Source organism: Paenibacillus sp. MZ04-78.2, from assembly GCF_024213375.1.
GTDB lineage: Bacteria > Bacillota > Bacilli > Paenibacillales > NBRC-103111 > Paenibacillus_G.
Genome location: NZ_JANAVJ010000008.1, coordinates 1 through 115,343 on the forward strand (window position 1 = coordinate 1; position 115,343 = coordinate 115,343).

A 115,343-nucleotide genomic window follows, 5' to 3' on the forward strand; every position below is an offset into this window, starting at 1 on the left:
GACAGCTTGCAGCGGCTCGCATCCCATGGAAGCAGCTCATTCAAAGTCTGCTCAAACTCGATTTCACGACAAAGTCGGTCCACCAACACGGCGGGGCCCGAAGTATACGAATACGTTTTAAGCGGAGTATTCACGTGATCGCCTCCAGAGAAAAAACTATACCCTTACATTCTCTGGAAGTTGGTGATTTCCCTTCAATAAATTTGATTTTCGCGCAGTTTCACCTGCGAAATGTGGGTTACGAGGGTTAAGTTCTTTTGTATACGATAAAAGAATTCATTCGGCACTGGGTGGGGTCTTTTGAGAAGCCGCCGCGGCGGCGAAAAAAAGAAAAACCACAACGCGAGGGTTAGTCGCATTGTGGAGCATCGGACCTAGACTGTCGAAATCAATAGTGCTTCATTATAGCTATTAATGTTATCCGCAATCCAACTAGGTTCATACAACCTTTCTGTAATAAATCGAATAATACAATCCTCTCCATCAAATGAAATTATCGTAGAAAACTTTTTGTGCGGAAAATTACTCTTGAAATATTTTTCCCATTGCCCTAAAGTCATAATCGCAATTTGCAATAATTCTATTGGATTATTCTCAGCTATTTCTTCATAATAATCGTTCAAATGTATATGATTATAACTAGCCTCAAACCCCGTTCTATCTTGGAAAAATTGGTTAGGAATAAATTGATCCGGCAAGATACTACTGGTGTTTTGCTTTACTAAAATACATCCATCCCATTCCATAAACTCTAAGGATGATAATTCATCCGTGAAATTTACACATTTACGATCACTAGAATTTAAAATTTCAAGATATTCCTTCATTTTCTTGTTTGTACGTACGATGGTATTCACCTCATTTCTTTGGGTCATATGGACTCTCTCCTAGATATTTTTCTAATCCAACATTTAATTTCTTTACAAAATCAGTATTCTTGAGCATATCATTAACACCCCTAGGTGCAATATTACCACTTGAATCAACAAACTTACCCTTCTCAGGGCTAAATAAATATTTAGTATTGTTTTCATCCTGGTAATGAATCTGCCCTGGTCGTTGACCTGGATTTGGGTTTTCTACATCAATTCGTGCCTTAGTACCCTTATCTTTCCACAGTGTTTTACTTGTAACTTGAGTGCCATTAGCACCAAAGTAACCCATGCCACCCAATAATGGTCCCACTTCACCCATAAATTTAGCTTCTTCTGACGAATTTTCTATATTTTCATTAATTGCACGATTTGCACCAAGTACCCAGTCTGCTTTTGATTCAATTTTTATCCTTTTTCTTGCCCAAGCACCATCTCCGTCATCAATCATTGCCAAATTCAAGAGATATCTTGCTTCATTATCGTCTAAAAATGAATTATCCTTGATGTATCCTAATGCCCAATCATAGTTCCCTTCACTTATAGCGGCAGTATTGGCAAGATATGTCGCTTGATTGTAACTTATCCACTTGTGCCCAGATGGATCAACATGTTTCAAAGGATTATTAGCCACATACGTATAAAGGTTCAAACTCAGCGGATTGCTTATATCCCCTTCATACGTATCCTGATTCATAAACCGGCCTGCACTCGGATCATACCATCTTGCCCGCAAATATTGAAGGTGCGTGCTGTTGTCCCAAAACTCTCCGCTATAGCGGAATGGCTGCGGCACTTGCTCCTTAGCGGTCAACGGATTTCCCCATATATCATACGTATACTGGTTCAAGATATTTCCGCTGCCATCGGTTAGCCCTACAACATCTCCATGACCATTTTGAAGATAATACGTCTTATTCCCACCTGCATCTGCATCTGCACGTGCTGCCAGTCCGTTTCCACGAATGTACCGAGCTTTTAACGCGGCTGAACCGTTCGTTACTGTCCCCTCGGCAATCACATTCGCTCCGTCATAATAATAACGAACCGTCTGCCCGTTCTCTGTCCGCTCGTACAATAGCCCGTCCCCGTTATAACGGTACGATACGTTCTTCCCGTCATCGGTTGTCACATGAACGAGCCGGTTCCGCTCGTCGTACCGGTAACTTGCTCCACTCAGGTTCGGACTATTACTGCTCTGCATCGTTTGACGGTTGCCGCGGGAATCGTACGTGTACTGTTCGCCAAACTGGCTTGATGTTCCGATCCGGTTTAGCGGGTCATAGCTAAATTCATGCCGCGTTCCGTTCTCTGTCTTGCTCGTCTGATTGCGGTTGTTGTCATAGACGTAGGCAAAGGTATTGAGAGCCGCTCCCTGCTTATCTTGGGACAGTCTGGTCAGATTCAATCCTTCATACGTATAAGTCCCGTTCACTCCATTGCGCTGCACGATGGCTTCCAATAAATTGTTGTGTTTATACTTGTACGTGGCATCCCAGTCGTTGAGTTTTGGACCTACGCCTGTCAGCCGATTACGGTTATCATACCCGTACACCGTAACATTGCCAAACGGATCGGTCATCGTCTCTCGATTTCCTTGCCTATCATCATACGAGTATTGGATCGTCCTCCCGTCTGGATACGTGAGAATGTCCAATTGTCCAAGCTTGTTATAGTGATAGTTCGTGGTACCTGTGTTGTCTTGCATGACCTTACGTTTTCCAGCCGCATCGTAACCATAACTTATCGTTTCGTTTCCTAAAGCACTGCTGATGAGCTTATTGCGTTTATCGTAATCGTTCGTTGTCACTTGACCTTTACGGTCTACATACGTCCGTAAGTTATTATTCTCATCATAATAAAACTTTTCTACCGCCTGATCGGGTGCGATCGTCTGAATCGTACGACCCAGCTCGTCATATTTCTTGGACCTTTCCGTGTTGTCCGGGAACACAATTTTGAACAAATTCAAACGGTCTTTTGAAGTATATTCATACTTCGTAAACTCGTTCTTCGCATTGGTGACTCCCGTCAAGCGCCCCAGGGCATCATAATCAAACTTCGTCTTATTATTGTTGCCGTCCGTGCTTTCGCGGACTTTACCGGCCGCGTCGTAGATAAACGTACCCAATGTTTGGACCACGGGCTGCCCGTTGACTTTTTTCGTTTCCTCATTCTTAATCGTCCGGTCTAACTTATCTAATGTCTCCGTCACTTTGTAGCCTTCAGCATCGGTCGATACCTTCGTACGCTGAATATCGTTATATTCCACCGTAGCTGACGAACCGTCCGGGTACGTGACTCTATTTTGGCGGCTCCATTGGTCGTAGCCGAACGAAGTCCGGTTTCCCTTGGCATCTTCACTCCATTCCAAGCGACCGTATGAATCGTAGTCGAATCTGCTTCTAATATCCTGCTCGCTCACACCCGTTGCGATCTTCCAGCCGATCGGGTTCCATTGCGTATACGTTTTTACGCCTTCCTCGTCCGTGATCAAAATTGAATTTTTCGCATCGTTATATTGCAGGTTGACGACGCTAGCATCCGGATTGGTTGCTTTCGTTACCCGGCCCAGCTTGTCATAGTCATAATCTGTCGCATTGCCTTTGCCGTCAGTAATTTTCGTTACTTTTCCAAGCGTCGAATTATACTCATATTTCTGCGTAATCTTTGTTATCGCTCCATCGACATTGGTCACATCCGTTGTCGTTTTGGTCGGAAACCGGCTGTGGTATTTGGAGTCGTATTCCACGAGCGTTTCGGTTTCTTTGGCGTCCCCGGATTTTGTTATGATTTTGCGCGGGTTGCCGTACGGATCGAAGTCTTCATAGCGCGTCTCCGACAGCTGCTTTCTAGCAAGTCCATCTTCAAATATCTTTTCCTTGGTGAGTTTCCTCTGCTCATTGCGCTCAAGCAGCGTATACCGCTTCTGATTGTTATAGATCGGCTGCGTTATACTGCTAAGCAAGTGCGTGTTCGGGTCGTAATCGTAGTTCGTTGTAACTCCCATAGGATCGGTCGACCACAATACGTTGCCATAGACGTCAAATTCCCGGGACGTGCTTGTTGTATATGATTGCCCCTGAGCCGTATAGGTGGTGGTCACTTTGTAGGGATATGGAAGATGCCGTGCCTCGTCATATTGTTGATCCGTTGAGATGATGTATGTCACGCCGTCTCTGACTGATGTTTTGGTGATGTTCGTTTGATAATAGAAGAAAGGAAGACTCCAATTTTCGTTATCAATTTCCTTCTTAATTGTATACTTCGTTGTTATTAAACCATCATCGTGGTAAACATAATAATTAAAACTTCTATGGCAGGAATCCCCTAAATACCCTTCATAATTAAATTTTTCCTGTTTTAATTTTTTCAAAGAACCGTCCGCCTGTCTGGCCTCTATTGATTTCTCCTTAATACGGTATACATCAGTAATATGAGAGCGAGAGCAACTGTACGCGCGCTGATCTTCGTAAGTATATATGCTGCTTGCCCCTGTAGGATGCGTAACCCTAGATAGTAATACATAGTAGTTATTTTCGTAGTCTTCTCTGTAACTAGGCTTGTTAGTATACTCATAGGACGTAACCCTTCCCGAAGCATCAATAACTTTAGATAATTGTTTTTTCCCCTCTATGGAGGTTTGAATATACTTTACCTTTTGGTCTCCTTTCGTTAAGGTTATACCAGAGGAATCATACTCAATATCGATCCTTTCTCCCTCTGTCGAAATACTTTCCAATCTATCACCGATATTTTCTGTATACTTGTATGTAAAATTGATTTCATTATTATATGCATCAGTAATCTGGACCAAATTACCATCAACATAATTTGAAAAATAATAAGTCATTCCTTCAAGATTACGTACGGAGTGTCTTTTTTCGTGTCCAATTAGGCCCGATCCGGATTTTACGATTAAATCCTGCCAAGGATACCCATGGAGTTGAGTTAGTCTGCTGTAAGCGTCTGTTGCCCCTATCCCGTATGATCCTTTCCCCAATCGATCACTCAAAACAAGAGTATTATCGAATTTAGGCAAGTCCCAACTCCATCCCTTACCTAAGAAATCATCTTGTTTTCTTCCTTCATACATCCTCGAGTCCATTGCACTATATTGTCTTGTTAAGGAAAATGATAATCCATTTCTTCCCCTAATTGTCATATCTGTCGTGCGCACAGAAAGGTCACCGGATATGGTAGAAACCGAGTCGTATTCCGAATTAATCTGATACGGAGCGTCGTTCGGCGTAAGATTCACCGGCTCAACAATCGGTTTCGAGGCCAATGATCTCTTCATTCTATTTTTATAAACGGAATTGTACACCGAACCATATACGGAGTCTGTAATACTTGCTATAGAATTGATAGCGCCGATGGCTGAACCAATAATCTTATCACTTAAAACTCCGTTTAATGATGAAGTATTCGTCAGTGAACTGCCTTTGGACCTATCGCTCTTAAAGCCTGTAAGGAGTAAGCCCAAGACATCTTGCTCTGCGGCAACCGTAGGTGTGATTAGAGACAAGAATAGGACCACGCTTAGTAAGGATGAGATAAGTTTTTTCATATGAACCTCCAACTGAATGATAGATATTACTTTACATACTTTAACCCAACCGAATCTACATACATGGTACCTGAAGCATTATCCGCCACACTCCTGAGCAAGGCATAGACTCGAGCATGCGTGGCATTCCGAGGAACCACACCACTGGTCACCAAAGGAACATACCCACCGTTTGTAAGAGAACTGCTCTCCGTCACCGTTGCTCCCACAAACTCGGTTCCGTTGAAGTAATCGACATATAACTGAACCTTGGCGTTAATCAATTGTTCCACATTGAAGCTTCCGCTTACATTTACAGCTTTTCCCGGTTCAACTTTCACGACTTGGCTTACGCCAACTATCCCATGATTGGCTATGCCAGTTCCCGCAACCTTCTGTACACGTGATCCGGATGTGATCCGTATTAGCTCAAAATTAGGGTTAGCTGCACCCCAGATTGATTTGCCCCAGCCATCCGCCACTCCATCATTTTGGGTATAAACTTCAAACTTTCCATTGGTTACGAGATCGCCTTCTGCAGCGTAGTTAAGATTCATCATATCGACGTATATCGTCCCGGAAGCTTCAGCCGAAGTACCACGTACAAGAGCTTGTACAACCGCATAGACGGTGTTGGACGGAATGATTCCATGGGATGAAAAAGTAACAAATTCCCCGTTTGTCAAAGCGTTGCTTTCAGTAATACTTGCCCCGATGAAACCACCGGTTGCATTGAAGAAATCAACGTATAACTGGACTTTCGCATTGGCAAGCTGTTCAATATTAAATCTTCCACTGACTTGAAACGGCTTATCCGGGTCTACCTTTACGGCTTGGCTTACCCCAACTGCTGCGTTGTTCTCTATTCCAGATCCCGTTATTTTTTGAACCCGTGCCCCGGATGCCGAACGAATTAACCCAAAATTAGAAGTCCGGGCGCTCCATACGGATTGGCCCCACCCATCCGCTGTTCCATTATATTGGGTCGATGTATCGAAGCTTCCATTAGCAAAGAGATTAGGCTCCGCTTCGTACTTGAAATTCATCATGTCAACATACATCGTCCCGGATGCGCCGTCGGATGTTCCACGAATAAGGGCATAGACCAGTGCGTATTGGGTATTGGGCGGAACGGTGCCATTCGATGATAGTGTGATATAGCCACCGCGAGTATTGACATTGCTTTCAGTCACACTAGCTCCAATAAATCCGTTAGGGCCACTAAAATCCACATAGAGTTGGATTTTGGCATTAGAGAGCTGTTCAATATTCATACTTCCACTGACTTGAAACGGTTTTCCCGGCTCCACCGCCACAAGCTGACTCACTCCGGTAGTGCCATTATTGGCTATTCCTGTGCCGGTTACCTTCTGAACTCGTGCCCCGGAGGGGAGTCGGATTAATTCAAAATCGGAGGTATTTGTGCTCCATATGGATTTTCCCCATCCGTCCGCAACTCCACTGTTTTGGGTTGACTTGTCGAAACTTCCGTTGGAAAGCAAATTCCCATCCGAATCATAACTGAAATTCGTCATATCAACATGCATCGTCCCGGATGCGCCATCCGATATGCCACGAATAATTAGATAAACTTTAGCGTATAGCGTATTCGACGGAATTACGCCATTAGCCGAGAGGGTTACATATCCTCCATTTGTTACATTTCGAGTTTCGACAACGCTAGCCGTTCCAGTCAAACCAGAATCATTATAAAAATCGACATATAACTGAACTTTGGCATTAGACAGCTGTTCAATATTAAATCTTCCACTCACATGAAAAGATTTGTTAGGTGATACACTTACTACTTGACTCACTGCAACGATTCCGTTATTTTTTATGCGGGAACCGCTGATCTTCTGCAGATTTGAAGCAGTTGTAAGAGGAACTACATGAAAATCGGACTCTTCCGCCGACCATATTTCTTTCCCCCACTTATCAGCAACTCTATTATTTCCGGTGTTCATATCGAAGCTTGGATTCATTAAGAGGTTATTTGTTTTATTTTTTCTGACAAGATTACCTTGTTGATCATATTGATACTCGATGCCACCTTCCGAATCAACTTTTTCTACCAGTTGCCCTTTCGTATCGTATTGATATTTTGTTTCTCCGTGTGCCGATATTAATGGTAAAGAGCATGCTATCATCAACATGAAGCATAGTAAAAACGACACGACCCTTTTTGGCATGACTACCTCCCTATACGTTCTTCTCAGATGTTGGACTTGAAATATTTTCTATGTTAAATTATACCTTTTACAAATGGTGTATGTATATAGCGATTTTTGTAAAAAAAGAAGTGCCAATCTTCTAAAGGATTACGCTAATTTTTCTTCTTTTGGTTACAAAAGGCTTATGCTATAGAAGGCGGGTTGAGATACGTATTATTGCGAAATTCCTCTTATCACCAATTTGAGGTGAGCATTTTAGCCACTTCGATCATCGGAGTGAGTCGACAGCGAAATCCCCACCGAATCCAGCCTTGCAGTACCATGGGTGCAAAAGCAGTCGGGTACCGGTAAATCTCTTGATTTTTGTAACAGGAATTCTGCGATTATTTTTTTGCATCTCTAATAATCTTCCATTCGTGTCGTATTTGTAATTCTAATAATTCTATATATAGATATTTATATAATTCTTTCTATTCCACTCTACGACGAATTATATTCCCATTGAGATCGTAGTCATATCTGATTTCTCTTTGATTCGGTGAAATAAATTTAATTAAACGTCCATTTTGGTCATACTGATACTTATTTTTTTCAATTACAATATCATCCAAAGATAAAGCACCACCGTTATGAATGCCCCAGATCAGGAAATAATTCTCCTTATCTCCAGTCGTGAATACGATCGTTTTCGTTCCTATCTTGCCTGCTTGGTCATTCCATTCCGTCCATCCCTTATCACTCGTATAATCCGATCCTACTCCTCTAGCTACAAAGTAAAAGTAGCCGTTATTTGCTTTTACTGGATTTACGATTGATTTGTAAGAAAATGTCACGGAATACGTTGTATTTTTCTCAAAACGGATCTTGTTAGTATCTGAATATGCAATGTCTTTCCATTCCTGTGTAGGTTGGGAGGCTAGGTAGGCGGAGTATTGCCCCGTTATTACCTTCTGCGGATCATTGGTTATGGTCCCTGCTCCTGCTGTATAGTTTGTTCCTGCATAGCTTCCTCGTTCAAAGGATTCACTTCGTTTTTCGATATAAATATCATCCAAAGATAAAGCACCACCGTTATGAATGCCCCAGATCAGGAAATAATTCTCCTTATCTCCAGTCGTGAATACGATCGTTTTCGTTCCTATCTTGCCTGCTTGATCATTCCATTCCGTCCATCCTTTATCACTCGTATGATCCGATCCTACTCCTCTAGCTACAAAGTAAAAGTAGCCGTTATTTGCTTTCACTGGATCTACGATTGATTTGTAAGAAAATGTCACGGAATACGTTGTATTTTTCTCAAAACGGATCTTGTTAGTATCTGAATATGCAATATCTCTCCATTCCTGTGTAGGTTGGGAGGCTAGGTAGGCGGAGTATTGCCCCGTTATTACCTTCTGCGGATCATTGGTTATGGTCCCTGCTCCTGCTGTATAGTTTGTTCCTGCATAGCTTCCTCGTTCAAAGGATTCACTTCGTTTTTCGATATAAATATCATCCAAAGATAAAGCACCACCGTTATGAATGCCCCAGATCAGGAAATAATTCTCCTTATCTCCAGTCGTGAATACGATCGTTTTCGTTCCTATCTTGCCTGCTTGATCATTCCATTCCGTCCATCCTTTATCACTCGTATAATCCGATCCTACTCCTCTAGCTACAAAGTAAAAGTAGCCGTTATTTGCTTTCACTGGATCTACGATTGATTTGTAAGAAAATGTCACGGAATACGTTGTATTTTTCTCAAAACGGATCTTGTTAGTATCTGAATATGCAATATCTCTCCATTCCTGTGTAGGTTGGGAGGCTAGGTAGGCGGAGTATTGCCCCGTTATTACCTTCTGCGGATCATTGGTTATGGTCCCTGCTTCTGCTGTATAGTTTGTTCCTGCATAGCTTCCTCGTTCAAAGGATTCAACATCATATATATTCTCATTCAGTCCGTTGGAAATGGATGCTGCTGTAACAAGCCCCTGACTACCGTGACTTACAAGTACGGAAGAATTTGCATAACCAATAGTTGATAATGCCGAAAACATACAAATACTTATAAAAGGTATAAAAAATACTCTTTGTAAATTTCCGACGTATAATAATACAATTAATATGAAGTTATTGTTTATGTGTGATGCCACTTTTCAGAACTCCCCTCAACATTATCAACAAAATCTATGTCTCAGACCCCTTTTCCCTGCTACAGCTTCACATAACCGCATATTATTTCCAAATTTGCCCATGCGTCTATTTCAATTTTACGGTTGGATTTAAGCAATTGCATCAACTCATTCTCAGTTGTCATTATTACGGTAAAATAACCTCTTTACCAACCATATTCCCATTACTATCGTATTCCCTTTAATCTTTGCAGTAATCTGTCCACACTTGAAGTTGGTTTACCCGTGTATTCGAAATGCTGCCATACCCTTTTTTTTGTATTATCATAATATAACAAGGCGCCACCGAACCCTCCTTCCGAGAGCAATAAATGTACTCCCCGTTTCCGCAAGGTTCACATGAGGGGAAATATAAGCATCAAAGCTCCAGGTATAAGTCACATTCGGATCCACTCCGAGATCAAATCCGTTCCATGTCCATGAAGAGATTTCCTCCATATGTCTGATATAAATTCTACAGGACTTTCTTACTAATATTTCCCGTGTTAAATTATACCTTTGTCAGATAGTGTCTGTATATAGCGGAGTATGTAAAAAATAATAATATTCCCTTCACCTGTCGGCGCGGTGACAAAACGGTCGGGCTGTTCATAGAATGCATCATCCAAGCCGCGGGAGATGAAGACTGTGAGCAAAGCGAAAACTGCCAAAAAGAAAGTCCCGGCGTCGTCCATCGACAAAACCAAGTTCAACATGAAGGTGGTGACCTCGGACGTGTGCGCCCGCTGCCGCAAATGCGAGCGCGGACTGCGGTATCTCGAGAAAATGTCCCAGCCGGGTGCCGTCGGCAACGGGATTCCGTGCATCCTGACCAAAGGCAAGGCTTACGCTTAGCACGATGCCTGTACGACGAATCGGCTCCAGTGAAACGAAAAGGGCAAGGTACGCTTCCCGCGATTCCGGAATTCGTCCCTTGCCCTTTACTATGTATGATGTCTTGCGGTTGACCATCTTCCCTTCGCTTCAGCAGCAACACGTCCTATATCCTTTCATCATGTACGTACGTCCGCCCGCCTTCCGCCCCGAACGTCAGCACGCCGTCGTGGGCCTCCACCTTCACCACTGCCTCGTCTGTGACCACGGCCGACACCGCCGTCTGCGCCCTCAACCCCGCCTTTCGTTCGGCATGCGGGTCCGTGACGTCAAAGCGATACGTGCTGCTCACCCAGCCATGCTGTAATATGCTTTTTGAACTTTTGCGCAGCCGGGGAAAGGTGCTTGAAGGATACGGCCGCGAGCACGATCGTGCGATAAGGGTCGCCTTCGAGACCGATCATGTGAATGCCGTCCAGCGCCTCATAGAGCACCATCGCCGGCAAAATGCTGATCCCGAGCCCGTTTTTCACCATCGCCATGATCGCTTGATCTTCCAGCACTTCGTATTTGATGTTCAGCGACAGACGGTTGATTTTGATAATGCGCAGCAGGTCGCTTTCCTTGCCCCACTTCGGCATAATGAACGGCTCCGCTTGCAGCTGAGCAAGCGACATGACGGTCATCTCGCGGTAAGGGGACTCGTCCGGCACGATGCAGAGCAGGTTGTCGTTGGTCAGCGGGATGATGTCCAAAGGACGGGCCGCCGTTAACGAGAGAAAGCCGAAATCGACCGCACCACTCGTAATCCAATCGTTAATTTCGTCGTAATCGCCTTCCAGCAGCTTGATCTCGATGGTCGGGTGCTCCGCCTGGAACCGCTTCATGATGCCGGGCAGCCATTGGGTGGAAATGCTTGTGAAGGTGCCGATCCGCACCGTTCCAGTCTCCAGCCCTTGAATCGAAGCGACCTCCTGCTTGAGCAGCTCGCTTCGCTGGAGAATGTCCCGGACATGCTTTAGCACGCGCGCGCCGTTCGGCGTCAGACCGGTCCCGGCGCGTCCCCGGGTCAGCAGGGCAAAGCCCCACTCGGACTCCAGACTGGCGATGGCATGGCTGACCGCCGATTGGGTCAGTCCGAGCTTCTCGGCCGTCCGGGTCAGGCTACCCAGCTCGACAACCGTGCTGAATACTTCGTATTTGGCCAATGACATGGATCGTCTTCCTTTTCATGAAAAAATTTCACTTAACATATGATAAACATTCATTTTTCTTATTCATAGTGTACCGTTATACTAATCGTTGTGTAAATACATATCGCGTTGGGAGCCAGACAGATGAGAACGGAAATTAAAGCGGATTTGATGATGCTGGGAGCGACGATGCTGTGGGCGTCCTCGTATTTGTTCACCAAAGTCGGGTTGCAATCGTTGGACACATTTAATCTAATTGCTTTGCGCCTGCTGATTGCATTTCTATTGTCGGCGCTTGTCTTTCATAAGCGCGTCCGGAGCGCCGATTGGTCGACGTTGAGCTCCTCTTTTGTGCTAGGCTCGATCTTGTTTCTCAGCTTCGTGTTCATCACCTTCGGGGTCCGGTCGACCTCCGCTTCGAACGCGGGCTTTCTCGTCGGTCTTTCGGTGATCTTCGTTCCGATATTGTCGATTCTTTTCCTGAGGAAAAAACCGGAGGCGCGCTTGCTTCTGTGCATCGGACTCGCCATCGTCGGGATCGGCCTGCTGACGCTGACCTCGTCGCTGACGATCAATCAAGGGGATATGTACTGCATGCTCGGCTCGCTGCTGTTCGCCGTGCATATGCTCGTGACGGGCTCGTTCGTAAAACAGGGGGACGCGATCGCCCTCGGCGTGCTACAGCTCGGGTTTGCCGGGCTGTGGGCGCTGTCCTTCTCCTTCCTGATGGAGACGCCGAAGCTGCCGGATACGTTCGACGCGTGGTGGTCCATTCTCGGACTGAGCGTCTTATGCAGCGCCGTCGCCTTCGTTCTACAGGGTTCCGCGCAAAAGTACGCCTCGCCTACGCGCACGGCGCTGATTTTCGGAACGGAGCCGTTGTTCGCCGCGATCTTCGCTTTTGTTTTTGCAGGGGAAATGTTGACGTCCAGAGGATACGTCGGCGCGGCGCTGCTGCTGCTCAGCGTGTTTCTCGCACAGACCGATGTGAAGAAGCTGCTCGACGGGAAGCGGCTCGCCGTCAAGAAGCACCGTCCGTTAAGCAAATAGCTTTGAAAGATATAGAGGAACACCGATGCTTTAACGATAAGCCAATGCCTGCGTTTTGAAAAATAAGACATCCGCGGTGTTACGAAGCTGCATAGCAGACGTTCAGCCTCATGAAAGCAGCCTCGCGTACTCCCGTCCAGCAAACAACAAGATCCCGCCTGCTCCTTTTCAGAGCATGTGCGGGATCTTGTTCACTTCGCCTCAAATCTTAAACCGGTACCCCGCGCCCCAGATCGTATCAATATACTGCGGATTGGACGGGTCCTGCTCGATTTTATCCCGCAGCTTGTGGATGTGGACGGTGACGGTCGCGATATCGCCGACCGAATCGTAGCCCCAGATGTGCTCAAACAGTTGGTCCTTGCTGAACACGCGGTTCGGGTTGGAAGCGAGAAACGTCAGCAGATCGAACTCTCGGGTCGTAAACGTCACTTCCTGGTTGTTCACGAACACGCGGCGGGACGACTTGTCGATGAGGAGGCCGCGGATGCGGATTTCCTCCGCCTGCGGAGCCCGGCTGCCGAGCAGCCGCTCGTATCGCGACAAATGCGCCTTCACACGGGCGACCAGCTCGCCCGGACTGAACGGCTTGATGATGTAATCGTCGGCGCCGAGGCCCAGGCCGCGGATTTTGTCGATCTCTTCCTTTTTCGCGGATACCATCAGAATCGGGATATCGTGCTTGTCGCGGATTTTCCGGCATATCTCGAAGCCGTCCACTTTGGGCAGCATCAGATCGAGAATGATCAGATCGTAATTCCCCGTGAGCGCCTTCTTCAGCCCTTCGTCGCCGCTGTGCTCCATATCGACCCGATACCCGTTGATCTCCAAGTAATCCCTTTCCAGCTCGGCAATGCTCGTTTCGTCCTCGATAATTAAAATGTTTTTCATCGCTCAATCCCCGCCGCCCGTAGTTTGATGGAGCGTAAAATAAATGCTCGTGCCTTCGCCTAGCGTACTTTTGGCCTGAATGTCGCCGCCGTGCTCCTCGATAATATGCTTCGCAATAGCAAGGCCCAGCCCGCTGCCTCCAGTGCCGCTGTTCCGCGACGGGTCCGCCCGGTAAAACCGGTCGAAAATATGCGGCAGCGCCTCCGGCGGAATGCCTTGTCCGTTGTCCCTTACTTCCACGATGACCCGTTCGCCGTCGAACCGCATCCGAAGCGTAATGAGTCCCTCATCCTTGTCCATATATTTGATGGCGTTGCCGATCAAATTGACCAGCACCCGCTTCAGCTTCTCCCGGTCGGCCGTGACCCACACCGGAGCTTGCGCCATGGGGGCGTCGAACCGAAGCGTGACGCCTTTCTTTTCAATATCGGCGTGCAGCTGCATGTCAAGGGTGCAATCCTGCAAAAAATCGTTCAAGTTCACCGGTTCAAAATGAAACGGCAGCTTTCCCAGATCCAGCTTGGAAAACAAAAACAGCTCGTCGATCAGATGATCCATCTGAACGGCTTTGGCATAAATCGTCTTCAAGTATTTGTCCAGCTTGTCCGGCGAATTCGATACGCCGTCCATAATGCCTTCGACATAGCCTTTAATGGCGGTCACCGGCGTTTTCAGATCGTGCGAAATGTTGGAAATGAGCTCCTTGCGGTTCTCTTCGTACCTGAGCTGCACGTCGACGGATTGCTTCAGCCTCCGGCGCATCTGCTCGAAGGATGCCGCCAGCTCGCCGATCTCGTCCTTCGCCTGCGGCTTGACTTCAAAGTCAAGATTGCCTTCGCGAATTTCGCCTGCCGCCCGCTGCAATTGACGAAGCGGACGAATCACACTGCGCGATACCCAATACGTCAGCAAGCCGTTGGTCAACACCAGAATCACGAGCAGCGAAATAAAAAACGCCGAGGTGTAAGTACGGAAAATTTTGCCGAAAAAATTCACGTCCGTCGCGATAAAGACGCTCCCCGGACTGCCGTCCTTAAAACGGAAATCGTGCTGCCGCGATAAAAACCATGGGCCCCGGTCCTTCATCGGCCGGGCATTGAGATCCGACTCCCCCGCTCCGTATGGCGGTAATTTGCCAAGCAGCTCCGGCTTGTTCAGCTTCTCGGACACGTAGACGATGCTATCCATTTTCCGTACGACCAGCCCCATATTGATCGGCCGAAGCCGCTCTTCGAATTGCGCCGTTACGGCCGGGTTCAGCAGCGAATCCGGATCGTCCGTCGTCTTGAGCTTTAATTCGGCACTGACGGCGGCTTCCTTCTCCATCACTTCTTTGACGGGATTATGTTTCGTATCGACGTCGTACAGCGACTGAACGTTGCCGAAAAAAGCGGCAACAATGATCAAAAACGCGACGCCGGCAAGCACGACCGGCACGATAAGCATCAAGAAATAGGACAGCACCAACCGGACTTTGATGGACATCGCTACGGTCTCCTAGTATTGTTTTCGCTCGAAGATGGTATAGCCTCCTGTAAAAAACAATATACAACAAGCGGCCAGAAACATAAAGACGTTCAAAATTTTGCCCGACGCCACCGAGGCTCCGAGCCACAGCATATGCCAATCGGTGTAAGCCGCAGGGGTGTATACCGCCAGCGCAGGCACGAAGTAAGCGCCAAGCTTCGCCGAAGCGTACAGCAGAATGCAGACCGTCAGCGCGCCACTGCCGTTTTTGAACCATTGGGCGATAAAAGCCGCACCCAGTCCGAGCGTGAACAGAGGCAGCAGCGCCGTGATATAAGCGGCGGCCGTCCGGCCCAGTCCCTGCGCAACCGCGCCCCCGCCGCCCACAAGCAGAAGGCTTGCCACCGATACGACAAGGGCGATCGCCAGATGAAGCGCCGCATACCCGAGCATGGCGGCCAGCTTGGACGCGAACGCTTGAAATCTGGTGATCGGCCGCGTTAAAAGCAGCTTCATCGTCTTGTCGCCCGCTTCCCCGGCGAACATGTCGGATGCCGTCATGAAGAGCAGCAGCGGCAAGTAGACGGCGGTGTAAAAGCCAAGCAGGACGACCGGGAAATCCGCAGAGGCCAACGCCGCTACGCCGAAGCCGAATTGAAGCCGCGAGGCGGCAACTGCCGCAGCCATCGAAATCAGGGCGGTCAGGACGAGAAAAACAATCGTTTTGCGCCGAGCCATCAGCTTTGCCAGCTCGTTTACCGTATTCGCATAAAAACTAGGCATGGACTTCCGCTCTCCTTTCTTCGCGCACTTGCTCCATAAAATAATTCTCCAGTGTCGTCGGATTCGCGCCGCGGACAATATCCGCTACGAAATCTTCCCGAATCAGCCTTCCGTTATACAAAATGCCGATCCGGCTGCACAACTGCTCCATCTCCGTAATCAGATGACTGGATAAGAAAAACGTAATGTGCTGCTCGCGGGCCAGCCGGGCGATCAATTCGCGCATCTCCACCATGCCCTCGATATCGAGCCCGTTCGTCGGCTCATCCAGGATAAGCAGCTCTGGCTCAGACAGGATCGCCGCGGCAATGCCCAAACGCTGCTTCATGCCCAGCGAGTATTGGCTCACTTTCTCGTGCTTGAAGGCGGCGAGTCCGACCAGTTCCAGCACCTCGTCGATCCGCTTGCGGGGCAGCTGCGGGTAAAACCGGGCGGCGAGCTCCAAATTTTTGTAGCCGCTCATGTAATCGTAAGCGTCCGCCGTTTCGATAAGCACGCCCACCCTGCTCATCGCTTTCACGAAGTCGGCGGCCGCATCTTGCCCGAACAAGCGCACCTGTCCCCGGTCCGCCCGGCACAGTCCGGCAATGATTTTCATCACGGTCGTTTTGCCGGCTCCGTTCGGCCCGAAAAATCCGTAAATATCTCCGCGCTGCACTTGCAGCGTAATATTTTCCACACCGCGCCGATTGGCGTAAATTTTGGTCAACCCGCTTAGCTCCAGGACAGCTTCCATCGGCTCATCTCCTTATTCATCAAAGCTCAAGCTTTTGCACGAACGGCGAAGGACGGCTGTCAGGCCGCCCCTCGTCCCGCTGCGGCAATCGCGCTTATTGTTCGTGTTTTTTCACATCAAGCGTCTTCACTTGCTTGCCGTTCAGATCGATGTGGTCCGGCGTTGTGCCGTTGAAGTCGGACAGGCCAAAATCGGCGGCAACGACGACTTCGTGGGAAACGCCTTGCGCATCCTTACCGCTGATCGTCAGCGTCATCTGCTGCTTCTCGATCCGGTTGTCCGCGTTGACTTTGGCCGCCAGATCGAACTTGTCGATCTTCACGTCCTGCGTCAGCTTCGGCATGCTGTCGTGGAGTCCTTGGAGCTTATCGCCGAAAGGCTCTTGAGCGCCTTTATGATGCCCCTCTGCGTTTGCGGCCTGCTTCACCACAAGCGATCCGATCGCATTCGCCACTGCCGGAATTTGACTTCCGCTCAGCTGCATCGCGATGTTCTTCGTCCCATCCGCCTGCGGCGACAAGGTGACATAATCCTTCAGATTGCCGACCAACGCGTCGACGACATTCTCGACTTCGGCGCTAATGCCATCAGGAGCTTGCCCCCGGTGTTCGCCTGCTTTCCCTTTCCATTGTTTTCCTTCCATGACGTTGTAAACGTCGTTGTCGCTCGCTTTGACGATTTGCTTGCCATCCTGCCGGTACAGATTAACTCCTTGACTTGCTCCGCCGCCGCTCAGGTTGATTTCCGCGCTCATTTCGTTCTTCGCCTTATCGTCTTTGACGGTCGACTGCACGTCGAGCAGCTTCGTTCCGTTATCCTTCACCGACACATTCATTTGCTTCGTCACATTTTGTACCGCGAACGTTTGCTTGACGGCCGACTTGTAAGCGTCGTACCCCGGGGCGTCTCCTAGCCCCGCATAGGCGGAACCGATCAGAAGCAGGCTTCCGACGGCTGCGCTGACTCCGGTTATTGCGATTCGTTTGTTCATGGTTTCTTCCTCCTTGGGATTGGGGTCTGAAAGCATCTCCGGCTTCCATAGTTCCATCCTAACCGGAAGAGCTAAACATTCTAGAAAACGGAGATTAGCCGTTTCTAAACAAATCATTAAAACTTTATTAACCGGACGCCAAGCGCCCCGATTCGCTGCCGGGAATACGAAAAACTCCGGATCGCTCTGATCCGGAGCCTAAGACTCGACTACGATTTAACAAGGCACCGGCAATTTTGCCAGGTCTATCACACGGATACGGCCTTTTATGCGTGCCTGACGCTAACCGCCGGTTCAAGCACAGTTAGCGTATTGTTGAACGTATTCAGGTTGACCATCGACCCGATAGGAATAGCGGCCTTATAGTGACCGTGTCCGGTTGCGAGATTCGTCAGCAGGGGCTTGCCGAGAGGAACGACGAATTCGCTGATCACATTTTCATAGGACTTGCCGTAGGCGGCCGGACAATCCGTGCATTCGCCCATGACGATGCCAAGACAGTCCTGGAATTTCCCGGCCAGCTTCAAATGATTCAGGTACCTGTATACCGTGTTGGCCGGCTCGTGGGTTTCTTCCAGAAACAGCACCTTTCCCCTAGTATCGATCTCGTAAGGCGTACCCAACGTATCGACCACGGAGGTCAGATTGCCGCCGACGATCGGTCCGGTGACATTCCCCGGCACGCGGCTGACGAGTGGAACATTCGGCGGATTCAGAATGGGCCGGTAAGAATCTAATGACGACACGGCGGAAAAAAACTGTTCGAAATTATACGCGGGGGTTTCCGGTTTGAAATCAATCAGCATGAGGCTGTGAAAGGTGATAAGCCCGCTATAGCAATACAGTGCGTTCAGAAGAAACGTCACGTCGCTGTAGCCGGTAATAATTTTCGGATTGCTTCGGATGATGCCGAAATCGAGGTAAGGAAGCATACCAGCTACCCCTACGCCGCCGCGGGTGGGAAGAATCATGTTGACCTGCGGATTGGCGAACATCATCATCAAGTCATACGCGCGCTCTTCGTCGGTACCGGCAAGAAAGCCGTTACGGGCATACGCATACCGACCCAACACGACCTGAAACCCCATCCCTCTCAGCGCTTGAACGCGCGCATCAATCACATCGGCCTCCAGCGGACTGCCCATGGCAACGACTCCGATGGTATCGCCTCTTTGCAGCGCAGGCGGTCTAATGGCCATATACCCACTTCCTTCCCCAAAGCGTCGTACGACTCCCGTCTTTTCAAGTATATGGGGGCACATATCCCGGCATCCCTATTTTTCGCTGCGGATAAAAATGATTTATCAGCGGTTCTCTATCCGTCCAACGACAAACAACCCGCAGGTCCCCCCTGACCTTCCTCTATCCATCTGGCAAGACCCCGGGGTCATACGTTACAATAAAGAGCAAAAAGCGTGTCTCAAGGAGTGGTTAACTTATGATCGATCATGCCCGCCTTACCGAATACGGACTGAAGAAGCCCGGAACGAGCCTCAAGCATCCTTTCGACCCGGACCTGCCCGTTCTGTTCGTCGGCGACAAAATGTTCGCTCTGCTCGGCACCCATCAAGGCATCCCGAGCGTCAATCTGAAATGCGATCCCGACAACGCCTGGCTCGTACGGGAAACGTATCCGACCGCCGTGCTTCCCGGCTACCATATGAACAAGCGGCACTGGAACACGGTCGTGCTGAACGGCCAAGTTCCGGATACCGAAGTACTGGACATGCTGGAGGAGTCGTACCAGCTCGTGTACCGCAAGCTGACCAGAGCCGCGAAAGAAGCGATCAACGCCGGTTGACGAAACGAAACAAACCGCTTAAAATCGGGCATCCCCGCTGCCGCAAAATGGGTCCGCAGGACTTCTCCGCTCTGGACCCATTACACCCGACAGCCACCTCTCCTCATTCGATGATTATTCGAGATACCACTCCTGCAAAAGCTTGCGTTCTTCGTCGGAAATGCCTAATCCTTCGGCGATATAATTGTCGGTCGAACCGTAAACCCACCGCATTTCTTCCAGGGAAGCCAAAAGATACTCCGGCTTTACGCCCAGCAGCGCACGAACCCAAACCAACTGCTCTTCGCTTTGAACCGCCTCGCGAACCTTCGCCAGCAGTTTCTCGTTGGCCTCCTGCCGGCAAGCGGCTGACTTCATGTAGTCTTCAACAATCGTTTCGATCGGAACCTCCAATAATAGGAGCACGATGGCCGCGGCAAATCCGGTGCGGTCCTTGCCTGCCGTACAATGCCATAACACGGGACGGCCCTCGGAATCCAGCAAGGAGCGGACGAATGTGCGGTAAGCTTGCCGGGATTGAGGGTCCGTGACAAATTTTTTGTAGGCGTCAAGCAGCGGGTCGCCGCCCTGACCGTTAGCCATCATCGTGTTGAAAACATCGGATAAATTCTGCATATTTACGACACCGCCCATGGCGGGATTGCTCCTATTTTTCACCCCCGCCACGACCGGGTTCGGCTTCGCCTGCTGCTCCCCCTCCGATCGCAAATCGCAAATGAACGAAAGGCCCAGCGAATGCACATATTCGACCTCCTCCGGCTTCAGCTCAGACAGCTCGCCGGAACGGAACAGCTTGTTCGCTTTAACTCTTCCGCCTGCCGCCGACGGATAACCTCCAAGCTCCCTAAAATTTACGCGTTTCATCAAATCGTCCATATCTGTTATGCCTCCCCGCAAATTAACACATATAAATGAAAAACAGCACCCGGTCGGATGCCGCTGCTGCGCAATTCCGCTCCTCAAGCCTTGAGCGCAGCCGTCGATTCCCTTACGACCAGTTCGGGCTTCCATTCGACCGTCACACTGTCCGTCGAGCCGGCTCCGATCCATTTTAACAACAGTTCCACGGAGCTCTGGCCGATGCTTTCCGCCGGCTGGCGAACGGTCGTCAAGTAGGGACGAAGACGGGACGCAATATATTGATCGTCATATCCGACGACCGACATCGCTTCCGGAACCCGCATCCCTTCCTCCGCCAAAGCGTTTACGATCCCGACCGCGATATAATCGTCGCCGGCGAATACGGCCGTAGGCAGCTTCCCGCTCCTGATCCACGACTTTGCCGTATCGTAGCCGAATCTGATTTCATATTCCCCTTGCACCACGGCGAACGGAGAAAGCCCCTCCTCCCGGAGCGCATCCACAAAGCCTCTCTTTCGCTCCCGCGTACTCAAAAAATAGTCCGGCCCGCATACGTGGGCGACCGAGGTATGACCTAGAGAGAGCAAGTGCTTCGCCGCTTCGTAGCCTCCGTAGTAATTATCCGTCAGCACCGAGGGGACCATGTGATCCCGTCTTTGATTATCGATGAGCACGAACGGAATACTCCGTTTTTTCAATTGGGCGATATATTGCTCCTCTTCCGGCAAAGACATCAGAATCAAGCCGTCGACCCGGTCTTCATGCATCAAATCGTGGCTTTCGCCTGAACGAACATCGTTCGAGACGGAAAGCGTCAGAAAATAATCGTACCGGGCAAGCGTGCGGTTGATTTCGTTGACGACCGACTCAAAAAAGCGATCATGCAGCGCCGTCATGATCAAGCCGATGATGCGGGTATGACCCCGGGCCAGACTTTGCGCGGCGGCATGAGGCCGGTAATCCAAAGCCTCGATGGCGTCCAGCACCTTTTGCCGGTTTTTCTCCCGTACGTTGGCCGTATTGTTTAACACCCGGGATACGGTCACCACCGACAATCCGCAATGTCTGGCCACGTCGTATATACTTGCTTTCATGGGGCAGGCTCCTTCCGATACGCGCTGTGAAAATTAAACCGCTTTAACATTTGGAATAGGCAAAACGTATCGCTGGATGTCGGCATGAAATGACATATATTATAGTAAAAAATAACAATACTTTACTTTTGTAAACCTATATTACCATTCTATCCCTTTGATAGCAATGTGTTTTTTAGAAGACGGGCCTCCCTATCATCTTCTTCCGCCACGAAAGCAAAAGACGCTTTTCTCTTTCGCCGGATTGTTTCGCAGCATGGCCGTTTGGCTTTATAATACGTTATTGAGCCTCCAACACGGCTAAAGCCGTGGGATTCTTAGCTAGTAAACGCACGCAGGCCATTTCTGTTTTGTGCCGACTGCTAAGTTAAGAGCTAGCTCATTAGCTCATCCTAGATCAGAGCGTATAGCTATCTAGGCTGATAGACTGTTACCATCTATCACAGGTTGGCGCAGGATGTTGATCGCTCCAACCCTGTCGCGGTGTGCGCGATACCCGCATGAACACTCATACGTTCGGTCCTTTGCCTTGTTCCGTTTCTCGCAGTTTGGACACGTTTGGGAGGTGTACGCTGGATTGACTTCGATGATGTTAATCCCGGCCAATGCCGCTTTGTATGCGATAAACGTTTGCAATTGATGGAACGTCCAGTTGTGCAGGTTTTTTGCGTTTTTACGACTTGTTCTTGTCGTTTGGCGAAGGTTCGTCAGCTTTTCCAGCTTGATGACCGATACCTGTTCTTCGATCGCCATGTTCACGATCTTACGGCTGATTTTGTGGTTTTGGTCTTTCATGTAGCGATGTTCTTTATTTTCTTGCTTACGGATCGCAGACAGCTTCTTTAACTTGCCCATCTTTCTTCTGCGCTCTTTGTATTTGCGGCGTATGTACTTGTTCTGTCTGCCGTTGCCAACAAATTTCGTCTTCCCTGTTGAGGTGACAACAACGGCAGGGACTTTTAAGCCCAAGTCAATGCCCATTATGACATCGCCGGTTGCTTGTTCTGTCTTTCTTTCAACAGAAATTTGTACGTACCACTTGCCCGACTTCTCAACCACTTTTAAGAGACCAAGCTTCCCACTGGATAGCAAACGTTGTTCGCGTTCCGTTACACGAGCCGAAATCTTGAGCCGCTGTACGTTTCCGTCCAGCATCACAGGAAATGCAACGCTATGGTCCCCAAGTGAATAGTTCTGGTTATTTACGTAGTAGGCTCTGCGCTTGAGAATCGGACGTTTTCCTTGCTTTTTCATCTTGTTATGAATGCTTCGCGCATCTCGAATGGCTTGGTTCTTTACTGCGGATGGAAGTTTGGCATCGACATCCTTGGAGGTGAGCTTTGGAAATGCGCCCGATGCTTCCGCTTGTTCGGTTAAGAGATTGACCGTTTTGATATATTCGTCCCCCATCTCCTTAAGCAGGGAAACATTGTTTGGGCATATTCGAATTTGAACGGTTACGGTTTGCATCGATTCACCCCCTTGTCTTCTGTTCTTCAACATAACGCCGGATGGTTTCGCTCGAAACATTCCCTGCCGAGCTGACAAAATAGGAACGTGTCCAAAGGCTTGGCAGATGCTTCAAGTACTTAAATTCTTGACGCAAACATCACGAGGTCGTGCCTTTTAATTTTACCACACAAAATCAGGCCTGTTGATTAACCACTAATATGGTAGAAAAAAGATCGCCTTTGCTGTAGAATCGTTTGTACCACCAACCGATTCGAGAAAGAGGCGATCTCATGAAAAATTGTATCACGATCCCATCCGTTCTTCAATCCATTCTAAGTGCTGAAGAAGTCAAATCAATTGTGCTAATGGTAGGCTATGAAGACAAAGCCCGCAAGTTTACGGTATATGACTTGCGTTTGGATGGCTATAAAGAAAACGGACAGTCATTTGTCGTTCGGTTAAGAGATAACGTTCACCTTGAAAAACCGTGTGCTTTGCGTCGTCAAATCGAGGAAGATTCGCCAATTATCCGTGATATCACGTGTCAACTTGGAACAGCCCAATGTCGATCTAAACATCGCCATCGTGTTGTGATCTTTCGGGACTTTGAAGGTCGAGAAATCCGAGTCGCCACAGACCTAATGCAGGTCACTGCCGAGCAAATCGCGCAGATGTACAAAGCTCGTTGGCAGATCGGCGTGTCCAGCAAAGGACACAACATCTTGTCGGTGAAAGTCCGACCGGGAGAAAAGACGAAACTCCCGTAGCCTGAGAGGCGCCGCGGAACGAAAGTGAACCGGCGAAGCCCCCTGACAAAACGTTCTTCAGGAACGTCGGCAAAACTCCAGGTTGTAACGTACAGTGAACGCAGACGTAGCCTCGTTACACGCAAATCCGGTGGCTGAGACGGTCGATAACGCGCGAAAGCAGCAAGAACTGACCGAAAACGTCTGAAACGGTAGTTCTCACCGGCGGGGTATCAGCGGCGACATGGAGGGAAAGAGGTTGTGGAATCTGGAGAAGCCCTCGGTACCCGGTGAAGAAATCTCATCGAGGAGGCCGTCCCTATAACCGCGATCGGGAAATGGGACAGGCAGGTGCCAGGGTGGCGGATCGGGCCGTAATACCGACGATTCGCGTGCAGCAAAACGCGCGAGGAGGGAAGGGCCCGGACCTGTAAGCAAATCCGTACGACCAAAGGAGGCAAGGGTGCTATGATAAAAACACCCGTCAGTTTGCAGGAGCTAAGGCGGCGGATATATCACAAGGCGAAGGCTGAGCCTACGCACCGTTTTTGGGGATTATTTACCCATATCACCAAGATGACCACTCTTCAAGAAGCGTACGAGCAAGCGAAGAAAAACGGAGGTGCCCCAGGCATTGACGGAACAAGCTTCGCAGATGTGGAACGCGAAGGGGTCATCCCGTTTCTGGAGAACATCCAAGCTGAGCTTAAAGCGGGAACGTATCTCCCACAGACCAACCGCAAAGTAGATATCCCGAAGGCGAACGGTAAAATGCGAACCTTACAAACTCCAAGCATTCGAGACCGTGTGGTGCAGGGAGCACTGAAACTGATCTTGGAGGCCATATTTGAGGCGGACTTCAGCCCGAACTCGTATGGGTTTCGACCGAAACGCTCACCACATCAGGCGCTGGCAGAAGTCCGACGCAGTGTATTGCGCCGAATGACGAAGATCATTGACATCGATCTGTCGCGGTATTTCGATACCATACGACACTCGATATTGCTGGAAAAGATCGCAAAGCGTGTTCAGGATCCACAAGTGATGCAACTGATCAAACAGGTGATCAAGGCAGCAGGGAAGATCGGCGTACCGCAGGGTGGCCCGTTCTCGCCGCTGGCTTCGAACATCTACCTGTGGACTGGACGTTTGATGCCATCCGGCGGAAGACGACGGAAGGAGACTATGAAGCTGTCAATTACCATCGGTTCGCTGACGATATGCTAATCACGGTGAGCGGACATTCCAGCAAACGCGGCTGGGCCGAACTGGTTTTACAGCGACTACGCGAACAATTGGAACCGTTGGGCGTGGAACTCAACTTGGAGAAGACCCGAATGGTTAATGTCCTGAAAGGCGAAGCCTTTGCTTTTCTGGGATTTGACTTTCGAAGGGTTCCGAATCGAAGCAAAACCGGCCATTTCATCCTCATGACACCAAGAAAGAAGGCCCGTATAGCCGTGAAAGCGCGAATCCGCGAAGTGATAAAAAGCGGAGGTGCGAAACCCGCCAAGGAGATCGTGAAGCAAGTGAATGCGACCTTGAGCGGATGGGTGAATTACTTTCGGGTAGGGAATTCCAGCAGCGCGTTTGGAGAGGTACGCGATTACACGGAGATGAAAATACGAACCTTGCTGACGAGAAGGAAACGGAGACGAAAAAGTAGCATCTGGAGTAACGAATACCTGTACGGCGTATTGGGACTATATTGGGACTGGAAAGTCCACCCCTTGAAAAGCGCAGACGGGTACCGATGAAAGTGTCCGACGTTTGATAGGTCACATAACCCTAGCGATGAAGCTTACGGGGTGAGCTGCTTGAGGGAAAACCTCACGAGCAGTTCTTATGGGGAGGGGCTGGAAACGAGCCTCGCAGCACCGCACCAGTCCTTTACCCGACAGGTATTCTTTCGTTGGATTAAGCAGCATTTGAACATTCCTACGTTGTTTGGGACAACAGAGAACGCCGTTTATGGTCAGTTATTTGCAGCATTGATGGTGTACGTTCTGCTGAATGGCTGTTTGACTCTGCTTCTGCATCCATATCTCGGCATGTGGAACTCTCTTTTGTTCGATTTACACGTTTATTCGCTCTTCATCTGCTGCCTGCTGAATGGCTTATAAAGATTCAATATATTGTGCAAACACATAACCCCCAGAGGGTTGTTTAGATTACATAATTTGGTAAATCAACAGGCCTGACACAAAATGATAGTTGATGAGTGGTACGGTTGTTGTCCCACATACCGATTGTATCAGTTTATATATTGCAACAACATGAAGGAATGTAGGACAATTAAGCTGTCTAAAGACAGCCCTTGTCCTAAGCCGATTCATCCCATGCCTAAAGGTAAGGGCAGCAAATGCAGAAAACAATGGAGGTACCATTCCCATGGAAATTCAACTCATTCGAAACGCAACGCATTATATCGAATACGGCGGAAAGAAGCTGCTCATCGATCCGATGCTAAGTCCGTCCGGAGCTATGCCTCCCTTCCCGAATACGCCGAATTCTTTTCCAAACCCAACGGTTAATCTAAAAGTTTCCAAGGCTCATCTGCTGCAAGCCGACGCCGTCCTGCTTACCCATAGCCACCCGGATCATTTCGACGCCGTCGCGGCAGCGCTGTTGCCGAAGGATATCGTCTTTTTCTGTCAGCCGGAGGATGCCGGGATGATTCGGGATCAGGGCTTTCGGGACGTGAGGCCCGTTGAAAACGGCGTAGAGTGGGATTCCGTCAGCATCGTACGCACCTCCGGTCAGCATGGCACGGGCGAAATCGGAAAGCTTATGGGGCCGGTGTCCGGCTTCGTGCTGAATGCGCCGGGCGAGCCCGTTCTTTACATCGCCGGCGATACGATCTGGTGCCTGGAGGTGGAGCAAGCCTTGGCACAGCATAAGCCTGACGTCGTCTTGCTGTTCGGAGGTAGCGCGCAGTTCCTGCAGGGCGGACCGATTACGATGAACGAAGCGGATGTGGCGAAGGTCGCGAGCACCGTACCAGACGCCCAAGTCATCGTGGCCCATATGGAGGCTCTGAACCATTGCCTTCTGCAGAGAGAGGATTTAAGAGCGTATGTTGCCGGGCTCGGTCTCTCCGAAAGAGTCCGTGTCCCGGAGGACGGGGAGTCCATCCGCTTCCATCAGTAGCCGCTTTTTAGGACGGTGGCGGTGGCTAAGCAGAATAAGAATTGATCATGAATCGACCGCCAACTATGCTGAGGGCGGTCGATTTCTTTTTGTCTTGGATAACTCGCATCATTCGATTGTGATTCCATAGAAAAAAGGGGCGATTTCTCGCCCCTTATCTCAATGCGCTACCGCGTTGTAAGTCATAATCCAGATCGAGCCTGCGACGATCGTCAGCAGAATGACCATGCCGAGCAGCAGCGCCATCATGTTCCAGCGGGCATTCTCGCCTTCGCGCAGGTGCATGAAGAAGATAAGCTGCACGGCGAACTGAAGGATCGCCATCGCAAGAATCACGATCAACGTCGCCGTCTTGCTCAGCATGCTGTTCATCACGATGGTAATCGGAATGATCGTCAAGATGATCGAAAGCACGAACCCGATCGTATAAGACTTCAGCGAGCCATGGGAGCCGTGCTGATCATGCGAAGAAGCTCCATGCGAATTCCCCATCTTACATCACCCCCATCAAGTAGACGACCGTGAGGACGAAAATCCAGACGACGTCAAGAAAGTGCCAGTACAAGCTGAGATTTTCCACTTTGCGCTTGGTGACGGGATTAATGCCGCGTTTGCGGAGCTGAAGCATGAGCCCGATCATCCACACCAAGCCGAGCGATACGTGCAAGCCGTGCGTTCCTACCAAAGTGTAGAACGCGGATAGAAAAGCGCTCGTGGTAATCGTCGCGCCCTCATTCACCATGTGCACGAACTCCATCACTTCCAGCGTGATGAACGCCGCGCCGAGCAGCGCCGTAACCCCAAGCCAGCCGAGCAACTGCTGCTTGTTGCCGCGATGCATCGCAAGCACCGCAAGCCCGCTCGTAAAGCTGCTTGTCAACAGGATGAACGTTTCGGCAATAATGCCCGGCATTTGAAACAGTTCCTCGGGCGTCGGTCCCGCATTCGTATTGCCGCGAAGAACGATATAAGTGGCAAACAACGTGCCGAATAAAATAACGTCCGTAATCAGAAAGAGCCAAAAGCCGAACGTCTTCATCGACTCCTGATCGTGATGACCGTGGTCGTGAGCGTCGTGTCCGTGATTTGCCGCCGTGCGTGCCATTAAGCTTTTGCCCCCCTTGCCAGTTGCTCGGTCCGCTTCACTTCATCGACCGGAATGTAATAGTCGGTATCGTAGGAGAACGAACGCACCAGCATGCAGATCGCGATGCCGACAAGCGATGGAATCGCCAGCCACATCCAGTTCCATACGAATCCGAAGCCGACGAAGAACCAGAGCGCAGACTTGATGAACGGAATCGCCGAGTTTTTCGGCATATGAATCGGCTCCAGCTTCGCCTCCGGAATCGGAGCGAGCGGCTTCTCGCCTCTCTGCTTCCGCTCCCACCAGTCGTCCGTCTCCTGCACGGTCGGTGTGATAGCGAAGTTGTACATCGGCGCCGGCGACGGAATCGTCCATTCCAGCGTGCGGCCGTCCCAGATGTCGCCTGTCGTGTCTTTCTTATGATGCTTGATGCTGTAAGCGATCTGCCATACTTGGAAAATGAACGCAATCCCCATCAGGAAGCCGCCGATCGTGGAAACCAAGTTGAGCGGTCCCCAGCCCATGTCAAAATCATACGTATACGTACGGCGCGTCATGCCGTCCAGTCCGAGGAAATATTGCGGCATGAAGCACACATAGAAGCCGATGTTCCAGAACCAGAACGCCCATTTGCCGAGGCGCTCGTTCAGCTTGAAGCCGAACATTTTCGGCCACCAGTAGTATAGACCTGCAAAGTATCCGAACACAACGCCGCCGATAAGCACTTGGTGGAAGTGCGCAATCAAGAAGTAGCTGTTGTGAAATTGAAAGTCAGCTGGAGCAACGGACAGCAGCACGCCGGTCATCCCGCCGATGACGAAGCACGGAATGAACGCGATCGCCCACATCATCGGTGTCGTGAACCGGATTCGGCCACGGAACATCGTAAACAGCCAGTTGAACACCTTGACCCCTGTCGGTATGGCGATCAGCATGGTCGTGACCGCGAAGAACGCATTGACATTCGCGCCGGAGCCCATCGTGAAGAAGTGGTGGACCCATGTAAAGAACGACAGAACGCTGATCCCGATCATGGCGAATACCATCGAAGAGTAGCCGAACAGCTTTTTCCTGGAGAAGGTCGCAACCACCTCGGAGAAAATACCGAACGCCGGCACAATGACAATATACACTTCGGGGTGACCCCACATCCAGATCAAGTTGATATACATCATTGGGTTGCCGCCGCCGTCGAGCGTGAAGAAATGCGCGCCCGCGAAGCGGTCAAGGAACAGCAGGAACAACGTAACGGTCAAAATCGGGAACGCGAAAATGATCATGATACAGCTGGACAGCACCGACCAGGAAAACATCGGCATTTTCATCAGCTTCATGCCGGGCGCGCGCATTTTGAGAATCGTCACGATAAAGTTGATTCCCGTCGCCAAGCTCCCGATCCCCGAGATTTGGATACCCCAGATGTAGAAGTTTTGACCGACGCCCGGGCTGTGGGACATCTCGGACAGCGGCGGATAAGCCAGCCAGCCCGTATCCGGCGAACCGCCGATGACGAACGAAATATTGAACAGCATCGCCCCGAAGAAAAACATCCAGAAGCTGAGCGAGTTCAAAAACGGAAACGCAACGTCGCGCGCGCCGATTTGCAGCGGGACGATGACATTGAACAAACCGAACATAAGCGGCATCGCCATGAACAAAATCATGATGACACCGTGCGTTGTGAAGATGGCGTTATAGTGATCCGCCTGCAAAAATTCGACGCCGGGCATCGCCAGCTGCAGCCGCATGAGCAGCGCGTCGACACCGCCGCGGAACAGCATCAGAATAGAGCAAATAATATACATGATGCCGATGCGCTTATGGTCAACGGTCGTCAGCCATTCGCGCCACAGCCAACCCCATTTTTTGAAAAACGTAAGCACGAAGACGATGGCTACCATCGCAAGCCCGATGCTTACCTGTGCCCCGAGAATTAGCGGATCCCCGGTGACGAAAAACTCCGATGCGAATTGTTTAATGGTATCCAGCATGAGTGGGCCTCTTTTCTTATGAAATCAATCTAACGTTGCTTTATTTCCCGGAGGCGCTGTGAGCTCCGTGTCCGCTGTCGCCGGCCGTTCCATGAGCCCCGTGGCCTTGGCCCGCGGTGACGTCCTCCATCTTGTTGCTGCCGCTTGCTTCAGCGCCCTGCTTTCCGCCGGATTCGTTTTTGCTGCCGCCGGGTACCGCTCCGTGACCGCCATGAGCGCCATGCGAGCCGCCGATCGCATATTTCGTAACGATATTGTAGAACAGGTTATCCGGGAACGCCGAGAAGAACTGCTCGCCGGATCGACCCGGCTTGGCCAATGCGTCATAGCCGGCTTGCGTCAACGGACTTGCCGACTTTTTGATCCCTGCGGCCCACTTGTCAAAGTCTTCTCGCGACGTAGCGTGAACGTCGAATTTCATATCCGTAAAATGCTGCCCGCTGAAGTTCGCCGCGGTGCCGAAATATTTGCCTACCTCGTCCGCTTGCAGGTGCAAGACCATCGCCATGCCGGACATCGTATACATTTGTCCGCCAAGCTGCGGAATCCAGAACGAGTTCATCGGAGCGTCGGACGTCAATTCGAATTTGATCGGCACGCCCTTCGGAATTTGCAAATGGTTCACCGTCGCAATTCCCTGCTCCGGATAAGTAAACAGCCATTTCCAATCCAGCGACGTCGCTTGAACGACCATCGGCTTCTGGTCCGATTCGATCGGCTTGGTAGGCTCCAGCGCGTACGTATATTTTACCGTCACGCCAGCCAAAATAATGATGATCAAAATCGGGATTCCCCACCAGATCATCTCCAGCTTGGTGCTGTGCGACCAATTCGGCGTATAGGCCGCCTTGTTCCCTTTCGAATCGCGGTACCGCCACACGATGACCGCCGTCATGGCCAGTACGGGCACCAGCACGATCGTGCAAAGTACGATCGAGATCATGATCAGGTCTCGCTGGTCTTGGGCAATCGGCCCTTTCGGGTCGAACACCATCATTTCTTGTCCGCAGCCGGTTAGCAGCGCCATCATCAGGATGAACAGCAGCGCTAGCGAAATTCGGCCGATCTTTACCGGTTTTCTCATGTCGATCCTCTCCCAAGCTCTCCGAATGCTATGATTGTTCTGACTGTGAGCCAGATCACTCTATAGCAACACCATAACAGATTACAACAAAATGTTCGCGGTACTTAACAAATACGTCAAAGTTTCGTCATTTTTCTGCAAAATAATTTTCACGAAGCTGACAAATTTTTTGCACTTGTAATATTATTCCACCCCGAACAAGCGCCAAAAACCCCTTCGGGATATCCCAAAGGGGCTAAAATTATGCGTTATTGCTATTTATTTACTCTTCCTCCGCTTTTGCTCTGGAATGCACGAGGTGAATTGCCGTACGGATCACATAAATATGAACGCTGCCGACCATGAACCCGACCCCGACCATAAGGGACGTGTTCCGATCGCTGAAGTCATGCAGGTTAAATAAACTAAGCAGCAATCCGATCCCAAGCAGCACCCATGCTGTTGCCGTCATCAAAGCTACCAATCTGCCCACATTGCGCTCGTTTCCAGTTCCTTCGGCCAAAACTGCCGTTTTCGTCGTCATAGCAATCACTCCTAAATCAATGAAAGTGCTTTCTCTTCCAATAGTATACCACACTTTTGCGATTTTGTTCATATAAAATTCAATTTTTGATCAAATTTCAGACAAATTCTTTTTGTCTCTACTATATTAAATGTGAAGCGCCTGCCAAATTAGGTTACGGCACCGAAATTTCCTAACAATTTGATATGATTTTCCAATCTTTGCTTTTCAAATCTATTTTTTTGTAATAAAATAGGCACTGTTGCAAAAATAGAGTCAGATTTTGGAGAGGGGATCACTCAGATGTACAGAAAGAAAATTATGCTTGCTCTCTGCGCGCTGCTGGTTGTGATGGCAGTTCTCGCCGGTTGCGGAGCAAAGCCGGCACCGAAGGAAGCGCTGGAGAAGGCGTTCCAAAAGGCTGCGGAAATGAAATCGGCGGATTACAAAATGACCTTCGCGATGAACATGGACTTCCCTGCCGACGCTATAGCCGAAAATCCGCAGCTTGCCGTATCAGCACAAATGCTCAAAAACATGGAATTGGCCGTATCCGGCGCTTACCAACAAGAACCGTTCCAGATGGAAATGAACATCGAAGCCAAGCTGAAAGGCGATATGGCGATGAACATCAATCTGCCGATCGTCATGACCGATCAAAAAATTTGGGTGAAGGTGCCGAACATTCCGATGCTGCCGCTGCCGAAGGATGTAGTAGGCAAATTTGTAGAGCTTGATCCGAAGGAACTGGCGGAGAAATCGGGCGAGAAAGTAACTTTCGACGCCGCTACCATGAAGAAACAGCAAGAGCTGGGCCAAGAAATCGGCAAAGTCTTCTTCAAGCACATGGACGAAAAAACGTTCCTTTCCTCCGTGGCCAAGAAGGACTCCAAGCTGCCGGAAGCGATTGAAGCAAGCCAGATCGTTAAATTCGCGGTTACGAACGAAAGTCTGGAGCCGTTCATCATCACCTTCGCCGAGAAGGCGCTGCCGGAAGTGCTCGATCTGCTGATGAGCGACAAATATGCAGGCGTAGTCACCTTCAAGAAAGAGGACCTGGAGAAAACGAAGAAAGATTTGACAGCCAATTCCGGAGACAAGCTCAAAACCGCAGTGGCTAAAATGAAGGAAGACCTGAAAATTAAGGACCTGCAAATCACGACAGCCGTCAACAAAAAAGGGTTCCCGGCATACCATGATGTCAACGTAGACCTGGAGCTCAAAGACAAAGGCAAACCGGTTCAATTCGGCGGGAACATCAAGGCGGAGTATTCCAAGATCAACGAGAAGCCGGAATTCAAAATCGGCATCCCGAAAGACGTTATTACCCTTGAGCAGTTGATGGCCAAAATAAACGGCCAGTAATTCATCGAAAAAGCCGCGCCCTCTGATTAATCGGAGACGCGGCTTTTGTGTACCTCTTATCGGCTCTATCCGGAAAATGCGGCACCAACAGACTTTAAGCCGTCGGCTTCAACGCATGCTTCGCCGTTTCTTTGACCGTAGCGGCGTAAGCTAATCCTTTTTGCTTATCGTATTGGCCCTCCCACTTGGACATGACCACCGCGGCAAGCGAGTTGCCAAGGACGTTAACGACCGTGCGGGCCATGTCGAGAAGGCGGTCGACCCCGGCAATGAAAGCGAGTCCTTCAACCGGAATCCCCACTGAACCGAGCGTCGCAAGCAGAACAACGAACGAAACTCCCGGCACGCCGGCGATGCCTTTGGACGTCACCATCAGCACGAGCATCAACGTAATCTGCGAGCTGATCGGCATGTGGATACCGTACATCTGGGCGATGAACAGCGCGGCAAGCGCCTGATATAAGGTCGACCCGTCGAGATTGAACGAATAGCCGGTCGGGACGACAAACGACGTAATCGCTTTAGGACAACCGAACTTTTCCATCTTCTCCATCACTTTCGGCATCACCGATTCGGAGCTGGCCGTGGAGTAGGCGAGAATGATTTCATCCTTAAGCAGCTTGATGATCGTCCAAATGCTGGTGCCGGATAGTTTGGCGATGGTCCCGAGCACGATGAAAATAAAGAACAGCATGCTGGCATATACGACAAGGATGAGCTTGCCAAGCGGAATTAGCGAGTCTACGCCGAATTTGGCCACCGTAACGCCGATCAAGGCGAATACCCCGAACGGTGCGAACCTCATCACTTGATTCGTGACCCAGAACATCGTGTCGGCAACGCCATGGAAGAAACTAAGCACCGGTTTGCCGCGTTCTCCGATGGCCGCCACGCCAAGTCCGAACATGACGGAGAAGAAAATGATCGCGAGCATATCGCCGTTCATCAAAGATTCGAAGATGTTTTTCGGTACGATGTTCACAAAGGTGCTGGCGATGCTATGGCTTGCTTTCTCTGCCGTATCGACATACGTCTTGATATCGGTTTTCGCAAGAGACGACATATCGATACCGGCGCCCGGCTTGAAGATGTTGGCAAACAGCAGACCGACGATAATAGCAATGGTGGTAACGATTTCAAAATACAAAATCGTTTTACCGCCGAGCCTGCCCAGCTTCTTGATATCTCCTACCCCGGCGATGCCGACAATAAGCGAAGAGATGACGATCGGCACGACGATCATTTTGATCAAACGGATGAAGATGTCCCCCACCGGCTTCAGGTAGGTCTCGACGGCGGGATTCCCGTAAAAGATGGCTCCGACGGCGATCCCAAGCGTCAAACCGATCACGATTTGCAGAGCCAATCCGAATTTTTTCATGTCAGTTTCCTCCTCTTTTGCTACTAAAAGCGCTTCCAAATTAGGGGCGTCTGTGAAATAATAGGTTTGAATATTATCATATGGACCGTCTACACTAAACTACAAAAACCTACAATTGCGAGTTGATGCGAATTTTGAAACAGGCTGTCTCTTGGCAAAACCGCCTGCTCCCGCTTGCCCTTGTCGCCATTTTCGTGCCGCTGGCCGCTGAGCTGAAATTTTATCCGTTCTCGGACACGTTCCGCGTCGGCATGGGGCCTCCCGTGCTTTTTTTCAGTTTGCTGTGGCTTCGCGGGTTAACGCCGCTGGCGGCAGGATTCGTAACCGGCCTCAGCGTACCGGCCTTTCGGATCGGACTGGATGCGCTGGGTGGGGCGGCGCTTGAAGCTTCGTTCTATCAGCATGTTCCTGCGTTCTTCTTCTATTTCTCTTTCGGGGCCTTGTTCGCCGCCGCGCAGGTCAACAAGCACCGCCAAAGTCCGCTGCTGATCGGGCTGATCGGCATGGGATTGGAGATCGGCTCCAATGCGGCGGAGCTGTTTTTTCGCTATTCGCTTCCTGGCCGCACGATCATTGTGCGCGAGCTGGAGCAAATTATCGTGATCGCCGTGTTCCGAAGCTCATTCGTCCTTGCAATCTTCAACATCATCCAGCTTCGACAGGTGCATGCGCTGCGGGAGCGGGAGCGGCTGGAGAACGAGCATCGGCTGATGCTGATCTCGATGCTGTATGAGGAATCGGTGCATTTGCAAAAAACACTGCAGCAGGCCGAGCAGATCACCCGCTCGTCCTACGAACTGTACCGGGAGCTGAAGGACGCAGCCGAGCCCGATTTTGCCCGGCAAGCGTTAGGCATCGCCGGACAGGTGCATGAGATCAAGAAGGACAACCAGCGTATCTACGCCGGGCTGTCGCAGCTCATTACAAGCGAGCAGCGGGCCGATTTCGGCCTGGCGGAAGAGCTTGGCGGCGTGGTGGTCCGCTCGAACGAAAAATACGCCCGCCTGCACGGCAAATCGATCCGCATTGCGTTAATTGTCGAAGGGGGACATCCCCCTTATCACGCCTACACGCTGCTGTCGCTGCTGAACAATCTCGTCTCGAACGCCGTAGAAGCGATTGCGAAGGACGGGGTTATCGAGGTCGTCATCGACCGCACGGACGAGCGGACGACGGAGCTGCGCGTCCGGGACGACGGCCCGGGCATTCCGGAGCATTCGCGGGATATCGTTTTTCATCCCGGCTATACGACCAAATACGATGCTTCCGGTGTTCCGTCAACGGGCATCGGCCTCTCCTACGTGCAGCAAACGGTGGAGCGGCTCGGCGGAACGATCACAATTCAGGAAGGAATCGATGGAAAAGGAACGGAATTTATCATACAATTGCCGTTAGCAAGTTTAACGACGAATAAGGACGGGTGAACAAGGAGTGCGATTTTTTATAACCGATGACGACCCGGCGGTACGTCGCATGCTGGCGCAGCTGATCGAAGACGAAGACCTTGGCGAGGTGGCCGGCGAGGCCGCGGACGGGGCGGATGTGGATGCCGGACTGCTGGCGGTCACGCGCACCGATATTTGGCTCATCGACCTGCTGATGCCGATGCGGGACGGCATCGAGACGGTGCGGGAGATCGCCCCGGCGTTTCCCGGCAAAATCATCATGCTGTCGCAGGTCGAATCGAAGGACATGATCGGCGAGGCCTACGCCTTAGGCGTCGAATATTACATAACGAAGCCAATTAACCGGCTGGAGGTACTGTCGGTCATCCGCAAGGTCGAGGAGCGGATGCGACTTGCACGGTCCATTCAGAACATTCGCCAGTCGCTGCTCGGACTGGACGAAGGCGGCTTAGGGAAGCCTGCGGCCCCGCGCGAGCAGGAACGCAGTTCTGCCGGAATCGGCGCGGCGGGCCGCTATTTATTCTCGGAGCTCGGCATCACCGGGGAAATCGGCTGCAAAGATTTGCTGACGATGCTGCACATTTTAGCCGAGCATGACGATGCCGCTTCAGGCCACCGCGATTTCCCCCAGCTGCGGGAGCTGTTCCGCGCAGCGGCCGTGCGCAAGCTGGGCGATAAGGCGGACGAAGTAGTGATCAAGAAAGAAATCAAAGCATCCGAGCAACGGTTGCGCCGGGCGATTCATCAAGCGTTGAGCCATTTGGCTTCGCTCGGATTGACGGATTATGCGAATATCAAGTTCGAAAATTACGCATCGAAGTTTTTTGATTTTATGGAGGTTCGCAAGCGGATGCTGGAGCTGGAGGACGAAAGCGTGGGTGCCGTCTCGCAAGTGCGAATCAACGTCAAGAAATTCATTCAGGTACTTTATTTGGAAGCCAAACAACACATGCGGGAACATTGAATGAAGAAATAAAGGGCTCTCCCCAGATCGGTATCGGACCAAGTGGGAGAGCCCCTTTTTTTCGGGTAATCATTTTACCAATATCTTCTGGAAATGCAATGCTCCTTCGCCAGCTTGTAGCCGTCCAGTTCCACTAGCTCGATGCACCCTTCGGAATCGGGAGAATGGAGCATCCGGTTCTCTCCCGCATACATTCCGACATGATGCACGCGCCCCTTGCCTTCTTCGTAGGCAAAGAAGAGCAGATCCCCCGGTTCCAGACGGTCCCGCTCCACCATTCGCCCCTGAACGGCTTGATCGGAAGCGTCCCGTGGAATGAGCATGCCTTGCGATTTGTGCATACTGTAAGCAAAGCCGGAGCAGTCGTAGCCGAAGGAAGACATGCCTCCCCAGAGATAAGGCAGACCGATAAACCGCATCCCCTGCCGGACCAGCCGCTGGCCCGTATGCTCTTCTTCCGTGCCGGACGATGCCAGCGGACTACCGGCGATCCGCACCTGCTCCTTCGGCAAGAAGCCCGTTCCGTGCGGAGTATCCACCACAACGCCGTCGTTCGTCTCTTCGATGACGGGCAGCCGGGTCAGGAAGCTCAGCTCGATCTCGGCTTTTGGCGAACGGAGGGTCAACCGCGCCCGGGGAGCGCTCACTTCCGCCCATCGGTCAGCGGCGGCTTCCGCGCTTGTTTCCGTTAGTTGCCGCCTTGGCACCCATCCGGGATAGCCTGCTCCCTCCTTCCGGGTGCTTTGCTCGGGAATGAACACCTTGACCCACTCGCCGCTTTCTTCGGCAACGACCGCCTCGGTTCCGTACAGCATTTGCGTCTGAATCCGATTGGCGCCGTACAAATCCAGCTTATCCTTAACGGTCATAGCTCCTAGCCATTCCGTTATGGCCGCCGGATGGCGCAGCGCCGGTTCGTCCAGCGGACGCGGGGAATCGGGAGACGTCCATACGGTGGCGACAGACACCGCCGCTCTCACTCGCTTCGGTCTGCTCATGATACGGCCCCCTTCCCGTCCTGACAGCGTACGTTCCGGATGCCGAGTCCGGCCTCGTCCGGAAACGTCATCACCCGCCCGTCGTATCGGACGCCGCCATCGACAAGATCGTGAAGCATCATCAGCGGCGCATCGAAATCGAAGCGGGTAATGTTCTTTTTACTCGCCGCAAAATGAGCCGCCGCCGACACCGCAAGACGGGATTCGATCATGCTGCCCACCATGCATTCCACGCCGTACTCCTCCGCAATTTGGTTGATGATTTGCGCCTTGTAGATTCCGCCTGACTTCATCAGCTTGATATTGATCAGATCGGCCGCGCGCCGGTGCAGCACTTCAAACGCCTGAACCGGGGAGAACACGCTTTCGTCCGCCATAATGAGCGTTTCGACTGCATCCGTTACGGCCTTCAAGCCAGCGATATCTCCGGCCTTCACCGGCTGCTCCACAAGCTCGATATTGAGGCCCATGTCTTCCATCTGCCGGATCGATTTGACCGCGTCCTTCACCTGCCAGCCTTGGTTCGCATCCAGCCTGATTTTGACCCGGTCGCCTACGCGGCTGCGGATTTCTTTGATCCGTTCGATATCTTCGCTTATCTCGTCCTTCCCTACCTTGATCTTCAGGACGTCGAACCCGGATTCCACATAGCGGGCCGCATCCTCGCCCATTTCTTTCGGCGAATTGACGCTGACGGTAAAGTCCGTCTCGATCCGGTCCTTATAGCCTCCGAGAAATTGATACAGCGGCACCCCGCAGGCCTGTGCCACCAGGTCGTAGACCGCCATATCGACCGCGGCTTTGCCGCTGCTGCACCCGACCATCGCCTGATGGACGGATTGAATGATTTGTTCATAGGCCAGCAGACTTTTGCCGATTAGCAGCGGTGTGAACGTATGGACAATGGCGGATTCGATGCTCTCCAAGCTGTCCCCCGTAATCACAATCGTAGCCGGCGCTTCGCCCCAGCCGACCCGGCCATCGTCCGCCGTGATCCGAACCAGGACGGATTCCGCTTGAAATACGGTCCGCAGCGCGGTTTTGAACGGTTTGACGAGCGGGGTGGACTGGCGCATGACGTCTATTCTTTGAATTTGCATCCAGGGTGCCTCCTTACGCTTCTACTCTACAGCCGGTTCGATAAGCTCCAGCTTCTTTTGGGCGGTATTCATCCTCGCCTCTATGCCTAACGGCACGGCGATGTTCGGCGAGCAATGACCGATTTTAAACCCTGCGAGCGCGGGTCTCCCTGCCTGAACGAGATGATGCCGGATGACCTGCTCCAACGTTAGGGAATTTTTGTACTTGTTCGGCTCGCAGTTGTGAAAATCGCAGACGAGAATTCCCGACGCATCGGCCAGCTTTCCGGCCTGCCGCAGCTGGTTCAACATCCGGTCGACGCGGTACGGCTCCTCGTCAATCTCTTCTATAAACAAAATACGTCCGCGGGTATCCAATTCATACGGCGTCCCGAGCGTGCTGACAAGCAGGGTCAAATTGCCTCCGACCAGCGGACCGTACGCTTCCCCCTCCACCAGAGCATAAAGCGGCGAGACGTCGTCCGTGTAGACAACCGGCTTCGGGTGAAACAGCTGCTCAAAGCCCTGCAAGGTTAGCGGATGGACAGACTCCTCGGCAAGACAGGTCAGCATAGGACCGTGAAACGTGACGAGCCCCGACCGGTTTCCGATAGCGGTGTGGAGGAACGTAATGTCGCTGTAGCCCCAGAAAACTTTTGGGTTATTGCGGATGCCGTCGTAATCCAGCCTGTCGGCTATTCGTCCCGACCCGTATCCGCCGCGCGCGCATACGATAGCCCGAATGTCCGGGTCCGCGAACATCGCGTTCAGCTCCGCCGCCCGCTCCTCGTCCGTCCCCGCCAAATAACCGTACTGGCTGGACAGCGTGCTGCCGAAGCGGACGTTCAGGCCCATCCGCTTCAAAGTACCGGCCCCCCGCTCGATTCTGCTCCGGTCGCCCTGGCTGGCCGGGGCCGTAATGCCTACCGTATCGCCTGCGGCGAGACGCGGAGGTTTGATGCGCTTGCGCATGGTACCTTCCCCCCTTCGGAATTCGCAAAGTGAATAGAGCCGTCTATTTCAAATCGGCCCATTTGAAGTCGATGTAGCCGTAGGCGTGCCGGACGACTCCTTCCAGCTTGTCGCTTTGCATATAAGCAGAGTTGAAAAAATAGAGCGGCATGATCGGCGCTTCATCGAGCAATATTTTCTCCGCTTCGTGCAGCAATTTGAACCGCTTGGCATTGTCCGGCTCGCTGTAGGCGTCCTGAATCAGCTTGTCGTACTGCGCGTTGCTCCAGCCGGTCCGGTTGTTCGGATTGCCGGTCTGAAAAATATCGAGGAAATTGATCGGATCGGCAAAATCCGGCAGCCATGACGAACGGGAAAATTGCAATTGCAGCTTCTTCTGCTCGGCCGTCAGCACCTTGCCTTCCTTGCTCTCGATTTTCACGTCGATGCCCAGGCTTTCTTTGAACATCGCTTGAGCCGCCTCGGCAATTTTCTGGTGCAGGTCGTTCGTGTTGTAGGTCAGCGTCACCTGCGGGAGCGTTTTGTAGCCAGCCTCGGCCATTCCTTTCTCCAGCAGCTTTTTCGCTTCTGCGGCGTCGAACTTCACCAGCTTTCCGCCGACCTTGCGGAAGTCGTCCCCTGCCGGATCTTTAAGACCGTACGAGACGAACCCGTCGGCCACCTTTTGCTTCTGCTTGACGACGAGATCGACGATTTTCTGGCTGTCCACAGCCATCTGGAACGCTTTGCGGATGTTGACGTTATCGAACGGCGGCATCTTGGTGTTGAACCGGTAAAAATACGTCCCCGCCGAATCCTCCACCTTGACCTTGCCTTCCGCGAACAGCTTCTGGCTCAAATCGGCCGGAATGATGCCGTCAATATGCAGCCCTCCGCTCTGATACAGCTGATACTCCGTATTCGTGTCGTTGACCATTTTGAACGTAACGCCGTCCAGCCTGACGCTCGCCGCATCCCAGTACTGGTCGTTTTTAACCATCTTCAGCTCGGAATCGTGCTTCCATTCGGTGATCTTGAACGGCCCGTTGCTTACGATCGTGGCGGCTTCGCTTGCCCATTTGTCGTTCTTCTCCACGGTGGCCTTATGCACCGGGAAAAATGCCGGGTTGGACACCATTCCGAGCAGCCACGGGGCCGGCTTGGTCAACACGACCTCCAGCGTCTTGTCGTCCGTCGCTTTAATTTTGACGCCGTCGGCCGGGCCTTTATCCGAATTGTACGCTTCGGCGCCTTCGATGACGTAAGCCAGCGGCGCGGCCGGGGAAGGCTTCTTCGGATCGAGCATCCGCTTCCAGGCGAATTCGAAATCGGACGCCTTCACCGCGTCCCCGTTCGACCACTTGATGCCGTCCCTCAGTGTAAACGTATACTGCTTGCCGTCGGGACTCATCTTCCATTCCTTGGCCATCGCAGGCTCGGGGGATTGGCTTTTGCCAAGGCGCGTCAAGCCTTCCATGGCGTTGTTCAGGATGTCGTACGACACCTGGTCGAACCCGACCGGCGGGTCCAGCGACGTAGGCTCCCGCAGATTGTTGTACAGCAAGATTTTGGCTTGCTTTTCGCTCCGGGCCGAGCCTGCCCCTTCTTTGCCGCTGCACCCTGCCAGCGCCGTGCCGGATAACAGGATGCAGCCGAGGAGTAAAGCCGTTCTTTTCTTCATGCAGCGTCTCTCCTTCACATTGTATGATACGATTCGCTAACCTATCGCCGATCGGATAAAAGTATTGGTGTCCGGCGGGTCAATCCGCTTGGCGCGCGTGTCCTGCAGCCAACAGGCAACGCCGTGCCCGCCGGGCAAGCAGGTCGTTTCCGGCTGGAAGTCGGCGCACACTTCCATGGCGTGAAGACACCGGGCTGCGAACGCGCAGCCTTTGGGCGGCGCGAACAGATCCGGCGGCGTCCCCGGAATCGAATGAAGCGGTGTGTTCCGGTCGCTATCCAGTCGCGGCATGGATGCGAGCAGCCCTTTCGTATAAGGATGCTGCGGATGCTGAAACACCTCGTCCACCGTGCCCGACTCGACTACCTTGCCGGCGTACATCACGTTCACGCGGTCCGCTATATTCGCCACCACGCCGAGGTCGTGGGTGATCATGATGATGGATACGCCGGTTTTACGCTGCAGCAGCTTGAACAGATCGAGAATCTGCGCCTGAATCGTCACGTCAAGCGCCGTAGTCGGTTCGTCGGCAATAAGCACCGACGGCTTGCCGACCGCCGCGATCGCGATCATGATGCGCTGTCTCATGCCGCCGCTAAACTGGTGCAGATGCTGCTTGAGCCGACTTTCCGGGTTGGAGATGCCGACCAGCTCCAGCATCTCTACCGCCTGCTTGCGGGCTTCGGACCGTGACAGCTTCTGATGGCGGATGATGCCCTCCATAATCTGCTCGCCGACGGTGATCGTCGGATTGAGCGCAGTCATCGCATCCTGGAAAATCATCGTGATGGCCGAGCCCCTGATCTCCCGCATCTGCTTTTCTGTCAGCCCAGTCAGCTCCCGTCCTTGAAACCGGATGCTGCCCTGCTTGATCTTCGAAGTTTGCGGGGGCAGCAGCCGCATCAAGCTGCGGGCGGTGACGCTTTTGCCGCAGCCGGATTCGCCTACGATGGCGAGCGTCTCGCCGCGGCGAAGCGTCAAGCTCACGCCGCGGACCGCCTGCACTTCGCCGCCGTACGTGGCGAAGGAGACATGCAGGTCTTTCACTTCGAGCAGGACGTCCGAGGAAGACAATGAATCGGGTCCATTCATGGAGCTTACCTCCTCTGCTTCGGATTAAATGTGTTTTGCAGCCCGTCGCCGAGCAGGTTGAACGCCAGCATCGTCAGCGAGATGAAAAACGCCGGAAAGAACAGCCGCCACCAATAGCCGGATAAAATCGTCGGCAGCGCATCGTTCGCCATCGTGCCCCAGCTCGCCAGCGGAGGCTGGATGCCAAGACCGAGGAAGCTGAGGAACGCTTCCGCGAAGATCGCCGACGGGACGGAGAACGTCACCTGCACGATAATGACGCCAAAAGCATTCGGCAGCAGATGCTTGCGGATGATGCTCCAAGGACTCGCTCCGAGCGTCCGCGAAGCCAGCACATACTCGGACGACGCCAGCTGAAGCACCTGCCCGCGCACGATCCGGGCCATGCCGATCCAGCCGGTCGCCGTTAGCGCGATGATGATGGTGAACAAGCCCGGGCCCATGACGACCATCAGCAGGATTACGATCAGCAGGTACGGAATGCCGTACAGAATGTCGACAATCCGCATCATGATGTTGTCAACCCGCCCGCCAAAGTAGCCGGCGATGCCCCCGTATACGACGCCGATGAGAAAATCGATGAGCGCCGCGACGACGCCGACGGTCAGCGATATGCGGGAGCCGAACAAGATGCGCGCGAACACGTCGCGGCCAAGCTCGTCGGTGCCGAACCAATGCTCGGCCGACGGGGCCTGATTGCCATTCAGCAGGTTTTGCTTGGAGTAGCTCTGGTCCGTCAGCCAAGGCCCGACGATCGAAAGCGCCGCCAGCGCAACGATGAAAATAAGTCCGAGCAGGGCCAGCTTGTTCTTGAACAGCCGGATGCGCGCCTGCTGCCAGAGCGTCAGCTGCGGCCGGACGATCGCTTCCATGGGGCCGACGCGTTTTTGCATCGGTACAAATAGGTGATCGGGAACCGACATCCTCATCCCTCCTTTCTATGCATCCCTTCTATGCATCCTTTCTATGCAGCTTGATGCGGGGATCGATCAGACTGTACACGACATCGACCAGGAACATCATGAAGATGAGCAGGGTGCTGTAGAACACCGTCGTTCCCATGATGACCGCATAATCCCGGTTGTTGATCCCGTCCACAAAATATTTCCCCATGCCCGGAATCGCAAAAATTTTCTCGATCACAAAGCTGCCCGTCAGCACGTTCGCAAGCAATGCGCCGACTAACGTAACGACCGGAAGCACCGCGTTGCGCAGGGCGTGCTTGAACACAATCGTCGCCGGCGAAAGCCCTTTGGCCCTGGCCGTCTCGATGTAGTCCTGCGTCAACACTTCGACCATATTGGCCCGCGTCAGCCTCGCAATGATCGCGATCGGTCCGGTGGACAGCGCGACCGCAGGCAGCACGACATGCTTCCATGTCCCCCACGTCGCCACCGGCAGCAGCTCCCATTCCACCGCGATGTATTTGATCAGCAGCGGAGCCACGACGAAATTGGGCACCGCGATGCCGATGACGGCAAGCACCATGGCGATGTAGTCGATCAGGCCGTTTTGCCGGAGCGCGGCCGCCGTTCCGAGCGCAATGCCCGATGCAATGGCAAGGAGAAGCGACACGATGCCGAGCTGGAACGAGACTGGGAAGCCGCGTTCGATCATCGCGTTCACGCTTTCCGGATAATGCGAGATCGACGGCCCGAGATCCAGCGTAAGCAGCGACTTCAAGTAAAGCGCGTACTGGACGTACACCGGCTTATCCAAATGGTAGAACGCCATCATGTTCTGGACGACGGCCGGATTGGCCTCCTTGCCGTCCCGGTCGAACGGCGAGCCCGGAATCGTATGCATCAAGAAAAACGTAATCGTGACGATGAGCCACAGCGTCACCAGCATGGACACGAATCTTTTCAAAAGGTACGGCGCCACTCGATCACCCGCTTTTAACAAAATGAAGTTCGCATGGCCAGTTCCGTCATCACGAGCATTGCTTGATACGCCTCCAGAATGTTTTTGGCTTGAAAGGAAACGACCGGCGAGCCCTGCTCAATCGTCGTTCCCGGCATCAGATGCGCCCATTCCGCCTGCCCGTAATTGGCGAATTCGACCGACAGCACCGGACTATCCGGGGGCGTTAAGGGCTTCACGCGGCTGCGAGCCTCAAGCGCTTCCCTCGTTTTCTCACGCAGCAGCTGTCCGCTCTTCTCCGGCGTCAAGCAGAGCGCCGCCGTCCGCGAGATGCGCCGCTTGACGATGGCCGTCGTCACCCCCGGAATCAACGCCTCCGCTTCCTCCGCCGTCTCGTCGTCTCCCGCCACGAGCAGGACCGGCACGCCGTAATGACCCGCGACGAACGCATTGAAGCCGAGCTCTCCGATTGCCGTATCGTTGATGTACATGTTCCGCACGCCGAAAATCATCGTGTGGCTGAGCACGCCCTTCCTTGCAGCCCGTGTATGGTAGCCCAGAAAAGCGGCCCCGGCGAAGCTGGCGTCAAGCCCCTGCACCATCGAAAACGGCTTGACGTCCCCCGAAATCAGCTGCGTCTCCGGATGAAGCTTTTCGATCAGCAGGTTGTTCATCTTGGAGTGGCTGTCGTTGACCACAACTTCCCCACATCCCTCTTGGAATGCCGTTTCAATGACATGATTGGCTTCTGCGGTCATAATGAGCCGGCCTCTTTCGTAGTTGTGCTTGCCGGAATCGACAAACGTCGCATCGACGAGTCCGGTAATGCCTTCCATATCGATCGAAATGTACAGTTTCATCGCTCCATCCTCCAATTCAATTTGTAGATAAAAAAATCCAGCAAACGACAACCGGCAGCCGCAAGGCTTCCAAGCGTATCGTTTGCTGGATTTTATTTACGCGTATGTCGCCATACTAATAAACAAAGCAGCGTTAACCGGCCCCTGACGTACCGGAATCGCAATCCCGGCCGTTCAAGGCCATTTTGTATTTTTTTTGCGCATCCTTGAAGGCGACGATGATCGCTTTCTGCGACGAGCCGTGGTACCTTCGCTTGATTTCGTCGGCGACCGGCTCGAACGCCAGAATGCTCTGCCCGACGAATAAGGAGCGGACAAATTGCGAGGTTAACGGAATGGTGGACGAGCAGCCCGCATCCACGATTTTGTGGTTGGTCGTATCCACGACAAGTCCGATGAAAAATGCGCTGTACTGCTGAGTAATCGGATTATTGAGAGATGTCTGCGCATCGCCGACCACGTAAACCGTGTCTTTATCGTAATCCATACTCGTCTCCCTTTATCGGCGTCCTTGGACCGGACGAACAGGGATGTGGTAAGGGAAGCTTCCCGCGACCTGCCGCCTTCGGACGCACCATTTGTATGCGCTTACGTATTTGATCTTGCAGCTTATCGAAGGAACGCCTTGGAACAATTGTTAAACTTTCGTTAAAATTGCTATAACCAATTCTATTATAATAAACTCCGCTGCGTCTGAATAGCTGTATTTCACAATTTTATTAATGATTTATCGATGATACGACGATGAAAGGGGACAGAAGAAAAAGCCGACCATCCCTCAAGGATGACCGGCTATCGGCTTCACACGCTACTCCAGACGGTAATCGTCGATTTTCTCCCCGTCTTCCCACACCTCAACGAACAAGGCGTCGCACTCCTCAAAATCGGACGGCTTGAACGAGAGAGCTTTCTCCTCGTCCTCGCCCACATACACATTTTCTATCCCGTCCTCATTGAACGAGAGAATGACATACAGCTTCATTCCAGAACCTCCAGCAGCTAAACCTTTTTTATATTGATGCCAAAATAAACGGCTAATTAAACGTTGTTCTTCAAAATTTGACGATTCAGATGGTATTCCATATGTTCAACATAATCGTCAATGAGCCATTGCAAGCTTTTCGTTTCCTGATTGCCCGTGACACATGGGGATGACAGCTTTTCGGCCGGTATTTTTTCAATGACCTTCAAGGCTTCTTTTGGAGACCATTTGCCGGGCATGGGCCTCTCGGATACCTCGGTTTCGGACAACCGGCCGAACTGCTCCGGAACCGTACGCAGCCAATACTTTAAACGTTCCGCTGCTTTCTCCATCGTATTTCCTCCCTTATCTCAAATGAATAATAACGTTTCTACATACTATTTCTTCGTTCGTCCGGGCTCACCTTTTTTCCAGCTTAAATGAATCCGACTTCCCGGCAGTATCGCAGCATATCGTCCATCTGCTTATCGCTGATTGCCTGCCATTCGAACCCGAGCTTCTTCAGCAGCAGGATCGTTTTCTCCGAAGCCAGCGTAAACCGGGTCTGCTCCTGCTGCTCCAGCCAGCCGTAATGAAGCATCAGGCTCTCGATCTCCTCCCGGCAAAAGCCTTCTTCGTACCTGTTCTTCATATAATCAATGAACTCGTCGAGCGTCCCCGTTGCCATTCTTCCTCCCGAGCGGCCGTTCCCCAGTACGCGGTGCATACTCTCATAATGCGGGTTGTACAAATGGAATATTTCGTCCTTCAGCGCAGCAGGCTTCATGAGTAGGACAATCGCTTGGCTGACCCGATCGACGCAGGAAAAATCGATATCGGCCTCCAGCCGGGGCACCATGCCGAGGCGGATAAACGATTTGAGCGTCGCGTAAAAAGCGTTTTCCTCGATGTTTTGCTGGAACTTGCCCGTATCCGATTGAAAGACAAGGTTCCCTATCCGGTAAATGCTGGTGCCGAGCCCTTGAGCCCGCGCCTGCACGACCCGCTTCTCCGCTTCGAATTTGGATTTGGTGTAATAGTTCTCGTACTGCTGCCCCCGGTCCAAATCGTATTCGGTAAAATAAGCCGCAGACTGTCCCGGAATATGTCCGGTCGCGACGCCCAGGGTGGACATATGATGCACGTCTTTGGTCCGGTGCATGCGGGCAAACGCCAGCAGCCGCTCGGTCGAAGCGATGTTATGGCTTTCGAAGTGCGAGTAACTGCCGTAATGCTTCACCGTCGCCGCTGAATGCACGATGCAGTCGACGGTGCGCGCGAGCTCCAGATACGTTTCCTCATCCAGCCCCAAGCTATCCTGCGACAAATCCCCCCGGTAAATCCGAATTCGGCGGTCGAATTGCGCTTCCACGGCATCGCCTGCGAAATAAAAGGCCAGCTTCGCAAGCAATCGTTCCCGCGCTTCCGCCTCCGTCGCCGCACGCACCAGAACGAGAACCGTGGCCGCGGTTCCGGCTAACAGCTCCCGCAGCAAATGGATGCCCAAATACCCGGTGGCTCCCGTCAGCAAAATGTCGCTGTACCCGCCGCTATCCCGCGTCAGGTCGAGCTGAGCGTACCGTTCGTTCCTCGCCCGGTATGCGACGGTCTCTTCGTCGAATCGCTCCATCGCGTCGTCACGGCGGGCTGTCTTCAATTGCTCCAGCTTGGCGGTCAAATAGTTGGCCTTTGGCTTCACCTTGGCGGACAAGGACGCAATCGTCTGGTGCTCGAAGACGTCATTGACCCCGATATCCAAGTCCTGCTGTAGCCTTGCAGTCATCGCAGCCGCCTTCAGCGAATGTCCGCCGAGCTCGAAGAAATTATCGTGAACGCCTATATCAGGAACGCTCAGAAGCTCCCCCCATACGGCCGCGATCTTTCTCTCAATGTCCGTACGCGGGACGACGCGGTCGCGCCCCGCTGCGGCACGCTCGCCCGGAGCGGGCTCGGGCAGTGCCCTGCGGTCAATTTTGCCGTTGGGCGTGAGCGGCATGTTCTTTAACGGGACGAAATACGAGGGCAGCATATACTCCGGCAGCGCCTTGGACAAGTGCTCCTTGACGACCTTAACCGGGAGTTTTTCCGTCCCGGCGAAGTAAGCGCACAACTCCTTGCCGCCGCTGCCGTCCTCCCGGGCGATCACGACCGCTTCCCGGATCGAAGGATGGTTCAGCAGCGCATTCTCAATCTCTCCAAGCTCAATCCGAAACCCGCGGATTTTCACCTGATGGTCCAAGCGGCCCAAAAATTCCAGCGCGCCCTCCGGGGTCCAGCGCGCGAGGTCGCCCGTCTTGTACATGCGCCCCTCCCCGACGAACGGGTCGGGCACGAATTTCTCCGCCGTCAGGCGCTCGTCGTTGAAATAGCCCCTGCCGACGCCGTCCCCAGCGATGTACAGCTCTCCCGGCACGCCGGGCGGCTGAACGTGCAAGCGGTCGTTCAACAGGTAGATGCGCGTGTTTGCAATCGGCTTTCCGATGGGCGGAAGCTCCGGGATCGGGCCGTTCGGGTCGATCGTATGGGCCGTTGCGACATGCGTTTCCGACGGGCCGTAATGATTGTGAAGGAAAACCTGATGCCGCTGGAGATGCGTCTTGAATTTGTCCGGGACGGCCAACGGCTCTCCAGCCGTTATGATGTGGCGCACCGACGCCGGAAGCTTGTCGGCATACGCGCTCTCGTTCAGGATGAGCTTCAAATACGAGACGGGCAGGAACAGGACCTGAATCTGCCGTTCTTCGATAAGCCGCAGCAGCTTATCCGGGCTCCGCCGGGTTTCATTCGTCACGAGATGCAAGGCGCCCCCCGCCAGCAGGGCGGACCATATTTCCTGCGAGCTGACATCGAAGCTGAGCGTCGTAAATTGCAGCACGCTGCGGCTGTAATCGACGCTCGTGTGCCGAAACTGGTGGTGAAGCAGATTGACCATATTGCGGTGCTCGATCATGACGCCCTTCGGCTTTCCGGTCGTTCCCGACGTATAAATCACGTACAGCAAATCGCTTGGACGGCTGCGGGGCGGAGGATTATCCGCCGCTTCCTCATAGGCGGCATTCGTATCCAGACACAGCTTCATGCCGTCAAACTCGACCCGATCCGCCAAGTGCGTATGTGTCAGCAAGAGACGGGCCCGGCTGTTGTCCAGCATATATTTTATACGGTCGGCGGGATAATCCGGATCGATCGGAAGGTAAGCCCCTCCCGCCTTCAAAATGCCAAGCAGACCGACGATCATGTCCGGAGACCGCTCGGTCATCAGTCCGACAAGCTGCTCCGGCCGCACGCCGTGGCGAATCAGGACGGCCGCCAGCCGGTTCGCCCGGTCGTTCAACTGCCGGTAAGTGAGCGCTTCGTCCCCGAATACGACAGCCGGCCGGTCCGGCGTCTGCCGCGCTTGCTCCTCAAACCATCCGTGAATCGTCAACTCGCGATCGTACGCGGATTCGGTTTGATTCCGCCCCTCCACCTGCTCCTTTATTTCCGCTTCCGAAAGCAATCGCAGCTCGGACAGCCGCTTTTCCTCCGAAGCCAACGCATCCTCCAATATCCGCACATACTGGTTCGCCATCCGCTCGATCGTATCCCGCACGAACAGATCGGTGCAGTATTGGAAATCGATCCGGAGCGTCTCTTCCATTTCCTTCGCATCAAGTATCAGATCGTATTTGGAGATCGGGTCTACGTACCGCTGAACGGTGATCCGGCTACCGTCGATCGACGGCGTCGTCGTGCGGCCCGTATTTTGCATGACGAATATCGTATCAAACAGCGGGCTGCGTTCCGGCACTCGGGGAATGCGCAGCGATTGCATCATCCGTTCCAGATCGTAGTCCTGATGCTCGAAGGCGGCAAGCAGAATCGACTTCAGCTCCTGCAAATAGTTGGCGAACGTTTTCGTCCGCTCCGGGAAGCTCCGGACCGGCATCGTGTTGACGAACATGCCGATCAGCGGCTGTAGTTCGGTTTGCGGGCGGCTGGCGACAGGAACGCCGACGATGATGTCCTCCTGGCCGGAATACCGGGCAAGCAGCACATTGTAAGCAGCGAGCAGGATCATGTACAAGGTGGTATCCGTCCGAAGGGCGAACTGTTTCAAGCGCACTGTCAATCCGGCATCCAGCCGAAGCGGGTAAGTATCGCCCCGGAAGCTTTGGAAGCCCGGTCTTTCCTTGTCGGTCGGCAGTTGCAGGATCGGGAGCTCCCCGGACAAGGCCGCCAGCCAATACTCGCGCTGCTGCGCCTCCTCCTCCGGTTTGCGGCCATTCAGCCAGAAGGCATAATCTTTGAATTGGATCGTCGGACGGGGCAGCTCCTCCCCCCGGTACAACCGGCTCCATTCCTCGAAAAACACGTGCATCGAGACGCCGTCCACAATAATATGGTGGAAATCCAGCATCAAATAATGAAGCTCTTCGGAGCAGCTAATGAGTCCGGCCCGGAATAACAGCGACTTCCCGAGATCGAAGGGGACGACGAACGCGGACATCAGCCGCTCCGCTTCTTCTTCCGCCGCCGCATGAAATTGCATTTGAAACGTCGCACGGGGCCAGATGGTCTGCGCAAGCTCCCCGTCCACCCATGCGAAAGCCGTACGGAGCGATTCGTGCCGCTCGATCATTTGCTCAAAAGTCCGCTCCATCCGCCGCCGGTCGACGCTCCCTTCGATCTTGAGCAGCATCGGAGTGTTATAGGCCGTCCCCACCTGCTCCATCTGCCCGATGAAGAAGAGGCGCTTTTGCGCCGGATGAAGGGGATAATGCTCCCGCTCGGGCGCTTTTTCAATCGCCTGACCGCCTCCGGCCGGTTTGCCCGCTTGACCGATCCGCTCCGCTTGCTCACGGATGGTCGCATGCTCGAACAACTCCGCAATCGACAGCCGGACGCCGAAGCGCCGTTCGATCTTTCCGCGCAGAACGGCGACATGCAGCGAATGACCTCCGGCGTCGAAGAAGCGGTCATGAACGCCGACCGTCCGCAAGCCGAGCAGCTCCTTCCACAGCTCCGCCAGTCCCTGTTCCGCCTCGCTGGCCGGAGGCGCGTAAGAAGCCGACTCCGCCTCTCTCTCAGGTTCGGGCAGCGCGCGCCGGTCGACCTTGCCGTTCGCATTGATAGGCAGCCTCGAAAGCATGACGAACCAGGACGGAACCATGTAATTTGGCAACTGCTCCGCCAGAAACGCCGACAGCTCGCTGCGGGTGAGAGGCTCTTCGGATACGACGTATGCGCACAGGTACGCACGGCCGGCATCGTCTTCGCGCGCGATTACGATGCAATCAAGCACCCGGTCATGCAGCCGGAGCCGCTGCTCGATTTCGCCCGTTTCGACCCGGAAACCGCGAATTTTCACCTGATGATCGAGGCGTCCCACATATTCGATGGACCCGTCCGGCAGCCACCGGGCCAAGTCCCCCGTCCGGTACAGCCGCTCCCCCTCGCGGAACGGATGGGCGACGAATTTCTCCTCCGTCAGCTGCGGCCAGTTCAAATATCCCCGGGCCAGACCGATGCCGGAAATGCACAATTCCCCGGGAACCCCCACCGGCTGCGGCTCGCCGCAGGCATCCAAAATATACAGCCGAACATTGTTCAGCGGCTTCCCGATCGGAATATTATCCGAGTGCGCCGCAACAAGCTGCGTCGTGGTGATGATCGTATTTTCGGTAGGCCCGTATACGTTGTAAATAAGGTAGCTTTGCGGGTGGAATGTCTTCAGTTTCTCCCCGCCCGTCATCAGCACGCGGAGCGAGCGATTCGGAAGCTTCATGAACTGCTCGCCGAGCTGAGTCGGCAAGAAACTGATCGTAATGCCGTGCCGGTTGAAGTACCCGTTCAGTTCCGCAGCATCAAGCCGGATATGCTCGGGAATGATATGTACCGCTGCCCCGGAAATAAGATAAGGAAAAGTTTCCAAAATCGAGGCGTCGAACCCGACACTGCAATATTTGCTGCTGCGGTCCTCCATCGTGACCCCAAAATACGAGCAATGCCATTCGCAAAAATGGACAAGCGACCGATGCTCGATCAGCGTGCCCTTCGGCTGGCCGGTGGAGCCGGATGTATAGATGACATAAGCTAAACCGGACGGTTCCGCAAACTCCGGCAAAGGAGACGCATCCCCGTCATGCATCCGCCGGTCCGCGAGATCGACGACTTGGCCCTCATAGGCAAACGGAAGCGCCGATTCCCCCTCCGTGAGCAGCAGCTTCGCTCCGCTATCCTCCAAAATGTAGCGGATGCGCTCCGGGGGATAATTCGGATCGATCGGCACATACGCCGCGCCCGCTTTCAGCACCGCCAGAATACCGGCGAACATCGACAGCGTGGGGCGCATCATGACGGCGACAAAGGTATTTGCTTCTTGTACGCCGAGTTCGATCAGCACTCTGGCCATCCGGTTCGATTGTTCGTCGAGCTGCCGATAAGTCAAGCAGTCCTTCCCGTCGACGATCGCAGGGCGATCCGGCGTGCGCCGCGTCTGCTCCGCAAACAGCCGATGGATGGTCGCATCGGAGGAAAAAGGCTCATCCGTTGGATTGAACCCAACGAGCAGCTGCTCTCTCTCGTCTTGGCTCAGCAAAGCGATGCGGCCGACAGGCATATGGGGAGATTCGATCCAGGTCAGGACGATATTTTCCACATGCCCCAGCAGCCTGCGGATCGTCGTCGGCTGAAACGCGTCCGGCTTGAACTCCGCACGGACTGCGAACACGTCCGAAAGAACGAACCGGATCGTGAGGTCGCATCCCGGAATGACGGGCAACCCCAGGACAGCGCCGGGAGCTTCCACGGCTACGGCTGTATTGAAAGGAAGCAGCAGTGAGTCGGACCCGCTCAAGTCGCGAAGCTCGCTGCGTGTAAGCGCGTAAGCCTTCCTTTGGGCCAGCATATCCTCCGCCTGGGCGACCAGCGATTCGAACGGCAGCGAAGCCTCGCCTGCGATTCGGACAAGCACGATCCGGTCTTCCTCGGGCGCGACCGCTGCAAACCGTACCTCCTCGGTACGCAAATAGCGCTGCAGCAACACGGCCCACGCCGTATAAAGCACGGTGCTCACCTGAACCCCGCGCATGCCGCAAAGCTGACGAAAGCGATTGGATGATGCATTTTCGAACGTACGGCTAAGCATCCGATATGCATCCGGGTCGCCCGCCGGACCGCGATCCAAATGAAGAACGGTAGCCACCTCCGCGTCCTGCATCTCCGTGATCCAATGGTCAACAATGCTGATCATCCCTTCATCCACTTTCTGTGACATCCTCTTTCTCCCTCCCGAAGTAAATTGGTCATGAAGACAAAAAGCAACCCGTTCCAAATCCGAAACGAGTTGCTGTTCATAACGAAGGCGTTCCCTGCAACCGTCAAGCCCGTGCGTTGACGCATACGGCCCCTCCATGGCTCCCTCCTGCAATGCAATGACGGAACCCTTTTATTCAATTCGTAGAACTATCGATTCATCTCGATTCTTTAAGCAATATTGCGTATATAGTTATATTTTACCATGTCGCGTCGAATTTCCAAAATACTTTTTAAGTGATAAATACCACTTTCGCTCCCCTTTTTTTGCGGTAAAATGAGACGACAGCAGAAACTGGGCGTTAGCATATCATTGATTGTGAATATTTTCACAAACGAAAATGGAAAGGTCGTGTAGCGATATGTCGTATCGCAAGCCGGAAGAAATTGCGCATATTACCGCAGCGATGGGCGAGAAGAAAGCGAATATGCGTCCGCTGCAAGCTTGTACGCTGGGCTTTTTGGCAGGGGCTTTTATCGCGCTGGGCTTCCTTCTGTATCTGAGAGTAGCAGCGGGCGTTCCTGCGGCTTCGAGCGGGCTCGGCTCCGTGCTGGGCGCGGCGATGTTCCCCATTGGCTTGATCCTCACGATTATTGCCGGGGGCGAGCTGTTGACCGGAAACATGATGGCGGTGCCGCTCGCACGGCTCCAGGGCAAAATAACGACGAAGCATCTCGCCGTCAATTGGCTGCTGATTACGCTGTCCAACTTTGCCGGGGCGCTCTTTGTCGCCTACCTGTTCGGTCACGTCGTCGGATTGACGGAAGCGGAGCCGTACTTGTCCAAACTGGTCAAAGTGGCGGGCGCCAAGCTTGACGAGAGCTTCCTGCAAGCCTTTATCTCGGGGATCGGCTGCAACTGGCTTGTCGCCTTGGCCGTTTGGCTCGCTTACGGCGCAAACGACGTCACGGGCAAAATGCTCGGCATCTGGTTCCCGACGATGACCTTCGTCGCTATCGGCTTCCAGCATGTCGTCGCGAATATGTTCCTGATCCCTGCCGCGATCTTCGCAGGGCACTATACCTGGTGGGATTACTTGGGTAACTTTGTCCCCGTCTTTCTCGGCAATGCCGTCGGAGGCAGCGTCTTCGTCGCCACCGCTTATTGGATAGCATATCTGAGAACCAAAGAAAAGGCAGAGCTCAACCGAGATTCGTCTCTTCCCCAGCCGCAGCCCCAACCGACAAGCGAACGAGCGGTAGCGGAAGGCAAAGCCTGAAGCGGGCAGGAACAGTGAAAAACGCGCACCCGCTAATCTTTATCCAGCTTCACACAAGCTTAAGATACAAATCGAACGTTCGACTCAAAATGTCGCTAACCAGAGCTATAAATCGGGTATTATCCCCTGTCGTGTGAGCGTCATCTAACGCTGAATAATAAGCGAGTCTGTTTTCTTTTTCAACGACAATGGGCGGATACCCGTTCTTCATTAACTCAAAATTCAATAATAATCGCGCCGTCCGACCGTTCCCATCGACGAACGGATGAATTTTCACAAAATCGCTATGCACCAATGCCGCTTTGGCTACAGGGTGAAGCTGCTGGCCCTCACTATCGTACCATTGAATGAACTGCTCCATGGCAAGAGGAACTTGCAGAGCGTCGGGCGGAATATGCTTGGCTCCGCTGATCAGCACATTTTCCTTCCGGTAAATACCTGCAAGATCATCCTGAATTCCTTTGAGGATTAGCCGATGAATACTTTTGATTTGCCACTCAGATAAAGGTTCCTGTCTTCGAACAATGTCCTCGACATAAAGAATGGCCTCTTTGTGATTAATGACCTCCAAGTGTTCCTTAATCGTTTTCCCGCCAATCGTGATTCCTTCCAATGCTACCTTTGTTTCCGAGAGGGTTAATGTATTTCCTTCGATAGCGTTGGAATGGTACGTCCAATTCACGATAAGATGCTCCCGGATGCTTCGTAAGGTATGCGTTGACAGAGGCCTTTTCTGATCCAGTTGACTTTTTTTCTCATCAATAAGCTCGAACACAAGCATCCACTCCAAATATAGAATCCATCATTTTTGATGATAGAACAAAAGAAGCCCCTACCTCATGCCGACACCAAAATAATCGAGCATGCTATCTTTGACATCTTCCAACGCAGGCAATTCGTCCGTCAAATACGCCTGCGGCTCGAAAGCCCGGAGAATCTGCCGCAAATAGACGTACACTTCTTCTTTTGCAGCCCAAATTTCACCGGGAACAAGCTTTGCCTGCTCAATCAGAGCAAGAAATGCGTCAGCCAGATCGTTTGCCATTTGCGTATTATTACTTAAGCCGTGTTTTAAGATTTGCCCCGAACTCTGGTCTACGATCAGGAACATCTTTGGAAAAAAGGGACGCTCCCCTTCGTCAACAGGTATTGGTACGAAGAAGCAGTCGATTTCCCAAATGCCCGCGAACTTTCCGGATTTTGCACGCCGAACATATGCCCGTTGGTCATCCATTCCCAGCACTTGCTTTTCTTAAAAGATATGGCCTCTTCATATAACGCTTTCCACTGATCCATTGTAGGATTCATTCGCACACTTCCTCATTGTACAAAAATGGTAAAAATATCGTCCATAATCGATAAAAGTTCCTTGCCCACCATGATTATACCATACTTATCCAAGTGAGCCTTCTCTTCCCCCTCACGATTCCTCTTCGATCGTCACCGGGCAGTTCGATTCCCATGTTGCGAAACCACTTCTTCTCGCGGCATTTCGGACATCGCTTGGGCGGTGCGAAGCCTTTGCTTTTATAAAACTTCTGTTCCTCCACTTCAAACTGAAAACGTTCTCCGCATTCCCGGCATTTCAGAAGCTCCGGTTCCAATCCAGGGACCGTGAATTCAGTCTGCTTATGCTGCCCGTCAAGGGAAGACAAGCCGTCTTCACTGCGAAGAGCCGCGATCGTTTCGCGTATGGCTTCCCGCACTTTTCTTACCTCGATTTTCTCCCACTGCTCCAGAAAGGGAACATATTGGGAAGCGCGTTTTCGTTTTACCGTTTCCAGCAATTCCAGAACCATGCCGCGGTTTCTTTCCTTTAAATAGCTCATATCCACCGCGGCTACGCCTTTGCGCAGCCAAGCGTCCCACTCCTTTAGAAGCTCTTCTACTATTTGGCTGCGCTCTATGGTCCAGCCCTGTTCCGTAAACACAAGCATCGGCAGCTTCCCGCTAAACTGAATCTCCAGAAAATCGTGGTGAATCATCCAATCCACCTTTTCCATAATCTGCTCAAGTGTCTGCGCTCGAAAGTAACCGTAGGTCGGACAAAGATCCAGACCGAGCTCCAACACTTTTTTATCACGGGAACCTTTCAATATTTTTGCGAGCAGCGTCCTGCCGCCCTGACCGATAATTTCATCCGCTGCTCTAAGGATAGCGAGAATTTCTTCATTAGTTAATCGAATACCCATAAGCGGAACCCTCACCTCTACAACGCCACTGTACCTTTCTATCAGACAGTATAAACCAGAATCAGCTCTCGTAAAATAGAGGCTTTTTGAATCTTTTCGACCCGTCGGTCGATATGCCGGTACCAAAAATCCGCTCCTACCCCGTTACATATCCCTCCGGCACTTGAATATATTTAGTAACAAGCACTTTTTTCAAGTACTTGTCATGTTAGTTACGTGTTTCTTTACCGCTTATCGTCCACCCGGTCCCAACACCGTTCAAGCATTCGACGCCGGCTCAGCCGCTTTTTGACCGCGCTATCGAAGCCAGCTTTGTTCTAAAAGCTATCAGGAGGTGTTCCGCATGACAGAGCCTTTATTTATCGTATCCCGCGAGGACTGGTCCCTGCACCGCAAAGGATATCAGGATCAGACCCGCCATCAGCAGAAAGTCCGGGAAGCGATTAAGCAAAATCTGCCCGATCTGGTGACGGACGAAAGCATCATCATGTCGGACGGCAAGCAAATCGTCAAAGTGCCCATCCGCAGTCTGGATGAGTACCGTTTCCGCTATAATTACAACAAGAGCAAGCATGTGGGGCAAGGCGACGGGGACAGCCAAGTCGGCGACGTTCTAGGGGTAGACCCGCAGCACGCTTCCGGTCCGGGCAAGGGCGAGGGCGCCGGCGATCAGCCCGGAGACGACTATTACGATACCGAGGTGGAGATGGAGGAGCTGCAGTCCATGCTCTTCGAGGAGTTGGAGCTGCCGAACCTGCAGCAGAAAGAAAAGCACAATGTCACGACCAAAGAAATCGTTTTCAACGACATCCGCAAAAAAGGAATCATGTCCAACATCGACAAGAAGCGGACGATTCTCGAAAATTTGAAGCGGAACGCCACCTCCGGGGTTCCCGGCATTCATCATATCAGCCCGGACGATCTTCGCTACAAGACGTGGGATGAAATCGTCACCCCTCACTCGAATGCGCTGGTGCTCGCCATGATGGATACGTCCGGCAGTATGGGGTCCTTCGAAAAATATATCGCGCGCAGCTTCTTCTTCTGGATGACGCGGTTCCTGCGGACGAAATACGAACAGGTGGAAATCATTTTCATCGCCCACCATACCGAAGCCAAGGAAGTGACGGAAGAGGAATTTTTCACCAAAGGCGAAAGCGGCGGCACGATCTGCTCTTCGGCCTATCAGCTTGCGGTCGACTTGATCGATCGGCGCTATCCGCCGTCCCGCTTCAATATATATCCGTTTCATTTCTCCGACGGCGATAACCTGACATCGGACAACGAACGATGCGTACGGCTAATCGGCGAGCTGGTCAAGCGGGCGAACCTGTTCGGGTACGGCGAAGTGAACCAATATAACCGCAGCAGCACGCTCATGTCCGCTTACCGGAACATTCATGACCCGAAATTCGTACACTACGTGATTCGTGAGAAAGGCGAAGTGTACAAGGCGCTCAAAACCTTTTTCCCGAAGGGCGCGGAGGGGAGGATCGCCCAGTGAATGCGGATGACATCAAGCAGTTGGAGTACGCCATCGAGGAAATTACCGAGGTCGCCGGCGGCTTCGGTCTCGACTTTTACCCGATGCGCTACGAGATATGCCCTTCCGATATTATCTACACCTTCGGCGCTTACGGGATGCCGACCCGCTTCTCACACTGGAGTTTTGGAAAAACTTTTCACAAAATGAAGATGCAGTACGATTTTGGACTCAGCAAAATTTACGAGCTTGTCATCAACTCCGACCCATGCTACGCTTTCCTGCTCGACGGCAATTCGCTCATTCAGAACAAGCTGATCGTGGCGCATGTGCTGGCGCACTGCGACTTTTTCAAAAACAACGTCCGCTTCTCCAAGACGAACCGCAACATGGTCGAGAGCATGTCCGCCACGGCCGAGCGCATCCGCCGATACGAGATCGAATACGGGACGGACGAGGTGGAACGGTTTATCGATGCCGTGCTCGCCATCCAAGAGCATGTCGATCCGCTGATCACGAAGCCGTACCGCGGACGAGGCAGCGGCCGGGAAGAAACGGCGGATGATCAGCAAAAGCCTACGGAGCGCAAGTTCGGCTACGAGGATTTATGGGATTTGGATGAGAAGCCTGGAGCCAAGACCATCAACCCTAAAGAAGCCCCGGCCAAGTTTCCGCCCAAGCCGGAGAAGGATCTGATGCTTTTTATCGAAGAGCACGCTCCTTACCTGAAGGATTGGCAGCGCGACGTCATGACGATGCTGCGGGACGAAATGCTGTATTTCTGGCCGCAGATGGAGACGAAGATTATGAACGAAGGCTGGGCCTCCTACTGGCATCAGCGCATTATGCGGGAGCTCGATCTGACCGACTCCGAGACGATCGAATACTCCAGGCTCAACTCCTCCGTTGTCATCCCGTCCCGCCATACGCTCAATCCGTATTATCTGGGACTGAAAATTTTCGAGGATATCGAGAAGCGCTGGGATAACCCGTCCAAGGAGGACCGGGAACGCTTCGGTTATAAAGGCGGCGAAGGCCGGCAAAAAATATTTGAGGTGCGCGAATTCGACTCCGATCTATCGTTCATCCGCAACTATATGACCAAAAAGCTGTGCGACGAGCTCGATTTATATATTTTCGAGAAAAAAGGGCCGGAGTGGAAAATTACCGACAAATCTTGGGAACATATCCGCGACCAGCTCGTGTATTCCCGGGTCAACGGCGGCTTCCCTTATATCGTAGTCGAGGACGGGGATTTCGAGAAGAACGGCGAGCTGTACTTGAAGCATATGTACGAGGGCATCGAGCTCGATCTGAAGTATGTGGAGCGGACCCTCCCGTATATTCACCGGCTGTGGGGGAAGACGGTGTATCTGGAATCGGTCATCGAAACGAAGCCGGTACTGTTTACCTTCGACGGGAAGAAGCACAACAGGAAGTTTTTGTAAAAAATAGGGGCTGTCACTTTACATGACAGCCCCTATAGCTTGACGTTGCCGGCTATCACTCTCCGTCTCCCCGTTTGAGTGTAAGAAACAACCGGATTTTGTTCAATTCTCCAAGCCTCCAAGCAATTAGTCACCTAACAACAAGTACAAACCGACTTTGAAATCGAGAAAATTTGGACATAGTGCGGTTAGTAGAGAACATATTGCATTGCATTATCAGTCCCATGAAGTAGATCTTCAATGTCCAAGGCTAGAGGTATATCTGGATACAAAGAGGTCATGTTCTCATTTCCGATAAAATGGAACTTTCTTGTCGAGTATGAAATCATGAGTTTAGTATGTGGCAGAACAAATGAAGCCACGGTACCAAAAGAATCCGGCTTTCCACCGGTCGGTTCCCCTACCAGAATTCCATTCAGTTTATTTTTTAGAGAGATGGCTGTGCTCACCCCAGCCGAAAATGTACCATTATTGATAATTACGTACACTTTGAAATGGCTGTTTTGATTGAAGCGCAATTTTTCAATGAGTGGCTCTAGCAGGTCAGATCTCCCACCTTCATTAAATCGAAGATCGAAAACAACCTTTCTGATTTCGTGCTTCCTTAAATCATCCATAATCCTATCCGTAATATTGGCAATACTCTTTTCCTTCATTTCCAAGCATCGATTATACTTGAAATATAATGTATGACTTTTCGATAGATACTCATACCAATAGTTTTCATTTTGATTTCGCAAAAACAAAGGAACTTCTTTGCCTACTTTACTGAAAAAAACAGTATCTTCGACTTCCGTCCCAGAACTAATTCGAATTTCTTGTACTCCTCCTTGACTATTCTGGAACATAAAACGATTCTCGTGATTCCCTTGATTAAAGCCAAGTCCGTACATAAGATTAATATTCTTCAGATATTTAGGAAACTGATATGAAACCCAATATTCATTTTCATGTGGAATGATATCACGATATCTTTCCTTAACTGATGCGATAGGATAACCATTAATTCCCATCAACCTTTGACCAATTAAAAACTGAAATTCAGGAGTTGAGCTAACAACATAAATCCCACTAGAAAAATTGAACAAAGAAAAGGGGAGCAGCGAAGTCGATGTTTGCTGTACTGTTGTATGAGAATCTCCAACCAAAGCTACAAGTTCCATTAATTTAACGGTTACCTGAGATGCAGTTAAATTGGGAATTTGCGCCCTGACTTCCTCAAATTTGACATAGAATTGTTCCTTAGTCATTTTGAAAAATGCATCTGCGTGTCTAGAAGTTAGTTCATGGGAGAGAACATGCAAATCTTCTTCCCAATTCATGAATTGGAGTCTTTTTTCATGGTCTAAGGGGCTGCTGCTAGAAATAATTATGAGGAGTGATACAATTAAAAATAATTTATGAAAATATTTCCTTACCGTAGGTATAGCTTGCTCACTTTTGGATTGACCTTGTTTTTTGAAAAAGTATGAATGCCACCTTATTTTAACCAATTTGCTCTTCATAGGTATTATATTGTCACAATATATTACAAATTACAATGCAATTATTGTGCCAACCTTCGGAGTGCGGAAAATGCAAGGAACGGATAAAAAAATGTGTCCCAATTCGGGACACACTTGCCGATCCGATCTGATACAGTGATGCAAAATAGGAGCTTGGAGCCCTATTATTTTCTTAATACAAGTTGAATGACATGGGATAATCCGGTGTGCTCCTTTCCTGCCACACGCTCTTGTTCGCCATAGAAGAAATGGATCACCTCATGACCTTCGCACCAAGCAAGCATTTCTTTTGGTTCATACAGCATTTCAAGCTCCGGGGGGCCACCCGTACCATACTTTAATTGTTCCTCCGAGAATACCTCAAGCATCATAATCCCGTTAGGCTTTATCGCATTTTTCATTTTATTGAGAATCATGATCTGATCGTCTTTATGAAAATGCCCAAATACCATAATGGCGGCATCATATTCCTCATTCGGCACATCATCTTCCAAAAGGTCGATTTTTTGGGTATGTACGTCAACGCCATGCTTCTGAGCCAGTTTTTTCGTTTTTTGCAAACCGCTCTCCGCATAGTCAATGGCTGTCACTTCATGATTTCTTTTTGCTAAAAAAACAGCATTCCGGCCTTCACCCTCTGCAAACGCGATAACCTTTTGACATTGTTCTAATCGAAAAGCTTGTTGCTGAATAAATACGTTCGGTTCTTCCCCAAGTGTGACGGCTCCTGCAGCCAACCGTACCTTGGGGAATGCCGGTGCCTAGGCAAGAAGAAGCCCCCTATAATCAAGAAATTTAGTATTTTTATTTCTTTTATTGACATAAGATCCCATGATTAGTATTATATAATTGTATTATACATATTACCACAGGAGGGATTTATTTGAAAAAGAAACTTGCATCCGCTATTGTAGCTACTGCTCTGGTTTGTTCCTTCTCTACTTCTGTTTTTGCGAACGACGTTGTAATACCTCCACCTAGTAGTAAAGGAGGCGTCATAACTCCTATGCAGGTTGATAAGGAATGGGGTTCCAAAATTGACGATGAAAGGTCCACATCAGTAAGAGGTTTTAAGATCAATGACAATTATGGCCATCTGAAGCTGTATATGGTGAACAATAGTTCTCACTCGGTCTCTGTTACCTTAGAACATACGGCGAGTAGCACCGTGTATTTCACAAAAACGATTTCTGGTAATGGAAGTTTGGAATGGAAAAATTGGAATGAAGGATACAGTCAAGGCATGAAAAGTGGAGAGTACACCCTCACGTGGTCCGGTGGCCAAAATAATGCTAAAGGTGAATACTGGGGAAAAGCTGCCTCCCAAACTAGCGACTTTTAATATTGATTTTCAGCTTTGAGCAGCGATTTTGATTTCGTGGAACAATGCAAAAAAACGGCTCTTGTTCGCATTCTTGCGGCAAGGGCCGATCTTTATTTTTCTTCGTTTTATTTTCTTCTACGAATGAGGCGTGAAAAAGAACCTTCGCATATTCCCTGCCGACCTTTCCTCGGCTATTTTAAATATATGTGAGAACACAAAAAAGTCCATACCAGTCAAGTTGCTGGCCGGGACTTTTTTGTTAACTTGGTCACGGCTCGCTGTGCTTCAGCAATGTGTTTTCCGGCCGCTTGTACCGGTAGGTTTCGGCCCGTTCCGCGCGGGCCTCGTCAGGCGGGTTATAGGTCCTTTCGTGGCGATCATTTCCCTGCTGCAACGATCAAACGGTGGATCTCCTCAAACTCTGCACGGCTGATCCGGCGGAGGGCATTGGCATCGCTGCGGACGTTGGTGCTTTCTTCCTCGCGATAGTATCGATCCCCGCGTTGGGTGTACCATGTTTCAATCCGTCTCTTGCAATAAACCAGATCGAGCTCGCCGTCCAGTCTGGTTACAACCTTATGGGGGCCGTATTTTTCTGTTTTGTGCATTTCGTTTCTCCTCCCCGCGTACGCCCGCCGGCCTATTTTCGTTTCCTAGTAACCTGCAGCATGTTTTAGTTCCTGTATTATCGTACGCATACAAAGGCAACCGTATAGCTCCTCTGGCGGCTACCCTATCTTCCGCAATTAGTTGCCTAAAGGAAACTAATTTGATACGATGACAAATAGAATGCACGATATCGATAGGGGGATTCCTTTCATGCAGCCAGATCAACCCGGCGAGCTGGAGAACGCTTTGTCCCATCTCCAATGCGTGCTGGTCGCCAGGCGAACGCGGGTCAACCCGGAACAGCTCGCATGGGCGCAGTACGACATTCTGGAAATTTTGCGCATCCGCGGCCCCATGATGCCTTCGCTCCTCGGCGAAACGCTGGGGATGTCGCGGCCGGCCACCTCGAAAAATCTCAGAGTTTTAAAGGATAAGCAGCTAATTGAGCAGACGGCGCGAGAGGAAGACCGGCGGGAACAAACGACGTCGCTCACGGATAGCGGCCGAACTTTTCTGGAGCGTGCGGCCCAAAGCCGGCGCGAGGCTGCCGAAATCGCCGCCTCCGTTCTTACGCCCGGCGAGCAAAGTATTTTTGCGGAACTGTGCCAAAAGATAGCAGCCGCTCTCGACAACAAGCAGTCGCGATCCGTTTAAATATGGTTTCTATATGGAAATAAACGATCTCAGATCATCATTCTTGAGGAAGGAAGAGATCCAACCCATGAACATTCAAAGTGGCGCCCCCGACAACCGGCACGATATGATCCGCGTTACGGGCGCGCGAGAAAATAATCTGAAAAACGTGACGGTCAGCATTCCAAAGAAGCGGATCACCGTGTTCACGGGCGTATCCGGCTCCGGCAAGTCTTCGCTCGTCTTCGACACGATTGCTGCGGAATCGCAGCGCCAGCTCAACGAAACGTTTACCAGCTTCGTCAGGCATCGTCTTCCTCATTACGGGCAACCGGATGTGGACTCGCTGGACAATCTGTCTGTCGCGATCGTGGTCGATCAGAAGCGGCTCGGCGGCAACGTCCGGTCCACCGTCGGAACCGTCACCGATATTTACTCCTTGCTGCGCTTGCTGTACTCCCGGATCGGCAAGCCGTTTGTCGGTTATTCCAACGCCTTTTCGTTCAACGATCCGCACGGGATGTGTCCCAAATGCGAAGGATTGGGAACGGTGGCGGCAATTGATCTCGACCGGCTGATCGATCGGCAAAAATCGCTGAACGAGGGGGCCATCCGTTTTCCTACGTTTCGTCCCGGCGAATGGCGTTGGAAACGGTATGTTTGTTCCGGATTATTTGACAACGACAAAAAGCTTGGCGAGTATACAGACGAGGAATGGGACACGCTGCTTTACAAAACGGATATGAAGCTGAAGCATCCCGGTCCCGGCTGGCCGCCGTCCTCCAAATATGAGGGCCTGATCCCCCGGTTCGAACGGAGCTTTCTGACCAAAGAATCCGAGGAGGCCAAGACGCGCTACAAGGAAGAGTTTGACCGGATCGTCACCCAGGGCGTTTGTCCTCTGTGCAAGGGGGCCAGACTGAATCAGGAGGTGCTCGGCTGTAAGATCTACGGCAAGAGCATAGCGGACTGTACGGCCATGCAGATCAGCGAGCTCGCCCCCGTGATACGCGCCATTGAAGCACCCGTCGCCGCAACCATGGTCGACGCCATTGTCGAACGGCTGGAGCATCTGATTTCCGTCAGATTAGGCTATCTCAGCCTTAACCGGGAAACAGCCACACTGTCCGGCGGCGAATCGCAGCGGGTCAAGATGGTGCGGCATCTCGGCAGCAGTCTGACGGATATCACGTACATTTTTGACGAACCGAGCATCGGACTTCATCCCCACGACGTTCACCGGCTGAACTCCCTGATCAAGCGACTCCGGGACAAAGGGAATACGGTCCTTGTCGTCGAGCACGATCCGGATGTCATCGCCATAGCCGACCATGTGATCGATATGGGACCGGAAGCTGGCTCCAAGGGCGGCAGGATCGTCTACGAAGGCGGTCTGGCAGGTCTGCCGGCTTCCGGCACCCTGACCGGAACGTATCTCGGCCGCCGGCCCCGGCTCAAGACGCCGCCAAGACAACCGGGCGGTTCACTCGTAATCGGCCCCGCCTCCCTGCACAACCTCAAAGACGTGAGCGTCCGTATCCCGCAGGGTGTGATGACGGTCGTCACCGGCGTAGCGGGCTCAGGGAAAAGCACGCTGATCAACAAGGTGCTGCCCCGGCATTATCCGGAAGCCGTCTACATCGATCAAGGAGCCCTCCAAGGCTCGAAGCGCTCCAATCCTGCGACCTACACCGGGATGCTGGACCCAATCCGCGAGTTGTTCGCCAAGACAAATCGGGTGAGCCCCACGTTGTTCAGCTTCAATTCCAACGGCGCATGTTCGGAATGCAAAGGCCTTGGCGTCACGTATACGGATCTTGCTTTTATGGACCCGATCGTCAGCCGATGTGAGAGCTGTCAGGGACGCCGGTTTACCAATGAGGTTCTGGGCTATACGCTGCGGGGCAAATCGATCGACGAGGTTTTGGAGATGAGTGTAGCGGACGCGCGGACCTTCTTTCGGGAGGAAGCCATTCGGACGATTTTGGAGCGGCTAGGCGACGTCGGGCTGGACTACATTACGCTCGGGCAGCCGCTGAACACGCTGTCAGGCGGGGAAAGACAGCGCCTCAAGCTCGCGGCCGAACTGGAGCGCAGCGGTCAAATCTACGTATTCGACGAACCGACCACCGGATTGCATCTCTCCGATGTCGACCGCCTGATCGGCCTGTTGAACCAGCTCGTAGACAACGGCAGCACGGTGATCGTGATTGAGCATAATCTCGACGTAATCAGTCAAGCCGATTGGATCGTCGACTTAGGTCCAGGGGCCGGACAAGAGGGCGGGACGGTCATCTTCGAAGGCGTTACTGAAGAGCTTATCGAACATCCGCATTCGGTCACGGGGCATTATTTGAAGCGGCATCTCCACGATCATTAAATGACAAACCGCCTGCCGCAAAGGGCAGGCTTGGACCGTATCCGGTCAGGCATGGGAAAAGCGCTTGCGGTAAGCACGCGGGGTCAAGCCTTCCATTTTGACGAAGCAGGACGTAAAATAGGCCGCTTGATTGAATCCGACCTCTTCGGCCACCCGGGCGACCGGGAAGTCGGTTTGCAGCAGCAGCAGCTTGGCTTGCTCCAGCCGATAGCGCAGCAAATACTCGAAGGGCGAGCAGCCGAATTCCCGCTGCATGCAGCGCGCAATATACACCGGGTGAAAATTGAGCGCCTCCCCCAAGCTCTGCGCCGTCACCGATTGTTTGAAATGCTGACGCAGGTAGGACGCCGCCTGATCCGCCACTTCGGCTCCGGGAGGCGGTATTTCCGCTTGCAGCGAAGCGTTAAGCTGCTCCAGCACCTGCTGAAACAGCAGTTGATGCTTCCAGCGCGCCCAGTTGCGGTGCGACTCCTTCTCCAGCTCGCCGAGCTGCTGCATCGTCCGGTAGACGGACGTCGGCTTCAGCAGCTTGGCAAACTGGGGGAGCTGAATGGCGAAGGTTTGCATCGTGAAACTTTTTTCCTCTATCGAGACGGACGCCAGCGCCGGTATTTCCTCTTCCGTCTCTCTCCACGAGCCCGTCGTGTTGAAATGCAGCCAATAATGCGCTGTATCCGTAGTGCACCCCTGCGGCGAATAATGGTGCCGGTCAGGCCGGAGAATGATCGCGTGGCCGGCCGTAACTTCGTAGTAATCGCCGCCTTCCATAATATAAATGCAGCCTTCCTGCACGACGAGCAGATCAAACACCCCGATGTTGCGCCGGTTCGGATGCTTGCGCCCGGGCGCAATGATGCAGAAACCGCTAGCCAAATAGTGAGGCAGCGGCGGAGATGTAAATTCGAGAATTGGCATCGCTTTCACCCTCTTAGCATACGAAGTCAGGTTTGCAAATTGATAATTTCAGTTCGGATACTGATACATGCTTTCAAGTATACGCTCTATAATGTGATATGGGAATATGGCATCAGGAGGAAACGGAACATGAACGACGACAAAAAGTTTACGCTATGGGTGCTCGCGTGGCCCATATTTATTGAAATGTTTTTGCAGTTTTTACTGGGTACGGCGGATACGCTTATGGTCAGCCGCATATCGGACGGCGCCGTAGCCGTCGTAGGCATTTCCACGCAATTGTTTTCCGCCGTCACGATCTTGTTCATGACGGTCGCCAACGGGGCCGGCGTGCTGATCGCGCAGAAGCTCGGGGCCCGCAAGCCGGAAGACGCTCGGACGGTAGCCATCATGTCGATCAATATATCGGTCGTGATCGGGGCCCTGCTCAGCCTTGTGCTCTATCTTTTTGCCCGCGATATCGCCGCGCTGCTGCAGGTCCCGGCCGCTCTGCTGCCGATGGCCGATACGTATATCTCCATCATCGGCGGAGGCATGACGCTGACCGCCGCCATGGCCGCTTTCAGCACGGCGATTCGCAATACGGGGAACACGCGCAGTCCGATGTATATCGCGATCGGGATGAACGTCATTCACGTTGTGCTGAACTACGCGTTTATTTACGGCGCTTTGGGCTTCCCGCAATGGGGGCTGGCCGGTGTAGCGGTCTCGACCCTTGTCAGCCGTCTGCTGGCCACGATCGTGCTCGCCTTCCTGTTCGTGCATTCGTTCGAGCGCCGGGTCGGCTGGAAAGACTTTCTGCAATTCGACCGCCCCTTGTTCCGCGAAACGATGCAGATCGGCTGGCCTATGGGTGTATCCTCAGCTTCGTGGGTATTCTCGCAGCTGATTCTGTTTTCGTTCATTGCGATGCTCGGGGCCAAGGAACTGGCGGCACGGACTTATATGAATACGATGGAGTCGTTTTGCTTCACGCTCGGGTTTTCCATCGCCATGGCTCTGCAAATTCAGATCGCCCATCTTTTCGGGGCCGGACGGACACAGGAGGCGTACCGCGCCGCTTATCGGGGAATGTGGACGGGACTTGCGGTCGTCATGACCAATGCACTGCTGCTGTACGTCTTCGGCAGCAAGGCACTATCTCTGTTCACCGTTGATGCGGAGATTGTGGCGCTCGGGGTCGCGCTGCTCGGCTTGAACCTGCTGCTGCAGCCGGGGAAAATGATCAATATGGCCATAGGCAACGCCTTAACGGGAATCGGCGATACCCGGTTCATTATGATTACCGGAGTGATCTCGCTCTGGCTGCTCGCAACGCCGATTTCTTACTACCTCGGCATTCGGCTCGGCTGGGGCTTGACCGGAATTTATATATCGATGATCGCCGACGAATATTTACGCGGCTTTCTCGTTCTCCGCCGTTGGAAAAGCGGCAAAATGCTGCATCCGTCCGCAGCATCGCCCGGGCGTCAGACCATCTCGGCACAAAGCTAGCGTGCACGGAAAAAGACCGTCCGATTCGTCGTCGGACGGTCTTTCGTTTGGCGATAAGCGCATGGATCAAAGCAGCCGCCATGCGAACCGCCGGTCAATCCGGCTTCGGTCCGCTGCCGGACGGCTTATCCAGGTTGGCCCGCCGTCTTTTCACGAAAGCGGCGCGACCTCCCAGCAAGGCGGCGGGAATGATGGCTAAGAAGCCGATGAGATAATACCATGAGGGAACCTCGGAGTGGCCGAATGAATAATAGAAGCCGATCGCGGCCCCCACGACGCCGATAATCGAAGCATGAAAATAAGCGTCCCGCTTCGCCACCGAAGCCGATACATACCCGCCGAGCCCCGTGCAGAACATGCCGACAAGCAGGTAAATCATCAATAGCGGCGTACTTGCATACACCTTGGAAATCTCGCTCGGACCGATCTGATTGGACGTGATGTAGATCACGCCGATCAACAGCGAAGAGACGAACGAAGTGACCTGATCCACCAATATGCCGGCCAGTACGCTGCCGAAATGTACGGTTTTCTTTTCCATGATTGAGTAGGTCTCCTATGATGATGTAGTGCAATTTCTTGTACTGGTGCTGCTCCTATGCCTCCTACGTTCCAACTATACCATACTCCCATCCGGATCGACAGCGCTCGATCCCGAACCCGCATCCCTCGGCCAATGATGCTGAGGTGCAAATTTTCGGAATAATCCGCCAAATAAAAAACCAACCAAGGCTGTTATGATAACGTTATAAAAAGGAGCGATGCCTATGGAAAAACGGATGGAACCCGATGTGCCGGAAAACGCCGGAACGAAGTATCCCATTCACGGAAAACGATGGACAAGGAGAACGCTGCTTGCTTCCATTGGAATGGCGGGCGCGACGCTTGCTTGCGGAACCCTGCTCCGGCCAAACGTAAGCGGTGCGCCCATTACGCATTCGCCAAAGATCCAAATGACGATTTCATCAAGCTGATGAGCGGGTCCGTATCGGTCATGCTCCCGGTAAATCCCCCATCCGGCGCGGTCCATGCGAGTAAGCAATTTGACGTGCTGCATTCCTGGAGCAACAAGGAACTTGCCTTCTCTGTTATGCCTGCGGGCTCCGGCCTCCCGTCGCAGTGGCTGCCCGAGCATGTCAATGTCGGCACCGTCTACGCCGTGGGCAGACACCCCTCTGATCCCGGCAATCCGCTTGCCGAGATCGATTGCGTGCATACGGCTTCGGCAAGCGGCGTATCGGTCAAATCGAAGGTCAAATGGCTTGGTCCGGTTACGATTTCGACCGGCTACGACATGATGTTCCCCGTGGCTGCAGCACCGCGACTCTAGCATGCAGAAAATGTATCCGCAAGTATTCGATCGCTATACCGCCGCCGCAGGAGAAACCTACGAATCAGGCGGCACTTATTTCATTGGGGAGCTTCCGCTGACGGACCGTTTCTTTGGCTAAATCCGCGGTTTTGGCTAAGTCCTAATATCTGATCATTAACATTTACATTACTTAATCCCCCGTGATAACAAACCACGGATGCAATGTCGAGGTCTAAATACTTTTTTAAAGAGAGACGAGCTGCACTCATATCCGGTGTGGTCGGGGCATGAATTCCCCCGAGAATCCCGTTTACACTGTACATCGAATCCCCGGCAATGAGAGTCTTGCTTTGCCTTAAATAAAGGCTTATATGACCGGGAGTATGCCCAGGAGTATGAATGACGCGAATCCCGCCGCAAAACGGCAGTTCCTGACCGTCAATCAAGGTATCGTCCACTCTGCCTTTCGGAGGATTCGCAAGGTGTCCGTCTTTTAAAAGCGGTATCTCCCCCTGAATATACGGCTTATCCAGATCGTGCGCATAAACTTTAACATGATGACCGCACTCCTGCAAAATCTCGGGAAGACTGCCTATATGATCCACATCCTGATGCGTTAAAATCACAACTTTTAGTTTGTCGAACGACACTTCTACCTTTTCCATGGCCACGCGTAAATCTTCAATTTGCCCTGGGAATCCTGCGTCTATTAAAACAGCCATTTCTCGATCCCACAAAAGAATTGGGTGAATAATATTCCCATGAAAATCGAGATGAAGCATTTCTACTCCCTTTGAAATTTCCATAATATCGGGCCTCCGTAAAATTAAATTTTTACGCAAAGTAATTTTATTATGTAGGTTTAGTTGTTGTCAACATCTTCTCTATAAATCGCTTGAGGTTCCCCGCCGCTTAATTGATGTCTATTGGTCTGCACTATGCTGCCCGTCAGCTTAACAGCAGCTGCCAGTCTAAAACTTTATTATCTCTGCACAGCTATAGAAAAAAAGGCTGTCTCTCAAGTAGATCGGTCTACTTTTTGAGACAGCCCTCGTTTGGCCCATATGTTGAACAATCGCGAAACGGCTCCAAGCGTGCTAGGCGCTTGCCCCCTCCGTGCTTCGCTTACGGAACAAGCTGTCCACCGCCAGCACGCGGTTCCCGCTAATCAACAGGAGCAGGGACATGGCAAACAGCGCAAGATCGAACTCATACCCGCCGATAAATCCCTGCGACAGCTTGACGGTCAGGATCGCGCCAAGCATAATGATCGCAAACAATGCGCCAAATACGCGCACGCCCAGACCGAGAATCATGCAAATGCCGCCGATCAGTTCGATGCCGCCGACCGCATAAGCCAGAAAACCGGGCAAACCGATGCTTTGAAAGAAGCCTGCGGCTTTTTCAATCCCCGTTTGAAATTTTTGCAGCCCGTGCAAAAGAAAAGTCACTCCCAATACGATACGCACAATCAAAGCTCCCCATTCAGAAAACATTGTCATTTCACACCTTCCTCCTTGAATGAAATCTTAATTTCAGGCTGACTCGAGAACCGCTCCCTTTCATCCACCTTGCTTCATCCGATCCGCATCACCTCCTAACTACCCGACACTACTTATCGTAGTGTCCGACCGCAAAAAAAATGCGCCGGACGGAAAAATAATCCGCCTGCGCAGCGGTTCTTTCCTACTCGATTAGAGGGTGGCGAAGAAAAACATCGCGCCAAGCAAAAGCACCGCATGGAATGAAATCAAGATCAGCTTCAGCGGCAATTTGAACGGAATCTCGGATTGCGGGTCCAAAATTAACTGAATGCGGCAGTTGATCGAATTGTCTGCGAACGAGACGTAGGAAAATACCATCGTTTCCGACTTTCTGTACTTCAGGAGCTTCAGCAAGGCGCTGCCGATCTCTACGGACGAACCCAGTTGTTCAATGGCATAGTTGTCCGCAAGCACCTCGCGAACGGTCCGATATTTTTGGTGTACCCATCGGAGCAGCGGGACGTATCCCATGACCGACGAGCTGAGGGACAGCACGAACGTTTTGAGCGGATCGCCGTGCTTCCAGTGATACATTTCATGATGGATCACCGCCTCCAGCTCCCTCTCATCCAACAGCCGGATCAAGCCCGTCGATACAATAACCTTCGGGTTCAGCAGGTTCATCGTAAACGCTTGCGGCTCATCGCACGCGACGACCAGAATCGGCTCGCCGCCGCCGCCGTACTGCCCGTTCAATTCCGCCGTCATCCGTTCGTCCCGTTTGCTTTGCAAGCGCCGATATGTGCGCCACGACGCCCATTGCTGCTGAACGATGAGTCCGACGGTCAGCAGCAGAGTGTAGAACACGACGATGTCGAAGGCATACTCCACACCGTTCAAACCGTAAATTCTCGCCGTAGTGGCGCAAAATTGGATCAGGTTATGCTTGATTTCCAGCCCCAACAGCAAATGCAGCGCATACGCGACAATCTGGGACATGATCAGGCCCGACAACCCGACGCCTGTAAAGAACAGGATTCTGGAACGTTTTTCCCACATAGGCTATCTTTCCTTTTTCAGAGCTTGAATTTTTTGCTCCAGCTGCTCGATCAGCGCCGGGTCCGCTTCTTCCAGAGCGTCCAGCATATGGTTCACGACAAGCGGTCCGAATTCTTCAAGCAAATCGTTCGTCAGCTCTTTGGATTGGGTTTCGAGAAACTGCTCCAGCGATTGGGTAGGCTGAAATAGGGAGATGCGCCCTTCCGCTCTTTTGCGCAGCACGCCCTTGTCCACCAGCCGGTTCATGACCGTCATCACCGTGTTGAAATTAATCGCCTGCTCCTTCGCCAGCCTTACCTGCACGTCTTTGATCGCCATCTCCGGACCGTTCCACAGGATATGCATGATTCTCGCTTCCAGAGGTCCGAAGAAGCGATTTAATCCGCTTTCGTTCGTCTTGAATGAATGAATTTTCATGAAAACACCTCACACTACCAATTGTAATGTTCGCAAAAGACACCGTCAAGCTTACCGTTCGTTCCAACAAAAAAGCACGGCAAGGGGCGCATACTGCCTCTGTACCGTGCTTTTTCCTTTATATGCTACAAAAACTCGCGCAGCCAAGGAAGCTGCGATTCGACCTCGCTTCGGACCTCGTCCGGATCGCCCAGATCAAGCACTGCTTCCGCCAGCCTGCCCATCCCGCTCCGGTCAAGCTTCGCGATGAGCGCCCGCGTACGCGCCACGTGAACGCCGCTCATGCTGAACTCGTGCAGCCCCATGCCGAGCAGAATCGGCACCGCATGCGGCTGACCCGCCATTTCCCCACACATGCCGACCCATTTGCCCTCCCGCGCCGCCGCGCGGATGACCTGATCGATCAAACGCAGCACCGCTGGCTGAAGCGGATCGTTCAATTGGGCCAGCTTCGGATTCATCCGGTCGGCCGCCATCGTATACTGCACGAGATCGTTCGTCCCGATGCTGAAGAAATCGACCTCTTTGGCGAATCGGTCCGCCATCAGCGCCGCTCCCGGCACTTCGATCATGATGCCCGTCTCCAGATCATCCCGGAACGCCCGGCCTTCGGCCCGCAGCTCCGCCTTGGCCTCCTCCAGAACAGCCTTGGCCCGTCTCCATTCGCGGAGCGAAGCGATCATCGGGAACATGATCTTGACATTGGCCTCCGCGCTGGCCCGCAAGATGGCGCGAAGCTGCGTCTTGAACAGCTCCGGCCGGTCCAGGCAAATGCGGATCGCCCGGTAGCCGAGGAACGGGTTCTCTTCCTTCGGCAGCTCCAGCAGCGGCAGCTCCTTATCCCCGCCGATATCCATCGTGCGGATCACGATCGGCGCCTCCGGTCCGAAGGCACGGGCCGCCGCCGCATACGCTTCGTACTGCTCGTCCTCCGTCGGCAGCGAATCGCGGCCCATGTACAGAAACTCCGTGCGGTACAGCCCTACGCCTTCAGCCCCGCCGCGCATTGCCGCTTCCGCATCGACCGGCGAGCCGATGTTGGCGACGAGCTCGACGCTTGCGCCATCCAGCGTCACGGACGGGCGGTCTACAAACGCGCGGTACCGCTCGGCCAGCGCCTGCTGCTCGCTTGCTTTTTGGCGGTAAGCAGAAAGCTGCTCCTCTGCCGGAGCGACGAGCACGACGCCTTCGCGGCCATCGATGACGAGCCGCTGGCCGTCCTGCACCTGGAACAAACTCTCGCCCAAGCCGACGATCGCCGGAATGCCGAGCGAGCGGGCCAATATAGCGGAGTGCGACGTCTTGCCGCCGGAAGCGGTAACGAAGCCCGCCGTCGCTTTCGGGTCAAGCTGGGCCGTCTGCGAAGGCGTCAGCTCATCCGCGATCAGAATAAACGGCTCATCTGTCAAACGTGCGTCCAAGGGCTCATCGGCATGGCGCAGCTTGCGGATCACTCGGCGCGTCACATCGCGGATATCCGCAGCTCTCTCCCGCAAATACTCGTCGTCCAGACTTTCCAGCAGCGAGACCGTCTCGCGCATCGCTTCGTCCAGCGCCGCTTCCGCCCGGATAAGCTCCTCGCGGATGATCGTCTGAGCCTTGCCCATCAGCTCTTCATCCTGAAGGAACAGCCGGTGGCCGTCGAAAATTTCCGCCTCCTGCTCCCGGCCCCGGTCCGTCAAGTCCCGGCCAATCTCCTGCAGCTCCTCGTCCGCCCGGCGGATCGCCTCGGCCAACCGCTCCAGCTCGGCATCCGTCTCATCTGCCCGGATCGGAAAGCGTTCCGGCCGCTGCTCCTCCCGCATCACTTTCGCGACGCCGATCGCAATCCCCGGCGCCGCTGCAACTCCCTGAAGCCGCACGGTTACCCCTCCTTCCGGGGCGGCGCTTCGGTATACTCGGCCAAAATGCGGCCGATTTCCTCCTGCGCCGCTTCTTCTTGCTCCCCCTCGGTAATGAGTGTGACCGTGTCACCGTGCTTAGCGCCGATGGTGAGCACGTTTACCAAGCTTTTTGCGCTGACGCGTTTACCCGCTTTTTCCAGGAAGATGTCGCATTGCTTGTAGCGCCCGGCCGCCTCCACAATTTTTTTGGCGGGACGGACGTGAAGTCCTAACAGGTTTTGAACAATATAGTCGTTTTGCATCGCTCTGCACTCCTTGTTCCGTATAGTTTAGTTTATTTTTATCTATCTGAATGGCTGCCCGCAGGCAAAGCTACATGAGCTTCTTCATCTCGTCCTTCAACTGCTCGGATTGCGGTCCGAAAATAACCTGCACCGCGCCTTGACCGAGCCGCATCACGCCGGAGGCGCCCAGGCCCTTCAGCGCTTTGTCGTCAACCGCCGCTTCGTCCTTCACGACCAGCCGGAGCCGGGTAATGCAGGCGTCCAGTCCGACGATGTTGTCGGCGCCGCCGATGGAAGCCAACACTTGGCCCGCCCTTTGAGCGGCCGGCATTTTGCCTGCAGGAACCTTTTCTGCAGCCGGAGCCGCTTCTGCAGCGGCAGCCTCGACGACTTCGTCGTCCTCCCGGCCGGGCGTCTTCAGATTCAGCTTCACGATCAGGATGCGGAACATGAAGTAGTACACGACCGCAAACGCAAGACCGATCGGGATAATCAAGAGCGGCTTCGTTGCCAGCGGATAGTTAAGCACATAATCGATGAAGCCCGCAGAGAATCCGAAGCCGTGCTTCACGCCAAGCACATACGTGATATAACCGGCTGCCCCGGACAGTAAAGCGTGTACGACGTACAAAGCGGGAGCGAGGAACATAAAGGCAAATTCCAACGGCTCCGTAATTCCGGTCAGGAACGACGCGAATGCCGTTCCGAACAACATGGACCCCACGACTTTGCGCTTTTCCGGCTTCGCCGTATGCACCATCGCGAGCGCGGCCGCCGGGAGCGCGAACATCATCATCGGGAAGAATCCCGTCATGAACATTCCGGCCGACTTGTCGCCTTTGAAGAAGCGGTGCAAGTCCCCGTGAATCACTTGGCCTGCCGCATCCGTAAAGTCGCCGATCTGGAACCAGGCGATCGAGCTCAGCACGTGATGCAGACCGAATGGCAGGAGCAGCCGGTTGCCGATCTGGAACCCTGCGGCCCCAAAGCCGCCCAAGCCGACGATGAAGCGGCCGAGTTCGTCCAGCGCATGCTGAATCGGACCCCAGGCAATCCCGAAAACGATCCCGACAAGCACCATCGCAAGCGAGGTAATGATCGGCACGAACCGCTTGCCGCTGAAAAAGCCTAGCCAATCGGGCAGTTTGATATTATGGTATTTTTTGTAAAGGTATGAGGCCAGCGCCCCTGCAAGAATGCCGCCGAGCACCCCCATGTTCAGCTTTACGTCTTTATCGACAAGAGCCGGAAAAGCCGCGGGAATTTTGGTCAATACATTGGTCAGCACCAAGTAAGCGATTACAGCAGCCAACGACGCGACCGCGTCTCCGACGAAACCGATCGCAACGCCGACCGCGAAAATCAGCGGCAGGTTATCGAATATGGTGGAGCCGCCGGCGTCCAGAAACGGCGCGATGTACTGGTTCAGAAACCCGCCGACGCTTTCCCCCAAACGAAAGTCTTTGACGTAATCAATTTTCCCGAACCGCATCAGGATGGCAGCCGCCGGAAGAACGGCGACGGGAAGCATCAGGGATTTACCGACTTTCTGCAAAAAAGCGAGCATCATCACTCAACCCTTTCGAAAAGTATCTTGTTATTTTTTTAAAACCGCACTTAGCAGTCCCGCGTCTCCCGCGCGGACCGGCCCCAACCGGTATTCCACGGCCGATACGCTTTCTTCGCCGTTGGCGATAATGACCGGGGTAATCAGCGGATAGCCCGCTTCCTTGATACGCTCGATATCGAATTCGATCAGCGTTTGACCGGCCGTCACTTTGTCGCCCGTCGATACGTGGGACGTAAACCCTTCGCCGCGCAGCGCCACCGTATTGATCCCGATATGAACCAAGAGCTGAACGCCCGACTCGTGCTCCAGAATGAGCGCATGATTCGTATCGATCCGATGCGCGACCGTGCCGTCGAACGGAGCGATCAGCTTGCCTTCCGTCGGCTCGATGGCCACCCCTTCGCCCATATGCTTGCCTGCGAACGCTTCGTCCGGAACTTGTTCGAGTTCTACCGCCTTGCCCGTGATCGGAGATGCGATTTCCAGTCGATTCGTCTTCGTCTTGTTTGTTAGCCATTTTGAGAACATCCGTTCTTCCTCCCTTATGATGTTGACCGCTCTCTTGGAAACGCTTGAAACAGCCGGTACAAATGCATGACCATATAACCGATCTCATCCTCGGGAATGCCCGTCTCCAGCCGCTGCCCGATCAAAGAGCCAAGCTTGGAGGCCAACCGGTATTCCTCGGGGTATTCGGTTTTGAATTCGTTCATAAACGGATTGCGAACGACTTTGCCATGGGCCACCCGTTCGATCGCATGCCGCAAATGCGTGATGAGCCGCACATAATCCATGCTGTCCCGCGGAATGGGGGCGCCCAGCTCGCTTTCAACCAGCGCGACCGCTTCGTTGACCAGGTTCGAAAACTTCACCAGCTCTCCGACCGGCACGCTGGATACCGCCGAGTGAACGTGAAAGGTTAAAAATCCGATTTCGTCCTCCGGAACTTCGATGTCGAACGCCTCGCTGATCATCGCCGCCGCGCTTCGCGCAATTTCGTACTCCTTGGGAAACCACAGCTGCGTTTCCTGCAGGAACGGATTGACGATGTCCATTTCGTTCCTGAGCCGGTATACCGCGAACTGAATATGGCTTGGCAGCGCAAAGTACACCTTGTTGTTCAGCGGCTCGGAAAATTGCCCGTTAATACTGTCGATGATCCGCTCGGAGATTCGGATCACCTCGGGGTCGATTCCTTCCAACAGCGTATGATACTCGCTCATCTGATTGCGATCGTCCAGTCGAAATCGTTTTTCAATACGGGGGTCTTTGGCCTCGATCGTCCCGCTTCCTTTGGAGGAAAATCCGATGCCCTTGCCCAGCAGCACGTACTCCTTCCCGGAATCCGAATCCAACACCATAAGCACATTATTGCTGATGACCCGCTCGATTCGAAGCAGACGATTCGCTTGCATAGCCTAGCCCACCACCTTTCCTAACGTCCCGAGCGACGGCAAACAAAAAAGAGCCAAAAAAAGACTTTGATCTTAGTCTTTTCCTGGCTCATGCCCTTTTGTCGGTAACACGCCAATTTGTATTCGATTACAGTCCAATCATACCCATTTGCAAACATTTCGTCAATAGGATTTGCCTAGAATAAAAAGGGCGAATTATTGAACAAATGACAGCGGCTATCCTTCTTGACGGGGCAAGCTTTGCAGTGCCGCGTTCACAAGCAGGTCGTAGAAATCGTCGTCTTCTTCCAGCCTTTCTTCCACCGCAAGAATGTCTTCTTCCGATCCCGATTCTTTGGAAAAAATCAGGCTGTAGCTCCAATCCTTTGCATTTTTGCTGTGCAGCGTAATTTCATACGGCGCTTCATGCCCTTCATATTGAAACTCGACATGGCCTACGTAGCCGTTCTCTTTGCTGTGCGCCATCCGGCTTCCAATAATCGTTACGTTCATTCGTCAGCTCATCCCTTTCTTTTTGCCTATACACATTATCGCCTTCTTCGCTCGTTATACACCAGCCTTTTTTTATTTACGCTTTGTCCCGCAGCGTCTCCGCGGTGGATGCCACCCGGCTTACCGCACTGCCTATGTCTCCGATCGTATGTACCAGCCGGTCCATTTCGGTGCCGACCTCTTCCGTGCGATCAATGTTCATCTGCATCGAATGCACGATTTCACTGAACACCCTTCGCGCTTCCAGCGCTTCCGTACGGCTCGCTTCCACGACTTGACGCACCTCGTGAATGGATCGGACGACCCGCTCGTTGGACTTATCCGATTCGATGACGATATCCGCAATGCGCGTCAGCGTCTTCTTCGTATCGTCGGACAATTTGCGCACCTCACCGGCGACAACCGAGAATCCTCTTCCGTGTTCGCCGGCCCGGGCCGCCTCAATGGCCGCATTCAGAGAAAGCAAATTGGTCTGCGCCGCAATGTCTTGTACGATCGTGACGATATCTTTGATCTGCGACGACAGCTCGTTCAACTGCACGGTGGACTGCTGCATATGATCGGCGCGCTCGTGAATGACGACGATTTTCGCTTCCAGCGCCTGAATCTGCTCCTGCCCTGTGGCAGCCATCATCTGGCTCGATCTCGACTGTTCCGCCATCGAAGCAAAGGCTTCTTTTACATCGCTGCTCGTCTCGATTAACGTATCGACCGCCGCGTTATTTTCTTGCGTCAGCGCAGCGAGCTCCTCGCTTAACATGCGCAGATCGTTGCGGTATTTTTCATGCTGCAGCTCCCGCTGGCGCAAATTTTCTTTTTCGTACGCTTCCAGCACAAGCTGCTGCTCGAAATTGAACAGCTTGGTCAATACCCGGTTCATGGCCATCACGTCGTCCTTGTGCTGAACTTGACTGACGATAGCGTCGATAAATCCGTTCTGCAGATTTTGGAAAGCGCTTAAATACCATTTTGGCTCCAAACCGATCCGCTCGTGAATCAGGGCGATTTTTGTTCGCTTTTCGATAAACGCCCGATCCATTTTACCTTCAAGCAGCTCGGTCAAATGCCTCTTCATCGTCCGGGTCAGCCGTTCGACAGTCGTATTGTCCTGTATAATCCGGTCCAGCTTGTCCACTTGCAGCACGGCTTTGTAAAACGAATCGACAATCTCGTTGACCCGCTCCTCGATCATCGGCTTAAAAATAGCCAGTATCCGCAAATCCTCCTCCGACAAGGCGATCATCTTGAGCTGAGCTTCCAGCTCCGCATCGTTTACCTGACAGGTGACCTCAACTGCGTTCAGCTTGTCCTGCTGGATTAACGAAACATGTCCCTCCGGCGCAGCACCACCGCTTTTCCCAAACCAACGGGCAATGGTGTGAAACGGACACTTGCTCATAAAACGGACCCCCTCCTGTTTATCTGCGTCGGTCCCGAGCGCACTAAAAAAAACCGCAGCGTCACGCGCGGCTTCAAAGGGTTGGCGTTGAAGTGGCTGAATGTCACAACAATGGGCAACCTGGCGATCGTTCTTCCCGTTCGGGAAGGGCAGACCCATGGCTTTGCGTCCCTGCTTTTCAGACAGGTATGCCTTTTTTCCTTAGGTATCAGGATTATTCTACTACAGTTTGTCAGCGTTTTCTAGCAAGATTTATTTTTCTTTACCTCCAGCGGCTGCGAATTTTTTTCGACACATCCTGTACAATATTGTAAAATGAAAAAGAATAGGAAGTATAGGAGGGAAATTCGGTATGAACAAATGGTACGCCATGCTGCCGGCCTGTTTGCTGTGGACGGCGCTTGCGGCGCCGGGCTTCGCAGGCGCAGCCGATCCGCAGGTGCGCGTGTATCTGGACGGCAAGCCCATTCAATTCAAAGTTCAGCCCATTCTGGAAAATGGAACCACGCTGGTTCAATTTCGGCCGATTTTTGAAAACATAGGGCTCACGATCGGCTGGGACGAGGCTACGCGAACCGTGACGGGCACGAAGGACGACCTCTCCGTTAAGCTGGTCATCGACGATAAGGACGCTTACATCAACGAACGGCTGAACGAGCTTGAGCTTGCGCCCCGGCTGGTCGGGGGCAATACGTTCGTACCGCTGCGGTTCGTCAGCGAAGCGAGCGGCAAGGAAGTGACATGGGACGGCAACAGCATGTCGGTACATATCATAAGTCCGGCGAATTCGACGGGGCCCGGGAATTCCGGCGGAACCCCAGGCGGCGGCTCCTCCGGCGGCAACTCCAGGACTAAACCGGGCGGCGATACGGATGCCACCAAGCCCGAAAGAGGAGATTACACCTATCCGAACGGGGACAGGTATACCGGGCAGATGGTGAACGGGTATCCCGAAGGACGAGGCAAGCTGTACAACCTGGGCGGCATTCTGCTGTTCGAAGGCATGATGACGAACGGGCTTCCCGGAGACGGTCGCACCAAGAGCTACTACGAGAACGGTCAGCTGGAATTCGACGGGAATCTGAAAAACGGGGTGCGCACCGGCTCCGGCAAGCAGTTCTCTACTACAGGCTCACCGCTATTCGACGGTACCTTCTCGGTCGGCCAGCGGGAAAAAGGAACGCTGTACTACGACAACGGCGACAAATATATCGGACCTTTCGATAACGACAAGCCAAGCGGAGCCGGCAAGCTCGTCTACAAAAACGGCGATGTGTACGAGGGCGATTTCTTCGACGGCCGGCGCGAAGGCAAAGGAACCTATAAGACGACCAAGGGCGAGAAGCTGGTCGGCGATTTTAAGAACAATATGATGAACGGAATCATCTCTCATTATAACCAAAAAGGCGCCTTGCTGTCCGTCAGCGAATTTTCCAACGACGTCCTGATCCGCAAAGTCGATATGGGCAACAAGAGTACGACGTTGCCAAATACGAATTCTTGGGCGCAGCCGAACCGAGTCAAGATTGAGAACGACCGTCACCAGAAGCTCGTGGATACGATCCGGGGAAATTACAATCAGAATAGAAAGCAGTTGGATGACCAAATCACCCAAATCCGCAAGGATAACCCCGGAACCTACACCAGCCAGGCGGAATATAACAAAGCGCTGAAGCAAGCCGAGACGAAGCAGACGGATATTACGAACAGGCTGAATTCGCTCGCAGGCGACAATTCCAAGGCAGCGGAGGCGGCCAAGGCCGAGCTGAACAAGCAGCTGACGAATGTTCAGACGCTGAGCACGCAAATCCATACGAAAGGCGCGGCCCAGCAGCGGATCGAGGCGCTAAGGGATCAACTCGACTTCCTAAGAGAAAATTACAACAACGAGTTGAAAAGAGCGAACGACCAGCACTTGCAAATCATCAAGGAGCTGAAGTAATCCTGCTCAATCGTTCGTTATAACTGACAAACGCACCTCCCGCTGTTAAGCGGCTTTCAATAAATCGGACGACCCGGACAAAAAAAATAAGCCGGAACCTTGAAGGGCTCAAGGTTCCGGTTTATAGTTTCAGTGCATGGCTCGCGCCGCCCGCGATGAATTTATAGCCTACGCCATGGACGTTGATAATATATTTCGGATTCGACGGGTCCGGCTCGATTTTCTTGCGAAGGTTGCTGACATGTACGATAATCGTTCTCGTATCGTTGAAGCTTTCCTGTCCCCAAATTTCGCGGAACAGCTGCTCATGGCTGAAGGTCTGCTCCGGACGCGAAGCGAGAAAGCTGAGCAGATCGAATTCTTTGCGGGACAACGTTACTTCTTGCCCGTTCACCTTCACCACACGGCTTAACCGGTCGATCCGCAAATGGCCGACGACCAGCTTGTCGGGCTGTCCTCCCGCCTGCTCCGCCGAAGCCAAATGCGGCCTTCGCAAATGGGCGCGTACCCGGGCCATCAGCTCGTTCGGGCTGAAAGGCTTCGTAATATAATCGTCGCCGCCCAGATTCAATCCGGCGATTTTATCCGCTTCGTCTTTTTTGCAGCTCAAAAATAAGATCGGCACGGGAGAAACCGCCCGAAGCTCCCGGCATACTTCAAAGCCATTTCGTCCCGGCAGAAGCACGTCCAGTATCGCCAGATCCGGCCGCTCCGCCTCCGCAATCTGAAGCGCTTCTTCGCCGCTGGTTGCGAGCAGGACACGGTAATTGTTTTTTTCCAAGTAAAGACGGATCACTTCCCGAATCTCAGGATCATCTTCCACAACCAACACTGTTTGCTCCGTCATCCGTTTCACCACCGCATCGAAGTAGTACCCTGGTCCTAAGAAGAGAATAAACAATTGGACTGCCGCCGGTCAAGCTTTTTTTGGAAGAATGGCGACGGGGATCGTGAAACAGAATGTGGTTCCTCGTCCCGGTTCGGTGCGTTCGACCCAGATGCGCCCCTCATGGTACTCGATGATTTCTCTGGATATGGAAAGCCCGAGCCCTTTGCCGCCCGCAGCCGAATTGCGAGATCGATTGCTGGTATAGAACCGGTCGAACACGTAAGGCAAATCCTGTTCGTTAATGCCGCCCCCCGTATCGCTGACCTGGCACAGCAGTTGTTCTCCGTCGTCGACCATTTCTACATGAATGGAGCCGCCTTCCGGCGTGAACTTGATCGCGTTGAAGATCAAATTGCTGAACACCTGATGCAGCCGCTCCAGATCGACATCCACCGCGGAATATTCACGCGCTTGATCGTCTCCCCCGGTCCGGAGCGTCAGCGAATAATGAATTCCTGCATTGCGCGTATCCAGCTCGTAGCGGCTGAACAGCAGCTCGATCAGGCGGTCGGTGCGCATGAGCTGCTTTTTGAAGGTCACCTGTCTCGCTTCAAGCTGGGAGAGCTGAAACAGGTCCTCGATTAACCGGTCCATGCTGATGACTTTGCTGTGAATAAGCCGCAAATAGCGCTCTTTCTGCTCCTCCGTATCCACGATGCCGTCCAGCACGGCCTCCAAGTAGCACTGGATCGTCGTCAGCGGCGTGCCCAAATCGTGCGATATATTGCTGAGCAGCCGGCTTCGGGACTTCTCCATCCGCGACAGCTCGTCGTTTTTCAGCTGCAGCTCCAAATTCGCCTGCTCCAGATCGGCCGTCCGTTCCTTGATCTTATCGTGCAGCCCGCTGTTCAACTGCGTCAAAGCGGCCGAAAGCTTCTCCTCGCTCCCATACCCCCGCGACAGCCTGACCGACAGCAGCACCGACTGGGAGAAAATAAAGATCAACAAGCCAAAGGCGGACATCTTGTCCGTCGTCTGTATCAGTTCGTGAGCGTACAGCATATCATTGACGAGTGTAGCCGCAAAGATCAAGCTGGCGAGCAGCAACAGCCCTCCGCCTTCCCTTTTGCGTAAAAAGGCGAGCACGATGATGCATAAAATGTAACAGACACCCGCCACCACAATCAGCTGCAGGACGATCAGCCATTTCGTAATCAGCATGGTTGGCAGCAGCGGAATGGCAACGGCGTATGCCAACGCTACCGCGCAGAAATACGTCGTTATTTTCCGCGAGCTTTCCCTCGGATACATGCTGGCGAAAAACAAGACGAACAGCGGCATGCTTACATCCGCCGTCACATATTCCAAAATCAGCGCCAGCGTCCAATCGAAGCGGGGAAACGCCTGAGTCATGACCATTTCCCCGATCAACGCCATGCGCAGGCAGAATACAAGGCAAAATAATCCGAAATAAAGCATGGCCAGCTCTTTCGTTCGTACGACGAACAGGCCGAGATGATAAAGCCCCATGATCAGCAAGCAGCCGATCAGCAGCGTATCGAAGCCGACCGCCAGCTGCTTCGCCCTCGCCACCGACTCGAACAGGCCGAACTCGATCGGCTGCCGGATGCCGCCCTTCTCGTGCGAATAGTTCGATACTTGAAGAACCAGCACCAGCTCGTTCGTATGGGTGTGAGCGACGGCCAACTGGGTTGAAAAATGAGGCTTCGATTCCGGCTCGGACTTGCTTGCGGTTCCGGCGGACGCGATTTCCTTTCCGTTCACCCAGAGCTTATAAGACGTATAGATCGGGGGAAGCCTTAGAGCGAGTATCCGCTCATGATCAGACAACAAAATCTTGAGACGGTACGTGGCGTACCCTTCGCCCGTCAGCATCTTTCCGTCCTTCGTCGTGCCGTTCCATGAACCCGGAAGACTGGCGTAGCCGGGCGCTCCGAAGCGTTCTGCCGCCAAGTCATCGGGGTGCCTGAATTCGTTCCAATAAAATTCCCACTCGCCATTCAGCGGAAGATGCCCTTTCCGGTCCCAATTCCATTCCCGCAGATCCAATTCGCCCTGAACCGCCTTCGGCGAATTGCCGAAGGTGAAGAACAACCGTTCTCCCGCAATCAGCCCTACGATCAAAAAAACGACAATCGTTAAAAATGCGGCAATCCGCCTCGATATTCGTTCCAGCGGCATGTGCTAGCTCACGCTCCCCCGGCTTCGAGATACCGGCGGATGCCGCTTGCGATTCTTTCAGCCAATTTCGTCGGTATTTTCAGTTGAAAATTTAAACCTATCTCTTCCCATTGTGCCTGAATTTTCCGAACTGAACAAGGGAGAAAATACTATAGTCTTTTCTTCCTGTTTCAAGGCAGATTCTTGCCGCTTTCTGTCCTATATAAAACAGCCCGGCGTAATCCGCCGGGCCGGGTAACAGCTCAATGAATAACATATGCAGTATGATAGCTTACGCTCTTTAGTACATTTCCATAGCTTGCTTACTTGCTTTGGTAAGATAGGGCGAAATCCAAGGTGCCGCCGGAGCGGTCGATCAATACCAGGTCGGCCTTTCCATTGCCGTCGACGTCCCGGATCATCAGATTCACGCCGCTTCCCGGCGTTCCCCAAGGCCCGAAGGTGGGAAGCTGCTTCCACTCCCAGTCTTCCTCCCTTAAATAGACGGTGCAGTTCATCGTCTCCGGGTCCCAGCGGAGCGCGTCTTCCCGGCCGTCCCCGTTGAAGTCCCCGAGCCGGATCAAACCGTCTTCAATCGGGAGATTAAGGTCCACCCGGTTCAGCTCCCACTTCATGTCGACGAAATCCGGCTGAAGCTGAATGCCGCCCGAGGCGCTGTCTTTAGAGGCAAACAGCGCGGGGCCGTCCTCCATGCGAACCTGAAACTCCTGTTTCATTTCGCTTCGGAGCTTATACGGTTTAATCGGCTTCAGCTCCTTCCCCTGGATTCGCCAGCCGTATAGTTGAAGCTTATCTTTCGTTAGTCCGGCCACAACCACTTCGCCGTTCGATAACGGGAGCGTGTATAAGGAGCTCCAAGCTTTGGCTTCAATTTTCCAGCTCTGCGCCAGCTTGAACTGCCGTCCGTCCGATACATAGCGGTCCAAGCGCCCGCCCGGATTCGCAGTCCAGAAGCCGCCCGGTCCTTCCGCATCTTTGCCGCTGACGACGGCTGCAGCCCCGTTCGCATATTCCGCCTGCCCCCATCGCACCGGCGCCGGCTGCTCCTCATTGCGCAGCCCCTTGTAACGGCCGGGAATCACGCTGATCTCCCCATTCGCCGAATTCCACTGTACCGTATCGGCTTGCCCGTCGCCGTCGACATCCCCGAGAAAAACGTTCTGCTTTCCCCCCGGCAGCAGCTTGACGCTCTGAGCAGGCGTGAACGGAACATAGTCGTGGATGGAGTGGAAGGCGTACCCTTTCGCCCGGATGCCGGCAACGAGCTTTTGCAGCACGCTCTTATTCTGCTCGGGGTATCGGAATTCCGGAAGGCCGTCCCGCATGACCTTTTCGCCTCCCGGCTTCAGGACAGGGGTCAAGTATTTAAACTCAAGAAAGGGATGATAAAAAAAGGAAACCACGTTATTCGTTTGACCGATCCGGTCTAAAATCATTTTCTCGTCGTTATTGGAAGGTATGTAATCGTATGGTGTCGGAACGTAAGCGGCGCCAAGCGTCGAACTGCCGTAGCCGGTATTGCGCTGATTCCAATAAAAGACGCCTTCGGCATTGCGGTGAGACTGTACCTCCGCCTGATAGTTCAGGCCGAAGTAAGAGCGGAACACCTGATCCTGTTCTGCGGTGGTATGGTAATGCGGCCCCTCCCAGAACTGAGGCTTCAGGCCCGCACGCTCGAATATGGCAAGCCCGGCTTTTACACGCGGTTCCGCATACGATGCCTTCATCGTTTCTTCTACATCCTCCACTTGGAACTCGTTGCCGATCCCCGATTCGTGGTGTCCGTCATCACGGCGCACGTTGCCGACTTGGTGCGTATAGCCGTGCATGCCCATGACCGCGCCGCTGTCCGAAGCCTGCTGGAGCACCTTGCGGAAAGCTGCCGCGTATGGATTGTCCTCCTGGTCAAGAGATACGTCGTACCGCGATCCATCCGGGGGCAGATTGATCCAGCGGGGAATCACCGCGATATGATACGCCACCTTCTGGTCGCGCAAATATTCCAGCACGGTTCTCAGCTTGCCAAGCTCCTCAAGCGAAGCATATTGTCCGCCGGGACCGATGTCCTCCAGCCGCATCAAGACGAATTTGGGCGTACGAGCCTCGCCTTCTACGGTAATAATCCGAGACGCCGACAGCAGGAGCATAAGCACGATTAAAGAAATAACAAAACGTAGCCATTTTGAATGGCGCAAATAGGTCATCGGGTATCCCGGGCTCCCTTCTGGGCTGTGTAAATCTATACCCGATTGTAACAGATTTCGCGCCGGGCGAGTATGTTTTTTTGCGGCAAACAGGATGAAAGCACGGCTTATTCTCCCTATGGTCCTCCCCCCTGCCGACGGACCTAAACGGCTCTGCGCCGCCCGAATCATATGAAGAACGAAAAAAACGAGAGAGGGGTGCTTTCGACGCATGGAAAACCAATTGAAAGCGATAACGAAAGAGCTGACGGACCTGCATAAGCGATATGCCGGAATTTCCCTAAGCTTTGCCGCCCTTGAGCGGAAATTGTCGGCAATGGAACACCGCATGACTACGCTTGAAACCGAGTTCGCGAGGCAAGTCCCCTTTCTGCCGGAAGAAGCCTGCCCGCCTGCCCGCCCCTGAATCCCGTTCAGGTTGCCCTCAGGCGTATTTTTAATCTGTTACGATGGGGGCAAGCATGATATAATGAATCGAATGCGACAGGCAGGTGATATCAAAATATGCAAAAAATCCCAGTCATTCGTGATAAAAAAAGTTCTGACATCATCATCATCCCTTCCGATGAAGTCGTTAAAATCGAATGCATACGGGATAAAGAATATATCATTCATACGGTTTCCGATAAATATTACTGGGCAGCGTCGCTGGAAGCTTTCGAAGAGTGGCTGTACGAGGAAGGCTTTCGCCTGATCGATCAGATGAATGTGGTCAATATGAACCACGTCACGGAGTACGAGCCTCGCAAAGGAATCGTCACATTGCAGCACGGTTCTACGCCCCATTATAAAACCGCTTCCGCCGCTTGGATTCACGGCGAGCATATTGCCAACGTCATGAATCTGCTGGGCAAGATGAAGGACCTCGACAAAGGCATCGTCGACGACGAAGCCGACCGCATCTTCGAGAACGTGCTGGCCCAGGAAGACGATCATCGGTTCGCCCGGTCCTACGCGATGATCAAAGCGCTGTATGATAAGAAAAAGACTGAACTGCTGCTTGAAGAAAGCGAGCTGCGCTATAAATCGCTGTTCGAGCATAATCCCGATCCGATCTGCTCGCTGAACCTGTCGGGCCTCATTACGAGCGTGAACCCCGCCATGTTCGGCGTCACCGGCTACGCGGAAGCGGATTTGCTTCACCGCACGATCAATCCGCTTATTCTGCCGGAAGATTATACGCGGTGGCTCGATCATTTCGAGGAAACGCTCAACGGCATGACCCCTCATTATGAGATTACGTTTGTGCGCAAGGACGGCAACCCGGTCGAGCTCAGCGTATATAACTTTCCAATCTTCGTCAACAAACAAATTGCCGGAGTTTATATGATCGGTCAAGACATCAGCGAACGCAAGCGGGCCGAGGAAATGATTCTCCGCTCCGAGAAGCTGTCGATCGTCGGCCAGTTAGCCGCCGGGGTCGCTCATGAAATCCGCAATCCGCTAACCTCGCTTAAAGGCTTCGTCCAACTGCTTCAAGGCAAGGTAAACGGCTACGACAATTACTTCGAAATTATGATCGACGAGCTGGAACGGATCAATTTTATCGTAAGCGAGTTTCTGGTCATCGCGAAGCCGCAAGTCGTCAAGTACCAGCCGAAGAACGCCTTCATCATTCTGGAAAATACGATAATGCTGCTCGGCTCTCAAGCGATGATCCATAATGTCGACATCGTCACGGAAGCGGACGACGATCTTCCCGAAATCAATTGTGACGAGAATCAAATCAAGCAGGTATTTATCAACATTCTGAACAACTCCATCGATGCCATGCCGGAAGGCGGACAAATCCGCGCCGAATTCCGCAAAATGGAGGGCGGAAAGCTGCTGATGCGGTTTACCGATCAAGGCTGCGGCATTCCGGAAGACCGAATTCCCCGACTGGGGGAACCGTTCTATACGACGAAGGAGAAGGGCACCGGACTCGGCCTGATGGTCACCTTTAAAATTATCGAAAATCACGGGGGCAGCATGAAGATACGCAGCGAGCAAGGAAAAGGCACGACCGTAGACATTTATATGCAGGGCGTCCGAAAGATCCGGTCTTAGCAAGCGTGACGGAAGCCCGACGGCTTAGCCGATCTTCGGAATGAAAAACTACACCCGGAGTCATAAAAATTCCCCTCCGGCTGATCGTCGCGAGACTTTCTTCCGAAGGGGATCTTGCCCGAATAGGCGAAGAGAGCGCAATATTCACTTTTGCGCCATATTCGTCAATTTACCGGTTCAACAAGCTGCCAACGTAACGCAGCAGTTCATTGGCAGAAGCGGTCGTGTAGCCGTGCTCCTCGACAAGACGCTTGATGACCTCGTTGATCCGCTTTAACTGGTTTTCGTCGGGTGTTTTGGTGGATGTCGTAATTTTGACGATGTCCTTCAGATCGGCGAACAGCTTCTTCTCGATCGCTTCGCGCAGCCGCTCGTGGCTGCTGTAGTCAAACCGCTTCCCTTTGCGCGAATACGACGACATCCGGATCAGTATCTCCTCGCGGAACGCTTTCTTCGCATTTTCCGAAATGCCGATCTGCTCTTCGATGGAACGCATCAGCCTTTCGTCCGGGTCCATCTCTTCGCCGGTCAGCGGGTCCTTGATTTTGGTCCAGTTGCAGTACGCCTCGATGTTGTCCAGGTAGTTGTTGAACAATGTCTTCGCCGACTCGTCGAACGAGTAGACGAACGCTTTTTGCACCTCTTTCTTGGCCAGCTCGTCATACTCCTTGCGTGCGATGGAGATGAAGTTCAAGTACCGCTCCCGCTCCTCCTTCGTAATAGACGGGTGCTGGTCCAGACCGTCCTTGAGCGCCCGCAACACATCCAGCGCATTAATAAATTCCAAGCCTTGCCGGATCAGCGCGCTGGAAATCCGGTTGATGACATAGCGGGGATCGATTCCGCTCATGCCTTCCTCCAAATATTCGCTCTGCATCTCCTTCAAATCCGCTTCCTTGTACCCTTCGACCTCTTCACCGTCGTACATGCGCATTTTTTTAACGAGATCCATCCCCTGCTTCTTGGATTCCTTCAAGCGGGACAAAATCGAGAAAATCGCCGCGGCCCTTAGCGAGTGAGGCGCGATATGCACATGCTTCATGTCGCTTTGCTTAATCAGCTTGTCGTAAATTTTCTCTTCGTCCGATACCTTCAAATTGTAAGGAATCGGCATCACGATCATCCGCGATTGGAGCGCTTCGTTCTTTTTATTGGCAATAAACGATTTATATTCGGATTCGTTCGTGTGGGCAATAATGAGCTCGTCTGCCGAAATCAAAGCGAACCGTCCGGCTTTGAAGTTGCCTTCCTGCGTGAGGGACAGCAGGTTCCACAGAAACTTCTCGTCGCATTTCAGCATCTCCTGAAACTCCATCAAGCCCCGGTTGGCCTTATTCAGCTCTCCGTCGAAACGGTAAGCCCGCGGATCGGATTCCGAGCCGTACTCGGTAATCGTGGAGAAGTCGATGCTCCCCGTCAGATCAGCGATATCCTGCGATTTCGGATCGGACGGACTGAACGTCCCGATGCCTACGCGGTTGTCTTCGGACAGCAGCACGCGCTCCACCAGCACGTTTTCGATGCGTCCCTCATATTCATCCCGCAGCCGGATTTGGCAGGAGGGGCACAGATTGCCCTCAATTCTCACGCCGAACTCCTGCTCGACCTCGCTTCTCAGCTCATGCGGAATTAAGTGCAAAGGCTCCTCGTGCATCGGGCAGCCTTTGATCGCATATACAGCGCCTTGATCCGTGCGCGAAAACTGCTCAAGCCCACGCTTGAGTATCGTGACGATGGTCGACTTCCCCCCGCTGACGGGCCCCATCAAAAGCAAGATCCGCTTGCGGACATCCAACCGACGCGCCGCCGAATGGAAATATTCTTCCACCAGCTTCTCAATCGCCGAATCGAGCCCGAAGATCTCTTTTTCGAAAAAGTTATACTTTCGACGCCCGTTTTCCTCCAGAATGCCGTGGGAGGCAATCATTTCGTACACCCGTGCATGCGCCGTCATAGCCAAATGCGGATGCTGGCGGAGCAGCTCGATGTACTCGGCAAAGGTTCCGGTCCAGGCCAGCCTTTCGGTTTCCGTGCGAAAGTCGGCGATTTTCTTGAATAGATTCATGATCTTGACCTCCTGAGGGTTTTGCGCTAAGCAAAACCAGCTTCCGGCTTCTTCTACGGATTTGAAGTGTAATAATACCTATGCAGAAAGCAAAGGGAAGTTGACCGAAAATTTCTGACAAAATCGGAAAAGAAGCACGTGGGCTTGTCTGGACGGATAAGCGAAAAGAAAGGCGAAACGGAGGGATTTTCTAAGTGCGGCGGGAGGTACGTACAGGGTACGCCGGAATTTCCGGCGAGCCGGGGAGCCGTTACGGGCGCCCCTCGACTTGGAGACGCCGGACGGCTTCTTTGCGCGCCCGATGCAGTCTTGTTTTGATCGTCGTCAGCGGGAGCTTTAAAAAGGAGGCGATTTCGCCGGGCTTCATTTCGTATTTTGCCTTAAGCAGCAGCACATCCCGAAACGGCAACGGCATCTCCAAAATTTTCCCGAACATTTCGCGGCTATCCTCACGCTTCAAATACTCCTCCTCCGCGGACGTATGGGCCTTCTCCGTCTCGATCCTGTCCATAACCGTAACTTTGCGAAAATAGGGGCTTCTCTGATAATCCAACACGGTATTGCGAGTGATCGTGAGCAACCACGCCCGGACGGAGCCGTCGCCCCGAAACGAAGCGATTCGGCGGTAAGCTTTCAAAAATACATCCTGGGTAATATCGTCGGCCACATCGTGTTTATGTGTTAATCCGTAGGCATAGCTCCATACCTCGCGGCGGTACTGTTCCATCCATGATCTAAAAAGAGCCTCATCCTTGGAGGACGAGTGATTTTCCAAGTTACGACAATTGCTGGTTTGTTCTAATTTTTGCGGCATTTCTATCCAAGCCTCCCCCAACAAACGAGCGCTTCCGGAGCGCTTTTTTTCTTTATTATGAACTCCATTGCTTAAAGATGAACTACGAAAAGTTAACGAAATTCTTAAGATTTCCTATATAAAAACGAAGAAAAAACGCGCCGCCCCCTTTAGGTTCGACACGTTTCATGCACATTTCCATTTTTTTAAAAATTAGCCTTCTCTCCCCGGATATTCAGGCGCACCGTAAAGACGGTCCGCTCCTCGTCGCTCGATGCGAAAATGGTTCCTCCGTGCAGCTCGACGATACTTTTGGCGATGGCCAAGCCGATGCCGGAACCCCCGGTATGCGTTGCGCGGGATTTCTCCACGCGGTAAAACCGCTCGAAAATAAGAGGCAGATCCGTTTGCGGAATCGACTCGCCGTAATTGATAATTTGGATCACGGCTTCGCCTCCTTCCTTGAAGCCTATTACCTCAAGATATTTCCCTTCACTTCCGTACTTGATCGCATTGGAGATCAAATTCTCGAATACCCTTCGAAGCTTGTTGCCGTCGGCCATAACCAGCAGCTGCGACTCAAAAAAGGTCATATGCTGCTCGATCCCAGCCTCCTGAAGCTGCAGCTGGAACTGCGCGAAAAGCTGGCGCATCATCTCGACCAGATTGATCGGAGCTTTCTGGATCGTCGCCCCCGTAATATTGCTTAAGCGGGTATATTCGAACAAATCCTGTATCAATTGATGCAGCCTCTGCGATTCCTCGTATGCCATGTTGACATAATAACGCAGCTCCACTTCGTCCCGGTAACGGTCCTGCTCGATCAGACCAAGATATCCGGTAATCGAGGTGAGCGGAGTCCGCAGATCGTGGGATACGTTCGTAATCAATTCGTTCTTGGTGGACTCGGCCCGCCGTTCTTCGTCAATCGACGTTTTGAGCCGCTCGACGACCTGGTTGATGTTCCAGGCCAGTTGGCCCAGTTCGCCGATGGACTGCACAGGCACTTTATGAGCGAAGTCGCCGGCGGCGATCCGCTGCACGTCCTCGATAATATGGATCAGGTATCTGTGGTTGCGGGCATCTTTTTCTCGCTTGAAAAAATATAAGGCCGACAGCATAAACAAAGGCAGCCCCGCAAGAAAGTAAATTTCCGGAGAACCGATAGAAGAATTAATCCATCTGAATAGCAAATCTAAAGACAGCTGAGACAGCTTGGAAAAGTAAATCGACTTGGCGATTATCTCCATTACTAACAGCACGACCATGGTCGTTAATGCGCTCCAGAAGAGCGGTACCGCGACTCTCCAGTCAGTTCTCAATTTTGTATCCTACCCCCCACACCGTGTGAATCAGCTTTTCTCCCGCCATTTCCTTTTCCAGCTTCTCGCGCAGCCGGCTGATATGCACCGTGACGGAGTTGTTCGCCTCGAAATATTTTTCTTTCCAGATCAGCTCGAAAATTTCCTCCGATCCGAAAACCCGGCCCGGATGGCTGGCAAGCAAAAATAAAATGCCAAACTCGATCGGCGTCAGTTTGATCGAGCGGTCGTCGATCGAGACGGCATGGTTGCGTTTATCGATTTGCATCGATTTGATCTTGATAGTCCCTTCCGCATCCGGCTGAGCCGTCTGCGCGCTGAAATACGACCGCCGCAGCAGCGACTTGACCCGCGCCATCAACTCAAGCGGGTTAAAGGGCTTGCCCATATAATCGTCGGCCCCCGTCATCAGGCCTAAAATTTTGTCCATATCCTCGTCCTTGGCGCTGAGCATCAGGATCGGCGTCGTCTTGTCCTCGCGGATTTTGCGGCAAACCTCCATCCCGTCCAATTCGGGCATCATCACGTCCAGTATGACCAGATGGACGGTCTCTTCCTCAATCCGTCTTATGGCGTCGATTCCATTATGCTCCTTAATAACCTCGTAGCCTTCATTTTTCAAATAAATTTCAAGCAAATTCGCGATTTTATGATCGTCGTCGACGATGAGGATGCGTTTATTCATTCAAATCTACCTTCCTTAACCGGTTAGTTTAACGGCAGATTACCACGTTCCGGGAAGGAAATCAACGACTTGGCATTTCTTGGCGCCGTATGGCCATACGGATGTCTTCCTTCCTCATGCGGCGGACATATCGTTTCTCCTCCTCTCTCTGGCTGCAACCGACCAATCGTCCCGGCTTGGCTCACGGATTTCATAGTAAAGTGCACTTCCTTACTTTACCGCCTGTTCGTTAACCGAAAGCTAAGCAAAGCTTACGAAAAGGTTACATTTCCTTGCTAAAATCTAACAATACCCGGCAAGTCTTGATTCCTTAGTCAGCTCAAACAATCGCGAACTATTCGGAAGGCGTGTCATATAAGCGGCGAAATTTCGATTGGAGATTCAGCAGGGCGGCGAGCTACGAATACATTCATCCGGTTGTCGGGGATGTGGAATTGCGAGGTTCAAAATAAAAAACGACGGGGTCCTTGGTGAACAAGGAACCTCCGCCGTGAACTAACCGATGGCCGCGAACTTGATGCATACGGGCTTGGATACATCCAGTCTGTCCCCCGTAGGCAGAATCTTCCCGGTAACCGCGTCCCGCGCGAACGTCACGATTTGATTCGAATCCCGGTTGGCTACGAGCACAAAGCGTCCGTCCGGCGAAAGAGCGAAGTTCCGCGGATGTCCGCCAAGCGTCGAAGCATGCTCGACAAGCGTGAGTTTGCCGGTCGAGGAATCGATGGCGTACACCGCTATGCTGTCATGTCCGCGATTGGAGCCGTACAGAAATTTGCCGTCCGGTGAGACGTGAATATCGGCGCAAGCATTGTCCGCTTCATAAGAAGCGGGCAGCGTCGGGACGGTCTGTATTTCGCCGAGCTTGCCCTCCTCCGGATCGTAGGAGAATGCCGTGATCGTCGAACCCAGCTCGTTGATGACGTAGCCGTAAGGGAGCGACGGATGAAATGCAAAATGCCGCGGTCCCGACCCGGGCGCCACCCGAACCTCGTCATGAGGAAGCAGCTTTCCGGCTGCGACGTCCAATTTATAGATAAAGAGGCGATCCAGCCCCAAGTCGGAGACGACCGCGTAGCGGTTGGCACGGTCGACGAATACGGAATGCGCGCGCGCCTGATTTTGCACGGGCAGGACGCTGGAGCCTTCGTGCCGGCGGATGTCCGCGGTCTTGCCTATGCGTCCGTCCTCCAGCAGCGGAGACAGCCCGACCATGCCGCCGTGGTAGCTTGCCGCCATGATGTATCCGCGCGTACGGTCCAAAATAATGTGACACGTGGTCGCCGGCACCGTCAGCTCCTTGCCGAGCAGCGACAGCTTGCCGGTCTCGGGATCGAACCCGTATGCTGCGGCGGCCCCGCAGCGCTTGCCTTCGGAATCGGCTGCTTCCGTGATGGCATATAGCTTCAAGCCCTCCACATTCACATCCAGAAACGTCGGATTTTGCAGCCCGTCCGTTTGATCCGTCAGTTCGAGTCTTCCGGTATCGGGATCGAATTTGCAGGCGTACAAGCCCGGATCGGCCGCATCCGCATACGATCCCAAAAAAGCGAAGATCTTCTTCTTGCTCTCCATCCAAACACCTCTCTATCTCATTCATGTCCTATAGGCATTATCGCAAATCCGCCGCCCTCAGGCAACCGGCTCGCTTCCCGCGTATTCGCTAGGCGCAAGGTAAAGAGGACCTCCCATAATGGAAGGTCCATCAAGTCTAAATAAATGTCGCATAGCAGGGCGCTTTCCGACACGCCTCAGGTTAGTATGCGCTGCTCGACTGCTCGCCCTTGACGATCGATACGCCGGAGCTGGAGCCGATCCGGGTAGCCCCCGCTTGAACCATCGCCTTGACATCCTCCAGGCTGCGCACGCCGCCGGACGCCTTCACTCCGATGTCCGGGCCTACCGTTTTGCGCATCAGCGCGATATCCTCTATCGTAGCTCCGCCGGTGGAAAAGCCCGTCGACGTTTTCACGAAATCCGCGCCGGCCTTCACCGCCAAACGGCAGGCCCGCTCCTTCTCTTCGTCGGTCAAGAGGCAGGTTTCGATGATGACCTTCGTCAGCGCCTTGCCTTTGGCCGCTTCGACGACGGCCCGGATGTCCTGCTCCACCAGATCGTCCTGCTTATCCTTGAGCGCTCCGATATTAATCACCATATCGACTTCCGTCGCTCCGGCAGCGATCGCTTCCCGGACTTCGAACGCCTTCACTTCCGGTGTCGTCGCCCCCAGCGGAAAGCCGATGACCGTGCATACCTTCACGTCGGGCGTGTCCTTCAGCACTTCATAAGCCGTCTTCACCTGTGCCGGGTTGACGCATACCGAGGCGAAACGGTATTGCTTCGCTTCCTCCGCCAACCGGATCACCGCCTCACGGCTGGCATCGGCTTTTAGTAAGGTATGGTCGATTAATCGGGCGATTTCGTTTATTGTCATCTGCTTTACTCCTCCGTTCGTTTTTCAACCCTCGAAACCAAGATTAATGAATTTCCGCGTGCACCAGAACCGGACGCTCCACTTTGCCGGAGGCGATGGTGTACGATTCGTAGATGCTCTCAATCACGTCATCCACCGTTTCGCGATTGCTGTGAATAGTAACAAGCGTATCCCCGGGCTTCACTTCGTCGCCGATTTTTTTGTGCAGCATCAAGCCGACGCTCAGATCGATCTCGGATTCCTTCGTTGCGCGTCCCGCGCCCAAGATCATCGCCGCGGTGCCGATGCTGTCGGCAACGATCTCCGAGACATAGCCCGCTTCCTTCGCTTTCACCTCGATACGGTATGCGGAAGTCGGCAGCTTGGACGGGTCGTCTACGATCGACGCGTCTCCTCCCTGCGCGGCAATGAATGCTTTAAACGTCTCCAATGCCCGGCCGCTGGAAATCGCTTCCTCCAGCTTGCTCCGCGCTTCGCTCACACTAGCAGCCTGCTTTGCCAAATATACCATATGACTGCCAAGCGTCAAGCATAGTTCGTGCAAATCTTCGGGACCTTCCCCGCGCAGCGTATCGATCGCTTCCTTCACTTCGAGCGCATTGCCGATCGCAAAGCCGAGCGGCTGATTCATATCGGAAATGACCGCCATCGTATTACGTCCCACGTTGTTGCCGATGTCCACCATCGCCTTCGCCAGCGCCTTGGCGCTGTCCAAGTCTTTCATAAACGCACCGGCGCCCACTTTGACATCCAGTACGATGGCATCGGAACCGGAGGCGATCTTTTTACTCATGATCGAGCTGGCCATCAGCGGAATCGAATTGACCGTCCCGGTCACATCGCGAAGCGCATAAATCTTTTTGTCCGCCGGGGTCAGGTTTCCGGTCGGCCCAGTCACCGCAACTTTCACTTCGTTCACTTGCTTGATAAACTGCTCGCTGCTGATTTCGGCCTGGAATCCCGGAATCGCTTCGAACTTGTCCACCGTGCCGCCGGTATGGCCGAGTCCGCGCCCGGACAGCTTTGCTACGGGAACGCCTACCGCAGCGACGAGCGGCGCAAGAACGATCGTCGTCGTATCGCCGACGCCTCCGGTGCTGTGCTTGTCCACTTTAATGCCTTCGATAGCGGACAGATCGATCGTATCTCCCGACGCCACCATAGCCATCGTCATATTCGCCGTCTCCATCGGGGTCATGCCGCGGAAGAAGGCCGCCATCAGAAACGAGGACATCTGGTAATCCGGGATCGTTCCGTTCGTATAGCCTTGCACGATGAAATCAATTTCCGTCTTGCTAAGCTCGTGATCGTCACGCTTGCGGGCAATCAAATCAACCATTCTCATGTTTCTCGTCTCCCCGTGTTTAGTATAGTCATCGAATATTTTATAGGAACAGCCCGATGAGCGTGGCCGACAAAATCGAGGCCAGCGTCGAGCCGAGCAGCAGCTTTAAGCCGAACTGCGCGACCTCGTCTCCCCGCTTGTCGTTCAGCGCTTTCACCGCGCCGGTGATAATGCCGATGGAGCTGAAATTTGCAAAGCTGACCAGGAACACCGAGACAATCCCGGCCGTACGGACCGACAAACCCGAAGCGATATCCTTGAAGCTGAGCATCGCAACGAATTCGTTGGTCACAAGCTTCGTCGCCATGATGCCTCCCGCCTGCACGGCTTCGCTCCATGGAATGCCCATTACGAACGCAACCGGTGCGAAAATATACCCCAGCACGGATTGGAACGAAATGTGGAAGATCAGATCGAATACGTAGTTGATCATATTCATCAAAGCGATAAAACCGATGAGCATCGCGCCCACGATAATCGCCACTTTGAAGCCGTCCATGATGCTTTCACTGATCATCTGGAAGAACGATTCCTTCGGATGATGCTCCTCGTCGGCCACTACCGTCGCTTTTTCTTCCTCCGGATCGAGCTTGTACGGGTTAATAATGTTGGCGACAATCAGCGCTGAGAAAATGTTCAGCACGATGGCGACCACGACGTACTTCGGTTCAAGCATCGTCATGAATGCTCCGACGATCGAGATGCTGACCGCGCTCATCGCCGATGTGCAAAGCGTGTACAGCCGCTGCTTCGTGACCTGGTTGAGCTGCTTCTTCGTCGTCAGGAAAACTTCCGATTGACCGAGCAGTGCGGCGGAAACCGCCACATAGTTTTCCAGCCGGCCCATGCCGTTCAATTTGCTGAGCGCCAGCCCTACATATTTGATGACGAACGGCAGCACCTTCACATAGTTCAGGATGCCGATCAGAATCGAAATAAATATGATTGGCAGCAGCACGTTGATGAAAAAGGTGGAAGCGCCCTGATTTTCCAAGCCGCCGAACACGAAGTTGACGCCGCCTACCCCGAATTCCATCAGCTTGTTGAACAATTGGGAGACGAATGTGATCAGTTCCAGACCGATCTTCGTATTCAATATGATGAAGCTCAGCACAATTTGCGTAACGAGCATAGCCAGAATCGGTCTGCTGCGAATTCCTTTCCGGTTGTTGCTGAACAAATACCCCACTGCAAACACCAGCAGCAATCCGGTCACTACAAATAAAAATTTCATTGGAATTCCTCCAGCCTCGTCTAATTTGGCACGTAAAGAGAAATTAATTGTTGTTTGAAAGCGTTAGCAATCAATGCAAAAAAACTTCAACATCGAACACGAAGATGGAACAACGGGTCTGTACGATGCTGCCATTTTTAGCATTTCCTTTGCCATGAAGTTTTTATGTGCTTTAAATCCGATTTGTTTCGAAGCGGCTTCGACTACAATTTAACTATAACAAGCGTTTGAACAAATGTAAACATATTAATGAACCTCTGTTCTTTCCAACAAAGCAATTTTGAACAGATTGTGGAATAACTTTGTGATTCTTATTGTTAGCTTCCTGATTACGGTTCCAAATCCCCTGCTTCTCGATCATTTGTATGGTTTATCATTCACATTCGTTCTTCGATTAGAAGAAAAGAAACCATCCAAGCTTATGCCCGGACGGTTCCTTACCCCTTTAGCGGGATATCGAATCTGATCAATTGCGTTATCCTTCTTGCTCCAGCAATATTTTGGCCGTATATTGATCTGTTACCAGCACATTGGCATACTGCGCTTTCAATGCGCCGCGGATGCCTTCGACTTTTTTCAAGCCGCCTGCGATGAGAATCGACTGGTCTTTTGTCTTGAGCTCGTGCAGCTCAATCCCAATCGTGCGGGCATTCAGCGTCTCGTTGCAAATGGCGCCGTTCTTATCGAAGAACCGGGAAGCGATATCCCCTACCGCATGGTCGGCGATCAGCTGCATATCCTGCTCCGTGAAATAGCCGAGCTGGAACAGCAGCGAACCCGTCCTTGGCACGCCTACCGTGAACAAAGCGATATTCGCCTGCTTTCCCATGTCAAGCAGCTTCCGGATATGGCGGTCCGCCTCAATCGCCTGCTTCACCACCACGTGGTCGACGATGGCCGGCAGCGGCAGCTGGTAAGGCGTCGCATCGAATGCCATCCCGAACAAATGAAGCGTTTCCGAGGCGTAGGTCTTCTTCTCGGAATGGCTGACGCCGCCTTTCAGCTGGACGATTCGGACGTCCTTCAGCGCTTTATGCTCCAGATGCGTCGCCACCTGGTAAATGGTCGTCCCCCAGATGGTGCCGATAATGTCGCCGTCCTGGACGATTTCCCTCAAATAATCCGCCGTCAGCTTGCCCAAATACTGCTTGATCACATGATCCTCGAACAACGGGATGGACGCAACCAGCGCCCGCTTCAGTCCGAACTTCTCTTCCAACTGCTCGCTCAAAATTTTGCGGTCCTCGGTCGGGTCCGAGATGCGAATCTCGACGATTCCTTCCTCTTTGGCCTGCTGCAGCAGACGGGAGACGGTCGGCCGGGAAACCTCCAGCTTGTTCGCGATATCCTGTTGGCTATAATCCAGCAAATAGTATAGCTTGGCGGCCTCGATCATTTTTTTCAGCTTCACTTGTTCCATAAAGCCCCCGATCTCCATCCCTGAACACTTTACCATGTATTGTGACACAAATGTCCGCCGCACCGCAAGCGTTTAGCTCGAAAATGCGGTACGGTCCTTTCCTCCGTTCAAGGTATGGTATAATAACCCTACCCTATCACCACAAGCAAAAAAGGAGGCGCGGCCCCTTGGCTATCAAAAGTGAAACGGAGCTGTACGCCCCCGTTAAAGCCCACTTGGAGCAGCTTGGGTACACCGTGCGCGGCGAGGTGCGTCATTGCGATCTGGTCGCCATCCGCGGAGAGGAGCCTCCGGTCATCGTCGAACTGAAAAAAAGCTTCTCGGTCCCGCTCCTGCTGCAAGCGATCGACCGTCTGCGGATCAGTCGTTTCGTATACGTCGCATTCGAACGGCCGGCCAAAGGACGCGCCCCGCATGGCGCCAGTTGGCCGGAGCTCCGCAGACTGTGCGGCATGCTCGGCCTCGGCATGATCGTCGTGCAGTTCTATAAAACGCGCAAGCCACGGGTCGAGGTCGAATGTCATCCGCCGGACGGGTCCGGGCTCGCGATGCCGTTCAAAATGCCCAGACATAACAAATATGCGGCCGGCAAGCTGATGCGGGAATTTCAGGAACGCCGGGCCGATTATAACGTCGGCGGCAGCACCAAGCGAAAGCTCGTCACCGCTTACCGCGAAAAGTCGCTTCATCTCGCGGCGCTGCTGCACACCCATGGCCCCATGAGCCCCAAACAGTTGCGCGACCTGACAGGCAATGCCCAAGCCGCAGGCATGCTCCAGAAAAACGTATACCTGTGGTTCGAACGCGTAGCCCGCGGCGTATACAAGCTCACCCCGCAAGGAGAAGCGGCGCTGCAAACTTTTGCCCACGTCGTAGAGGCTTACATCCCGGCCGCAGGGGCGGAAGCGCAGCCCAAAAACATGGAAGCGGCGGCGGATACCGCCGAAGCCCCCCAAGTCCATGTCCTGCAAAATGCATAAATCGTTCGGGCAGCGGGTATGTATAGAGTGATAGACTACCGTGCAGAAAGGACGTGCGCCATGAAACCGTTCGTTCGGGTTCTCTTCGCGTTATGTCTTGCTGTGCTTGCGTCGACATTGTCACTTTTCACCCCTGCCCTATCACTGCCTGCGCAAGCCGCTTCTTCCATTCGCATTCCCGTGCTCAACTACCACAGCATTACCGTCGATCCCGGCAACCGGGCGACCATCGCACCGGACAAATTCGAAGCGCAGATGCGCTACTTGGCTGACGAAGGCTACACGACGCTCACGCTCCAGCAATTCACCGATATCCTCGAAGGCAAACAAAAACCGCCGGAAAGACCGATCCTGCTCACGTTTGACGACGGCTATGCAGACAACTACGAACACGCTTATCCGCTGCTCAAAAAGTTGAAATTTCACGCCACATTATTTATGGTCCCGGGGTTTGTAGGCGACGGTTATTATTTGGATTGGGAGCAGGTCAAAACGATGAAAGAGGCCGGTTGGAACATTCAGCCGCACAGCATGAGCCACCTGCACTTGCCGAAGCTGAATGCCAAGAAGCAAGCGTATGAAATGACCGAATCCAAGCGGCTGATCGAGAAACAGCTCGGCACAACGGCCGATATTTTTTGTTATCCGTATGGCGAGTCCAACCGGACAACCTTGAATTTGTTAAAAGAGAATAAATTTCGATATGCGTTCACCATCGATCAGGGGTGGGCTTCGTCCGATCAGGACCGGCTCAAGTTAAAACGTCTGTTCGTCAACGGAGAAGCATCGATGAAAGCCTGGAAGCAACTGCTGGAGCCGTCCAAATCTTGACTTCCCCTTCCATGACCGGGAAGCAAACGCAAGGGACCAGAGCGATCCCCTAAATGGAAACGGCTTTGGTCCCTCTACTTATGCGCCGTGACTTAAACGAAGACCGCGGTGTTCGCTTTCCTCTTTAACAGCTCTTTATGAATCCATATCGCCGCCTGCGAGCCCTCGCCCATCGCGATCGTGACCTGCTCCGAGTGTACTCCGATATCCCCCGCCGCCCAGACGCCGGGAACGTTCGTCATCTTGGTGCGTGGATCGGTGACGATATGACGGTTCTCCAGCCGTTCGATACCGAGCGCCGCCGTCCATCCGGTGTGCACTTCGTTGCCGCCAAAAGCGATAAAGCCGCGCTCTCCCTCGATCGTCCGGCCATCCGACAAACGTGCGCCGTCGAACCGGGCATCCGGTCCTCCGATCACCTCGGCAATTTCCGCTTCAACATGCGTTATGCCCGCTTCCATCAGCTTGTCCGCATACCCGCTGCCCACCGCTTGCCGTTCGTGATTAACGTAAATAATCCGGTCGGTCCAATAGCGCAGAGCAAGCGCCATTCCCGCTCCCGTATCGCCCGATCCCATCACTACGGTCAGCTTCCCGGAGACTTCGTAGCCGTCGCAGTCAGGACACACGTAAATACTGATACCAAGCCGTTCTTCCAGCCCGGGCAGTGGCGGGAAGCGGTCCAGTACGCCGGTTGCCGCAAGCAGCGTCTCGGTGTGGACGGCTCCGCCCCCATCGGCAAGCGCGATTCGAAATCCGCTGCCGTTCTTTGCCGCCGCTACAGCCTCATCGCGGCGAAATTCCACCCCGAGCTGCTCGGCATGCTGCCGTCCGAGATTGCGAAGCTCTTGGCCGGAGACTCCATCGGGCCAACCGAGCACGTTGTGGTAGCTGCGGCACAGCGTTGAGCGTCCTCGCCCTTTGTCGATCACCAGCACGCGATGCCGGTATCGTCCAAGCTGAATGGCCGCCTGCAAGCCAGCGATGCCCCCTCCGACGACGATGCAATCGTACATGATCTACGCCCCTTTGTTATTCGTTACCTTAGCATCCCCCCGCTGTCCAAGATTCCATTCCATCCGTTTCCTAAGGAGTATGAAAAAAGCTTCCTCTTCAATCAAGAGGAAGCTGAGGTCATATTTTTATTAGGTTTTCCTTTCAATCCTGTTTCGGATCAAACCGTATAGTTGATAACCCGTTGTACTGGCCAAGACAATGAATAGGGGCATAACCGAAAAATTATATCGATATTCAGGTACGAAAGCTAAGCGGATCAATGACATTGTAATAATCACAGCTGCAAGCATTATTTTTTGTTCTTTCCATCGAAGGAACGAAATCAGGATCGCTGCTGCTCCAAACCAGACAATAGCATCATGTAGCATATCTGACAACGGAATAACGTTGTATAACGGTGCATGGCCCCCTCCATAATACATTTGGGAATACAGATATTCCAACTTTCCAAATGTATACCACCATAGGAAAAGGCCCGGATATTGGGTAAAACCGACAATTAGCCGTTCCTTTGTAATTTCCATTTCGGTTTTTCCAGTACGATCGACCATGTTATCTTCGTAATTATTATATGGGAATGTTCCAGCCATAAGTGGATTTGTTTGAGTAGCGAGCGGAATGAATTCATGCAACGTTACGGCATTGCGAATCCACCAAGGTGAAAGTACCAACACAATTCCGAGCAAACTCCATAATAACATGATCCCGACTCGTCGATCTCGTTGCTGCCACCACCTTATTGCATAGAGTACGAAAATAACGGGTAAAAACTCGGGGCGTACCAATACAGTAAGACCCATTAAAATACCTGAAATAAGTGAATGACGCCGAGAAGATGAATCAAATGCGTAAAGCTGCCAAAGTATATATCCCATAAAAAAGAAAGTGCCAAGAACTTCAGTTAAAACTGCACCGTTTGCCCATATGAAAGGTGGATAAATCGCTGTAACAAATACCGTTAGAAGAGCTACTAACCCGTTTTTTGCCAGCTTTCGTGTTAAGCCATAAATCATTACAAGCGTACACATACTCAGCAATATTTGAACATATCGAGTCAAAGCAAGAGGATTCCAATTCAATTTTTCAGCTATGATGTAATTTAGGGCGACAAAAAGCGGATAACCTGGCGTAACATACGCGTTTGGAGTTGTACTGTTATACCCATAAAATCCCTTTTCGATTAATTGGCGGGCCAACTTAGAATAATTCTCTGCATCTAGTGACATTTCATGTGAAACACTTTGAACAAATTTAACACGAAGATACAAAGCAAGAATTAAAATAAGAGCAAAACACGCCCAATGAATGATCCGTTTATAACTCATAGAATTTTTATCCTGTCTCATTAAATCCTCCATTTTGGCTTCTTTTTATAATAATTAACTCAAGCAGCCACTTCATCAATATATTGTTGCTCCTTTCTTCTGCTGTAATCCAGTATAATTACGAAATGTTACGGCATGTTAGCCGGACGATTACGGAACCCTTAAATGATTCTTAATGAAAATTAAGCAAACCGCAAATAAAAAAGACCGATTAACGGTCTTTTTTTATTTGCGGTTCTTGTGAGGAAACTTGATATAGAGGAAGTCTGGTTTCAAATGCGGTTTCTCTCCGGTCACTGCGTACGGATATGCGTCCTCCGTGAAGTTCAATAATACTTTTGGTGATGGCCAGTCCCAATCCGGTTCCACCGTTTTGCGAAGACCGGGATTTGTCCGCGCGGTAAAACCGTTCGAATACATAAGGCAAGTCCCTTTCCGGAATGGCTTCCCCGTAATTGATGATTTCTACGACAGCCTCGCCGCCCGTACTGCCGATCCGAATATCGATGTATTTGCCGCCGCTGCCGTAGCGGATTGCATTGGAAATTATGTTCTCGTAAGCGCGCATCAATTGGCGGCCGTCGGCTTCCACATAGATGCTGTCATCTCCAGAGGCCAACCTGCACGACATACCGGCTTTTTTGAATTGGGGGTTAAATTCCTCCGTCAATTGTTTCAGGAAGCCGATGATGTTCACTTTTTTCATATGAAGCTTGATGCCTTCGTCGCTCAGTGATGTATATTCGAAAAGATGATCGATCAGCTTTTTTAAATTTTTCGTTTTTTCATAGGCGATTTTTGTGTAATACCGAAGTTCCACCTCGTCTTTATAGCGGTCCGTCTCAATCAGCTCCAAATACCCGAGAACCGAGGTGAGCGGAGTGCGCAGATCGTGCGATACCCCGGTGATCAATTCATTTTTGGTTCTTTCGGCCTTTCGTTCTTCTTCAATCGATTTTCGCAGTTTCTTCGTCATCCGGTTGAAATGAACAGCCAAAGCTCCCAGCTCGTCCGAAGATTGGGTCGTAATCTCATACGACAAATTTCCTTGCGATATTTCCTGAAGCCCCCGTGTAATCTCCTCCAAATAATCGAACATTTTTCTGCTGAATAGGAAGAAATAAATCAGGAACAGCAGAATGCCGACTGCAACCAGAACGGGCAGGGAGCCGATATGATTGACGACCCATTTGATCGGGGTATCGAACGGCTCCACATCTACCAGCTTAAGCCCCAATCGATAGCCTATAAATGCGGTAACGGAAGCAGAGGCAATACTGAGCGCGAATACAGAAAGAAACTTCCAACGCATGGTGTAGATGAAATTAAACTTCATAGCCAATCCCCGTCCAACGATAGTATTTGCCGCTTATTATTCTATAATATAACCGATTCCCCATACGGTTTTGATATACTGCGGTGAGCTCGGATCTTTTTCGAGTTTTTCCCGGATTTTGCGGATGTGAACCATAATGGTATTGTTCGATTCATAGAAAGGCTCATCCCATACGGATTCGTAAATTTGCTCCATGCTCAGCACGCTGCCGCGGTTTTGGGCAAGTACCTGCAAAATGGCGAATTCGCGCGGCGTCAACCGGATCGGATTATGACCGAGAACCACTTTATGCGTTAACAAATTGATAACGAGGTCATCGATGATAATTTCATTCTCGTTTTTGGCATGGTTCGCATTGAACTGCCTGAACCGGCGAAGCTGCGAATTAACCCGAGCGATCATTTCCAAGGGACTGAACGGCTTGACGACATAATCGTCCGCCCCGATGCTCAGGCCTGTAATTTTATCGATTTCCTGACCTTTCGCGGAAAGCATGATGATCGGCATTTGTTTTTCTTCCCGTATTTTCATGCAGGCTTCAATACCATCCATCCGCGGCATCATCACGTCCAGAATGATTAGATCGACGCTGTGCGTCTGCAAAAGCTCCAAAGCCTCGACGCCGTCGCCTGCGATTAATAAATTATATCCTTCATTTTTTAAGTAAATTTCCAGAAGATTCGTAATCTCCTTCTCGTCGTCAACCAAAAGAATGGTGCCTCTGAACATGGGTCATCCTCCTTGCTCTCAAAACCATGATCTAAAACCATATCATACATCAATTCTCAAGAGGAGGCGAATCCCCACGTTAGTGATTGCGACAATCGGCGCCAAGGGGGTTATCGTGGAACATTTTTCGAAAAGCGTTCACCCAAAGGTGGCTCTTCATCCGCGCGTCGGCTCAGCAGCCAGACCAGCCCGATTTGCAGCGCGGCCGTTGCCGCCAGCACCCAAGGAATTACCTCGCTGCCTGCGACGCTTGTAAGCCAGACAAGCAGGCCGATCGATACGACGCGCCCCCCGTTCAAGAACGTCTCGCGCATCACGACCGACTCGACGCGAAGCTGGCCCTTGAGCGGCAGCACGCCGATCAGGCGGTAGTAGTACGATGTAATCGTGTTGCCCTGCAGCGGCGCGCAGATGGAATAAATGATCATAAAAGCGATTACGGTGCCCAGCGTCAGTTTCCATAAAATGAACGCCGTGCCGATCACGAACCCTATGGTGGAGATGAACATAAAGGCCTTCGCCTTGGATTCGGTGCCGTAACGGGAAATGAACATCCCCGTGCCGATACCGACACTGGCGTACAGTACCCCCAGGTAGCCGACCAAATCTTCCCGTCCGACGATCTGAAAAAGCAAAATGTTCGGCAAAAACAGCATCAATCCCTGAAACAGACCCGTAACCGAAAAAGCGATTAGCGAATAGGTCCATTCCCGGTTTTTGCGCATCAGCAGGCCGACGTATTTCAAATAATACGCTTTATGGTGCGAAGCTTTCATCGGGATCTTGAAGCTGCCGAGCGCTGCCAGCAAAAACATGAGGAACGAGATGCCGAAAACGATCGTGTAGCCCTGCAAGCCCTCGAATTGCCGAATGAGAAATCCGGCCAAGGCCGGTCCGATCAGCCCGCCGAGCGTAAACGTGATCATATTGATCGCGAGAAAACGGATACGGTTGCGGTCCGTTGTCACGTCATACATCAAGGTCAGATAACCCACCCAATAAAACGAACTCGCGATGCCGTTCAGCACGGCAAAGAGCACATAATATTGAACCACCAGCTCCCCGGAGAAGACAACGGACAAATAAAACAGCGCAATCATCGCAATGCCCATCCGGTACGTAACCATGCGGTCCTTGCGCTTGATCATCCAGCCGCCAAGCGCGAATGCCAGCGGCGCCACCGCGTAGTTAATCGCATAGTATGCTCCGTTAATTTCGAGGCTATGGGTCAGCCGCCACAAGTACAGCGTCAAAAAGACACCCGACATCGAAGCTCCGAACTGAAAGCAAAAATGAATAAAGAGCGAGGCGACGGCCTCGGCCGACAGCCTCTTTTCTTCCGGTACCGCCGTCTTCCGCGATTCCGCCCAATGCCTGACCGCTTCTCCGAGTCGTAACCCCATCCGAGCCTGGACCGCCTCTCCCGGCAAACAGGAAGGCCCCTGCCCTCCGTTCGCTCAACATCGATTTTACGACCATTGTATCAGCGAGGACAGCCGTTTGTGAAACCGCAAACAAGCGCGATTGCAAGCGTATCCGGTCAATTTTCGCCAGCAGCGGGAGGAGGCCTCGGTCAACCTCTCGTTATTAGCCTTTTCCCCGTCCCTTGTCGGTTGGATGCACCGCTGTACCGGCCACCGGTTTATTCCAACCGAATTCCAAATCGCTCCGCTATGCCTTGCTTTCCTTCCTGCGTGATTCGCACGGCACGGCTTTGCTCCTCCCGGCGAAACCAATCCATAGCAAGCATCCGCTCAGTCAGCCCTTGCCCGAGTGCACCGGCCAAATGGTGCTCGCGCTCCGTCCAATCGAGACAGCAGCGGGAGAAAGCCCGCCGCTTCTTGCGAAGCTGTGGCAAATCTAAGCCGAAATCCGCAAAAAATGTTTCGCCGGAAGCCGTAATGTGAAGCTGCAAGCCGTCTTTCTGCAAATGTCCTGCCCTTAGCAGCGATTCCGTCATGCGTACCGCAGCTTCCCCTGCCAAATGGTCGTAGCACATCCGGGCGTGGCGCAGCTTTTTCATTTGGTCCGATTGCCGTAACGAGACGACAGGCGCCGGCCCGGCAAACGAAAGCAGTTGCTCGATCATTTCCGCATCGCTCGCCTGTGCGATCCGGTAATACCGGTGCCGGCCGTGCTTTTCTACCGTTACCATTCCGATCTCCGCCATTTTGGCCAAATGGAAGCTGGCGGTTTGCGGCGTAATTCCTGCTGCAGCTGCCAAATCCCCGGCCGGATGGCAGCGGCCGTCCAGCAGATGCAACAGGATGGCCGCCCGGGACGGGTCGCTAATCAGCGAAGCGATGGATGATACATTCCGATTCAGGCTCATCGTAAGCCTCCTTTTCATTGCATTCCACATTTCGATGATAATGGAAACGTCGATGATTTACAATGAGTTAGGAGCAGATATCCTGCATTTCCTATCGGACTATGACAACCATCGGAGGTAATGAAGCATGAACACGAAAGTATCCCCTACGGAAGCAAGCCACTTGAACATTCAGCCAAAAATCTTATACTACGGCATGCCCGTTATTCTCGCTACGACGCTGAACGAAGACGGGACGACCAACATCAGCCCCCTTTCTTCGTCCTGGGCGCTCGGACATTATCTGGTGCTCGGCATGGGCTTTGGCGGCCAAGGCATCGACAACCTGCAGCGGACGCCGGAGCTGGTCGTCAACGTTCCCGACGCCGCCATGTGGCAGCAGGTCGAAAAGCTGGGCGCGCTCACCGGAAAACATCCGGTGCCGGACTACAAAGCGCAGATGGGTTACCGCTACGAGCCGGATAAATTCACCGCAGCCGGGCTTACACCGGCCGATTCGCTGTCCGTTAAACCGCAGCGAATCACGGAATGCCCGCTGCAAATCGAATGCACCGTCAAGAAGATCACGTTCCCGGACTATGCGCCGATGTTTGCCATCGTCGAAACCGAAGCGGTGCAAATCCACGCTCACCCGGATATCGTGAAGAAGACGGGCAGCGATCATATCGACCCTTCCCGCTGGAACCCGCTGATCTACAACTTCCGTCATTACTTCGGGCTCGGCGATCGCCTGGGCAATAATTACCGCGCCGAAATCTAGCGCCAGACATTCCGCCAAAGCACAAAAAAGTCAAGGCACCGCCCGCGAGGGCAGATGCCTTGACTTTTTTACCATCTTATTTCTTCAGGCTATCCCAAGTTTGCTGGAATTCCGTCAGCATTTGATCCTTCGTTTTTTGCTTCGCGACATAGGCCTGCATCGTGGAAGCAAACTTTTTGCTGGACGCTTCGCCGCCCGGGAATTTAAACCAGTTCCAGCTTAACGTTTTGTTTTCTTTGCTGTATTTCATCAGATCGGCAGCGAGTGGTCCGAGAATTTTCTCGTCGCCTTGGATGTTGGTGAAGGCCGGGATGAACTTGAACTCTTCCACCATATACTTTTTACCCATATCCGAAGTCACGAGCCAGTTCAGGAACTTTTTCGCTTCTTCTTTGTTCGGGGAATTTTTATTGATAACCCAGTTGTTCGGCACGCCGACCAGCAGCTTGTCGTTCGCCGCAGCATCGTCGGAAATCGGCATCGGCAGGAAGCCGACCTTCAGGTTCGGGTTCGTTTGCGTCAGCTGCAATTGCGTCCAGTTGCCCTGCTGCGTCATCGCCGCTTTGCCGGTAGCAAACTCGGTCACCTGCGTTTTATAGTCGGTTTGCAGCGGGTTCTTGTTGCCGTACTGGAGCTGCAGATCGAACAGCTTCACCCAATTTTCGAACACCGGGTCGCCTGGAATTTTCGCCGTGCCTTTGTTCAGGCCATTAATGAACGCGTTCGGATCTTTCTGATAAGCGAACGGCAAGTTCACGAAGTGGTTGCCGAGCACCCACCATTCAGCGTAGCCGTCCACGAACGGCGTAACACCTTTGGCTTGCAGCTTCTTCGCCGCGTCTTCAAGCTGCGTCAACGTTTTCGGCAGCTCGGTGATACCGGCTTGGGCGAACAAGTCTTTGTTATACAGGAAGCCGTAGCCTTCCAGGTTAAGCGGCTGGCCGTACAGCTTGCCATCTTTGGTCATTGGCTCTTTGGAGACCGGCACCAGATCCTTCACCCAAGGCTGGTCGGACAAGTCTTCCAAATGCTCAATCCACTTGTCCAAATCGGAAAAGCCGCCGTTGTTGAAAATGTCCGGCTTGTCCCCGGAGTTGAACTTCGCCATCAGCGCCGCGCCGTAGTCTGCACCGCCGCCGACCGTATCGATTTGGATTTTGACGCCCGGGTTTTGTTTCTCGTACTCGGCCTTCAGCTTGGCAAGCGGTTCTGCAATTTCGACCTTGAATTGGAACATTTTCAGGGTAACATTTTTGCCGCCAGCCGCACCGCCTCCGGCGTTCGTTCCGCTTGGCGCTTCCTCTTTCTTCGCGCAGCCCGCGACGAGCGACATCAGCATAACCGCCGCCATGCCGGCGCTCGCAACCTTGTTCATTTTCATAATGTAACCTCCCTTATTTCGTACTGCTGTTTGTCTGTTCGTTTCAAATGTATTGTATAAAATGCCCCGTCTTTCGAACACGTACTATATTGAACGAAAAGGTGGAACATTTTGAACAACCGCTTACATAACCATGCTTATCAGCCTTTGACCGATCCGGCCGTAATCCCTTCGATAATAAACCGCTGCATCGACAGGAAGAAGGCGACCATCGGAATCACGCCGAGTACGAGCGCGGCAAGCGCCATATCCCATTGCTTCGTATATTGGCCGAAGAACGAATAGGTGGCCAGCGGAATCGTCCGCAGGTCCGGGCTGTTCAGCACGAGCAGCGGCAGCAGGAAGTCGTTCCAAATCCACAAGCTGTTGAGCAGTATAACCGTGACGCTCATCGGCTTCAGCAGCGGAAAAATAATTTTCCAGAACACGCCGTAGGGGCTGCAACCGTCTACGGTGGCGGATTCCTCGATTTCCCGGGGAATAGCCTTGATGAAGCCGTGATACAAAAATACGGTCAGCGAAATTCCGAAGCCGAAGTAACAGAAGATCAGTCCGAGCTTGCTGTCCATTAAGCCGACGGAGCTTGCCACCTTGACGAGCGGGATCATGATCGACTGGAACGGGATAACCATCGCCGCCACGAAGGCGAGGAACAGCAGATTGTTGAACTTCGACGGGAACCGCACCAGCCGGTAAGCAGCCATGGAACCGATCACCACAAGCCCCAGGTTGCTGAAAACGGTAATAATCAGCGAGTTCGTAAACACTTTCGGAAAGTTCATGATGTCCCACACTTTGACGTAGTTGTCAAAGTTAAGCGATTTCGGCAGATTCGCCGAATTGACCAGCAGGTCTCCGAACGATTTCATCGAGTTGACGATAACGAAATAGAACGGCACGAGGAAAAGCAGGGCAAGCACAATGGCTAACAGTTCCAGAATGAAGATGCGCAGATTATAACTTTTGGACGTATCCATTACACTTCAACCTCCTTTTTCTTCGTGACGGACACTTGAATGAGCGTAATGAGCGCCACCACGATAAAGAAAATAAAGGCCTTCGCCGTTCCTAAGCCGTAACGGTTGTTGCGGAACGCTTCTTCATAAACATTGAGCGCCACGGATTGCGTCGAGTTGAACGGTCCGCCCTGCGTCAAGGATACGTTCAGATCGTACATTTTGAACGCCCAGGAGATCGTCAGAAACAAGCACACGGTAACCGATGGCATAATCATCGGGATCGTAATGTGGCGCAGCGCCTGCCAGCGGGTGGCCCCGTCGATGGTCGCCGCTTCCGTCAGCTCCTTCGGCACGTTCGCCAAACCGGCGATATAAATGACCATCAAATAACCGGCCGTCTGCCATACGCTGACGATAATGAGTCCCCAGAACGCCGTCGGGGCATCCCCGAGCCACGGAAGCTGGAAGAAGGCGATTTGGGTCAGCTCGCCAATGGTCGAGAACCCTTTGATGAAAATAAATTGCCAGATGAAGCCGAGCAGCAGCCCGCCGATGACATTCGGCAGGAAGAAGACCGTCCGCAGCACGTTCCGCGTTTTGAGCGCCTGGGACAGCAGCAGCGCCAGACCGAAGCCGAGCAGATTCGCCAGCAGGACGTTCGTCATGGTGAACCGCGTCGTAAACCAGAACGCTTTATGGAAATCTTGATCCGCCGTCAGGATCGTTTTGAAATTGTCGAGGCCGATCCATTTGACGTTCGACGTGACCCCGTTCCATTCCGTAAACGAATAAACCATGCTCATCAGAAACGGAACAAGGACAATGAGGCTGAAGAACAGAAAGGCCGGGCCGACAAAGACGAATTGCTGGAGCGTGCCGGATAGCCGCTGTTTCGTTTTCATGGATTTTCCCCCTTTATTTCTTACCATTTGCAGGCCAAGCTGAAAGTATACCCCCAGTATATAAGCCTCAAAAAGCAAAGAACACGCACTCTGGTGACGTATCAGGTGGAATTTATTGACCTCAACTGGTACAATAATGGCGCCGACTTTTGCATGGAGGGAATCGCGATGATCCGTAACAGCATCCGGAATAAACTGATTGTGTTTCTACTTGCGGCCACCATATTGCCGATTTCCACTTCCATCGTCATGACGTACTATTTTACGAAGCAAAATATAACCCGGGAAACGCTCCAGACGAATTCCAACCTGATCTATCAAGGCAAAACGAACATTATTAATTATTTGAACGGCATTCATCAGGCCTCGCTCACGGTGTATAACGATATTGATTTTTATGGAGCGATCGAAGCCGGGGCTTCCGATTACACGAGCCGCAACGAAATCGTCCGGGGCCTCCAGAGCATCGCTAATACCGTGAAGGATATCCAGCAGGTATACTTGTACATCGCCGAAACGGATAAATCGTACCTGTGGACCCAAGGGAACATTTACCGCAACGAAACGAACGAGCCGAAATTCATTCCCCCCGTCAGTTGGACGGAGAATGTCACTTTGGAGCCGACGCACCTGAGCCATTGGTACGGCACGAGCGGCTTCGGCCCGTTGCCTCCGTCTCCCGCGATCAGCCTGCACCGGAAGGTTGTCAATGCCGTGACCATGAAAAACTTCGGCATTTTATCCATAGACTTTAACATGGGCATGCTCTCTTCCATCTGCGAGCAGCTTTATCAACAGGGGGAAGAGCAGCTTTATATTTTGGACAATCAAGGCCGCGTTGTTTACGGCCCTGGGGCGGCCGGAACCCGGATCGACGAGCCTTGGGTGACCCATCTGCTCAGCTTGTCCGAACCGAGCGGAAGCTTCGAATCGGACAGCGACGAATTCAAGGGCATTCAACTGTACGAGCGCATGACGACGCCATATATGGAATGGACGCTCGTCAAGCGGATTCCGTATGACCGGCTGTACAGCAACGCCAGACAGCTGACGGAAATCAACACGCTCATTTTGATCGGGTTCCTTGTGGTGGTCATTTCGGCCACGCTGTACATTTCGTTCCGCTTTACTGCGCCGATCAAAAGGCTGATCGGATATATCGGAAAAATTCAATCCGGTAACATGCAGGTCGATATTCACGTCAAAGGAAACGACGAGTTCGGCATTCTCGCGAATCGCTTCCGCATTATGATGCAGACGATCAACAACTTGATCACGCAGGAGTACAAGCTGGAGCTGGCCAACAAGACGAATCAGTTGAAGGCGCTACAGGCGCAAATTAATCCGCACTTCTTGTACAACTCGCTGCAATCGATCGGAACGCTTGCCTTGCAGCACGATGCGCCGCGGATTTATTCGCTTCTATCGTCGCTGGCCAAGATGATGCGCTACAGCATGAATACCAGCGTTGCCATCGTTCCGTTTGACAGCGAAGTAAAGCATGTCCGTTCCTATATGGAGCTGCAAGTGCAGCGCTTTGAGCATCAATTAACCGTGGAGTACGACATTGACGCAGACACCCTTCAGGTCCCTGTACCCAAGATGATCCTGCAGCCGATTGTGGAAAACTACTTTAAGCATGGATTCGACGCGGGACAAAATACGGGAAAATTGCTGATCGCAAGCCGCGTGGCGGAAGACGGACGCATGGAAGTGACAGTGGCGGACAATGGGAAAGGGATCGCGGAGGAAGAGCTGCAGCGCCTGAAAGCGAAACTCAGTTCGCCATCAGAGCATCTGCAAGAAGAGGACAGCATCGGACTGATCAATGTGGTATCGCGTCTGCGGCTCTATTACAACCATGAAGCGGACATGAGGGTCGAGCATCATAAGCCTTACGGCGTTAAGGTAACGATCCTCATGCCCATGCATATGAAGGAGAACGGGGATATATGAAAGCCATCATCGTCGATGATGAAAAGCACGTGCGGGAAGCAATCAAGCTGCTCGTCCGATGGAGCGACTTCGGCATCGATCAGGTGCTGGAAGCCCAGGACGGGCTGGATGCCGTCCGCCAAATCGAGGAGCATCGGCCGCAGCTCATCTTTACGGACATGATGATGCCCGTCAAGAGCGGTATGGAGCTGATGGAATGGCTGCAAAGCCAATACCCGTCCGGCAAAACAATCGTCATCAGCGGGCACGACGAATTCGAGCTTGTCCGGCATGCGGTTCAATACGGCGGCGTCGATTACATCTTAAAGCCCATCGATCACGAGCAACTGGCTTCCGCGGTGGAGAAAGCGGTATCCGCCATCCGGCGCGAAGAATCGGAGCGCCGCCTGCAGCAGGCGCGCAATATCGAAATGAATCAGCTGAAGCCGGTCTATTGGGACAAAATATTGTCCAACCTGCTGACCGAGCCGAAGCTGT

98 protein-coding genes, 2 pseudogenes and 1 riboswitch (1 of these 101 running past the window's edge) are annotated in these 115,343 nt (G+C 52.6%); of the genes and pseudogenes, 26 read left to right on the forward strand and 74 right to left on the reverse strand.

Features of this window, described 5'->3' with window-relative positions; translation table 11 throughout:
* Positions 1-374: 374 nt before the first annotated feature.
* The 4 genes from NLX71_RS08450 to NLX71_RS08465 all read right to left on the reverse strand — a co-directional run bounded on the left by NLX71_RS08450 (position 375) and on the right by NLX71_RS08465 (position 9,727).
* On the reverse strand, positions 375-875 hold the full coding sequence (locus tag NLX71_RS08450) for a hypothetical protein (RefSeq protein WP_254363162.1): 501 nt from the start codon (positions 873-875) through the stop codon (positions 375-377).
* Positions 859-5,442, reverse strand: a complete 4,584-nt coding sequence (locus NLX71_RS08455; protein ID WP_254363164.1) for an RHS repeat domain-containing protein — start codon at positions 5,440-5,442, stop codon at positions 859-861. Before NLX71_RS08455 ends, NLX71_RS08450 begins: the two co-directional genes overlap by 17 nt.
* 26 nt (positions 5,443-5,468) lie before the next feature.
* A complete protein-coding gene (locus NLX71_RS08460; protein ID WP_254363167.1) occupies positions 5,469-7,613 on the reverse strand; it encodes a hypothetical protein in 2,145 nt (714 codons plus the stop codon).
* Positions 7,614-8,065: 452 nt separating this feature from the next.
* Positions 8,066-9,727, reverse strand: coding sequence for an RHS repeat domain-containing protein (locus tag NLX71_RS08465; protein ID WP_254363169.1), 1,662 nt, complete (start codon positions 9,725-9,727; stop codon positions 8,066-8,068).
* Positions 9,728-10,384: 657 nt separating this feature from the next.
* Between NLX71_RS08465 and NLX71_RS08470 the strand changes: the two genes are divergently transcribed.
* A complete protein-coding gene (locus tag NLX71_RS08470) occupies positions 10,385-10,600 on the forward strand; it encodes a hypothetical protein (protein ID WP_254363170.1) in 216 nt (71 codons plus the stop codon).
* A 308-nt stretch (positions 10,601-10,908) separates the two neighbouring features.
* On the opposite strand, the gene NLX71_RS08475 is transcribed toward NLX71_RS08470, so the two are convergent.
* Positions 10,909-11,793: a LysR family transcriptional regulator gene (locus tag NLX71_RS08475; protein WP_254363171.1), complete on the reverse strand. Its 885-nt coding sequence runs from the start codon at positions 11,791-11,793 to the stop codon at positions 10,909-10,911.
* Between the two features lie 123 nt (positions 11,794-11,916).
* Between NLX71_RS08475 and NLX71_RS08480 the strand changes: the two genes are divergently transcribed.
* Complete coding sequence (locus tag NLX71_RS08480; RefSeq protein WP_254363172.1) at positions 11,917-12,822, forward strand: DMT family transporter; 906 nt, start codon at positions 11,917-11,919, stop codon at positions 12,820-12,822.
* Between the two features lie 201 nt (positions 12,823-13,023).
* On the opposite strand, the gene NLX71_RS08485 is transcribed toward NLX71_RS08480, so the two are convergent.
* The 6 genes from NLX71_RS08485 to NLX71_RS08510 form a co-directional block, all read right to left on the reverse strand.
* Positions 13,024-13,713: a response regulator transcription factor gene (locus NLX71_RS08485; protein WP_254363174.1), complete on the reverse strand. Its 690-nt coding sequence runs from the start codon at positions 13,711-13,713 to the stop codon at positions 13,024-13,026.
* A 3-nt stretch (positions 13,714-13,716) separates the two neighbouring features.
* Positions 13,717-15,198 carry a sensor histidine kinase gene (locus tag NLX71_RS08490; protein WP_254363175.1) on the reverse strand — a complete coding sequence of 494 codons (1,482 nt, stop codon included), beginning with the start codon at positions 15,196-15,198 and terminating at the stop codon, positions 13,717-13,719.
* Between the two features lie 12 nt (positions 15,199-15,210).
* Entirely contained in the window at positions 15,211-15,963 is a 753-nt protein-coding gene (locus NLX71_RS08495) for an ABC transporter permease (protein ID WP_254363177.1), read from the reverse strand.
* Positions 15,956-16,699 (reverse strand): ABC transporter ATP-binding protein, encoded by a 744-nt coding sequence (locus NLX71_RS08500; protein WP_254363179.1) that lies wholly within the window; start codon positions 16,697-16,699, stop codon positions 15,956-15,958. The genes NLX71_RS08495 and NLX71_RS08500 overlap by 8 nt, the downstream gene beginning before the upstream one ends.
* A 94-nt stretch (positions 16,700-16,793) precedes the next feature.
* Positions 16,794-17,690, reverse strand: coding sequence for a hypothetical protein (locus NLX71_RS08505; RefSeq protein ID WP_254363181.1), 897 nt, complete (start codon positions 17,688-17,690; stop codon positions 16,794-16,796).
* A gap of 266 nt (positions 17,691-17,956) precedes the next feature.
* Positions 17,957-18,889: a S66 peptidase family protein gene (locus NLX71_RS08510; protein WP_254363183.1), complete on the reverse strand. Its 933-nt coding sequence runs from the start codon at positions 18,887-18,889 to the stop codon at positions 17,957-17,959.
* A 239-nt stretch (positions 18,890-19,128) separates the two neighbouring features.
* Here NLX71_RS08510 and NLX71_RS08515 point away from each other — a divergent pair, with 239 nt between their 5' ends.
* Positions 19,129-19,491, forward strand: coding sequence for an MmcQ/YjbR family DNA-binding protein (locus NLX71_RS08515; RefSeq protein WP_254363185.1), 363 nt, complete (start codon positions 19,129-19,131; stop codon positions 19,489-19,491).
* 114 nt (positions 19,492-19,605) lie between these two features.
* On the opposite strand, the gene NLX71_RS08520 is transcribed toward NLX71_RS08515, so the two are convergent.
* The 4 genes and pseudogenes from NLX71_RS08520 to NLX71_RS08535 all read right to left on the reverse strand — a co-directional run.
* On the reverse strand, positions 19,606-20,367 hold the full coding sequence (locus tag NLX71_RS08520; RefSeq protein ID WP_254363187.1) for a tyrosine-protein phosphatase: 762 nt from the start codon (positions 20,365-20,367) through the stop codon (positions 19,606-19,608).
* A gap of 83 nt (positions 20,368-20,450) precedes the next feature.
* Complete coding sequence (locus tag NLX71_RS08525; RefSeq protein WP_254363188.1) at positions 20,451-21,446, reverse strand: LacI family DNA-binding transcriptional regulator; 996 nt, start codon at positions 21,444-21,446, stop codon at positions 20,451-20,453.
* 414 nt (positions 21,447-21,860) lie between these two features.
* The gene (locus NLX71_RS08530; protein ID WP_254363189.1) at positions 21,861-22,916 is read right to left on the reverse strand and encodes an RNA-guided endonuclease InsQ/TnpB family protein; all 1,056 of its coding nucleotides are present in this window, start codon (positions 22,914-22,916) and stop codon (positions 21,861-21,863) included.
* A 4-nt stretch (positions 22,917-22,920) separates the two neighbouring features.
* Positions 22,921-23,052, reverse strand: a pseudogene (locus NLX71_RS08535) (transposase); the annotation flags it as partial.
* A 136-nt stretch (positions 23,053-23,188) separates the two neighbouring features.
* Between NLX71_RS08535 and NLX71_RS08540 the strand changes: the two are divergent.
* The 4 genes and pseudogenes from NLX71_RS08540 (at position 23,189) to NLX71_RS08555 (ending at position 26,794) form a co-directional block, all read left to right on the forward strand.
* Positions 23,189-23,665: a transposase gene (locus NLX71_RS08540; RefSeq protein ID WP_254363190.1), complete on the forward strand. Its 477-nt coding sequence runs from the start codon at positions 23,189-23,191 to the stop codon at positions 23,663-23,665.
* 447 nt (positions 23,666-24,112) lie between these two features.
* Positions 24,113-25,401: pseudogene (ltrA, locus tag NLX71_RS08545) on the forward strand (group II intron reverse transcriptase/maturase).
* A 60-nt stretch (positions 25,402-25,461) separates the two neighbouring features.
* Positions 25,462-25,767 (forward strand): hypothetical protein, encoded by a 306-nt coding sequence (locus tag NLX71_RS26785; protein WP_375377904.1) that lies wholly within the window; start codon positions 25,462-25,464, stop codon positions 25,765-25,767.
* Between the two features lie 268 nt (positions 25,768-26,035).
* A complete protein-coding gene (locus tag NLX71_RS08555) occupies positions 26,036-26,794 on the forward strand; it encodes an MBL fold metallo-hydrolase (RefSeq protein ID WP_254363191.1) in 759 nt (252 codons plus the stop codon).
* Positions 26,795-26,953: 159 nt separating this feature from the next.
* Here the strand turns inward: NLX71_RS08555 and cyoD are convergent, their stop codons facing one another.
* The 5 genes from cyoD to NLX71_RS08580 form a co-directional block, all read right to left on the reverse strand.
* Complete coding sequence (cyoD, locus tag NLX71_RS08560; RefSeq protein ID WP_254363192.1) at positions 26,954-27,286, reverse strand: cytochrome o ubiquinol oxidase subunit IV; 333 nt, start codon at positions 27,284-27,286, stop codon at positions 26,954-26,956.
* Between the two features lies 1 nt (position 27,287).
* Entirely contained in the window at positions 27,288-27,899 is a 612-nt protein-coding gene (gene cyoC, locus NLX71_RS08565; protein ID WP_254363193.1) for a cytochrome o ubiquinol oxidase subunit III, read from the reverse strand.
* Positions 27,899-29,872, reverse strand: coding sequence for a cbb3-type cytochrome c oxidase subunit I (locus tag NLX71_RS08570; RefSeq protein WP_254363194.1), 1,974 nt, complete (start codon positions 29,870-29,872; stop codon positions 27,899-27,901). The genes cyoC and NLX71_RS08570 overlap by 1 nt, the downstream gene beginning before the upstream one ends.
* Positions 29,873-29,912: 40 nt before the next feature.
* Positions 29,913-30,956, reverse strand: a complete 1,044-nt coding sequence (gene cyoA / locus NLX71_RS08575) for a ubiquinol oxidase subunit II (protein WP_254363195.1) — start codon at positions 30,954-30,956, stop codon at positions 29,913-29,915.
* A 262-nt stretch (positions 30,957-31,218) separates the two neighbouring features.
* Positions 31,219-31,479: a hypothetical protein gene (locus NLX71_RS08580; protein ID WP_254363196.1), complete on the reverse strand. Its 261-nt coding sequence runs from the start codon at positions 31,477-31,479 to the stop codon at positions 31,219-31,221.
* Positions 31,480-31,761: 282 nt separating this feature from the next.
* On the opposite strand from NLX71_RS08580, the gene NLX71_RS08585 reads away from it, so the two are divergent.
* On the forward strand, positions 31,762-32,823 hold the full coding sequence (locus tag NLX71_RS08585) for a DUF6612 family protein (RefSeq protein ID WP_254363197.1): 1,062 nt from the start codon (positions 31,762-31,764) through the stop codon (positions 32,821-32,823).
* Between the two features lie 94 nt (positions 32,824-32,917).
* Here NLX71_RS08585 and NLX71_RS08590 read toward each other — a convergent pair whose 3' ends face one another.
* On the reverse strand, positions 32,918-34,204 hold the full coding sequence (locus NLX71_RS08590) for a cation:dicarboxylate symporter family transporter (protein WP_254363198.1): 1,287 nt from the start codon (positions 34,202-34,204) through the stop codon (positions 32,918-32,920).
* A 134-nt stretch (positions 34,205-34,338) separates the two neighbouring features.
* Between NLX71_RS08590 and NLX71_RS08595 the strand changes: the two genes are divergently transcribed.
* Positions 34,339-35,628 (forward strand): ATP-binding protein, encoded by a 1,290-nt coding sequence (locus tag NLX71_RS08595; protein WP_254363199.1) that lies wholly within the window; start codon positions 34,339-34,341, stop codon positions 35,626-35,628.
* A 7-nt stretch (positions 35,629-35,635) separates the two neighbouring features.
* Complete coding sequence (locus tag NLX71_RS08600; RefSeq protein WP_254363200.1) at positions 35,636-36,574, forward strand: response regulator; 939 nt, start codon at positions 35,636-35,638, stop codon at positions 36,572-36,574.
* Between the two features lie 74 nt (positions 36,575-36,648).
* On the opposite strand, the gene NLX71_RS08605 is transcribed toward NLX71_RS08600, so the two are convergent.
* The 12 genes from NLX71_RS08605 to NLX71_RS08660 all read right to left on the reverse strand — a co-directional run bounded on the left by NLX71_RS08605 (position 36,649) and on the right by NLX71_RS08660 (position 53,317).
* A complete protein-coding gene (locus tag NLX71_RS08605) occupies positions 36,649-37,572 on the reverse strand; it encodes a C40 family peptidase (RefSeq protein WP_254363201.1) in 924 nt (307 codons plus the stop codon).
* Entirely contained in the window at positions 37,569-38,672 is a 1,104-nt protein-coding gene (locus NLX71_RS08610; protein WP_254363202.1) for a mandelate racemase/muconate lactonizing enzyme family protein, read from the reverse strand. The genes NLX71_RS08605 and NLX71_RS08610 overlap by 4 nt, the downstream gene beginning before the upstream one ends.
* Before the next feature lie 21 nt (positions 38,673-38,693).
* Complete coding sequence (locus NLX71_RS08615; RefSeq protein WP_254363203.1) at positions 38,694-39,623, reverse strand: S66 peptidase family protein; 930 nt, start codon at positions 39,621-39,623, stop codon at positions 38,694-38,696.
* A 43-nt stretch (positions 39,624-39,666) separates the two neighbouring features.
* On the reverse strand, positions 39,667-41,283 hold the full coding sequence (locus NLX71_RS08620) for a peptide ABC transporter substrate-binding protein (protein ID WP_254363204.1): 1,617 nt from the start codon (positions 41,281-41,283) through the stop codon (positions 39,667-39,669).
* Between the two features lie 36 nt (positions 41,284-41,319).
* Entirely contained in the window at positions 41,320-42,375 is a 1,056-nt protein-coding gene (locus NLX71_RS08625) for an ABC transporter ATP-binding protein (RefSeq protein WP_254363205.1), read from the reverse strand.
* 5 nt (positions 42,376-42,380) lie between these two features.
* Complete coding sequence (locus tag NLX71_RS08630) at positions 42,381-43,298, reverse strand: ABC transporter permease (protein ID WP_254363206.1); 918 nt, start codon at positions 43,296-43,298, stop codon at positions 42,381-42,383.
* A 28-nt stretch (positions 43,299-43,326) separates the two neighbouring features.
* Complete coding sequence (locus NLX71_RS08635; protein WP_254363207.1) at positions 43,327-44,259, reverse strand: ABC transporter permease; 933 nt, start codon at positions 44,257-44,259, stop codon at positions 43,327-43,329.
* 14 nt (positions 44,260-44,273) lie between these two features.
* On the reverse strand, positions 44,274-45,098 hold the full coding sequence (locus tag NLX71_RS08640; RefSeq protein WP_254363208.1) for a M55 family metallopeptidase: 825 nt from the start codon (positions 45,096-45,098) through the stop codon (positions 44,274-44,276).
* Between the two features lie 133 nt (positions 45,099-45,231).
* Positions 45,232-45,585 carry a DUF3870 domain-containing protein gene (locus NLX71_RS08645; RefSeq protein ID WP_254363209.1) on the reverse strand — a complete coding sequence of 118 codons (354 nt, stop codon included), beginning with the start codon at positions 45,583-45,585 and terminating at the stop codon, positions 45,232-45,234.
* Positions 45,586-45,906: 321 nt separating this feature from the next.
* Positions 45,907-46,080, reverse strand: coding sequence for a hypothetical protein (locus NLX71_RS08650; protein WP_254363210.1), 174 nt, complete (start codon positions 46,078-46,080; stop codon positions 45,907-45,909).
* A 56-nt stretch (positions 46,081-46,136) separates the two neighbouring features.
* A complete protein-coding gene (locus tag NLX71_RS08655; RefSeq protein ID WP_254363211.1) occupies positions 46,137-46,412 on the reverse strand; it encodes a hypothetical protein in 276 nt (91 codons plus the stop codon).
* A gap of 83 nt (positions 46,413-46,495) precedes the next feature.
* Entirely contained in the window at positions 46,496-53,317 is a 6,822-nt protein-coding gene (locus NLX71_RS08660) for a non-ribosomal peptide synthetase (protein WP_254363212.1), read from the reverse strand.
* A 400-nt stretch (positions 53,318-53,717) separates the two neighbouring features.
* Between NLX71_RS08660 and NLX71_RS08665 the strand changes: the two genes are divergently transcribed.
* The gene (locus NLX71_RS08665; protein ID WP_254363213.1) at positions 53,718-54,575 is read left to right on the forward strand and encodes a formate/nitrite transporter family protein; all 858 of its coding nucleotides are present in this window, start codon (positions 53,718-53,720) and stop codon (positions 54,573-54,575) included.
* 49 nt (positions 54,576-54,624) lie between these two features.
* Here NLX71_RS08665 and NLX71_RS08670 read toward each other — a convergent pair whose 3' ends face one another.
* The 4 genes from NLX71_RS08670 to NLX71_RS08680 all read right to left on the reverse strand — a co-directional run bounded on the left by NLX71_RS08670 (position 54,625) and on the right by NLX71_RS08680 (position 56,767).
* Positions 54,625-55,350, reverse strand: coding sequence for a Fic family protein (locus tag NLX71_RS08670; RefSeq protein ID WP_254363214.1), 726 nt, complete (start codon positions 55,348-55,350; stop codon positions 54,625-54,627).
* A gap of 57 nt (positions 55,351-55,407) precedes the next feature.
* Positions 55,408-55,755: a DUF6930 domain-containing protein gene (locus NLX71_RS08675; RefSeq protein ID WP_483874625.1), complete on the reverse strand. Its 348-nt coding sequence runs from the start codon at positions 55,753-55,755 to the stop codon at positions 55,408-55,410.
* A complete protein-coding gene (locus tag NLX71_RS27280) occupies positions 55,677-55,883 on the reverse strand; it encodes a DUF7309 domain-containing protein (protein WP_483874624.1) in 207 nt (68 codons plus the stop codon). The genes NLX71_RS08675 and NLX71_RS27280 overlap by 79 nt, the downstream gene beginning before the upstream one ends.
* 74 nt (positions 55,884-55,957) lie before the next feature.
* Positions 55,958-56,767, reverse strand: coding sequence for an RQC-minor-1 family DNA-binding protein (locus NLX71_RS08680; protein WP_254363216.1), 810 nt, complete (start codon positions 56,765-56,767; stop codon positions 55,958-55,960).
* A 343-nt stretch (positions 56,768-57,110) separates the two neighbouring features.
* Between NLX71_RS08680 and yhbH the strand changes: the two genes are divergently transcribed.
* Positions 57,111-58,271, forward strand: coding sequence for a sporulation protein YhbH (yhbH, locus tag NLX71_RS08685; protein ID WP_254363217.1), 1,161 nt, complete (start codon positions 57,111-57,113; stop codon positions 58,269-58,271).
* On the forward strand, positions 58,268-59,698 hold the full coding sequence (locus NLX71_RS08690; protein WP_254363218.1) for a SpoVR family protein: 1,431 nt from the start codon (positions 58,268-58,270) through the stop codon (positions 59,696-59,698). The genes yhbH and NLX71_RS08690 overlap by 4 nt, the downstream gene beginning before the upstream one ends.
* Positions 59,699-59,886: 188 nt before the next feature.
* On the opposite strand, the gene NLX71_RS08695 is transcribed toward NLX71_RS08690, so the two are convergent.
* Positions 59,887-61,020: a S41 family peptidase gene (locus NLX71_RS08695; RefSeq protein WP_254363219.1), complete on the reverse strand. Its 1,134-nt coding sequence runs from the start codon at positions 61,018-61,020 to the stop codon at positions 59,887-59,889.
* Between the two features lie 347 nt (positions 61,021-61,367).
* Complete coding sequence (locus NLX71_RS08700) at positions 61,368-61,940, reverse strand: class I SAM-dependent methyltransferase (protein ID WP_254363220.1); 573 nt, start codon at positions 61,938-61,940, stop codon at positions 61,368-61,370.
* Between the two features lie 146 nt (positions 61,941-62,086).
* Between NLX71_RS08700 and NLX71_RS08705 the strand changes: the two genes are divergently transcribed.
* Positions 62,087-62,545: a hypothetical protein gene (locus NLX71_RS08705; protein ID WP_254363221.1), complete on the forward strand. Its 459-nt coding sequence runs from the start codon at positions 62,087-62,089 to the stop codon at positions 62,543-62,545.
* Positions 62,546-62,904: 359 nt separating this feature from the next.
* Here NLX71_RS08705 and NLX71_RS08710 read toward each other — a convergent pair whose 3' ends face one another.
* Entirely contained in the window at positions 62,905-63,135 is a 231-nt protein-coding gene (locus NLX71_RS08710; protein WP_254363222.1) for a hypothetical protein, read from the reverse strand.
* 211 nt (positions 63,136-63,346) lie between these two features.
* Between NLX71_RS08710 and NLX71_RS08715 the strand changes: the two genes are divergently transcribed.
* On the forward strand, positions 63,347-63,790 hold the full coding sequence (locus NLX71_RS08715; RefSeq protein WP_254363223.1) for a MarR family winged helix-turn-helix transcriptional regulator: 444 nt from the start codon (positions 63,347-63,349) through the stop codon (positions 63,788-63,790).
* A 67-nt stretch (positions 63,791-63,857) separates the two neighbouring features.
* Positions 63,858-66,149: an ATP-binding cassette domain-containing protein gene (locus NLX71_RS08720; RefSeq protein WP_254363224.1), complete on the forward strand. Its 2,292-nt coding sequence runs from the start codon at positions 63,858-63,860 to the stop codon at positions 66,147-66,149.
* A gap of 45 nt (positions 66,150-66,194) precedes the next feature.
* On the opposite strand, the gene NLX71_RS08725 is transcribed toward NLX71_RS08720, so the two are convergent.
* Positions 66,195-67,064 (reverse strand): helix-turn-helix transcriptional regulator, encoded by an 870-nt coding sequence (locus tag NLX71_RS08725; protein WP_254363225.1) that lies wholly within the window; start codon positions 67,062-67,064, stop codon positions 66,195-66,197.
* A gap of 129 nt (positions 67,065-67,193) precedes the next feature.
* On the opposite strand from NLX71_RS08725, the gene NLX71_RS08730 reads away from it, so the two are divergent.
* Positions 67,194-68,558, forward strand: coding sequence for an MATE family efflux transporter (locus tag NLX71_RS08730; protein WP_254363226.1), 1,365 nt, complete (start codon positions 67,194-67,196; stop codon positions 68,556-68,558).
* Between the two features lie 94 nt (positions 68,559-68,652).
* Here NLX71_RS08730 and NLX71_RS08735 read toward each other — a convergent pair whose 3' ends face one another.
* Positions 68,653-69,099: a hypothetical protein gene (locus NLX71_RS08735; protein ID WP_254363227.1), complete on the reverse strand. Its 447-nt coding sequence runs from the start codon at positions 69,097-69,099 to the stop codon at positions 68,653-68,655.
* Positions 69,100-69,447: 348 nt separating this feature from the next.
* Between NLX71_RS08735 and NLX71_RS08740 the strand changes: the two genes are divergently transcribed.
* Entirely contained in the window at positions 69,448-69,888 is a 441-nt protein-coding gene (locus NLX71_RS08740; RefSeq protein ID WP_254363228.1) for a hypothetical protein, read from the forward strand.
* An 80-nt stretch (positions 69,889-69,968) separates the two neighbouring features.
* Here the strand turns inward: NLX71_RS08740 and NLX71_RS08745 are convergent, their stop codons facing one another.
* The 11 genes from NLX71_RS08745 to NLX71_RS08795 form a co-directional block, all read right to left on the reverse strand.
* On the reverse strand, positions 69,969-70,676 hold the full coding sequence (locus NLX71_RS08745) for an MBL fold metallo-hydrolase (protein WP_254363229.1): 708 nt from the start codon (positions 70,674-70,676) through the stop codon (positions 69,969-69,971).
* A gap of 291 nt (positions 70,677-70,967) precedes the next feature.
* Positions 70,968-71,372 (reverse strand): DoxX family protein, encoded by a 405-nt coding sequence (locus NLX71_RS08750; RefSeq protein WP_254363230.1) that lies wholly within the window; start codon positions 71,370-71,372, stop codon positions 70,968-70,970.
* A gap of 192 nt (positions 71,373-71,564) precedes the next feature.
* Positions 71,565-72,413: a M56 family metallopeptidase gene (locus tag NLX71_RS08755; protein ID WP_254363231.1), complete on the reverse strand. Its 849-nt coding sequence runs from the start codon at positions 72,411-72,413 to the stop codon at positions 71,565-71,567.
* A 3-nt stretch (positions 72,414-72,416) separates the two neighbouring features.
* Complete coding sequence (locus NLX71_RS08760; RefSeq protein ID WP_254363232.1) at positions 72,417-72,830, reverse strand: BlaI/MecI/CopY family transcriptional regulator; 414 nt, start codon at positions 72,828-72,830, stop codon at positions 72,417-72,419.
* A gap of 125 nt (positions 72,831-72,955) precedes the next feature.
* Positions 72,956-74,692 (reverse strand): phosphoenolpyruvate--protein phosphotransferase, encoded by a 1,737-nt coding sequence (gene ptsP, locus NLX71_RS08765; protein ID WP_254363233.1) that lies wholly within the window; start codon positions 74,690-74,692, stop codon positions 72,956-72,958.
* A 2-nt stretch (positions 74,693-74,694) separates the two neighbouring features.
* Positions 74,695-74,976, reverse strand: coding sequence for an HPr family phosphocarrier protein (locus tag NLX71_RS08770; protein WP_254363234.1), 282 nt, complete (start codon positions 74,974-74,976; stop codon positions 74,695-74,697).
* A 70-nt stretch (positions 74,977-75,046) separates the two neighbouring features.
* Positions 75,047-76,525: a PTS transporter subunit EIIC gene (locus NLX71_RS08775; protein ID WP_254363317.1), complete on the reverse strand. Its 1,479-nt coding sequence runs from the start codon at positions 76,523-76,525 to the stop codon at positions 75,047-75,049.
* Between the two features lie 30 nt (positions 76,526-76,555).
* The gene (locus NLX71_RS08780) at positions 76,556-77,056 is read right to left on the reverse strand and encodes a PTS sugar transporter subunit IIA (RefSeq protein ID WP_254363235.1); all 501 of its coding nucleotides are present in this window, start codon (positions 77,054-77,056) and stop codon (positions 76,556-76,558) included.
* Positions 77,057-77,070: 14 nt separating this feature from the next.
* Positions 77,071-77,943: a BglG family transcription antiterminator gene (locus tag NLX71_RS08785; RefSeq protein ID WP_254363236.1), complete on the reverse strand. Its 873-nt coding sequence runs from the start codon at positions 77,941-77,943 to the stop codon at positions 77,071-77,073.
* 216 nt (positions 77,944-78,159) lie between these two features.
* Positions 78,160-78,435, reverse strand: a complete 276-nt coding sequence (locus tag NLX71_RS08790) for a hypothetical protein (RefSeq protein ID WP_254363237.1) — start codon at positions 78,433-78,435, stop codon at positions 78,160-78,162.
* Positions 78,436-78,511: 76 nt separating this feature from the next.
* Positions 78,512-79,834 (reverse strand): globin-coupled sensor protein, encoded by a 1,323-nt coding sequence (locus NLX71_RS08795; protein WP_254363238.1) that lies wholly within the window; start codon positions 79,832-79,834, stop codon positions 78,512-78,514.
* Between the two features lie 111 nt (positions 79,835-79,945).
* A riboswitch (cyclic di-GMP riboswitch) is annotated at positions 79,946-80,037 on the reverse strand.
* Between the two features lie 149 nt (positions 80,038-80,186).
* Here NLX71_RS08795 and NLX71_RS08800 point away from each other — a divergent pair.
* Positions 80,187-81,776, forward strand: coding sequence for a stalk domain-containing protein (locus tag NLX71_RS08800; protein WP_254363239.1), 1,590 nt, complete (start codon positions 80,187-80,189; stop codon positions 81,774-81,776).
* Between the two features lie 121 nt (positions 81,777-81,897).
* Here the strand turns inward: NLX71_RS08800 and NLX71_RS08805 are convergent, their stop codons facing one another.
* The 3 genes from NLX71_RS08805 to NLX71_RS08815 form a co-directional block, all read right to left on the reverse strand.
* A complete protein-coding gene (locus NLX71_RS08805) occupies positions 81,898-82,623 on the reverse strand; it encodes a response regulator transcription factor (RefSeq protein WP_254363240.1) in 726 nt (241 codons plus the stop codon).
* 69 nt (positions 82,624-82,692) lie between these two features.
* The gene (locus tag NLX71_RS08810) at positions 82,693-84,807 is read right to left on the reverse strand and encodes a sensor histidine kinase (RefSeq protein ID WP_254363241.1); all 2,115 of its coding nucleotides are present in this window, start codon (positions 84,805-84,807) and stop codon (positions 82,693-82,695) included.
* A gap of 302 nt (positions 84,808-85,109) precedes the next feature.
* Positions 85,110-87,011 carry a DUF2334 domain-containing protein gene (locus NLX71_RS08815; protein ID WP_254363242.1) on the reverse strand — a complete coding sequence of 634 codons (1,902 nt, stop codon included), beginning with the start codon at positions 87,009-87,011 and terminating at the stop codon, positions 85,110-85,112.
* A 211-nt stretch (positions 87,012-87,222) separates the two neighbouring features.
* Here NLX71_RS08815 and NLX71_RS08820 point away from each other — a divergent pair, with 211 nt between their 5' ends.
* Positions 87,223-87,417: a hypothetical protein gene (locus NLX71_RS08820; protein WP_254363243.1), complete on the forward strand. Its 195-nt coding sequence runs from the start codon at positions 87,223-87,225 to the stop codon at positions 87,415-87,417.
* Between the two features lie 98 nt (positions 87,418-87,515).
* Positions 87,516-89,060, forward strand: coding sequence for an ATP-binding protein (locus NLX71_RS08825; RefSeq protein WP_254363244.1), 1,545 nt, complete (start codon positions 87,516-87,518; stop codon positions 89,058-89,060).
* 169 nt (positions 89,061-89,229) lie between these two features.
* Here the strand turns inward: NLX71_RS08825 and NLX71_RS08830 are convergent, their stop codons facing one another.
* The 9 genes from NLX71_RS08830 to NLX71_RS08870 all read right to left on the reverse strand — a co-directional run bounded on the left by NLX71_RS08830 (position 89,230) and on the right by NLX71_RS08870 (position 100,358).
* Positions 89,230-91,125, reverse strand: coding sequence for a PrkA family serine protein kinase (locus NLX71_RS08830; protein ID WP_254363245.1), 1,896 nt, complete (start codon positions 91,123-91,125; stop codon positions 89,230-89,232).
* Between the two features lie 250 nt (positions 91,126-91,375).
* Positions 91,376-91,939, reverse strand: coding sequence for an RNA polymerase sigma factor (locus tag NLX71_RS08835; RefSeq protein WP_254363246.1), 564 nt, complete (start codon positions 91,937-91,939; stop codon positions 91,376-91,378).
* A 185-nt stretch (positions 91,940-92,124) separates the two neighbouring features.
* Positions 92,125-93,240, reverse strand: a complete 1,116-nt coding sequence (locus NLX71_RS08840; protein ID WP_254363247.1) for a sensor histidine kinase — start codon at positions 93,238-93,240, stop codon at positions 92,125-92,127.
* Positions 93,230-93,925 carry a response regulator transcription factor gene (locus tag NLX71_RS08845; RefSeq protein WP_254363248.1) on the reverse strand — a complete coding sequence of 232 codons (696 nt, stop codon included), beginning with the start codon at positions 93,923-93,925 and terminating at the stop codon, positions 93,230-93,232. The genes NLX71_RS08840 and NLX71_RS08845 overlap by 11 nt, the downstream gene beginning before the upstream one ends.
* Positions 93,926-94,420: 495 nt before the next feature.
* On the reverse strand, positions 94,421-95,500 hold the full coding sequence (locus NLX71_RS08850) for a lactonase family protein (protein ID WP_254363249.1): 1,080 nt from the start codon (positions 95,498-95,500) through the stop codon (positions 94,421-94,423).
* Between the two features lie 181 nt (positions 95,501-95,681).
* Positions 95,682-96,359: a deoxyribose-phosphate aldolase gene (gene deoC, locus NLX71_RS08855; RefSeq protein ID WP_254363250.1), complete on the reverse strand. Its 678-nt coding sequence runs from the start codon at positions 96,357-96,359 to the stop codon at positions 95,682-95,684.
* A 43-nt stretch (positions 96,360-96,402) separates the two neighbouring features.
* Positions 96,403-97,704 (reverse strand): pyrimidine-nucleoside phosphorylase, encoded by a 1,302-nt coding sequence (locus NLX71_RS08860; RefSeq protein WP_254363251.1) that lies wholly within the window; start codon positions 97,702-97,704, stop codon positions 96,403-96,405.
* Between the two features lie 40 nt (positions 97,705-97,744).
* Positions 97,745-98,938: a NupC/NupG family nucleoside CNT transporter gene (locus tag NLX71_RS08865; RefSeq protein WP_254363252.1), complete on the reverse strand. Its 1,194-nt coding sequence runs from the start codon at positions 98,936-98,938 to the stop codon at positions 97,745-97,747.
* Positions 98,939-99,413: 475 nt separating this feature from the next.
* A complete protein-coding gene (locus tag NLX71_RS08870) occupies positions 99,414-100,358 on the reverse strand; it encodes a DNA-binding transcriptional repressor DeoR (RefSeq protein ID WP_254363253.1) in 945 nt (314 codons plus the stop codon).
* A 167-nt stretch (positions 100,359-100,525) separates the two neighbouring features.
* On the opposite strand from NLX71_RS08870, the gene NLX71_RS08875 reads away from it, so the two are divergent.
* Entirely contained in the window at positions 100,526-101,338 is an 813-nt protein-coding gene (locus NLX71_RS08875; RefSeq protein ID WP_254363254.1) for a DUF2161 domain-containing phosphodiesterase, read from the forward strand.
* A gap of 60 nt (positions 101,339-101,398) precedes the next feature.
* Positions 101,399-102,169, forward strand: a complete 771-nt coding sequence (locus tag NLX71_RS08880; RefSeq protein ID WP_254363255.1) for a polysaccharide deacetylase family protein — start codon at positions 101,399-101,401, stop codon at positions 102,167-102,169.
* A gap of 92 nt (positions 102,170-102,261) precedes the next feature.
* On the opposite strand, the gene NLX71_RS08885 is transcribed toward NLX71_RS08880, so the two are convergent.
* From NLX71_RS08885 to NLX71_RS08910, 6 genes are all read right to left on the reverse strand, one after another.
* Positions 102,262-103,185, reverse strand: a complete 924-nt coding sequence (locus NLX71_RS08885) for an NAD(P)/FAD-dependent oxidoreductase (RefSeq protein ID WP_254363256.1) — start codon at positions 103,183-103,185, stop codon at positions 102,262-102,264.
* 129 nt (positions 103,186-103,314) lie between these two features.
* Positions 103,315-104,532: an ArnT family glycosyltransferase gene (locus NLX71_RS08890; protein ID WP_254363257.1), complete on the reverse strand. Its 1,218-nt coding sequence runs from the start codon at positions 104,530-104,532 to the stop codon at positions 103,315-103,317.
* 190 nt (positions 104,533-104,722) lie between these two features.
* A complete protein-coding gene (locus NLX71_RS08895; RefSeq protein ID WP_254363258.1) occupies positions 104,723-105,847 on the reverse strand; it encodes a sensor histidine kinase in 1,125 nt (374 codons plus the stop codon).
* A 36-nt stretch (positions 105,848-105,883) separates the two neighbouring features.
* Positions 105,884-106,576 (reverse strand): response regulator transcription factor, encoded by a 693-nt coding sequence (locus tag NLX71_RS08900; protein WP_254363259.1) that lies wholly within the window; start codon positions 106,574-106,576, stop codon positions 105,884-105,886.
* Positions 106,577-106,686: 110 nt separating this feature from the next.
* Positions 106,687-107,979 carry an MFS transporter gene (locus NLX71_RS08905; protein ID WP_254363260.1) on the reverse strand — a complete coding sequence of 431 codons (1,293 nt, stop codon included), beginning with the start codon at positions 107,977-107,979 and terminating at the stop codon, positions 106,687-106,689.
* Between the two features lie 239 nt (positions 107,980-108,218).
* Complete coding sequence (locus NLX71_RS08910; RefSeq protein WP_254363318.1) at positions 108,219-108,902, reverse strand: ArsR/SmtB family transcription factor; 684 nt, start codon at positions 108,900-108,902, stop codon at positions 108,219-108,221.
* Between the two features lie 133 nt (positions 108,903-109,035).
* On the opposite strand from NLX71_RS08910, the gene NLX71_RS08915 reads away from it, so the two are divergent.
* Positions 109,036-109,668, forward strand: coding sequence for a flavin reductase family protein (locus NLX71_RS08915; protein ID WP_254363261.1), 633 nt, complete (start codon positions 109,036-109,038; stop codon positions 109,666-109,668).
* Between the two features lie 76 nt (positions 109,669-109,744).
* Here NLX71_RS08915 and NLX71_RS08920 read toward each other — a convergent pair whose 3' ends face one another.
* The 3 genes from NLX71_RS08920 to NLX71_RS08930 form a co-directional block, all read right to left on the reverse strand.
* Positions 109,745-111,043, reverse strand: a complete 1,299-nt coding sequence (locus NLX71_RS08920; RefSeq protein WP_254363319.1) for an ABC transporter substrate-binding protein — start codon at positions 111,041-111,043, stop codon at positions 109,745-109,747.
* 146 nt (positions 111,044-111,189) lie between these two features.
* Positions 111,190-112,026 carry a carbohydrate ABC transporter permease gene (locus NLX71_RS08925; protein ID WP_254363262.1) on the reverse strand — a complete coding sequence of 279 codons (837 nt, stop codon included), beginning with the start codon at positions 112,024-112,026 and terminating at the stop codon, positions 111,190-111,192.
* A complete protein-coding gene (locus NLX71_RS08930) occupies positions 112,026-112,910 on the reverse strand; it encodes a carbohydrate ABC transporter permease (RefSeq protein WP_254363263.1) in 885 nt (294 codons plus the stop codon). The genes NLX71_RS08925 and NLX71_RS08930 overlap by 1 nt, the downstream gene beginning before the upstream one ends.
* 105 nt (positions 112,911-113,015) lie before the next feature.
* Between NLX71_RS08930 and NLX71_RS08935 the strand changes: the two genes are divergently transcribed.
* On the forward strand, positions 113,016-114,866 hold the full coding sequence (locus NLX71_RS08935) for a cache domain-containing sensor histidine kinase (protein ID WP_254363264.1): 1,851 nt from the start codon (positions 113,016-113,018) through the stop codon (positions 114,864-114,866).
* Positions 114,863-115,343, forward strand: the 5' end (the start) of a protein-coding gene (locus tag NLX71_RS08940; protein ID WP_254363265.1) for a response regulator. The gene runs 1,151 nt beyond the window's last position; 481 of the gene's 1,632 nt are visible here — the first part of the coding sequence; it begins with the start codon at positions 114,863-114,865; its stop codon lies off the right edge, out of view. Before NLX71_RS08935 ends, NLX71_RS08940 begins: the two co-directional genes overlap by 4 nt.

What these genes read in the sequence shown, in the direction of transcription:
- NLX71_RS08450 (WP_254363162.1), bottom strand. Translation starts at nt 875, where the DNA reads ATGACCCAAAGAAATGAGGTGAATACCATCGTACGTACAAACAAGAAA.
- NLX71_RS08455 (WP_254363164.1), bottom strand. Translation starts at nt 5,442, where the DNA reads ATGAAAAAACTTATCTCATCCTTACTAAGCGTGGTCCTATTCTTGTCT.
- NLX71_RS08460 (WP_254363167.1), bottom strand. Translation starts at nt 7,613, where the DNA reads ATGCCAAAAAGGGTCGTGTCGTTTTTACTATGCTTCATGTTGATGATA.
- NLX71_RS08470 (WP_254363170.1), top strand. Translation starts at nt 10,385, where the DNA reads ATGAAGACTGTGAGCAAAGCGAAAACTGCCAAAAAGAAAGTCCCGGCG.
- NLX71_RS08475 (WP_254363171.1), bottom strand. Translation starts at nt 11,793, where the DNA reads ATGTCATTGGCCAAATACGAAGTATTCAGCACGGTTGTCGAGCTGGGT.
- NLX71_RS08480 (WP_254363172.1), top strand. Translation starts at nt 11,917, where the DNA reads ATGAGAACGGAAATTAAAGCGGATTTGATGATGCTGGGAGCGACGATG.
- NLX71_RS08485 (WP_254363174.1), bottom strand. Translation starts at nt 13,713, where the DNA reads ATGAAAAACATTTTAATTATCGAGGACGAAACGAGCATTGCCGAGCTG.
- NLX71_RS08490 (WP_254363175.1), bottom strand. Translation starts at nt 15,198, where the DNA reads ATGTCCATCAAAGTCCGGTTGGTGCTGTCCTATTTCTTGATGCTTATC.
- NLX71_RS08495 (WP_254363177.1), bottom strand. Translation starts at nt 15,963, where the DNA reads ATGCCTAGTTTTTATGCGAATACGGTAAACGAGCTGGCAAAGCTGATG.
- NLX71_RS08500 (WP_254363179.1), bottom strand. Translation starts at nt 16,699, where the DNA reads ATGGAAGCTGTCCTGGAGCTAAGCGGGTTGACCAAAATTTACGCCAAT.
- NLX71_RS08505 (WP_254363181.1), bottom strand. Translation starts at nt 17,690, where the DNA reads ATGAACAAACGAATCGCAATAACCGGAGTCAGCGCAGCCGTCGGAAGC.
- NLX71_RS08510 (WP_254363183.1), bottom strand. Translation starts at nt 18,889, where the DNA reads ATGGCCATTAGACCGCCTGCGCTGCAAAGAGGCGATACCATCGGAGTC.
- NLX71_RS08515 (WP_254363185.1), top strand. Translation starts at nt 19,129, where the DNA reads ATGATCGATCATGCCCGCCTTACCGAATACGGACTGAAGAAGCCCGGA.
- NLX71_RS08520 (WP_254363187.1), bottom strand. Translation starts at nt 20,367, where the DNA reads ATGGACGATTTGATGAAACGCGTAAATTTTAGGGAGCTTGGAGGTTAT.
- NLX71_RS08525 (WP_254363188.1), bottom strand. Translation starts at nt 21,446, where the DNA reads ATGAAAGCAAGTATATACGACGTGGCCAGACATTGCGGATTGTCGGTG.
- NLX71_RS08530 (WP_254363189.1), bottom strand. Translation starts at nt 22,916, where the DNA reads ATGCAAACCGTAACCGTTCAAATTCGAATATGCCCAAACAATGTTTCC.
- NLX71_RS08540 (WP_254363190.1), top strand. Translation starts at nt 23,189, where the DNA reads ATGAAAAATTGTATCACGATCCCATCCGTTCTTCAATCCATTCTAAGT.
- NLX71_RS08555 (WP_254363191.1), top strand. Translation starts at nt 26,036, where the DNA reads ATGGAAATTCAACTCATTCGAAACGCAACGCATTATATCGAATACGGC.
- cyoD (WP_254363192.1), bottom strand. Translation starts at nt 27,286, where the DNA reads ATGGGGAATTCGCATGGAGCTTCTTCGCATGATCAGCACGGCTCCCAT.
- cyoC (WP_254363193.1), bottom strand. Translation starts at nt 27,899, where the DNA reads ATGGCACGCACGGCGGCAAATCACGGACACGACGCTCACGACCACGGT.
- NLX71_RS08570 (WP_254363194.1), bottom strand. Translation starts at nt 29,872, where the DNA reads ATGCTGGATACCATTAAACAATTCGCATCGGAGTTTTTCGTCACCGGG.
- cyoA (WP_254363195.1), bottom strand. Translation starts at nt 30,956, where the DNA reads ATGAGAAAACCGGTAAAGATCGGCCGAATTTCGCTAGCGCTGCTGTTC.
- NLX71_RS08580 (WP_254363196.1), bottom strand. Translation starts at nt 31,479, where the DNA reads ATGACGACGAAAACGGCAGTTTTGGCCGAAGGAACTGGAAACGAGCGC.
- NLX71_RS08585 (WP_254363197.1), top strand. Translation starts at nt 31,762, where the DNA reads ATGTACAGAAAGAAAATTATGCTTGCTCTCTGCGCGCTGCTGGTTGTG.
- NLX71_RS08590 (WP_254363198.1), bottom strand. Translation starts at nt 34,204, where the DNA reads ATGAAAAAATTCGGATTGGCTCTGCAAATCGTGATCGGTTTGACGCTT.
- NLX71_RS08605 (WP_254363201.1), bottom strand. Translation starts at nt 37,572, where the DNA reads ATGAGCAGACCGAAGCGAGTGAGAGCGGCGGTGTCTGTCGCCACCGTA.
- NLX71_RS08610 (WP_254363202.1), bottom strand. Translation starts at nt 38,672, where the DNA reads ATGCAAATTCAAAGAATAGACGTCATGCGCCAGTCCACCCCGCTCGTC.
- NLX71_RS08615 (WP_254363203.1), bottom strand. Translation starts at nt 39,623, where the DNA reads ATGCGCAAGCGCATCAAACCTCCGCGTCTCGCCGCAGGCGATACGGTA.
- NLX71_RS08620 (WP_254363204.1), bottom strand. Translation starts at nt 41,283, where the DNA reads ATGAAGAAAAGAACGGCTTTACTCCTCGGCTGCATCCTGTTATCCGGC.
- NLX71_RS08625 (WP_254363205.1), bottom strand. Translation starts at nt 42,375, where the DNA reads ATGAATGGACCCGATTCATTGTCTTCCTCGGACGTCCTGCTCGAAGTG.
- NLX71_RS08630 (WP_254363206.1), bottom strand. Translation starts at nt 43,298, where the DNA reads ATGTCGGTTCCCGATCACCTATTTGTACCGATGCAAAAACGCGTCGGC.
- NLX71_RS08640 (WP_254363208.1), bottom strand. Translation starts at nt 45,098, where the DNA reads ATGAAACTGTACATTTCGATCGATATGGAAGGCATTACCGGACTCGTC.
- NLX71_RS08645 (WP_254363209.1), bottom strand. Translation starts at nt 45,585, where the DNA reads ATGGATTACGATAAAGACACGGTTTACGTGGTCGGCGATGCGCAGACA.
- NLX71_RS08650 (WP_254363210.1), bottom strand. Translation starts at nt 46,080, where the DNA reads ATGAAGCTGTATGTCATTCTCTCGTTCAATGAGGACGGGATAGAAAAT.
- NLX71_RS08655 (WP_254363211.1), bottom strand. Translation starts at nt 46,412, where the DNA reads ATGGAGAAAGCAGCGGAACGTTTAAAGTATTGGCTGCGTACGGTTCCG.
- NLX71_RS08660 (WP_254363212.1), bottom strand. Translation starts at nt 53,317, where the DNA reads ATGTCACAGAAAGTGGATGAAGGGATGATCAGCATTGTTGACCATTGG.
- NLX71_RS08665 (WP_254363213.1), top strand. Translation starts at nt 53,718, where the DNA reads ATGTCGTATCGCAAGCCGGAAGAAATTGCGCATATTACCGCAGCGATG.
- NLX71_RS27280 (WP_483874624.1), bottom strand. Translation starts at nt 55,883, where the DNA reads ATGAATCCTACAATGGATCAGTGGAAAGCGTTATATGAAGAGGCCATA.
- NLX71_RS08680 (WP_254363216.1), bottom strand. Translation starts at nt 56,767, where the DNA reads ATGGGTATTCGATTAACTAATGAAGAAATTCTCGCTATCCTTAGAGCA.
- yhbH (WP_254363217.1), top strand. Translation starts at nt 57,111, where the DNA reads ATGACAGAGCCTTTATTTATCGTATCCCGCGAGGACTGGTCCCTGCAC.
- NLX71_RS08695 (WP_254363219.1), bottom strand. Translation starts at nt 61,020, where the DNA reads ATGAATTGGGAAGAAGATTTGCATGTTCTCTCCCATGAACTAACTTCT.
- NLX71_RS08710 (WP_254363222.1), bottom strand. Translation starts at nt 63,135, where the DNA reads ATGCACAAAACAGAAAAATACGGCCCCCATAAGGTTGTAACCAGACTG.
- NLX71_RS08715 (WP_254363223.1), top strand. Translation starts at nt 63,347, where the DNA reads ATGCAGCCAGATCAACCCGGCGAGCTGGAGAACGCTTTGTCCCATCTC.
- NLX71_RS08720 (WP_254363224.1), top strand. Translation starts at nt 63,858, where the DNA reads ATGAACATTCAAAGTGGCGCCCCCGACAACCGGCACGATATGATCCGC.
- NLX71_RS08725 (WP_254363225.1), bottom strand. Translation starts at nt 67,064, where the DNA reads ATGCCAATTCTCGAATTTACATCTCCGCCGCTGCCTCACTATTTGGCT.
- NLX71_RS08730 (WP_254363226.1), top strand. Translation starts at nt 67,194, where the DNA reads ATGAACGACGACAAAAAGTTTACGCTATGGGTGCTCGCGTGGCCCATA.
- NLX71_RS08735 (WP_254363227.1), bottom strand. Translation starts at nt 69,099, where the DNA reads ATGGAAAAGAAAACCGTACATTTCGGCAGCGTACTGGCCGGCATATTG.
- NLX71_RS08745 (WP_254363229.1), bottom strand. Translation starts at nt 70,676, where the DNA reads ATGGAAATTTCAAAGGGAGTAGAAATGCTTCATCTCGATTTTCATGGG.
- NLX71_RS08750 (WP_254363230.1), bottom strand. Translation starts at nt 71,372, where the DNA reads ATGACAATGTTTTCTGAATGGGGAGCTTTGATTGTGCGTATCGTATTG.
- NLX71_RS08755 (WP_254363231.1), bottom strand. Translation starts at nt 72,413, where the DNA reads ATGTGGGAAAAACGTTCCAGAATCCTGTTCTTTACAGGCGTCGGGTTG.
- NLX71_RS08760 (WP_254363232.1), bottom strand. Translation starts at nt 72,830, where the DNA reads ATGAAAATTCATTCATTCAAGACGAACGAAAGCGGATTAAATCGCTTC.
- NLX71_RS08770 (WP_254363234.1), bottom strand. Translation starts at nt 74,976, where the DNA reads ATGCAAAACGACTATATTGTTCAAAACCTGTTAGGACTTCACGTCCGT.
- NLX71_RS08775 (WP_254363317.1), bottom strand. Translation starts at nt 76,525, where the DNA reads ATGCTCGCTTTTTTGCAGAAAGTCGGTAAATCCCTGATGCTTCCCGTC.
- NLX71_RS08780 (WP_254363235.1), bottom strand. Translation starts at nt 77,056, where the DNA reads ATGTTCTCAAAATGGCTAACAAACAAGACGAAGACGAATCGACTGGAA.
- NLX71_RS08785 (WP_254363236.1), bottom strand. Translation starts at nt 77,943, where the DNA reads ATGCAAGCGAATCGTCTGCTTCGAATCGAGCGGGTCATCAGCAATAAT.
- NLX71_RS08790 (WP_254363237.1), bottom strand. Translation starts at nt 78,435, where the DNA reads ATGAACGTAACGATTATTGGAAGCCGGATGGCGCACAGCAAAGAGAAC.
- NLX71_RS08795 (WP_254363238.1), bottom strand. Translation starts at nt 79,834, where the DNA reads ATGAGCAAGTGTCCGTTTCACACCATTGCCCGTTGGTTTGGGAAAAGC.
- NLX71_RS08800 (WP_254363239.1), top strand. Translation starts at nt 80,187, where the DNA reads ATGAACAAATGGTACGCCATGCTGCCGGCCTGTTTGCTGTGGACGGCG.
- NLX71_RS08805 (WP_254363240.1), bottom strand. Translation starts at nt 82,623, where the DNA reads ATGACGGAGCAAACAGTGTTGGTTGTGGAAGATGATCCTGAGATTCGG.
- NLX71_RS08810 (WP_254363241.1), bottom strand. Translation starts at nt 84,807, where the DNA reads ATGCCGCTGGAACGAATATCGAGGCGGATTGCCGCATTTTTAACGATT.
- NLX71_RS08815 (WP_254363242.1), bottom strand. Translation starts at nt 87,011, where the DNA reads ATGACCTATTTGCGCCATTCAAAATGGCTACGTTTTGTTATTTCTTTA.
- NLX71_RS08820 (WP_254363243.1), top strand. Translation starts at nt 87,223, where the DNA reads ATGGAAAACCAATTGAAAGCGATAACGAAAGAGCTGACGGACCTGCAT.
- NLX71_RS08825 (WP_254363244.1), top strand. Translation starts at nt 87,516, where the DNA reads ATGCAAAAAATCCCAGTCATTCGTGATAAAAAAAGTTCTGACATCATC.
- NLX71_RS08830 (WP_254363245.1), bottom strand. Translation starts at nt 91,125, where the DNA reads ATGAATCTATTCAAGAAAATCGCCGACTTTCGCACGGAAACCGAAAGG.
- NLX71_RS08835 (WP_254363246.1), bottom strand. Translation starts at nt 91,939, where the DNA reads ATGCCGCAAAAATTAGAACAAACCAGCAATTGTCGTAACTTGGAAAAT.
- NLX71_RS08845 (WP_254363248.1), bottom strand. Translation starts at nt 93,925, where the DNA reads ATGAATAAACGCATCCTCATCGTCGACGACGATCATAAAATCGCGAAT.
- NLX71_RS08850 (WP_254363249.1), bottom strand. Translation starts at nt 95,500, where the DNA reads ATGGAGAGCAAGAAGAAGATCTTCGCTTTTTTGGGATCGTATGCGGAT.
- deoC (WP_254363250.1), bottom strand. Translation starts at nt 96,359, where the DNA reads ATGACAATAAACGAAATCGCCCGATTAATCGACCATACCTTACTAAAA.
- NLX71_RS08860 (WP_254363251.1), bottom strand. Translation starts at nt 97,704, where the DNA reads ATGAGAATGGTTGATTTGATTGCCCGCAAGCGTGACGATCACGAGCTT.
- NLX71_RS08865 (WP_254363252.1), bottom strand. Translation starts at nt 98,938, where the DNA reads ATGAAATTTTTATTTGTAGTGACCGGATTGCTGCTGGTGTTTGCAGTG.
- NLX71_RS08870 (WP_254363253.1), bottom strand. Translation starts at nt 100,358, where the DNA reads ATGGAACAAGTGAAGCTGAAAAAAATGATCGAGGCCGCCAAGCTATAC.
- NLX71_RS08880 (WP_254363255.1), top strand. Translation starts at nt 101,399, where the DNA reads ATGAAACCGTTCGTTCGGGTTCTCTTCGCGTTATGTCTTGCTGTGCTT.
- NLX71_RS08885 (WP_254363256.1), bottom strand. Translation starts at nt 103,185, where the DNA reads ATGTACGATTGCATCGTCGTCGGAGGGGGCATCGCTGGCTTGCAGGCG.
- NLX71_RS08890 (WP_254363257.1), bottom strand. Translation starts at nt 104,532, where the DNA reads ATGAGACAGGATAAAAATTCTATGAGTTATAAACGGATCATTCATTGG.
- NLX71_RS08895 (WP_254363258.1), bottom strand. Translation starts at nt 105,847, where the DNA reads ATGAAGTTTAATTTCATCTACACCATGCGTTGGAAGTTTCTTTCTGTA.
- NLX71_RS08900 (WP_254363259.1), bottom strand. Translation starts at nt 106,576, where the DNA reads ATGTTCAGAGGCACCATTCTTTTGGTTGACGACGAGAAGGAGATTACG.
- NLX71_RS08905 (WP_254363260.1), bottom strand. Translation starts at nt 107,979, where the DNA reads ATGGGGTTACGACTCGGAGAAGCGGTCAGGCATTGGGCGGAATCGCGG.
- NLX71_RS08915 (WP_254363261.1), top strand. Translation starts at nt 109,036, where the DNA reads ATGAACACGAAAGTATCCCCTACGGAAGCAAGCCACTTGAACATTCAG.
- NLX71_RS08920 (WP_254363319.1), bottom strand. Translation starts at nt 111,043, where the DNA reads ATGAACAAGGTTGCGAGCGCCGGCATGGCGGCGGTTATGCTGATGTCG.
- NLX71_RS08925 (WP_254363262.1), bottom strand. Translation starts at nt 112,026, where the DNA reads ATGGATACGTCCAAAAGTTATAATCTGCGCATCTTCATTCTGGAACTG.
- NLX71_RS08930 (WP_254363263.1), bottom strand. Translation starts at nt 112,910, where the DNA reads ATGAAAACGAAACAGCGGCTATCCGGCACGCTCCAGCAATTCGTCTTT.